106 protein-coding genes and 1 pseudogene (1 of these 107 running past the window's edge) are annotated in these 114,548 nt (G+C 57.4%); 58 read left to right on the top strand and 49 right to left on the bottom strand.

Annotated elements, in window-relative coordinates:
- The 6 genes from ACR0ES_RS00535 to ACR0ES_RS00510 form a co-directional block, all read left to right on the top strand.
- Positions 1-444, top strand: the end of a protein-coding gene (locus ACR0ES_RS00535; protein ID WP_480481235.1) for an HlyC/CorC family transporter. It extends 864 nt beyond the left edge of the window; the window shows 444 of its 1,308 coding nt (coding positions 865-1,308); its start codon lies off the left edge, out of view; the stop codon is at positions 442-444.
- 96 nt (positions 445-540) lie between these two features.
- On the top strand, positions 541-2,958 hold the full coding sequence (locus ACR0ES_RS00530) for a GcvT family protein (protein WP_480869202.1): 2,418 nt from the start codon (positions 541-543) through the stop codon (positions 2,956-2,958).
- 31 nt (positions 2,959-2,989) lie between these two features.
- The gene (locus ACR0ES_RS00525) at positions 2,990-3,589 is read left to right on the top strand and encodes a nucleotidyltransferase family protein (RefSeq protein ID WP_480558567.1); all 600 of its coding nucleotides are present in this window, start codon (positions 2,990-2,992) and stop codon (positions 3,587-3,589) included.
- A 749-nt stretch (positions 3,590-4,338) separates the two neighbouring features.
- Positions 4,339-5,775, top strand: coding sequence for a DegQ family serine endoprotease (locus tag ACR0ES_RS00520; RefSeq protein ID WP_480869200.1), 1,437 nt, complete (start codon positions 4,339-4,341; stop codon positions 5,773-5,775).
- Positions 5,776-5,956: 181 nt separating this feature from the next.
- The gene (locus tag ACR0ES_RS00515) at positions 5,957-6,637 is read left to right on the top strand and encodes a response regulator transcription factor (RefSeq protein WP_267366336.1); all 681 of its coding nucleotides are present in this window, start codon (positions 5,957-5,959) and stop codon (positions 6,635-6,637) included.
- On the top strand, positions 6,630-8,000 hold the full coding sequence (locus ACR0ES_RS00510) for a sensor histidine kinase (protein WP_480869198.1): 1,371 nt from the start codon (positions 6,630-6,632) through the stop codon (positions 7,998-8,000). The genes ACR0ES_RS00515 and ACR0ES_RS00510 overlap by 8 nt, the downstream gene beginning before the upstream one ends.
- Here the strand turns inward: ACR0ES_RS00510 and ACR0ES_RS00505 are convergent.
- From ACR0ES_RS00505 to ACR0ES_RS00495, 3 genes and pseudogenes are all read right to left on the bottom strand, one after another.
- Positions 7,997-8,464 (bottom strand): CYTH domain-containing protein, encoded by a 468-nt coding sequence (locus ACR0ES_RS00505; protein ID WP_480481247.1) that lies wholly within the window; start codon positions 8,462-8,464, stop codon positions 7,997-7,999. The two genes, ACR0ES_RS00510 and ACR0ES_RS00505, sit on opposite strands and share 4 nt — an antisense overlap.
- Before the next feature lie 241 nt (positions 8,465-8,705).
- Positions 8,706-8,840 (bottom strand): annotated as a pseudogene (locus ACR0ES_RS00500) (AAA family ATPase); the annotation flags it as partial.
- Positions 8,841-8,843: 3 nt separating this feature from the next.
- Positions 8,844-10,364 (bottom strand): CHAD domain-containing protein, encoded by a 1,521-nt coding sequence (locus tag ACR0ES_RS00495; protein WP_480869196.1) that lies wholly within the window; start codon positions 10,362-10,364, stop codon positions 8,844-8,846.
- A 213-nt stretch (positions 10,365-10,577) separates the two neighbouring features.
- On the opposite strand from ACR0ES_RS00495, the gene ACR0ES_RS00490 reads away from it, so the two are divergent.
- On the top strand, positions 10,578-10,925 hold the full coding sequence (locus tag ACR0ES_RS00490; RefSeq protein WP_267364152.1) for a TfoX/Sxy family protein: 348 nt from the start codon (positions 10,578-10,580) through the stop codon (positions 10,923-10,925).
- 59 nt (positions 10,926-10,984) lie between these two features.
- Here ACR0ES_RS00490 and ndk read toward each other — a convergent pair whose 3' ends face one another.
- Together ndk and ACR0ES_RS00480 are read right to left on the bottom strand one after the other, a co-directional pair.
- Positions 10,985-11,407: a nucleoside-diphosphate kinase gene (ndk, locus tag ACR0ES_RS00485; protein WP_008757405.1), complete on the bottom strand. Its 423-nt coding sequence runs from the start codon at positions 11,405-11,407 to the stop codon at positions 10,985-10,987.
- Between the two features lie 115 nt (positions 11,408-11,522).
- Positions 11,523-12,725, bottom strand: coding sequence for a multidrug effflux MFS transporter (locus ACR0ES_RS00480; RefSeq protein WP_480831092.1), 1,203 nt, complete (start codon positions 12,723-12,725; stop codon positions 11,523-11,525).
- A 107-nt stretch (positions 12,726-12,832) separates the two neighbouring features.
- Here ACR0ES_RS00480 and ACR0ES_RS00475 point away from each other — a divergent pair, with 107 nt between their 5' ends.
- The 11 genes from ACR0ES_RS00475 (at position 12,833) to ACR0ES_RS00425 (ending at position 26,625) form a co-directional block, all read left to right on the top strand.
- Entirely contained in the window at positions 12,833-14,683 is a 1,851-nt protein-coding gene (locus ACR0ES_RS00475; protein WP_480869194.1) for an ABC-F family ATP-binding cassette domain-containing protein, read from the top strand.
- Complete coding sequence (locus ACR0ES_RS00470; RefSeq protein ID WP_209596013.1) at positions 14,680-15,072, top strand: ACT domain-containing protein; 393 nt, start codon at positions 14,680-14,682, stop codon at positions 15,070-15,072. Before ACR0ES_RS00475 ends, ACR0ES_RS00470 begins: the two co-directional genes overlap by 4 nt.
- On the top strand, positions 15,069-15,689 hold the full coding sequence (locus ACR0ES_RS00465; RefSeq protein WP_209504138.1) for a MarC family protein: 621 nt from the start codon (positions 15,069-15,071) through the stop codon (positions 15,687-15,689). Before ACR0ES_RS00470 ends, ACR0ES_RS00465 begins: the two co-directional genes overlap by 4 nt.
- Positions 15,690-15,730: 41 nt before the next feature.
- A complete protein-coding gene (locus tag ACR0ES_RS00460) occupies positions 15,731-16,312 on the top strand; it encodes a retropepsin-like aspartic protease family protein (protein WP_209504139.1) in 582 nt (193 codons plus the stop codon).
- A gap of 48 nt (positions 16,313-16,360) precedes the next feature.
- Positions 16,361-16,981: an ImuA family protein gene (locus tag ACR0ES_RS00455; protein ID WP_480772610.1), complete on the top strand. Its 621-nt coding sequence runs from the start codon at positions 16,361-16,363 to the stop codon at positions 16,979-16,981.
- Between the two features lie 62 nt (positions 16,982-17,043).
- Positions 17,044-18,258 (top strand): MFS transporter, encoded by a 1,215-nt coding sequence (locus ACR0ES_RS00450; protein WP_480565088.1) that lies wholly within the window; start codon positions 17,044-17,046, stop codon positions 18,256-18,258.
- Entirely contained in the window at positions 18,255-18,851 is a 597-nt protein-coding gene (locus tag ACR0ES_RS00445; protein ID WP_480869192.1) for a YceI family protein, read from the top strand. The genes ACR0ES_RS00450 and ACR0ES_RS00445 overlap by 4 nt, the downstream gene beginning before the upstream one ends.
- An 80-nt stretch (positions 18,852-18,931) precedes the next feature.
- Positions 18,932-20,152 carry an MFS transporter gene (locus ACR0ES_RS00440; RefSeq protein WP_480485858.1) on the top strand — a complete coding sequence of 407 codons (1,221 nt, stop codon included), beginning with the start codon at positions 18,932-18,934 and terminating at the stop codon, positions 20,150-20,152.
- Positions 20,153-20,358: 206 nt separating this feature from the next.
- Entirely contained in the window at positions 20,359-22,077 is a 1,719-nt protein-coding gene (gene metG, locus ACR0ES_RS00435; protein WP_480869190.1) for a methionine--tRNA ligase, read from the top strand.
- 249 nt (positions 22,078-22,326) lie between these two features.
- The gene (locus tag ACR0ES_RS00430) at positions 22,327-23,484 is read left to right on the top strand and encodes an efflux RND transporter periplasmic adaptor subunit (RefSeq protein WP_480481277.1); all 1,158 of its coding nucleotides are present in this window, start codon (positions 22,327-22,329) and stop codon (positions 23,482-23,484) included.
- Positions 23,485-23,487: 3 nt separating this feature from the next.
- A complete protein-coding gene (locus tag ACR0ES_RS00425; RefSeq protein ID WP_480869188.1) occupies positions 23,488-26,625 on the top strand; it encodes an efflux RND transporter permease subunit in 3,138 nt (1,045 codons plus the stop codon).
- A 42-nt stretch (positions 26,626-26,667) separates the two neighbouring features.
- On the opposite strand, the gene ACR0ES_RS00420 is transcribed toward ACR0ES_RS00425, so the two are convergent.
- Both ACR0ES_RS00420 and glpD read right to left on the bottom strand, forming a co-directional pair.
- Positions 26,668-27,213: a DUF2087 domain-containing protein gene (locus tag ACR0ES_RS00420; RefSeq protein ID WP_480565097.1), complete on the bottom strand. Its 546-nt coding sequence runs from the start codon at positions 27,211-27,213 to the stop codon at positions 26,668-26,670.
- Positions 27,214-27,408: 195 nt separating this feature from the next.
- On the bottom strand, positions 27,409-28,995 hold the full coding sequence (glpD, locus tag ACR0ES_RS00415; protein ID WP_480869186.1) for a glycerol-3-phosphate dehydrogenase: 1,587 nt from the start codon (positions 28,993-28,995) through the stop codon (positions 27,409-27,411).
- Between the two features lie 179 nt (positions 28,996-29,174).
- Here glpD and ACR0ES_RS00410 point away from each other — a divergent pair, with 179 nt between their 5' ends.
- The 6 genes from ACR0ES_RS00410 to ACR0ES_RS00385 all read left to right on the top strand — a co-directional run bounded on the left by ACR0ES_RS00410 (position 29,175) and on the right by ACR0ES_RS00385 (position 33,906).
- A complete protein-coding gene (locus ACR0ES_RS00410) occupies positions 29,175-29,936 on the top strand; it encodes a DeoR/GlpR family DNA-binding transcription regulator (RefSeq protein WP_480869184.1) in 762 nt (253 codons plus the stop codon).
- Between the two features lie 107 nt (positions 29,937-30,043).
- Complete coding sequence (locus ACR0ES_RS00405; RefSeq protein ID WP_209595994.1) at positions 30,044-30,199, top strand: DUF5993 family protein; 156 nt, start codon at positions 30,044-30,046, stop codon at positions 30,197-30,199.
- 10 nt (positions 30,200-30,209) lie between these two features.
- Positions 30,210-30,779: a disulfide bond formation protein B gene (locus ACR0ES_RS00400; RefSeq protein WP_480472351.1), complete on the top strand. Its 570-nt coding sequence runs from the start codon at positions 30,210-30,212 to the stop codon at positions 30,777-30,779.
- Positions 30,780-30,814: 35 nt separating this feature from the next.
- On the top strand, positions 30,815-31,177 hold the full coding sequence (locus ACR0ES_RS00395; protein ID WP_267366156.1) for a DUF3302 domain-containing protein: 363 nt from the start codon (positions 30,815-30,817) through the stop codon (positions 31,175-31,177).
- 21 nt (positions 31,178-31,198) lie between these two features.
- Positions 31,199-32,344 (top strand): HlyD family secretion protein, encoded by a 1,146-nt coding sequence (locus tag ACR0ES_RS00390; RefSeq protein ID WP_267366155.1) that lies wholly within the window; start codon positions 31,199-31,201, stop codon positions 32,342-32,344.
- An 11-nt stretch (positions 32,345-32,355) separates the two neighbouring features.
- Positions 32,356-33,906 (top strand): efflux transporter outer membrane subunit, encoded by a 1,551-nt coding sequence (locus ACR0ES_RS00385; protein ID WP_480869182.1) that lies wholly within the window; start codon positions 32,356-32,358, stop codon positions 33,904-33,906.
- Positions 33,907-33,909: 3 nt separating this feature from the next.
- Here the strand turns inward: ACR0ES_RS00385 and mprF are convergent, their stop codons facing one another.
- Both mprF and ACR0ES_RS00375 read right to left on the bottom strand, forming a co-directional pair.
- Positions 33,910-36,519, bottom strand: a complete 2,610-nt coding sequence (gene mprF, locus ACR0ES_RS00380; RefSeq protein ID WP_480772602.1) for a bifunctional lysylphosphatidylglycerol flippase/synthetase MprF — start codon at positions 36,517-36,519, stop codon at positions 33,910-33,912.
- A 113-nt stretch (positions 36,520-36,632) separates the two neighbouring features.
- Entirely contained in the window at positions 36,633-37,061 is a 429-nt protein-coding gene (locus ACR0ES_RS00375) for an Lrp/AsnC family transcriptional regulator (protein WP_480472343.1), read from the bottom strand.
- Between the two features lie 87 nt (positions 37,062-37,148).
- On the opposite strand from ACR0ES_RS00375, the gene rocF reads away from it, so the two are divergent.
- Together rocF and ACR0ES_RS00365 are read left to right on the top strand one after the other, a co-directional pair.
- Entirely contained in the window at positions 37,149-38,069 is a 921-nt protein-coding gene (rocF, locus tag ACR0ES_RS00370) for an arginase (RefSeq protein WP_480537670.1), read from the top strand.
- A complete protein-coding gene (locus ACR0ES_RS00365) occupies positions 38,069-39,112 on the top strand; it encodes an ornithine cyclodeaminase (protein ID WP_480869180.1) in 1,044 nt (347 codons plus the stop codon). The genes rocF and ACR0ES_RS00365 overlap by 1 nt, the downstream gene beginning before the upstream one ends.
- 139 nt (positions 39,113-39,251) lie before the next feature.
- On the opposite strand, the gene ACR0ES_RS00360 is transcribed toward ACR0ES_RS00365, so the two are convergent.
- The 3 genes from ACR0ES_RS00360 to ACR0ES_RS00350 are packed head-to-tail and all read right to left on the bottom strand — an operon-like array spanning position 39,252 to position 42,361.
- Complete coding sequence (locus tag ACR0ES_RS00360; protein WP_480869178.1) at positions 39,252-40,655, bottom strand: TRAP transporter large permease; 1,404 nt, start codon at positions 40,653-40,655, stop codon at positions 39,252-39,254.
- A gap of 3 nt (positions 40,656-40,658) precedes the next feature.
- Positions 40,659-41,288 carry a TRAP transporter small permease gene (locus ACR0ES_RS00355; RefSeq protein WP_480505486.1) on the bottom strand — a complete coding sequence of 210 codons (630 nt, stop codon included), beginning with the start codon at positions 41,286-41,288 and terminating at the stop codon, positions 40,659-40,661.
- Positions 41,289-41,344: 56 nt separating this feature from the next.
- The gene (locus tag ACR0ES_RS00350; RefSeq protein ID WP_480869649.1) at positions 41,345-42,361 is read right to left on the bottom strand and encodes a C4-dicarboxylate TRAP transporter substrate-binding protein; all 1,017 of its coding nucleotides are present in this window, start codon (positions 42,359-42,361) and stop codon (positions 41,345-41,347) included.
- Positions 42,362-42,791: 430 nt separating this feature from the next.
- On the opposite strand from ACR0ES_RS00350, the gene acs reads away from it, so the two are divergent.
- The 8 genes from acs (at position 42,792) to ACR0ES_RS00310 (ending at position 52,196) form a co-directional block, all read left to right on the top strand.
- Positions 42,792-44,756, top strand: coding sequence for an acetate--CoA ligase (gene acs / locus ACR0ES_RS00345; protein ID WP_480869176.1), 1,965 nt, complete (start codon positions 42,792-42,794; stop codon positions 44,754-44,756).
- Between the two features lie 7 nt (positions 44,757-44,763).
- Positions 44,764-45,447 (top strand): adenylate kinase, encoded by a 684-nt coding sequence (locus tag ACR0ES_RS00340; protein WP_480869174.1) that lies wholly within the window; start codon positions 44,764-44,766, stop codon positions 45,445-45,447.
- A gap of 180 nt (positions 45,448-45,627) precedes the next feature.
- Positions 45,628-45,912: a DUF4212 domain-containing protein gene (locus ACR0ES_RS00335; protein WP_209504901.1), complete on the top strand. Its 285-nt coding sequence runs from the start codon at positions 45,628-45,630 to the stop codon at positions 45,910-45,912.
- Positions 45,913-45,927: 15 nt separating this feature from the next.
- On the top strand, positions 45,928-47,712 hold the full coding sequence (locus ACR0ES_RS00330) for a sodium:solute symporter family protein (RefSeq protein WP_480481301.1): 1,785 nt from the start codon (positions 45,928-45,930) through the stop codon (positions 47,710-47,712).
- 108 nt (positions 47,713-47,820) lie between these two features.
- Positions 47,821-49,644 carry a DUF294 nucleotidyltransferase-like domain-containing protein gene (locus ACR0ES_RS00325; protein WP_480869172.1) on the top strand — a complete coding sequence of 608 codons (1,824 nt, stop codon included), beginning with the start codon at positions 47,821-47,823 and terminating at the stop codon, positions 49,642-49,644.
- A 27-nt stretch (positions 49,645-49,671) separates the two neighbouring features.
- The gene (locus tag ACR0ES_RS00320; protein ID WP_267364034.1) at positions 49,672-50,190 is read left to right on the top strand and encodes a hypothetical protein; all 519 of its coding nucleotides are present in this window, start codon (positions 49,672-49,674) and stop codon (positions 50,188-50,190) included.
- 2 nt (positions 50,191-50,192) lie between these two features.
- Positions 50,193-51,605 carry a 3'-5' exonuclease gene (locus tag ACR0ES_RS00315; RefSeq protein ID WP_480772598.1) on the top strand — a complete coding sequence of 471 codons (1,413 nt, stop codon included), beginning with the start codon at positions 50,193-50,195 and terminating at the stop codon, positions 51,603-51,605.
- 90 nt (positions 51,606-51,695) lie between these two features.
- Entirely contained in the window at positions 51,696-52,196 is a 501-nt protein-coding gene (locus ACR0ES_RS00310; RefSeq protein WP_480869170.1) for a flavin reductase family protein, read from the top strand.
- Here ACR0ES_RS00310 and ACR0ES_RS00305 read toward each other — a convergent pair.
- The 3 genes from ACR0ES_RS00305 to ACR0ES_RS00295 are packed head-to-tail and all read right to left on the bottom strand — an operon-like array spanning position 52,193 to position 54,425.
- Positions 52,193-52,672: a DUF6505 family protein gene (locus tag ACR0ES_RS00305; protein WP_480869168.1), complete on the bottom strand. Its 480-nt coding sequence runs from the start codon at positions 52,670-52,672 to the stop codon at positions 52,193-52,195. The genes ACR0ES_RS00310 and ACR0ES_RS00305 overlap by 4 nt on opposite strands.
- Positions 52,669-53,367, bottom strand: a complete 699-nt coding sequence (locus ACR0ES_RS00300; protein WP_480485891.1) for a biotin/lipoate--protein ligase family protein — start codon at positions 53,365-53,367, stop codon at positions 52,669-52,671. Before ACR0ES_RS00300 ends, ACR0ES_RS00305 begins: the two co-directional genes overlap by 4 nt.
- On the bottom strand, positions 53,364-54,425 hold the full coding sequence (locus tag ACR0ES_RS00295; RefSeq protein ID WP_480485893.1) for an Mrp/NBP35 family ATP-binding protein: 1,062 nt from the start codon (positions 54,423-54,425) through the stop codon (positions 53,364-53,366). The genes ACR0ES_RS00300 and ACR0ES_RS00295 overlap by 4 nt, the downstream gene beginning before the upstream one ends.
- A gap of 132 nt (positions 54,426-54,557) precedes the next feature.
- On the opposite strand from ACR0ES_RS00295, the gene ACR0ES_RS00290 reads away from it, so the two are divergent.
- Positions 54,558-55,286, top strand: a complete 729-nt coding sequence (locus ACR0ES_RS00290) for a hypothetical protein (protein WP_480869167.1) — start codon at positions 54,558-54,560, stop codon at positions 55,284-55,286.
- Here ACR0ES_RS00290 and ACR0ES_RS00285 read toward each other — a convergent pair.
- Positions 55,280-57,232: a 4Fe-4S binding protein gene (locus tag ACR0ES_RS00285; protein ID WP_480537660.1), complete on the bottom strand. Its 1,953-nt coding sequence runs from the start codon at positions 57,230-57,232 to the stop codon at positions 55,280-55,282. The genes ACR0ES_RS00290 and ACR0ES_RS00285 overlap by 7 nt on opposite strands.
- Before the next feature lie 289 nt (positions 57,233-57,521).
- On the opposite strand from ACR0ES_RS00285, the gene ACR0ES_RS00280 reads away from it, so the two are divergent.
- The 10 genes from ACR0ES_RS00280 (at position 57,522) to ACR0ES_RS00235 (ending at position 66,669) form a co-directional block, all read left to right on the top strand.
- Positions 57,522-58,076 carry a DUF3305 domain-containing protein gene (locus ACR0ES_RS00280; protein ID WP_267365561.1) on the top strand — a complete coding sequence of 185 codons (555 nt, stop codon included), beginning with the start codon at positions 57,522-57,524 and terminating at the stop codon, positions 58,074-58,076.
- Entirely contained in the window at positions 58,073-58,648 is a 576-nt protein-coding gene (locus ACR0ES_RS00275; RefSeq protein WP_480545649.1) for a DUF3306 domain-containing protein, read from the top strand. Before ACR0ES_RS00280 ends, ACR0ES_RS00275 begins: the two co-directional genes overlap by 4 nt.
- Positions 58,649-58,652: 4 nt before the next feature.
- The gene (locus ACR0ES_RS00270; protein WP_209595960.1) at positions 58,653-59,264 is read left to right on the top strand and encodes a TorD/DmsD family molecular chaperone; all 612 of its coding nucleotides are present in this window, start codon (positions 58,653-58,655) and stop codon (positions 59,262-59,264) included.
- 57 nt (positions 59,265-59,321) lie between these two features.
- Positions 59,322-59,510 (top strand): ubiquinol-cytochrome c reductase iron-sulfur subunit N-terminal domain-containing protein, encoded by a 189-nt coding sequence (locus ACR0ES_RS00265; RefSeq protein WP_209504175.1) that lies wholly within the window; start codon positions 59,322-59,324, stop codon positions 59,508-59,510.
- Between the two features lie 105 nt (positions 59,511-59,615).
- Positions 59,616-62,510 carry a formate dehydrogenase subunit alpha gene (locus tag ACR0ES_RS00260; protein WP_480869165.1) on the top strand — a complete coding sequence of 965 codons (2,895 nt, stop codon included), beginning with the start codon at positions 59,616-59,618 and terminating at the stop codon, positions 62,508-62,510.
- A gap of 12 nt (positions 62,511-62,522) precedes the next feature.
- A complete protein-coding gene (fdh3B, locus tag ACR0ES_RS00255; protein WP_209504177.1) occupies positions 62,523-63,116 on the top strand; it encodes a formate dehydrogenase FDH3 subunit beta in 594 nt (197 codons plus the stop codon).
- A 75-nt stretch (positions 63,117-63,191) separates the two neighbouring features.
- Positions 63,192-64,394 carry a formate dehydrogenase subunit gamma gene (locus tag ACR0ES_RS00250; protein WP_480565140.1) on the top strand — a complete coding sequence of 401 codons (1,203 nt, stop codon included), beginning with the start codon at positions 63,192-63,194 and terminating at the stop codon, positions 64,392-64,394.
- On the top strand, positions 64,395-65,657 hold the full coding sequence (locus tag ACR0ES_RS00245) for a c-type cytochrome (protein WP_480869163.1): 1,263 nt from the start codon (positions 64,395-64,397) through the stop codon (positions 65,655-65,657).
- 13 nt (positions 65,658-65,670) lie between these two features.
- A complete protein-coding gene (locus tag ACR0ES_RS00240) occupies positions 65,671-65,796 on the top strand; it encodes a hypothetical protein (RefSeq protein ID WP_267365569.1) in 126 nt (41 codons plus the stop codon).
- A complete protein-coding gene (locus tag ACR0ES_RS00235; RefSeq protein ID WP_267365570.1) occupies positions 65,797-66,669 on the top strand; it encodes a helix-turn-helix transcriptional regulator in 873 nt (290 codons plus the stop codon). It begins immediately after the preceding gene.
- A 64-nt stretch (positions 66,670-66,733) separates the two neighbouring features.
- Here the strand turns inward: ACR0ES_RS00235 and ACR0ES_RS00230 are convergent, their stop codons facing one another.
- The 10 genes from ACR0ES_RS00230 to ACR0ES_RS00185 form a co-directional block, all read right to left on the bottom strand.
- Entirely contained in the window at positions 66,734-67,549 is an 816-nt protein-coding gene (locus ACR0ES_RS00230; protein ID WP_480565147.1) for an ABC transporter substrate-binding protein, read from the bottom strand.
- Between the two features lie 20 nt (positions 67,550-67,569).
- Positions 67,570-68,304 (bottom strand): ATP-binding cassette domain-containing protein, encoded by a 735-nt coding sequence (locus ACR0ES_RS00225; RefSeq protein ID WP_480505515.1) that lies wholly within the window; start codon positions 68,302-68,304, stop codon positions 67,570-67,572.
- Positions 68,297-69,010 (bottom strand): ABC transporter permease, encoded by a 714-nt coding sequence (locus tag ACR0ES_RS00220; RefSeq protein ID WP_480485912.1) that lies wholly within the window; start codon positions 69,008-69,010, stop codon positions 68,297-68,299. The genes ACR0ES_RS00225 and ACR0ES_RS00220 overlap by 8 nt, the downstream gene beginning before the upstream one ends.
- A gap of 159 nt (positions 69,011-69,169) precedes the next feature.
- Positions 69,170-70,159 carry an ABC transporter substrate-binding protein gene (locus ACR0ES_RS00215; protein WP_480772593.1) on the bottom strand — a complete coding sequence of 330 codons (990 nt, stop codon included), beginning with the start codon at positions 70,157-70,159 and terminating at the stop codon, positions 69,170-69,172.
- A gap of 61 nt (positions 70,160-70,220) precedes the next feature.
- Positions 70,221-71,066 carry an ABC transporter permease gene (locus ACR0ES_RS00210; RefSeq protein ID WP_267364134.1) on the bottom strand — a complete coding sequence of 282 codons (846 nt, stop codon included), beginning with the start codon at positions 71,064-71,066 and terminating at the stop codon, positions 70,221-70,223.
- Positions 71,063-71,980 (bottom strand): ABC transporter permease, encoded by a 918-nt coding sequence (locus ACR0ES_RS00205; protein WP_209595945.1) that lies wholly within the window; start codon positions 71,978-71,980, stop codon positions 71,063-71,065. Before ACR0ES_RS00205 ends, ACR0ES_RS00210 begins: the two co-directional genes overlap by 4 nt.
- The gene (locus ACR0ES_RS00200) at positions 71,977-72,420 is read right to left on the bottom strand and encodes a GNAT family N-acetyltransferase (RefSeq protein WP_480869161.1); all 444 of its coding nucleotides are present in this window, start codon (positions 72,418-72,420) and stop codon (positions 71,977-71,979) included. The genes ACR0ES_RS00205 and ACR0ES_RS00200 overlap by 4 nt, the downstream gene beginning before the upstream one ends.
- Positions 72,410-73,207, bottom strand: a complete 798-nt coding sequence (locus tag ACR0ES_RS00195; RefSeq protein WP_209595940.1) for an ABC transporter ATP-binding protein — start codon at positions 73,205-73,207, stop codon at positions 72,410-72,412. Before ACR0ES_RS00195 ends, ACR0ES_RS00200 begins: the two co-directional genes overlap by 11 nt.
- Before the next feature lie 54 nt (positions 73,208-73,261).
- Positions 73,262-74,716 carry a dihydropyrimidinase gene (hydA, locus tag ACR0ES_RS00190; RefSeq protein WP_480485918.1) on the bottom strand — a complete coding sequence of 485 codons (1,455 nt, stop codon included), beginning with the start codon at positions 74,714-74,716 and terminating at the stop codon, positions 73,262-73,264.
- 91 nt (positions 74,717-74,807) lie between these two features.
- Positions 74,808-76,058, bottom strand: coding sequence for a Zn-dependent hydrolase (locus ACR0ES_RS00185; RefSeq protein ID WP_480485920.1), 1,251 nt, complete (start codon positions 76,056-76,058; stop codon positions 74,808-74,810).
- A gap of 172 nt (positions 76,059-76,230) precedes the next feature.
- Here ACR0ES_RS00185 and ACR0ES_RS00180 point away from each other — a divergent pair, with 172 nt between their 5' ends.
- Complete coding sequence (locus ACR0ES_RS00180; RefSeq protein WP_480537648.1) at positions 76,231-76,839, top strand: TetR family transcriptional regulator C-terminal domain-containing protein; 609 nt, start codon at positions 76,231-76,233, stop codon at positions 76,837-76,839.
- Positions 76,840-76,886: 47 nt separating this feature from the next.
- On the opposite strand, the gene preA is transcribed toward ACR0ES_RS00180, so the two are convergent.
- The 4 genes from preA to ACR0ES_RS00160 form a co-directional block, all read right to left on the bottom strand.
- Positions 76,887-78,191: an NAD-dependent dihydropyrimidine dehydrogenase subunit PreA gene (gene preA / locus ACR0ES_RS00175; RefSeq protein WP_480485924.1), complete on the bottom strand. Its 1,305-nt coding sequence runs from the start codon at positions 78,189-78,191 to the stop codon at positions 76,887-76,889.
- 18 nt (positions 78,192-78,209) lie between these two features.
- Positions 78,210-79,046 carry a class I SAM-dependent methyltransferase gene (locus ACR0ES_RS00170; protein WP_480485926.1) on the bottom strand — a complete coding sequence of 279 codons (837 nt, stop codon included), beginning with the start codon at positions 79,044-79,046 and terminating at the stop codon, positions 78,210-78,212.
- Between the two features lie 46 nt (positions 79,047-79,092).
- Positions 79,093-80,427: an NAD(P)-dependent oxidoreductase gene (locus ACR0ES_RS00165; RefSeq protein ID WP_480772590.1), complete on the bottom strand. Its 1,335-nt coding sequence runs from the start codon at positions 80,425-80,427 to the stop codon at positions 79,093-79,095.
- Between the two features lie 159 nt (positions 80,428-80,586).
- Entirely contained in the window at positions 80,587-81,219 is a 633-nt protein-coding gene (locus tag ACR0ES_RS00160; protein ID WP_480772589.1) for a cupin domain-containing protein, read from the bottom strand.
- 144 nt (positions 81,220-81,363) lie between these two features.
- Between ACR0ES_RS00160 and ACR0ES_RS00155 the strand changes: the two genes are divergently transcribed.
- The 3 genes from ACR0ES_RS00155 (at position 81,364) to ACR0ES_RS00145 (ending at position 84,436) form a co-directional block, all read left to right on the top strand.
- On the top strand, positions 81,364-82,359 hold the full coding sequence (locus ACR0ES_RS00155) for a hypothetical protein (protein WP_480772588.1): 996 nt from the start codon (positions 81,364-81,366) through the stop codon (positions 82,357-82,359).
- A gap of 71 nt (positions 82,360-82,430) precedes the next feature.
- Positions 82,431-83,723, top strand: coding sequence for an O-acetylhomoserine aminocarboxypropyltransferase/cysteine synthase family protein (locus ACR0ES_RS00150; RefSeq protein WP_480583751.1), 1,293 nt, complete (start codon positions 82,431-82,433; stop codon positions 83,721-83,723).
- A 2-nt stretch (positions 83,724-83,725) separates the two neighbouring features.
- Positions 83,726-84,436: a GNAT family N-acetyltransferase gene (locus ACR0ES_RS00145; protein ID WP_480869159.1), complete on the top strand. Its 711-nt coding sequence runs from the start codon at positions 83,726-83,728 to the stop codon at positions 84,434-84,436.
- 2 nt (positions 84,437-84,438) lie between these two features.
- On the opposite strand, the gene ACR0ES_RS00140 is transcribed toward ACR0ES_RS00145, so the two are convergent.
- Positions 84,439-85,143, bottom strand: a complete 705-nt coding sequence (locus tag ACR0ES_RS00140) for an SIMPL domain-containing protein (RefSeq protein ID WP_480492689.1) — start codon at positions 85,141-85,143, stop codon at positions 84,439-84,441.
- A gap of 155 nt (positions 85,144-85,298) precedes the next feature.
- Here ACR0ES_RS00140 and ACR0ES_RS00135 point away from each other — a divergent pair, with 155 nt between their 5' ends.
- Positions 85,299-87,257, top strand: coding sequence for a hypothetical protein (locus tag ACR0ES_RS00135; protein WP_480869157.1), 1,959 nt, complete (start codon positions 85,299-85,301; stop codon positions 87,255-87,257).
- An 87-nt stretch (positions 87,258-87,344) separates the two neighbouring features.
- Here ACR0ES_RS00135 and hppD read toward each other — a convergent pair whose 3' ends face one another.
- A complete protein-coding gene (gene hppD / locus ACR0ES_RS00130; protein ID WP_480583742.1) occupies positions 87,345-88,442 on the bottom strand; it encodes a 4-hydroxyphenylpyruvate dioxygenase in 1,098 nt (365 codons plus the stop codon).
- 147 nt (positions 88,443-88,589) lie between these two features.
- Between hppD and ACR0ES_RS00125 the strand changes: the two genes are divergently transcribed.
- Together ACR0ES_RS00125 and ACR0ES_RS00120 are read left to right on the top strand one after the other, a co-directional pair.
- Positions 88,590-89,045, top strand: a complete 456-nt coding sequence (locus tag ACR0ES_RS00125) for an Lrp/AsnC family transcriptional regulator (protein ID WP_480565199.1) — start codon at positions 88,590-88,592, stop codon at positions 89,043-89,045.
- Between the two features lie 19 nt (positions 89,046-89,064).
- A complete protein-coding gene (locus tag ACR0ES_RS00120; RefSeq protein WP_480565201.1) occupies positions 89,065-90,945 on the top strand; it encodes a monovalent cation:proton antiporter-2 (CPA2) family protein in 1,881 nt (626 codons plus the stop codon).
- A 30-nt stretch (positions 90,946-90,975) separates the two neighbouring features.
- On the opposite strand, the gene cobT is transcribed toward ACR0ES_RS00120, so the two are convergent.
- Positions 90,976-91,986 carry a nicotinate-nucleotide--dimethylbenzimidazole phosphoribosyltransferase gene (gene cobT, locus ACR0ES_RS00115; RefSeq protein WP_480537630.1) on the bottom strand — a complete coding sequence of 337 codons (1,011 nt, stop codon included), beginning with the start codon at positions 91,984-91,986 and terminating at the stop codon, positions 90,976-90,978.
- 30 nt (positions 91,987-92,016) lie between these two features.
- Here cobT and cobS point away from each other — a divergent pair, with 30 nt between their 5' ends.
- Positions 92,017-92,829 (top strand): adenosylcobinamide-GDP ribazoletransferase, encoded by an 813-nt coding sequence (gene cobS, locus ACR0ES_RS00110; RefSeq protein WP_480485943.1) that lies wholly within the window; start codon positions 92,017-92,019, stop codon positions 92,827-92,829.
- Here cobS and ACR0ES_RS00105 read toward each other — a convergent pair.
- The 6 genes from ACR0ES_RS00105 to ACR0ES_RS00080 all read right to left on the bottom strand — a co-directional run bounded on the left by ACR0ES_RS00105 (position 92,826) and on the right by ACR0ES_RS00080 (position 98,674).
- On the bottom strand, positions 92,826-93,587 hold the full coding sequence (locus ACR0ES_RS00105) for a potassium channel family protein (RefSeq protein ID WP_480485945.1): 762 nt from the start codon (positions 93,585-93,587) through the stop codon (positions 92,826-92,828). The two genes, cobS and ACR0ES_RS00105, sit on opposite strands and share 4 nt — an antisense overlap.
- A 117-nt stretch (positions 93,588-93,704) precedes the next feature.
- The gene (locus tag ACR0ES_RS00100) at positions 93,705-94,214 is read right to left on the bottom strand and encodes a CarD family transcriptional regulator (protein ID WP_209504207.1); all 510 of its coding nucleotides are present in this window, start codon (positions 94,212-94,214) and stop codon (positions 93,705-93,707) included.
- Positions 94,215-94,493: 279 nt separating this feature from the next.
- Entirely contained in the window at positions 94,494-94,832 is a 339-nt protein-coding gene (gene fdxA / locus ACR0ES_RS00095) for a ferredoxin FdxA (RefSeq protein ID WP_170616129.1), read from the bottom strand.
- Between the two features lie 66 nt (positions 94,833-94,898).
- Entirely contained in the window at positions 94,899-95,264 is a 366-nt protein-coding gene (locus ACR0ES_RS00090; protein ID WP_209504209.1) for an RNA-binding S4 domain-containing protein, read from the bottom strand.
- A gap of 6 nt (positions 95,265-95,270) precedes the next feature.
- The gene (locus tag ACR0ES_RS00085) at positions 95,271-98,084 is read right to left on the bottom strand and encodes a helicase-related protein (protein WP_480481372.1); all 2,814 of its coding nucleotides are present in this window, start codon (positions 98,082-98,084) and stop codon (positions 95,271-95,273) included.
- Positions 98,085-98,104: 20 nt separating this feature from the next.
- The gene (locus ACR0ES_RS00080; protein WP_480565207.1) at positions 98,105-98,674 is read right to left on the bottom strand and encodes a tetratricopeptide repeat protein; all 570 of its coding nucleotides are present in this window, start codon (positions 98,672-98,674) and stop codon (positions 98,105-98,107) included.
- Positions 98,675-98,743: 69 nt separating this feature from the next.
- On the opposite strand from ACR0ES_RS00080, the gene ACR0ES_RS00075 reads away from it, so the two are divergent.
- From ACR0ES_RS00075 to ACR0ES_RS00065, 3 genes are all read left to right on the top strand, one after another.
- Positions 98,744-99,034, top strand: a complete 291-nt coding sequence (locus ACR0ES_RS00075; protein WP_209504212.1) for an SCP2 sterol-binding domain-containing protein — start codon at positions 98,744-98,746, stop codon at positions 99,032-99,034.
- A complete protein-coding gene (locus ACR0ES_RS00070) occupies positions 99,034-100,008 on the top strand; it encodes an alpha/beta hydrolase (RefSeq protein ID WP_267364481.1) in 975 nt (324 codons plus the stop codon). Before ACR0ES_RS00075 ends, ACR0ES_RS00070 begins: the two co-directional genes overlap by 1 nt.
- Positions 100,009-100,093: 85 nt before the next feature.
- Positions 100,094-101,914, top strand: coding sequence for a M3 family oligoendopeptidase (locus tag ACR0ES_RS00065; RefSeq protein WP_480772583.1), 1,821 nt, complete (start codon positions 100,094-100,096; stop codon positions 101,912-101,914).
- A gap of 190 nt (positions 101,915-102,104) precedes the next feature.
- Here the strand turns inward: ACR0ES_RS00065 and ACR0ES_RS00060 are convergent, their stop codons facing one another.
- The 6 genes from ACR0ES_RS00060 to ACR0ES_RS00035 all read right to left on the bottom strand — a co-directional run bounded on the left by ACR0ES_RS00060 (position 102,105) and on the right by ACR0ES_RS00035 (position 107,866).
- Positions 102,105-102,434, bottom strand: coding sequence for a hypothetical protein (locus ACR0ES_RS00060; RefSeq protein ID WP_480508082.1), 330 nt, complete (start codon positions 102,432-102,434; stop codon positions 102,105-102,107).
- Entirely contained in the window at positions 102,431-104,041 is a 1,611-nt protein-coding gene (locus ACR0ES_RS00055) for a phage minor head protein (protein ID WP_480869155.1), read from the bottom strand. The genes ACR0ES_RS00060 and ACR0ES_RS00055 overlap by 4 nt, the downstream gene beginning before the upstream one ends.
- Before the next feature lie 172 nt (positions 104,042-104,213).
- Positions 104,214-104,483 (bottom strand): DksA/TraR family C4-type zinc finger protein, encoded by a 270-nt coding sequence (locus ACR0ES_RS00050; RefSeq protein WP_480583687.1) that lies wholly within the window; start codon positions 104,481-104,483, stop codon positions 104,214-104,216.
- 59 nt (positions 104,484-104,542) lie between these two features.
- Positions 104,543-105,517, bottom strand: a complete 975-nt coding sequence (locus ACR0ES_RS00045; protein WP_480869153.1) for a Gfo/Idh/MocA family protein — start codon at positions 105,515-105,517, stop codon at positions 104,543-104,545.
- Positions 105,518-105,789: 272 nt separating this feature from the next.
- Positions 105,790-106,686: an RNA polymerase sigma factor RpoH gene (rpoH, locus tag ACR0ES_RS00040; RefSeq protein WP_267366971.1), complete on the bottom strand. Its 897-nt coding sequence runs from the start codon at positions 106,684-106,686 to the stop codon at positions 105,790-105,792.
- 145 nt (positions 106,687-106,831) lie between these two features.
- Positions 106,832-107,866 carry an RluA family pseudouridine synthase gene (locus ACR0ES_RS00035; protein WP_480772581.1) on the bottom strand — a complete coding sequence of 345 codons (1,035 nt, stop codon included), beginning with the start codon at positions 107,864-107,866 and terminating at the stop codon, positions 106,832-106,834.
- On the opposite strand from ACR0ES_RS00035, the gene ACR0ES_RS00030 reads away from it, so the two are divergent.
- Entirely contained in the window at positions 107,865-108,167 is a 303-nt protein-coding gene (locus ACR0ES_RS00030; RefSeq protein WP_480869151.1) for a DUF6476 family protein, read from the top strand. The genes ACR0ES_RS00035 and ACR0ES_RS00030 overlap by 2 nt on opposite strands.
- 5 nt (positions 108,168-108,172) lie before the next feature.
- Here the strand turns inward: ACR0ES_RS00030 and ACR0ES_RS00025 are convergent, their stop codons facing one another.
- The 4 genes from ACR0ES_RS00025 to ACR0ES_RS00010 all read right to left on the bottom strand — a co-directional run bounded on the left by ACR0ES_RS00025 (position 108,173) and on the right by ACR0ES_RS00010 (position 113,828).
- Positions 108,173-110,080 carry an ATP-grasp fold amidoligase family protein gene (locus ACR0ES_RS00025; protein WP_480772580.1) on the bottom strand — a complete coding sequence of 636 codons (1,908 nt, stop codon included), beginning with the start codon at positions 110,078-110,080 and terminating at the stop codon, positions 108,173-108,175.
- A 26-nt stretch (positions 110,081-110,106) separates the two neighbouring features.
- Entirely contained in the window at positions 110,107-111,162 is a 1,056-nt protein-coding gene (locus tag ACR0ES_RS00020) for a glycosyltransferase family 2 protein (RefSeq protein WP_480869149.1), read from the bottom strand.
- 19 nt (positions 111,163-111,181) lie between these two features.
- Positions 111,182-111,853, bottom strand: coding sequence for a class I SAM-dependent methyltransferase (locus ACR0ES_RS00015; protein WP_209595900.1), 672 nt, complete (start codon positions 111,851-111,853; stop codon positions 111,182-111,184).
- Positions 111,854-111,947: 94 nt separating this feature from the next.
- A complete protein-coding gene (locus tag ACR0ES_RS00010) occupies positions 111,948-113,828 on the bottom strand; it encodes a glycosyltransferase family 2 protein (RefSeq protein WP_480537606.1) in 1,881 nt (626 codons plus the stop codon).
- A 367-nt stretch (positions 113,829-114,195) separates the two neighbouring features.
- On the opposite strand from ACR0ES_RS00010, the gene ACR0ES_RS00005 reads away from it, so the two are divergent.
- Entirely contained in the window at positions 114,196-114,546 is a 351-nt protein-coding gene (locus ACR0ES_RS00005; protein ID WP_480772578.1) for an Arm DNA-binding domain-containing protein, read from the top strand.
- Positions 114,547-114,548: the final 2 nt, after the last annotated feature.

Raw genomic sequence — 114,548 nt, 5'->3', positions numbered from 1 at the left:
GGCAAGGTCGCAAATGCCCCCTATTTCGTTCCGGAGACCACAACTCTGGATGACCAGATGCGCGAGTTTCTGCGAATGCACGGTCACTTTGCGCTGGTGGTGGACGAATACGGCTCATTGCGTGGACTGATCACGCTTGAGGATATTCTGGAAGAAATCGTGGGCGAAATCGCCGATGAGTTCGATATCGCCGAAGAGGTGCCGGTCGTGCGGACGGATGATGGCCAATTCCTTGTCGAAGGTGCTATGACCATTCGCGATGTCAATCGTGCGCTGGACTGGTCGCTACCGGATGAAGAAGCCAACACTCTTGCTGGTCTGGTCATCCACGAAGCCCAGATGATCCCGGTTGTTGGGCAAGTGTTCTCGTTCCATGGCTTCCGGTTCGAGGTTACAGCACGCGAAGGCAATCGTATCACAGCCCTGAAAGTGCGGCCCTTATAGGGTTTGGACGCTAGACAAAAACGACGCGCTCTGTCGCTCGTTTGACAGAATGCTTTGCCATTGATCTGCACCGTCCTACCAGAAAAGGAGGAGCGGATGAAAAACACATGCCAGGTGGTCGTCATTGGTGGCGGTGTGGTCGGATGTTCGGTTCTTTATCACCTGACCAAGCTCGGGTGGTCGGACGTCATGTTGCTGGAACGGTCCGAACTGACCAGCGGATCGACCTGGCATGCGGCAGGCGGGTTTCACACCCTCAACGGCGACACCAACATGGCGGCGCTACAGGGATACACGATCAGGCTGTATAAAGAACTGGAACAGATCACCGGCATGTCCTGTGGCCTGCACCACGTGGGCGGTGTGACACTTGCCGACAATCAGGACCGGTTTGATATGCTGCTGGCGGAACGCGCCAAGCATCGGTTCATGGGGCTTGAAACAGAAATCGTCGGCCCGGAAGAAATCAAAAAGATCGCGCCCATTACAAATATCGACGGAATTATCGGCGCTCTTTACGATCCGCTGGATGGTCATTTGGACCCGTCAGGCACCACCCATGCCTATGCCAAGGCCGCGCGAATGGGCGGCGCCACGATCGAAACCCATTGCATGGTGCGTGAAACCAACCAGCGCCCCGATGGAAGCTGGGATGTCGTCACTGACAAAGGCACAATCCATGCCGAACACATTGTTAACGCAGGCGGGCTTTGGGCGCGTGAAGTTGGTGCCATGGCGGGTGTCTATTTCCCCCTGCACCCGATGGAACATCAATACCTTGTCACCGACTCGATCCCACAGATTGAAGCGATTATCGATGCGGGTGGCGAGCATCCGCATGTCATGGATCCGGCAGGTGAAAGCTATTTGAGGCAGGAAGGGCGCGGCCTGTGCATCGGGTTCTACGAACAGCCCTGCAAGCCCTGGGCAGTAGACGGCACACCGTGGGATTTCGGGCACGAGTTACTGCCCGATGATTATGACAAGATCACCGACAGTATCGAATTCGCGTATCGCCGCTTTCCTGTGCTGGCTGAGGCTGGAATAAAATCGGTGATCCATGGGCCGTTTACCTTTGCCCCTGATGGCAACCCGCTGGTCGGCCCTGTACCCGGACTGCGCAACTACTGGTCGGCCTGCGGTGTTATGGCCGGGTTCAGTCAGGGTGGCGGCGTTGGCCTGACGCTGGCGCAGTGGATGATCGAAGGCGAGCCCGAGCGCGATGTGTTTGCCATGGATGTTGCCCGCTTCGGCGACTGGATCAGCCCAGGTTATACCCGCCCCAAAGTCATCGAGAATTATCAGAAACGCTTCAGCGTAGCCTATCCGAACGAAGAACTGCCCGCTGCACGCCCCAACCGCACGACACCAATGTATGACATCTTCAGCGATCTTGGCGCGGTCTGGGGGCAGCAATACGGCCTTGAGGTGCCAAACTATTTTGCGCAGGAAGATGAGCCGGGATTTGAAACTCCATCCTTCCGCCGCTCGAACGCGTTCGCGGCGACTGGGCGCGAAGTGCGGGCAGTGCGTGAAGCTGTGGGTATCAACGAAGTCCACAATTTCGGCAAATACCGCATCACCGGACCCGATGCTCGGAACTGGCTGGACCGGATCATGGCTGGCCGCGTTCCGAAACCCGGTCGGCTGTCTTTGGCCCCGATGCTGTCGCACAAGGGCAAGCTAATCGGTGATTTCACCGTTTCCTGCCTGACTGACACTGAGTTCCAGCTTACAGCGTCTTATGGCAGTCAGGCCTTCCACATGCGGTGGTTCCAGCAAAACGCTCAGGACGGCGTGAGGATTGAAAACGTCAGCGACCGGTTGAACGGCTTCCAGATTGCCGGCCCGAAGGCAACGCAGGTTCTGGCGGCCTGCACCCGAGACGACTTGGCCGATTTCAACTTCCTGAACGTGCGCCGGATGACTGTCGGCATGACCGACTGTATCGTTCAGCGTGTCAGCTATACGGGTGACCTTGGTTATGAAATCTATTGCGACCCCTTAGCGCAGCGTCAGCTTTGGTGGACGCTGTGGGAGGCCGGACAACCCCACGGCATTGTTCCGTTCGGAATGCGCGCAATGATGAGCCTGCGGCTAGACAAGTTCTTTGGCTCATGGATGCGGGAATATTCGCCAGATTACACCGCCGCAGAAACGGGGTTGGACCGGTTCATTGCTTTCAACAAAAGCACCCGTTTCATCGGCCGCGATACAGCGGAATCAGAACGGGCCAACGGAACCACCCGCCAGCTGGCAGCCTTCGAGGTTGAAACAGACGATGCAGACGTCAACGCCTATGAACCGATCTGGCTGGATGGTTCGGTTGTCGGTTTTTGTACCTCCGGCGGCTATTCTCATTTTGCGCAAAAATCCGTCGCCATGGGCTTTCTGCCGTCCGGGCGCATAGAAGATGGTCTGGAGGTTGAAATCGAGATTCTGGGGCAGATGCGCAAAGCGAAGGTTATCTCGACACCTTTGTTTGACTCAGATGGCACACGCATGAGGGGATGACAGCACACATGACTGACGGCAGTGAGGCACAATGACCGAAATCCCAATCATCCTGCTTGCCGCCGGTCAATCCAGTCGTATGGGCGGGTTGGACAAGCTTTTGCAGCAAATCGACGGCATTCCACTGCTGACCCGTACGGCGACCCTTGCGCGTGGTGTGGCGCCTGTCCTTGTCGCCCTGCCACCGCGTCCACACCCAAGATATGATGCACTTGCGGGACTGGATGTTCAGACCGTTCCGGTCCCGGACGCGGCAGAGGGAATGAACGCCAGTTTGCGCACCGCCATAGAATACCTTCCTGTAGACGCACCCGCAGTCATGGTTTTGCTGGCCGACTTACCTGACCTGACCCAAGCTGATCTGAGAACGATCTTGAATGCACGTCAATTACATCCCGACAATGTAATCTGGCGCGGAACAACCGCAGATGGAAAGCCCGGGCACCCGGTGATCTTCGATCGGACGCTTTTCAGTCAGCTCTTGGCATTGCACGGCGATCACGGCGCGCAGACGGTGGTTCGGTCACAACAGGGTGGCGTATTCCTGCAACCCCTTCCCGGTCAAAACGCGGTTATGGATTTGGATACGCCGGAAGATTGGGATGCTTGGTGCAAGAAGCGTACTTCTTGAATAAACACGGCCCGGTCGATATCGACCGGGCCGGTGCCCAATACAGGACTACCACTTTCCACAATTCCAAAAGTTTGACCAATAGGTCTTAAAGACACTCTGGTTCCCTAGCAGCTAAACCTAAACAAGACCCCCTCGTTAACACGCCGCTAAAACTTCCGGTAACTGAGTTAGCCGCCAGCGCCCCCTAGCGCTTTTGGCTTCCCCTCACTTGGGCAATTTCATCCTCACTTATCCGATCCTTAGAAACAACGTAAAATTGGAAGAATAGGTTAATTTCGCGCACCTCGATTTGGCTTTTAGGCAACATAGCCCCAGGGCTTGCTCAACCTATAGGCGATCCAAGTCCGGTGCGCATATCAACGATTCGGGATTAAGCGCAAACTTATGCACCCATTCAGCTGCCTGTCAGCAAAGTTACAGCGTCAAGTCCGATGACTCCCGGACTCGCCCACAACCATTGGAAGAGCAGCATTTTTCCCCACTGTTCAGTGAAAGCATTGTCAACAAAACAATGAAAATTCAACTTTTTTGAAAGTTTGACGTCTGTTTTGGCAACAATCCTCCGATTCGCCTTCGACCTACCCGGTTAAATCAGCGAATCCTGATCAACGTCCTTCGCCACAAAACATCTGCTTTGTGGCAAAATTAAGATTTATTAATTGATCAGTCAGGAAACCCCAATCCTGCCAGTGCATCTCATGTCTCAACGCGCAACGGAAATTGCGTGATCAAACCAGGAGACAGAAATGAGCATCCGAAAATCTTCGCTTTTACTTCCCCGCACATCCAACTGGATGGGGGTCAGCGCATTGGGCACAGCCATGCTGGCCACAACCGCTTTACCTTCGATGGCGGATGAGGCGCTTGCCGATCTTGTCGAATCCGTTTCCCCTTCGGTTGTAACCATCATTGCCGAACAAAAGGCCGCCTCAAGCCCCGCACAGGGGCAGAATTTTGATTTCGACGGTCATCCGTTTGGGGAATTCTTCAAGCGCTTTGGTGGGCCTGAAGGGTTCAACATGCCTCAACGCGGGCCGGCACAAGGGCTCGGGTCAGGGTTTGTACTGGATGAAGCCGGTTATATCGTCACCAATCACCATGTGGTGGACAATGCAGCGACTGTAACCGTTCGCCTAAGTGATGACCGGACATTTGAGGCCGAGGTGGTTGGCACCGACCCGCTGACCGACATCGCGGTGTTGAAGATTGATGCAGGCCCGGGCCTGCAAGCTGTCGAACTGGGTGACAGCGACGCAATCCGCGTTGGCGAAGATGTCGTTGCGATCGGCAACCCGTTTGGTTTGAGCTCGACAGTCACTACCGGCATTGTATCGGCGAAAGGTCGCAATATCTCGGACGGGCCTTATGCCGAGTTCATTCAAACGGACGCCGCCATCAACAAGGGCAACTCTGGTGGCCCGCTTTTCAACATGGCCGGCGAAGTGATTGGTGTAAACTCGGCCATATATTCCCCCAGTGGCGGATCTGTCGGGCTGGGATTTGCCGTAACCTCGAACATCGTTGAACATATTGCAGCCGATCTGCAGGATGATGGGCAGGTCAGCCGTGGTTGGCTGGGTGTTTCGATCCAGAATATCAGCCCGCAGCTTGCTGCGGCGCTGGGAATTGATGCCTCCTCGGGTGCACTGGTGGCAGATGTTGTCGCCGACAGCCCCGCAGACGGAGTTCTGGAACAAGGCGATGTTATCCTGTCCTTCAACGGCGAAGCCGTAGACTCCAGTGGTGACCTGCCCATTCTGGTGGGCACAACCAAGGTCGGCACCGCCAGTAATTTGACCATTCTGCGCGATGGCAAACAGGAAACGGTCACTTTGACCGTTGGCCAGCATCAGGTAGCGGCGGCCCAGTCCGACACCCCTGTCGAATCCGAGGCGGCAGGCACGTCGCTTGGTGTCACCGTGGCCCCCCTGACCGAAACGGTGCGGGCCGAGGCAGGTATCGCTAAAGCCGTCGAAGGTGTGGTCGTCACAGACCTGCAACCGGACAGCCCTGCGGCTCGGGCGGGTCTGCAACGTGGTGACGTGATCGTCAAACTGGGCAACCAAGACACGTTCACACCCGAAGCGCTGAAGGCGGCACTGGACAGCGAAAAGACGGACCCGGCACTGGTATTGATCAATCGGGCCGGCAGCCAGATCTTCGTTGCCGTCGAATTGGTCTGACCAACACTATGCGCGCGTCGCTTGATGGGGAGATCCGGCGCGCGCCTCACCCGGCGGACCTGAGTTGTCCGCTGTCCGTCGGGCTTGCCGGGTGCGTGCCCAGCACCCGGCAAGATATTCTGCATTCCATGGGCTTTGTTTGGATAATGTGTTTAAATCCCAAGGGAAAAGGAGCCAGATCATGAGCCGCCGTCTGTTGATCGTCGAAGATGACGCTGACACTAGGGATTTCATTGCCAAAGGGTTTGGCGAAGAAGGCTATGTTGTCGAAACGGCTGCTGATGGCCGCGAGGGATTGTACCACGCAACGGATGGCGGGTTTGACGCCATTGTGCTGGACAGGATGCTTCCCGGTCTGGACGGGCTGTCCCTGATCAAATCCCTGCGTGCAGCAGGGCTGAAAACACCGGTCTTGATGTTGACGGCCATGAGTGCAGTGGACGAGCGCGTCAAAGGATTGCGATCAGGCGCCGACGATTATCTGGTCAAGCCCTTCTCGTTTCAGGAACTTCATGCACGGATCGAAGCCCTGTTGCGACGTCCGCAGGAATCCGAGGAAACGCCGACTCTGACCTGCAAGGATCTTGAAATGGATCTTCTGACCCGCAAGGTTACGCGGGACGGCCATGAGATCACGCTCACGCCCCGTGAATTCCAGATCCTTGAATTCTTTCTGCGCCGCAAGAACCGTGTCGTGTCGCGTACCATGCTGCTTGAGGGCGTCTGGGATTATCATTTCGACCCGAACACCAACGTTGTGGATGTTCACATCTCAAAGCTGCGCCGCCAGTTGGATGAAGGCGGAGACACACCTTTGATTGAAACTGTTCGCGGAGCAGGTTACATGATGTCCGATGGATAACCTTCGGCTTTCCCTTAATAATTCACGAACAAGACTTGTCGCCACCAGCATGGTGCTAAGCACGTTCCTGACCGCGTCCGTGCTGGCATTGGTCTATGTGACGGCCAACAGAAGCATCGAATCCGAGACCCGATCAGTCGTGTCCGCCGAACTGACCGGGCTTGCAGATGAATATGAACGGCGCGGGCTGATCGGGCTGATCACAGCGATCGAGCGTCGCCTTCCAAGCGCGCCCGACCGAGACGCGCTGTATCTTCTGGCGGATCGGCAAGGCGTTAAGCTTGTGGGTAACCTGAAAACCTGGCCGGTCAATGTGACCGCCGGAAGCGGTTGGGTCGACCTTGAGTTGCGCAGGGCTGACAATGACCAACTGGTGCCTATCTCGGCGGCATCGATCCGCCTGCCCGGTGGCGAACGCCTTCTTGTGGGACGGGATGCGGCGGCCCGTCAACAATTCGACCGTGTATTGTTCCGATCTCTGGCACTGGCGCTAGGGATAGCATTTGTTCTGAGCGTGATCACCGGCTGGCTGTTCACACGCCTGGTATTTTCACGCCTGTCAGACATCGCAAGCACAGCCGAAAACATCGTTTCTGGCGATCTTTCCAAAAGGATGCCCCTACGCGGAACCGGGGACGAGTTAGATCAGGTCTCTGGCACGTTGAACAACATGCTCGACAGGATCGAAGAGCTGGTCAGTAATCTGCGCACCACCTCGAACTCTATCGCACATGATTTGCGCTCTCCTCTGTCCCGCCTTCGCCAACGGGTCGAATCCCTTTCCGAGCCCGGCAAAAGCGATCTGGATCGCGAGATCGACATTGCGCGGGCAACGGGAGAAATCGACCATGTTTTGCGGGTCTTGGGGCAGCTTACCGAGATATCGCGGGCCGAGGCCGGTCTGGGGCGCGAGCAATTCGAAGACATTGACTTGCAGCAACTGGTTGGCGATGTCGTGGAGCTTTATGATCCGGTGGCCGCGGATCAGGACGTCCGTCTTGAGGTTATAGGCTCTGCCCCCGCAATTCAGGGGCACCGGCCCCTCCTCTCGCAGGCTCTTTCCAATCTGCTGGAAAACGCTATGCGCTACGCACCGGCAAATACCACAATCACGATCTCAATCGGTACCGAGGACGGATTTGCCCAATTGCAGGTTCGGGACCGTGGTCCGGGTGTTCCGCCCGGAGAGTTGGATCGCCTTCAGCTTCCGTTCGTCACGCTTGATCCGGCGCGCACGGAACGCAATGCGGGATTGGGGCTCGCGCTGGTTGCCGCGATTTCTCATATGCATGGCGGGACATTCGCAGCCCGAAACTGCAACCCAGGTTTGGAAACCACGATCAATCTGGCAATTCAGAGTTAACCCGGCAGTCCGTTTACCGCCAATATCATGTTTTTATAACGTTTATCCTCGGTGACATCCGCACCGAACCAATCCGGTGGGACATAGGCATTTGCGGCTTCACTGGTATGGAATTCAACTTCAACCAAACACAGGGGTTCCAGGCCGCCTGAGAAAACATCCAGCTCGAACTGGTGGCCGTCCGGCATTTGATCCGTGTAACGTACCTTCTCGACCCGGCGTCCTCGAGTTTCCGGCCAGAAGGTTTCAAACTGGTCCCGGGTTATCTCTGTCTCACGCTCAACACGTACAAGATCACCGCCTCCTTTTAAGGTCAGGAAAAACACATCGTTCTTTTGCCGCAGACGCAATTCGGTCGAGTCCTCCGGCGCGGTGAGGTACCCCTGACGCACCACTGCTTTTTCTGCACGGCTCAAGTCCGGTAAATTTGCCACCAGAAACTTGCGCTCTATTTCTGTGCTCATCGGAGCGCCCCCACTCAATCTTCCAGCTTATCAAACAGCACCCGATATGCCGTACCAGCCGCGCCGCGATCTGCGTAAGTACTGGCAAAGGCCCGATGCTGCGCCATTGAAAAGAACGCCCGCAGCTTATCTGATGCATATTGTGTTTGTCGAAAATGCTAACCGGTTGACCAAATAACCGCTCGGTCAAGGTTGTGCGACTGACGGGAACAACGATCTCATCGGCGGCTCGAAAACAGACCCCAGACGCACCCCCAGAATCGCGATTGCACAGCAAAACCTGCCGACCGGTTTGCACACAGACATAGGCAAGGTTCACGGAAGTCTCGGTTTGTCCAACACCGCCCTTATTGCAGTAAAAGGCAATGATTTTCATTCCTTACTCCTTTTTGTGGTGAAACAGACTGCGGAACATGTGCCGGATTTCTTGCCCGTCAAACTGATGGAAACTTGCGACAACGCGCTTTCTTTCCGTCTTTTGGTGTTGATCAAGCACAGCGATTAGGCCGCCCACGGACAAACCGATCTGCGCGTCCACGCGGCCTTGCGTATCGGCGCGAGACGCTACAAAGGTCATCAACGCATCTTGCTGAACAGAATAGTCGTTGAACAAACCAAGACTATCCTGAAGTTTTTTCAATGGCTTAAGGATCATTTTCAAACCATTCCAATCGAATAATGGGGCAAACAATTCCATCAGATATCTTAGTTTTTTGCATTCGATACGAAGGTCATGCACCGTCCTGTCTGGTTTATCGTCGCTTATGCCGCGCGCCAGTTTGCACACCTTGCGATAGCGCTTCCAGATCAGCGCGCAGGCATAGTCATACGCACCGAGATGCGCGTTTGGCCCAAGGTCCAAGTGATCTGAACCTGCGAACATTGCGGTCAGGTCGGTCATGGACGTCGTGTAGTCGGCGCTGCGCAACCAGCGTGACAGGCGCAGTTGCTCTTGTGTACGATCCGTTTGAAACTGATCAAACATCTCGGACAGTCCTGAGTGAAGGTTCGGCGGGATAAGATTGAAATACTTGTCTTTTTCCAGAAGGTAGACATCCAAATCACGCAGAGGTCCAGTACGGGTCATGAGGTCGGAAAAGACCCGCTTCAGCTCGGCCGTCTGGGCCTCGGACAACACACCCTTGAACAGGCTGATCACTGACCTGATCTTGCGCAACGATACTCGGTAATCGTGCAAAAACTCAGTGTCGATATCAGCGATCACGCCCTCTTCGTTTTGCCGCGCAACCCGCAGATATGTTTGAATGATTTTTGCAGCGACTTCGCAGGAAGGTTCTGCTTGACCAATCTTCAATTCAGGCTTGGCCTGATAGGGAACCATGTCTGGAACCAGGCTGGAATAGAGCGTTTCAATATCATGAACACCGCCCGTAATGCTGGCGATAGAGGAACAGACCGACTGATAAGCCTTCTTGTACCCGCGCAACTTCTGAATTCGTACAATAGTCGCCTGCCCTGATGGCGTCGACATGTACGTTAAAGTTCCCCTGACTTTTGTCTTTTGCAGATCATCTAGTACGGCAAAGGTCTGAACCTTGATCTCCCCAACACCGATCTGCGTCAGCGCCCGCAGTTCAGGAAAGTCGTTCAGCGCCTTCTGAACCGGCCCTTCTGGCAAGTCCCGCGCAAACCGCAGATACCCCGAGTATTGCTGAGACAAAGGGCCATGATCCTTCCGCAGCAGGTGCAACATCCCGCCAGTATGGATCAAAGCACGACCGGAGGCGCGCAATGACTGATCGTGACAATCGAGCAATGCGAAAGCTGCGACGGAACTATCGGGTGAAGCTTTTGGGGAAAACCCGGCAATGGCATGTGCCAGTGCCGTTTCGTCAATCTTCGCTGGGAAAATGAACTGATCGCCTGACGATCTGGTCATGATAGGCCTTTCCAGTTCAAACTCAGAAACCCCTTTACAGGTTTCTCAACGGTCATTTGCGCGCCCGCCCCTTTGTTTGGTGGGCTGCCCCAACGCCATTCTGGGTTTTCTTGTTCAGTCTCGGCGGAACCCGAAGGGACATCAAGGCATTATGACTGCGACCGAGTGTATTCACGGGGTGACAGGCCCCGGGCGCCGAAGTAAGACACCGCTATGAGCGAACCAGTATCTTCAATCCGAAACCTTGGCCCCGCCTTTGAACAGGCCTGCGCCCGTGCTGGTATTCATTCGGCCGAGGCGCTGCGTGAACTGGGGCCGGACGAAGCCTATGCTCGCCTGTTGCGCGCCGGCACCAGGGCGCATTTCATCGGATATTACGTTCTGGTGATGGGATTGCAGGGCCGGCCGTGGAACGACTGCAAGGGCGACGAGAAAAAAGCCCTGCGCGAAAGGTTCGACGCAATCAAAGCCGGTAACGCGGCTGCCCCCGAAAACCAGATGATTGCAGATCTGGACGCTATCGGAGTTCGTGTTGCACAAAAGGACCTAAAGCAGGTCTGAACGAACAAGGCCGCACCCAACCAAGGATGCGGCCCCAATCTGTCAGCAATGGCTGTGGCTTAGCCGACCAGCTCAATGCCCGAGAAGAAATATGCGATTTCAACCGCTGCGGTTTCCGGAGCGTCCGAACCGTGGACCGAGTTTTCACCGACCGATTCCGCGAACTCGGCGCGGATGGTGCCGGGTGCTGCGTCTGCAGGGTTGGTTGCGCCCATGACTTCACGGTTCTTTGCAATGGCGCCTTCGCCTTCCAGAACCTGAACAACAACCGGAGCCGACGACATGAATTCGCACAGTTCGTCATAGAACGGACGTTCGGCATGAACGTCATAGAACTTGCCAGCCTGAGCTTTGGTCATGTGAATGCGCTTTTGCGCCACAATGCGCAGGCCAGCTTCTTCGAACTTGGCGTTGATTTTGCCGGTCAGGTTGCGGCGGGTTGCATCGGGTTTGATGATCGAGAATGTGCGTTCCAGTGCCATGTCGGCCTCTCCTTATAATGTGACGCGGGACCCGCGCCGAAATCCATCGCGCGCCGGGTATCATGGTCTTTGGCCTATGAAAAGTGTAATGATGCCTTGCCCGTGGCTTTGCAGTTCAGATTGTGTCTGGCAAAGGGTCGACGCGGTCCAGTCGACGGACGTAAAGCACCGCCAGCAAGCCAGCAAAGCTACAGGCCCACATCATGCCCAGTACCAGATACGGCCCATTTTCGGGGCTAACGAACGCGCCGGTCATTGAGGTCAGAACAGCGCCCAAAGCCACGATCATTGCCCCCGACAGCCCTGCCGCGCTTCCTGCCAGTCCGGGGCGTACCGACATGACACCGGCCGCGGCATTGGCATTGGTCAAACCGTTGCCAAAGCCGACACAGATTGCCGAGCCGAAGAAGACCCAGACCGATCCCAGATCAGCGAGGAACAGCAACAATCCGCAAAACGGCCCGGTCGAGGCCACGATCCGCCCCGACAAGATCATCGTCGTCAGCCGCGTCCGGGCCGCAATCCGACCGGTGACAAAATTGCCAACCATGAACCCGCCGGTGATGATGCCAATCCCCAGCCCCAGCGTTGCTGGGCTCAGGTCGAACCACGCTACGGCAACCAGCGGCGCACCGGTGATAAAGCTGTAGAACCCCCCAATCGAAAACGCCGCGCATAAGGCATACCCCCAGAACCTGCGGGCACGGAACAGGTGCGGATACTCGCGCAGTTGGGCACCAAATGTGGACGAGCGGTTGGTGTTGGTCTCGCCCATGTCGAACCAAAGCAGCACCAGCAACCCTGCCCCGAGCAACGAGTACAGGACAAACCCCGAGCGCCAACCGAAAAGCATATCCAGCGCCCCACCCAACATCGGCCCAAGCATCGGGGCCAAAGCCATGGCCATTGCGACGTAACCGAGTTTGCTTGCCGCCTCATTCGGTGCGTAACGGTCTCTGATCGACGCGCTGGACAGGACCGAGCCGGCGACAACAGCAGCCTGAAGCAGGCGGAAGCCAAGAAAAACCCAGATCGATCCGGCCAGTGTGCATCCGATCGACGCAAGGACAAATATTGATATACAAATCAAAAGGATAGGTCTGCGCCCAAAGCGATCCGATAACGGGCCCATGATCAGTTGCAACACTGCCGAAACCGCCAGATACCCCGCGACCGACAGGTTCATCAGGCCGTAATCCACCGTGAAGTCTTCACTCATATGCGCCAGCGACGGCAGGAACATGTTGAGCGTCAGCACAGACAGCGCCGTAGCAAAGATCAATGTGATCAGGGATGGAGGCGTCCGGGCCGCGCGCATGTGAAAAACCGCTTCAAAAAGCAAACGAGACAGCGCTAACACATTGCTTGATGCTTGAAAATGCCAAGCCGCTGGCTGCGGCATCACACCTCTGCTAAGAGCGCCTCATGTTACGGATCGAAGACATCACCTATGCCGTTGAAGGCCGCCCATTGTTTGATGGCGCCAGCGCAACCATACCAGACGGTCACAAGGTTGGCCTTGTGGGCCGGAATGGCACGGGAAAGACCACGCTTTTTCGCCTGATCCGCGGGGAACTGGCGCTGGAATCGGGGAATATCGCGGTCCCCAAGCGCGCCCGCATTGGCGGGGTCGCGCAGGAGGTCCCATCATCCAACGTTTCGCTGATCGACACTGTTCTGGCCGCTGATACCGAACGCAGCGCCCTGATGGCCGAGGCTGGCGACGCAACGGATCCCACGCGAATTGCCGAAATTCAGACCCGGCTAGCCGATATCGACGCCTGGTCAGCCGAGGCGCGCGCAGCCTCGATCCTCAAGGGGTTGGGGTTTGACGACGCAGACCAATTGCGCCCCTGCTCGGATTTTTCCGGTGGCTGGCGGATGCGCGTGGCCTTGGCGGCGGTTTTGTTCTCGCAACCGGATTTGTTGCTGTTGGACGAACCGACCAACTATCTGGATCTTGAAGGCGCGCTATGGCTGGAAAGCTATCTGGCGAAATATCCGCACACGGTCATTATCATCAGCCATGACCGGGGCCTGTTGAACCGTGCCGTAGGGTCGATCCTGCATCTGGAGGATCGTAAACTCACCTATTACGCGGTGCCTTACGACAAGTTCGCGGAACGGCGGGCGGAACGTCTGGCGCAGGCGGAATCGGAAAACGCCAAGGCCAAGGCCCGCATCGCACACCTGCAAAGCTTTGTGGATCGCTTCCGCTACAAGGCGTCGAAAGCCGTACAGGCCCAATCGCGCCTGAAGATGATCGAACGCATCCAGTTGGTCTTAACCCCGCAAGAGGCCGCGCTGCGCGCGTTTTCCTTCCCCGAACCCGAGGAGCTGTCGCCGCCGATCATCCAGATTGAAGGCGGCGTGACCGGCTATGGCGAGATCGAAGTACTGCGCCGTCTGAACCTGCGCATCGATCAGGATGACCGTATCGCGCTGTTGGGTAAGAACGGTCAGGGCAAATCCACCCTGTCCAAACTGCTGTCAGACCGCCTGCCCCTGATGGCGGGCAAGATGACCCGCAGCAACAAGCTGCGCATCGGGTATTTCGCACAGCACCAGGTGGACGAGCTTTATGTAACCGAAACGCCACTGGACCACCTGCGCCGCCTGCGCCCGGACGAGGTACCAGGCAAGTGGCGCTCGCGTTTGGCGGGGTTCGGCCTGAACGCGGCTCAGGCGGAAACCGAGGTTGGCCGCCTGTCGGGTGGGCAAAAAGCGCGCCTGTCGCTGCTGCTGGCCACCATCGACGCGCCACATATGCTGATCCTCGACGAGCCTACGAACCATCTGGATATCGAAAGCCGCGAGGCGCTGGTCGAGGCGCTGACGGCCTATTCCGGCGCTGTCGTGCTGGTCAGCCACGACATGCACCTTCTGTCGCTTGTTGCCGATCGGTTGTGGCTGGTCTCGGAGGGTACGGTCAAATCTTATGACGGTGACCTTGAATCCTATCGTGCCCTTTTGCTGGCGCGTGACAAACCGGTGAAGGAAAAGCCGCAAACAGAGAAGCCCAAACGCGCCTCGCGCGATACCATGCTGGCATTGCGCGCGGACCTGCGCAAATGCGAGGACCGGGTCGAGAAACTGACAGAGATGCACGACAAGCTCGCGGCAAAACTGGCCGACCCGGAGCTATACGAGGACGACAAGATCAACGATCTGGAAACCTGGAACCGCAAATTCGCCGAAGTGGTCGAGGCCATGCAAAAAGCAGAAGCGCTTTGGATCGCCGCTGCTGAGCGACTGGAACAGGCGGAAACGGTATGAGCGATCCCGTTGTTGAAACCAAAGCGATGATCGCGGGAATGCGCCCCGAAATTCAACCCTGCGAATTCGCATTTGTTGTCTGGCCCGAAGATATGGACTGGCCCGACGGGACACGCGCCAGTTATGTCGAGGCCGAAGGGCTGTCTTTAATCGTTCCGATTAATTGTGCACCAAAAGAGGCGGTCGCTATGCGCTGTATCACGCTTCAGGTACACTCCTCGCTGGAAGGCGTGGGTCTGACCGCTGCGGTCTCGGGGGCGTTGGCACAGGCCGGAATTCCGGCGAACATGGTTGCGGGCTATCACCACGATCATGTCTATGTTCCGTCAGGATTGGCCGAAGACGCCCTGAAAATTTTGAAACATCTGCAACAGAGTAGCAAAGAGTGATTGACACCGCATTTCTGATCACCGCGTTCACAACGCTTTTCGTGGTTCTTGATCCACCAGCGCAAACGCCGATTTTTGTGGCCCTGACCCAGAACATGGATTGGCACACGCGCCGCTCTGTCGCGATACGCGCGTGCCTGACTGCTGGCGGCATTCTGGCGATGTTCGCGGCCTTCGGCGAAGCGCTGCTGGGATTTGTCGGCATCTCGATGGAGGCGTTTCGCGTTGCGGGGGGTGTTTTGCTGTTTCTGACCGCGCTCGACATGCTGTTTGAACGCCGGACCAAACGTCGTGAAAACAGCGCCGAAGAGGAAGAACATCCGGACCCGTCGGTGTTTCCACTGGGTATCCCACTGATTGCAGGGCCTGGTGCGATTGCCACCATGATTCTACTGGCCGGTCAACATCCCGGCATTCAGGGTCTGGCCGTGGTCATCGGCGTTATGCTGGTCGTACTGGCAATGGTTTTTGTGATGTATCTTTCATCTGGGGCCGTGGCACGGCTTTTGGGGAAAACCGGGTTGAACGTGTTGACCCGGCTTCTTGGGATGCTGCTGGCTGCATTGTCTGTTCAGTTTATTCTTGATGGCCTCAAGGCCTTTGGATTCGCATCTTAAACCCCCATATTCACAAGGTTAAGGGGATTTCCGGGAACCGCATGGACAGTTTCGATATTGGACGCCTGATCTATCTGGCCCTGCTTGGGGCGGCGCTGCTGATGTGGTTTGTCACCCACAATCGGCAGTCGCTCGGCAAGACGTTGCAGCAGGTGATGGCATGGGTGTTCATTTTCGTCGGGGTCATCGCACTGGTCGGTCTGTGGGAGGATATTCGCTCCTCGGTCGGTCCCGCACCGCAGATGAGTGTCACCGGAAACTCGGTTGAGGTTCCCCGTGCCTATGATGGCCATTATTACCTTCCGGTTCTGGTGAATGGTGAGCTGATCACCTTTCTTGTCGACACCGGCGCCAGCCAGATCGTGCTGAACGCTCAGGACGCCAAAAGGGCAGGCATTGATCCCGATCAGCTGAACTATTTCGGGCGCGCCTTGACTGCAAACGGTGAGGTGCGTACTGCGCCGGTGCGGCTTGAGACCCTGACGGTAGGACCCATTACGGATCAGAATGTTTCGGCCTGGGTCAACGAGGGCGAACTGGATAAGTCTCTTTTGGGGATGGAGTACCTGCACCGTTTTTCAAGCATCCAGTTTGCGGATGGCAAGCTGATCCTGTCCCGTTAATGCCTCTCACCTCTTGAGAACAAAAGTGGAACATGATAACTTGTGGGCATGTCTGCTCAGCTTCTTGGCCACAAACCTGCGCGTCAGGTACCGGGGGTAAATCTCCATTCCCAGATCACCCTGCAACCGGGTCGCGTGCACGAGGCTTGCGGCCCCGCCCGGCGCAGCTTTGCCATCTGGCTGGCCGGTCAGACACAGGGCCCCGTGCTGTGGATTTCCCCCGCGTGGGAGCCCGCCCAACTGAACCCCGACGGAATTATGGCCTTTGCTGATCCGGCACGTTTTCTGTTCGTTCACCCCACCCGTGCCGAAGATCTTCTATGGTGTATTGAAGAGGCGCTGCGCAGCGGGGCCATCCCGCTGATCATAGGCGACCTGCCCGGCGCGCCGGGGCTGACGCCGGTGCGGCGGATGCATCTGGCCGCAGAACAAGGCGGTACGATGGGCCAAGCCCCGCTTGGCTTGCTGCTGACGCCCGGTGATGGCGGCGCACAAGGGGTTGAGACACGCTGGCACATGGCCGCCGCCCATCAGGGAGATACCAGACACTGGACCCTGACCCGCCGCCGCGCCCGCGCCCTGCCCCCGGTCAGCTGGCAGGCCACTCAGACTGCTGCCCGCACCGGTCTGCACCTGAAACGCATTGAAACAGAGGACATTCTGACGTGAAGCCGCAAGGATCACGCAAGATGTGACTCGCCAAACTCCGGATCGCACCCTAGCGTCGCCGCATGAGCCATCCGATCCATGACAGCCGCTATTCCTGGATTCGCCTTCTGATCACGCTCGCCATCGCAACTGTGGCGAATGTAGGGATGTGGGCGGTCATCGTGGTCATGCCTACTGTCGAAGCAGAATTCGGCGCCAGTCGCGCCGAAGCCTCGATGCCATATACGCTTACGATGATCGGATTTGCGCTGGGCAATATGTGGCTAGGACAACTGGTGGACCGGCTGGGCGTGACACGCGCCCTGATCGGCGCCGCTGTATTAAGCGCCTTCAGCTATCTATTGGCAACGCTGGCCCCGAATATAACACTACTATCTGCGGCGCATCTGCTGGTCGGGCTGGGAACATCGATCGGGTTTGGCCCCTTGATCGCCGATATCTCGCACTGGTTCATGAAGCGGCGTGGGTTCGCCGTCGCATTGGTGGCCAGCGGAAACTATATCTCTGGCGCAATCTGGCCCACCCTGCTGTCCGGCATTCTGTTACGGGATGGCTGGCAACAGGTCTACCTGACATTGGCGCTATTGACGCTGCTGATTGTCATCCCCCTGTCCTTGCTGTTGCGTCGTCAGGTCCCGGTCGAAGCACACAGCACAGCCGCGGCCACAGCCCAGATCAACGCGCGCACTGTCGGCGTTTCACCACGCGTGTTACAGTACATCCTTGGCCTGGCTGGTATTGGATGCTGCGTAGCGATGTCCATGCCACAGGTCCATATCGTGTCGTATTGCGTCGGGCTGGGATACGGCCCCGCAGTGGGGGCCGAAATGCTATCGCTGATGCTGCTAGGTGGCGTCGCCAGCCGTATTCTCTCGGGCCTGTTGGCCGACCGTCTGGGCGGCGTCATGACGCTCTTGATCGGCTCAGTCTTGCAGTGCATCGCCCTGTTCCTGTTCCTGCCATATGACGGGATGGTCTCACTTTATGTGATCAGCTTGCTGTTCGGTCTGGCGCAGGGTGGCATCGTGCCCAGCTACGCTTTGGTTGTCCGTGAATACATGCCGCCGCAGGACGCCGGGGCGCGGGTCGGATTCGTCTTGATGATGACCATCCTTGGCATGGCGCTTGGCGGCTGGATGTCAGGCTGGATTTACGATGTCACCGGAAGTTACCACCTGGCCTTCGTCAACGGAATTCTTTGGAACGGTTTGAACATTGCCATCGTTCTGATGTTGATCAAAAGATCCCGCCCCAGACGGGACACGGTCATGGCGTGACACACCTGACCCGCCGCTTGGTGCTTGCAGGGATGGTGGCTCTGCCTTTGGCCCGTACGGTGCAAGCCGCGTTGCAGCCATACATTTTGTCAACGAAAGCCACCGTGGTTGGTTTTACCTTTGATCTGTCAGGTATCCCTCAGACCGGATCAATGCCGATCCGGCAGGCGAACGTACAGATTGACATGCACCGCCTGCAAAACAGCCGGGTCACGGTGGTGCTGGATGTCAACAAGGCCAGAACACGCTTGCCCTTTGCCCGCATGCCGATGCTCGGCCCCGGTGTTTTGGGCGCCGAAACCTACCCGACAATTCAATTCGTATCGACTGACATTCAATTGGGGGCCGATGGGCGCATATCGAATGGTGCTCGTGTCACGGGGGAACTGAGTATCCGAGATGTGACGCACCCCATAACTTTGGATGCCAACCTATACCGCCAGCCCGGAACAGCCGCGAACGACCTCAACCGCCTGTCCATAGGTTTGACCGGGACATTGAACCGGCACGATTTCGGTGCCTCGGGTTATCCCGATCTGGTAGGACAAAACGTCGGACTGGACATACGTGCCGAGATCATTCGTGCAACCTAATCGACAAAAAGCAAAAAACGACTGGATAAAGTCGAATAGTTGCGCGCATTGTCCGGTGACGCCGCCTATCTGAGAAAACCATGCGCACGATCATTTCATTTGCCGCCCTGTTTCTTTCGGTCATTCTGCTTCAGCTTTCAACGGGCGGCGTCGGGCCACTTGATGCCATTTCCGGGATCACCTTAAGCTTTTCGACCGAACAGATCGGTATGCTGGGTTCAGCGCATTTCCTTGGCTTTTTCATAGGTTGCTGGTGGGCGCCGCGACTGATGGGCAGTGTCGGGCATTCCCGCGCATTTGCCGTATGCACAGCGCTGGGCGCGATGGGGTTGATCGGGCACACCCTGACAGACAATCCTTATGTATGGGCGGCGTTGCGCATCGCCTCGGGCACATGTGTGGCAGGTAGTTACACTGTCATCGAAGCGTGGCTGAATGCAAAAGTGACCAATGAGACACGTGGACGAGCCATGGGCACCTATCGCATCGTCGATATGGGTGCCTCGCTGAGTGCTCAGTTGATCATCGCCGTCCTGCCACCCGCCTCGTATGTTTCCTATAACCTCTTGGCGATCCTTTGCTGCGCCTCATTGCTGCCGCTGACACTGACACGCGCAAGTCAGCCGAAGACGCCCGACGCCCCCCGCCTGCGCCCGAAACTGGCATGGCACAGTTCGCCGTTGGCCGTCGCGGGCGTCATTGTTTCGGCACTCAGTTCAGCATCTTTCCGAATGGTCGGGCCCGTCTACGGTCAGGAAGTCGGGTTGGGAGTGGATCAAATCGCCTTCTTCCTCGCCTCTTTCGTTCTGGGCGGGGCGCTGGCGCAGTATCCGATGGGATGGCTCGCGGACAAATACGACCGGCGCTGGGTCTTGATCTGGCTTTCGGTCGCGGCGGTACTAAGCTGCGGGGTCACAATGGCGGCAAGCGACACGGGAACCGTCGGTGTCATGCTTGCAGCGGCGCTTTTTGGGTTCACGACATTCCCAATCTTTTCGGTGTCATCCGCACATGCCAACGATTTTGCGACAACCGAACAAAGGGTCGAGTTGTCTGCCGCCTTGATGTTCTGGTACGCGCTGGGGGCTATTGCGTCACCCTATATCACGTCAACACTGATCCAGGATTTCGGCCCCAGCGCGCTGTTTGCATTTGTTGCGGTCGGCCACGTATTCCTGATCGGTTTCGGCCTGGCCCGGATGCGGTCGCGTCCAACACCCGCGGAGAGAACCAATTACGTCTACGCACCGCGTACATCCTTTACGGTCGGAAGGTTGCTGAAACGCGCCCGCGAGGAATGAAAAGCGGACCCGCAGCCCTGCATTGCGCAGAGTCTGCGTATTGGCTGACCACAATCTGACCGGTTTACAACGGCCATCGGCGGCTGGGTCGCCCTATCAGGCGCGCGTTACAAATCAGAGTTATTCCAGTCACCTACGAAACCGGGCTTTTGCTGAGCGGTGACTTAGGTTAGACGAACGCGCAGTTAGATATGCGGAAACGGAATATGGCTCGGATTCTCATCACCTCGGCGATCCCTTACATCAATGGGATCAAGCATCTCGGCAATCTGATCGGCTCGCAACTGCCTGCCGACTTGTATGCACGCTACCAGCGTGGCCGGGGGAACGAGGTCATGTTCCTGTGTGCCACCGACGAACACGGCACCCCGGCCGAACTGGCCGCTGCCAAAGCTGGAAAGCCGGTGGCCGAGTATTGCGCGGACATGTACGAAATTCAGGCCGACATCGCCAAGCGTTTTGGGATGAGCTTTGACCACTTTGGCCGCTCATCCAGCGATCAGAACAAAAAGCTGACCCAACATTTCGCCGGAAAACTGGATGCGGCCGGGTTGATCCGTGAGGTCACGGAAAAGCAAATCTATTCCAACGCGGATGGTCGCTTTCTTCCCGACCGCTATATCGAGGGCACCTGCCCCAATTGCGGGTATGAGAACGCACGTGGCGACCAGTGTGAAAACTGCACCAAGCAGTTGGATCCGACCGACCTGATTGAACCGCGCTCGGCCATTTCGGGCTCGACCGATCTGGAAGTGCGTGAGACCAAGCACCTCTATCTGCGCCAGTCGGGAATGAAGGATCAGCTGGATGCCTGGATCGACAGCAAAACTGACTGGCCGATCCTGACCACATCCATTGCCAAGAAATGGCTGCATGATGGCGACGGGCTGCAAGACCGGGGGATCACCCGCGATCTGGACTGGGGCGTTCCGGTCAAGAAAGGCGATCAGGACTGGCCCGGTATGGAAGGAAAGGTCTTCTATGTCTGGTTCGATGCGCCGATTGAATACATCGCCTGTGCCAAGGAATGGGCGGATTCGACCGGGAAACCCGATTCCGAGTGGGAACGCTGGTGGCGCACCGATAAGGGTGCGGACGATGTGCGATATGTCCAGTTCATGGGCAAGGACAACGTGCCATTTCACACGCTTTCTTTCCCCGCCACTATTCTGGGGTCGGGCGAGCCGTGGAAAATGGTCGACCACCTGAAATCCTTCAACTACCTGAATTACGACGGCGGCCAGTTCTCGACCTCGCAGGGGCGTGGCGTCTTTATGGATCAGGCGCTCGAGATTCTGCCAGCCGACTACTGGCGGTGGTGGCTGCTGAGCCATGCGCCAGAAAGCAGCGACAGCGAGTTCACGTGGGAGAACTTCCAACAATCCGTGAACAAGGATCTGGCCGATGTTCTGGGCAACTTCGTCAGCCGCATCACCAAGTTCTGCCGCTCGAAATTTGGTGAGGTGGTGCCCGAAGGCGGTGAGTTTGGCGAGCGTGAGAACGCTCTGATCGACGAACTCACCAAACGCGTCCGCGCTTACGAGGCGCATATGGAAGCAATGGACGTCCGCAAGTCGGCTCAGGAACTGCGTGCCATCTGGGTGGCTGGCAACGAATACCTGCAAGCAGCGGCACCGTGGTCAACCTTCAAGGAAGACCCCAAACAGGCCGCTGCACAAGTACGCCTGGGCCTGAACCTGATCCGGTTCTATGCCGTGCTCAGCGCGCCGTTCATCCCTGATACCTCGGCCAAGATGCTAAGCGCCATGAACACGCTCGACACCAGCTGGCCGGAAGACGTGGCCGCAGCGTTGAACGCGCTACCCGCGGGTCACGACTTTACCGTGCCAGACGTTCTGTTCGCCAAGATCACAGACGAACAGCGCGAAGAATGGCAGGCAAAATTCGCCGGTAAACGCGGCTGACCGCCCTGATATTCGAAAGCTCGAACGGGGGCCGTTGGCCCCTGTTTTCGTTCGGCACCTCGGAACGGGCCGACACCTAAACCAGCTTAGTTGCTGTAATTTTTGGCGTCATCGCAAACCACCTCGGGATTCATCGCGCTTGAGAAATCGTGGCAAACAAGCCATCCTGCAAACAAGTTTTGTCGACTCGCGCGTTTGTGACCGCCGGGATGGACACCAATTGTTTCTGAAATGCACGAGGCTTTCGCCATGTCCCAAGTTTTCCCTTTTCTAACTCAGGTCCGCAATCCAATCGCCACCGCATTATTGCTGATTTCCCTGGGACTGGCCCAACCTGCAACTGCACAGGACGAAGGGGCGGCACCGAAAGTTACGATTGCGGCCGCCTACACCGAGGAAATCACCGACGAGGCTTCCTTCATAGGGCGCGCTCAGGCGATCAATAAGGTCGATATCGTGGCCCGCGTGAACGGTTTTCTCAACAGCCGGAATGTCGAGGATGGGGCTACGGTCAAGGAAGGCGACCTGTTGTTCACCATCGAACCTGACCTTTACGAGGCGACATTGGAGGCCCGAAAAGCCGATCTGAACCGGGCCGAGGCAAATCTTGAGTTGGCCAAGGTGGACCTGGCGCGTAAGGAAGAGCTTTACAAGCGCGACGCGACACCTGAATCCGAACGCGACATCGCGCGGGCCAACGAACTGGTCGCCGAGGCTCAGGTCAAGGCCGCAAATGCAGCGATCCAGCAGGCCGAACTGGACCTCAGCTATACACAGATCCACGCGCCTTTTGATGGACGTATAGGCAGCATCACCACCAGTGTCGGTGATGTGGTCGGCCCGACCAACCCGCCGCTGGTGAACATTGTAAGCGAGACGCCGATCTATGTGAATTTCTCGCTCAACGAAAAACTCTTTACTTCGGTTCTTCAGACCGTTGGCGCAAATTCCGCTTCTCTTGCGGACAGCCCGCAAAGCCCCAATGTGCATATCACGCTGCCAAATGGAACAAAGCTGGATGAAACGGGCAGGATCGTATTTGTTGACAATCGTATCGACCCGTTGACCGGCGCGATCACAATGCGCGCCCAGTTCGAAAATGCCGACCGTTTGATCCTGGACGGTGCATTCGTGAATGTGCAGATCGAAGCGTTGCAACCGACCTTGCAAGTTCTGGTGCCGCAAGCTGCGCTGCAACGCGATCAGCGTGGTGATTTTGTTCTGGTTGTAAACGACAAGCAGATGGTGGAGCAGCGATACATCACCACAGGCAACACGGAAGGTACCGCCATCATCGTTACCGAAGGTTTGCGTGAAGGCGAAAGCGTGATTGTCGAGGGCCTGCAACGGGTCCGCCCCGGCGTGGCTGTTGACGCGGTCGTCGCCTCTGAACAGCCGGGAGAGTAATCGATGTTCTCAGCCCTGTTCATCAGCCGGCCAAAGCTGGCGTTTGTCATCTCGCTGGTGCTGACCATCATGGGTGGCATCGGCTATCTGGTGCTGCCGGTCGCGCAGTTCCCGGACATTACCCCGCCCGTGGTCAACGTCTCCACCAAATACACCGGCGCAAATGCGGAAACAGTGGAGAACACCGTTGCCGCACCGATCGAGGCGCAGGTCAACGGTGTGGACGACATGATCTACATGACATCCAGATCGTCTGACAACGGCTCGTATTCGTTGGACGTAACCTTCGAAGTTGGCACCGACCCCGATATCGCCTCGGTCAACGTGCAGAACCGGGTGGCGCAGGCAATGTCGTCGTTGCCCGCCGAAGTGACATCTTCGGGCGTTGTCACACAAAAATCGTCGACCAATATGCTGATGCTGGTCACGCTGACCTCGCCCAATGGCACCTATGACAGCGTGTTTCTTTCCAACTATGCCTCAATCAACCTGCGCGATGCGCTGGCGCGTGTGCAAGGCGTGGGTAAGGCTGATGTTCTGACCAACCTTGAATACGCCATGCGGGTCTGGATGGACCCTGACAAGATGGCAGCCCTGTCCATCACACCAGGCGATGTAATCAACGCGATCCGCGAACAGAATATCGAAGTGTCTGCCGGGTCGATCGGTGCACCGCCTGTGCCCGAAGGGCAGACCTTTCAATACACGATCAAATCCAAAGGTCGACTGACGTCAGCCGAAGAATTTGGCGACATCGTGATCCGTACCGGAGATGCCGGCGCAATTGTCCGCGTAAGGGACATCGCCCGGGTTGAGCTTGGCGCACAGTTCTACTCGGCGTCCGGTTATTTTCAGTCCGTGCCGGCCACCGTGATCGGCATCTATCAAGCCCCCGGCGCAAACGCCCTCGCCGTTTCAGAGCGCGTGCAGGCGGAACTGGAGCGGCTGTCCCGCGCATTCCCGTCGGATGTCGAATATGATGTCCCCTTCAACACGACCGACTTTGTCGAAGCCTCGTTGAATGACGTTGTTTCCACACTGATCCTGACCTTCACACTTGTGATCTCGGTCGTTTTTGTGTTCCTCGGCAGTTGGCGTGCCACGATCATTCCGGCGGTTGCCATCCCGGTCTCACTGATTGGCACGTTTGCTTTCTTGCTGGCCTTCGGCATGTCTTTGAACACGATCTCGCTGTTCGCACTGGTTTTGGCCATCGGCATCGTGGTTGATGACGCCATTGTCGTGGTTGAAAACGTCGAGCGCATCATCGCTGATGAGGGGCTGCCCCCGGCAGAAGCCACCCGTAAGGCAATGGGGCAGATCACAGGCCCGGTCATCGCGACCACGCTGGTTCTGTTGGCGGTTTTCGTGCCGGTGACATTCATGCCGGGCATCTCAGGGCGGTTGTACTCTCAGTTCGCTGTCACGATCTCGACCGCTGTTGTGATCTCGTCCATCAACGCGCTGACACTGTCACCTGCCCTGTGCGGGCTGGTCCTTAAGGCCCGCTCAGGGCCGCCCAAAGGGCTACTTGCGCTGTTCGAAAACTTCATTGGTGGCGTTCGCAACGGCTATGTCGCTATTGTGCGCAAACTGCTTGTCTTTCCAGCTATCGCGCTGGCCATCGTGGTTGGTCTCGGCATGGGAACAGGGGCAATCATGTCGAACACCTCAGCCGGGTTTATCCCGCTGGAAGACAATGGTTATCTCTTTGTTGACGTGCAACTGCCTGACGCCGCGACGCTGGAACGGACCGAGGCCGTGACAAAGCGCCTCGATGACCAGATACGCGAGATCCCGGGTGTGTCCAGCACCGTTCTGATCAATGGCTTTTCATTGCTGAACGGCACAATCACCAACGGCGCTGCGATCTTCGTGAACCTCGACAACTGGGCCGAACGGCAGGAGGAGGACCTGAGCGCCAAGGCCATTCTGGCCAAGGTGCTGGCCATCGCGAATAACGAAACCGCAGCCTCGACCGTTGCCTTCAACCCGCCACCAATTCAGGGTCTTGGCATGTCTGCCGGGGTTGAGATGGAGGTGCAGCAAACCGGAGGCGGCTCGCCGCAGGATCTGGCTTCGGCTGTGGGGTCGTTTGTCTATTCGGCCAACCAGCGCCCCGAGATCGGGCAGGCCTATACGACATTCCGCGCCAACGTTCCGCAGCTGTTCGTGGATCTGGACCGCGAGAAAGCCAAAACACTGGACGTCTCGGTGGCTGAGATTTTCCAGACCATGCAGGCCCAGCTGGGGTCGTATTATGTCAACGACTTCAACCTGTTTGGTCGCGTCTATCGCGTAATGATCCAGGCGGAAGGCAGCTATCGCGACAATGTCGATGACATTGCCAGCCTCTATGTGCGCTCTCAGAAGGGCGACATGGTGCCACTGGGCACCCTGATCGACGTAGAAAACGTGTTGGGGCCGGTTCTGCTGAAACGGCATAACCTGTTCCGGTCGGCAACGGTTACGGCGGTGCCTGCACCGGGCCTTTCCAGCGGCGATGCGATCACCGCGATGACAGAGGTCTCTGCTTCAGCCCTGCCGCCGGGATACTCGTTCGAATGGACGGGGACGGCACAACAACAGTTGGCGTCAGGCAGCCTGGTGATCATTATTCTGGGGCTGGCCATCCTATTCGGTTACCTGTTCCTTGTGGGACAGTATGAAAGCTGGACTATGCCGGTCTCGATCCTGCTGTCAGTGGTCGTGGCCCTGTTCGGGGCGGTGGCCGCGGTTGCCATCGTTGGCAGTGATATTAACCTTTATACACAGATCGGTATGATCATGCTGGTGGGTCTGGCTTCGAAGAACGGCATTCTGATCGTCGAGTTTGCAATGGAACAGCGCGCCAAGGGTCTTTCGATCAAGGAAGCTGCCGTCGAGGCCGCTCATCAGCGGTTCCGCGCTGTTATGATGACTGCCCTGTCTTTCCTGCTGGGCGTCGTACCGCTGCTGGCCGCCAATGGTGCAGGTGCGGCCAGCCAGAAAGCCATCGGTGTCGCCGTGTTCGGTGGCATGTTGGCCGCGACGCTGGTTGGCGTGATCGTGGTGCCTGTCCTCTACGCCCTGATGCAAAGCATGCGTGAGTGGCTGAAAGGCAGCAAAAACGATCCCGGCCCTTCAGAAGAAGCGGCCTGATCCGATCAAAGCCCCGCCCATCAGCGGGGCTTTTTTCTGGCGTCAGTCTGGTCTTCCCCGCCGACGTTCAGAGAGTTCGCGGATCACCACCTTTGCCTCTGGTGTCGGTGCCTGCTCGACCCGGCGATAATCCGATCCATCCCGGTTCCGTGTCAGCAGCCCACATGAAATCATGGTCCGGCGCAGGGTTGCAGGGTCATCAAAACAATGTTCGGCATTGAGGCACGTGTTGACCTCACCCTCTTGCAGCACCGCGGCTGCCGGTACCGCAGACCAGAGCCCCCACAAGGACAAAGTCTGCACCGATCGTTTTGACGGCCATTGCCGAAGTCTGCCCTGCCCGTCGAACAGGTGCAGTGTGCGCTCAACCGTGCGCATGTCAGCAGCCGGCTGTTTCAGGCGGGTCTCGATCCGCCGGGCAGCGGCACTGGTGGCGCGCATATGTTGCACGTTCTGAAACCCGGCGGCACGAGCGACCATGTTCATCAGGTTCAGGTGCGACGGGCTGGAGTCGCCAAGTTGTTGGGACAGGATACGCACGAATCCGGTCAGATCATCGGCGTGCAAGGGTACAGGAGTTTTGCTCATCACAAATCCATATCGGGCGTTTTGCGCGATCGTTGGTCGTTGACTTGACGAAACAACGCCCTGATGGTTGCGATAGTTTCACATACACTGGCAGGTTTAGCACTCTGGGTAAGAGCAGCGACGCCTCGGTGTCTGCCGACCGTATCCAACGGCTAGCACAACACTCATCACCCGCCAAGAGGATAGAAAGATGGATCAGGTCGAGCCGGGGGCCAGCCGTTCAGCCATCCAGCCGTCGATCCGCGCGATCTGCTCGGCATTCAGTCGCAGGCCCAGCTTGTTGCGCCGCCAGACGACATCTTCGGCGGTCCGTGCATATTCCTTGTCGATCAGCCACGCGACTTCCCGCGCGGTCAGGGTTGCGCCAAAATCCTCGCCCAGATCAGACAGCTGTTGCGCATCCCCAAGGACATCTGTTGCTTCGGTTCCATAGGCCCTGATCAGGCGTGCAGCCCAGGCGGCACCCAGAAACGGATACGCGGCTTGAAGCTGATCAGTCAGGGCTTCAACTGCGTCAACCGGAAAGTCACCGCCCGGCAGCGCCACACCAGCGGTCCAGGGGCCCGGCATATTTGGAAAGAATTCACCAACCTTCTCCAGAGCACTTTCCGCGAGCCTGCGATAGGTGGTGATCTTGCCGCCAAACACGTTCAAAACAGGCGCCCCACCCTGCGCATCGACTTTCAGCGTGTAATCTCGCGTTGCTGCGGTGGCACTGCTGGCACCGTCGTCATAAAGCGGCCGCACACCAGAATAGGTCCACACAACATCTTCGCGGGTCACAGCGCGCCTGAAATACTTCGATGCGAAGGCGCACAGATACTCCTGTTCGACCTCGGTACAGACGGGTTTCGTGTCAGGGTCCGGGTGATCCTGATCCGTTGTGCCGATCAAGGTAAAGTCCTGTTCATACGGAATGGCGAAAATGATGCGGCCGTCTTCGCCCTGAAAGAAATAACACTTGTCGTGGTCATAGAGCCGGGGTGTCACAATATGGCTGCCCCGAACAAGCCGAACACCCTCGCGTGAGTTCACACGGATCTTGGTCTGGATGATGTCCCCGACCCAAGGGCCACCCGCATTGATCAGCATTCTGGCCCGAACAAGACGGGTTTCGCCGCTGCTGCGATCACGAATCGATACCTGCCAAAGGTCGTCCACCCGCTCGGCCGAAATCACCTCGGTTCGCACCATGATCTGCGCACCGCGCGCCTCGGCGTCGCGGGCATTCAGAACCACCAACCGTGAATCTTCGATCCAGCAATCAGAATATTCGTATGCCGTTTCGAACTTGTCCTGTAGCGGGACGCCTTCCGGTGCCGATCGCAAGTTCAGCGACGTGGTGCCCGGCAGAATTTTGCGACCACCCAGATTGTCATACATGAACAAACCCAACCGGATCAGCCAGGCCGGACGCCGCCCGCGCATCCACGGCATGACCGTGCTGAGCAGCCGGGAGGTCGGCGTTTCCGAGTCAAATCGCATGTCCTTGTGGTATGGCAGTACAAAGCGCATCGGCCAGCTGATATGCGGCATCGCGCGCAACAGGGTTTCACGCTCGATCAGGGCCTCGCGTACCAGACGGATTTCGAAATACTCCAGATAGCGCAAACCGCCATGAAACAATTTCGTCGAGGCTGATGACGTGGCCGAGGCCAGATCATTCATCTCTGCCAAAGCAACTGACAGCCCGCGACCAGCAGCATCCCGAGCGATGCCGCAACCATTGATCCCACCACCGATGATAAAAAGGTCCGTTGTCTGAACGTCCGCTGACTGCATGCCAATGATTCCTTGTCAGGATGGATGATAGGCATTTGCCAGAACATCCTTCGTATGGTCAATGTTTATGTTCGAATTTTTTCGCTTTGCAACACTAACCTGAAATTTTCTAACACCTTCCTTGCTAAATCGGCCAAAAAGAACAAAAACGAAAGAAACACTTCAAGTTTGGAAACACCATGTCCCTGTCTTTTCGCCAATCTGACATTCTGGACATTGCCGGGGCCGAAGGCCGCGTCACCGTTGACGGGTTGGCCGAAAGATTTGGTGTCACGGTCCAGACGATCCGGCGCGACCTGACCGAGTTGGCCGAGGCAGGTAAACTGGATCGGGTGCATGGCGGCGCGGTGCTGCGCTCGGGCGTGTCAAACATCGGATATGAAGACCGCCGTGCCCTGAACGCCGACGCCAAGACCCGTATTGCACAGGCTTGCGCCATCGATATCCCCGACGGCGCATCGATCTTCATGAACATCGGAACCTCGACCGAGGCCGTGGCGCGGCAATTGCTGAACCACAAGAATCTGATGGTTGTGACCAACAACATGAATGTCGCAAACATTCTGATTGAGAACCCGGATTGTGAGGTCGTCATGGCCGGTGGCGTTCTGCGGCGCACCGACGGCGGGTTGATCGGAAATCTGACCGTATCGACCATTCGGCAATTCAAATTTGACCTTGCCGTAATCGGCTGTTCAGCTTTGGACACTGACGGAGATCTTCTGGACTTCGACTTTCAGGAGGTACAAGTCAGCCAGACCATCATTGCGCAGGCACGCCGCACATTTCTGGTTGCCGACCATTCAAAGTTTTACCGCTCGGCCCCGGCGCGCATCGCTTCTTTGGCTGAAATCGATGCGATTTACACGGATGCGCCGTTACCTGGCGATCTGCACCTGCGCGGTCAGGAATGGCAAACGGACATCGTCCTGTGTAACTAGCGGACATTAAGAATAGTCCCCAAATTACCGCGCCGCTTGCCAGATGCCACCCGGCCTGACACTATCGTTTGCATAAAGATATGTGCACGGGAGGGGAGCACCGGGCCATGATTGCGCTTTTATTTGCGTTACTTACTGCCACGATGGGGCTCAACTATTTCAACATGACGAAGGCAGGCAATGCGCTGTTCTTCCTTACGATAGCCCTGAGTATCTACTGGTTGAAATTCCACGCCACCAGTCAGCTGACAATTCAGCTTTGAGGGCCTCATCATGACACCCGAACTGTCACGTACACTAAACGCGATCGGAATGCTGGCCGTCAGTCTCGTTCTGGCGCTGGCGTTCTTCTATCAACTTGTCCTTTACGAACTGCCCTGCCCGCTTTGCCTGTTGCAGCGTGTCGGCTTTGTAGCCGTCGGCGTCGGGCTGGGCCTGAACCTGCTTTATGGCGCGCGACCGCAGCACTATGCCATCATGCTGATTGCAGCTTTGTATGGCGGCAGTGTTTCGATCCGGCAAATCCTGTTGCACATTGTGCCTGGAACCGGCCACTACGGATCGCCCGTTCTGGGGCTGCACTATTACACTTGGGCGGGCATCGCCTTTTTCCTTGTCCTGCTGGGTACTTCGTTCATGCTGCTGTTTGATCGCCAATATGACTCGGGCGCGGCCAGCGAGGTACGTTTTGGGGGAAACAAGCTGGCCAAAACCGCCTTCTTTGTCATGCTGGCACTTGCCGTACTGAACGCCGGTTCAACTCTGCTGGAATGCGGACCGGGCGTTTGTGATGACCCGCCCACGGATTACAAGTTGATTGACGAACTGAAAACGAATGATTGAGGATACCCTAACCTTCCCCTGATGGAGGCACACAAATGGGACTATTGGGCCAGCCGCTGGGCTATTATGACTATCTGACATTGGTCGCGCTGATCCTGCTGCTTGCAGCAGTTATGGCGCTGTTCCTGTTCATTATGGGCCTTCCGGGGCGGATCGCGATCAAACGTAATCATCCCCATGCCGAAGCCGTAAAGATCATGGGATGGATGGGGTTTTTGGCTGTCGTGCCTTGGGTTCACGCCTTCATGTGGGCTTTCCACGATGGCGTCACGGTCGATATTCGCCGCGGCCCGGACGAGGAAAAAGATGCCATCCGCGATGAAATCAAACGCCTGGGCGGTAGGGTCAAACCCGAATACCAGGATCGTCTGGACACAGATGACACACAACCCAGTTAAGACCGAAGGACCCTAATTCCTATGTTCGTCGCCCTCGGCATCACGCTGTTCTACATCATTTTCGTCTGGCTCATTTTTTTCAAGCTGGAATGGCTGAAGTTCAACATTGCCTGGGGCATTGTTTCGTTCTGGGTGGGTGCACACCTGCTGTTGATCTTCCTTGTGGCATTGCGCTTCTTTCAGCCGTTTTCAGCAGACAGCCACGTGGTACGTTCGACCATACAGATCATCCCCAAGCTGACACAGCCGACGATTCTGTCCGAGGTTCTTGTTGAACCGAATACACCGGTCGCAAAGGGCGATCCGCTGTATCGGTTCGATGATACGGTGTTTTCGCTGGCGGTCGATAATGCGCAGGCCCAGTTGGTGGCGGCACAGCAGAATGCCAAAATCCTTGAACAGGATGTCATTGCGTCGACCGAAGCTGTCGAACGGGCCAATGCGCAATTGGCCTATGCGCAAACCCAACAGGCGCGGTATGAGAATCTTGTTCCGGCCGGAGGCGCCCGTCAGGACGATCTGGATCGATGGAACGAACAGGTGACGGAAGATCAGGCCGCCGTCAAACAGGCTGGGGCCAACCTGACCAAGGCTCAACTGGCGCTGGAATCGCAGATTGACGGCGTGAACACGGGCATCCTTCAGGCGCAGGCGCAATTGGCCGAAGCCGAGTATTTTCTGGAAAACACAACAATCTATGCGCCTGAAAATGGCATGATCGTCTCACAGCAGGCCCGCCCCGGATTGGTAGTCGGTGACGTCCGGTTGGGTGCGATTGCCAGCTTCGTGACTGATGAAAGCCCTTATATCCTTGCCACATTCCGCCAGCAGAACCTGAAATTTGTCGAACCGGGACAAGAGGTCGAAGTCGCGCTTGATCTTTATCCCGGTGAAATCCTGACGGGCAAGGTCGAAGCGATCTGGTGGGCCACCCGTCAAGGGCAACTCATCCCGTCGGGCCGCCTGCCCGGTTTCGAGCTGCCCAAACTGCCCGGTCGGATTGCGGTTCAGATCACCGTCGATGTGCCGGAAGACCACATCTTCCCAGCGGGCGGCCATGCCGCTGTGGCAATCTATACAGGCCAGGGCAAAAGTTTTGAGTTTCTGAGGCGCATCAACATCCGCCTTTATTCCTTCGCCAACTTCATCCGACCCCTGGATATCTGAGGATGCGCGCCATGACACTCCGCAGGTTGTTGGGAACCGCCATTTGCGCCGCCACTCTCGCGGCTTGCACACCCGTTGGACCGGATTTTGTGCGCCCCAATTCACCTGTCGTAAAACAATGGATTGAGGTCAACAACCCCAGCGCCGGTCAAAGCGGGCTGACCTCGCGCAGTGCGCCTGTCGTGAAATGGTGGCAGACATTCAATGATCCGACCCTTAACAAACTGATTGCCGAGGCCTACGCCCAGAACCTGACACTTCAGGTCGCTGGTGCGCGGGTTTTGCAGGCGCGCGCGCAACTGGGTATCGCCTTTGGCGAGCTTTACCCGCAGTCGCAGGCCATAGGCGGCTCGCTTGAACGGCGCCAGATCAGCGACAATCTGGGGCCAATTTCGGATGTCAATCGCGTCATCCCGCTGGATACCGAATTCTCGACCTCGCAAGTCGGCTTCGATGCCCAGTGGGAGCTGGACGTCTGGGGTGCCCAGCGGCGCGGTGTTCAGGCGGCGCGATCCAACCTGGCCCTGCAAGTGGCGAATTACGACGACGCGTTGGTTACGCTGACCGGGGACGTCGCCGCGCTTTACGTCAATATCCGGGCGTTGCAGGAGACGCTGGCAATTGCGCGCGAGAACATCAAATTGCAGCAGGACTCGGCAGACCTGACTCAGCTGCGGTTCAACAATGGCGTCACCACGGAACTGGATGTGCAAGAATCCACCGCCCTACTGAACAACACTAAAGCGCTGGTACCGGAACTGGAAAGCGACCTGCAACAGACCAAGAACGCGCTTGCGGTGTTGTTGGGCACGACACCTTCACGCATGACCGGTCTGTTGGGCAATACCGGACGCATTCCATCGGCCCGAGCAAATGTGGCTGTGGGCGTTCCCGCTGAATTGCTGCGCCGCCGCCCGGATGTGCGCGCGGCTGAACTGGCGGCAGCCACGCAGTCGGCGCAGGTGGGCATCGCGATGGCGGACCTGTATCCCCAATTCATCCTGTCAGGCGCAATCGGTCTGCAGGCATCTGGCGGGCGCGATCTGTTCGGCGGTGGCAGCACAACCGGACTGGCCAGTGCCGGTGTGGTCTGGAATGTGCTGAACTATGGCCGCATCAAGAACAATGTTCGCGCGCAGGACGCCGCTTACCAGGCGCTGATTGCGAATTATCAGAACACTGTGCTGACCGCTTATTCCGAAGTTGAAAGTGCCATGGTCGCTTATGCGCAGGCACGTAAGCAGGTCGGGTTCTATCAGCAAAGTGTCGAAGCCTCACGCAAAGCTGCCGAAATCGCCGTCAGCCAATATACAGATGGCATTGCCGATTATTCGCGCGTGCTGAACACCCAGACCGCACTATTGCGGTCGCAGGCCAATCTGATCGAGGCGCGGCAGCAGGTATCCAGCAACCTGGTGGCGGTTTACAAGGGTCTGGGCGGCGGATGGCAAATCCGTCAAAATCAGGAGTTCCTACCTGAAACTGTCCTGGCCGAGATGGCCTATCGCACGGATTGGGGCGATCTGCTGCAGAAAACCCCAACCCGCGCAAGCCTGAATTAGGTGCTACTTGGTTAACCCGCGCAACCCGCCCGAGATCAGGATATTAACCTCATAGAGGATGCGGGACGCGGCCAGCCCGCCGGGGCTGGCCAGATAGTTCGGGCTCCATTCCGGATCGAACTTCTGCTTGAACGCACGGAGACCCTCAAAATGGTAGAACTGTTCGCCATGTTCGTAAACGAACCCACCGATGCGGTTCCAAAGCGAAGCAAGCTGACGGTTTTCGATCCCTGAAAACGGTGCGGCACCCAGTGAAAACCAGTGAAACCCCTGCTGCGCACCCCAATCCATCATGTCGGCGAAAAGAGCGTCCATGACGAAACTTGGGCTATCGGGTTCATAACGCATGAGGTCCAGTGACAGCTCGGACTTGTTCCCTCCTTGGAACAGATTGGCAAAGGCCATGATCTTGCCGGTGTTGCCATCACGCAGGATCGCATGATCGAAATAGGACAGGTATTGATCATCAAATCCCCCCAGTGCAAAGCCTTTTTCTGCACCGGCCTTTTGCGCAAGCCAGCGGTCTGAAATCCCACGCAAATCTGACAACAGAGGCCTCAGTTCTTCCTTCGGAATGATCTCGAACACATATCCTTCGCGTTCAGCACGGTTCTTGGCCTGCCGGAATCGCTTGCGCGACTTTCCGTCCAGCGAGAAGTCGTGCAATGACACCCGCGCAACCTCGCCAATCTTCAGGATCGACAGTCCAAGATCCAGAAAAGTCGGCAGATATTTGGTCGAGACACTGTAGAACGCACAGAGTTTACCTTCGCGATCCGCCATTTCCCGAAGCTGCCAAATCAGTTGCTGCCCGGCCCTCTCGTCACCAACCGGTTCTCCTTTTGAAATCAGCGCATTGCCCGTGTCTGCATACGCTAAGAATGCGGTCTCATCCGGTGAGATCAGGAATTGCTTGTCACCGGTGAGCGAGATTTGCGACTCCGTATCCTCACTCTCCATCACCAGCCGCTCGACAACCTCTGGGATTTCAACCCGCTGTGGTGTCGGAATCTCACGCCCGAACAGAGAGTTCACGGCAACAATGCCCACGATCACGGCTACAACAAGGCTGGACCGCAGAAAGCGCGAGGCGTCACCGTTCCAGGCAAACTGCCACCACAGATCGTTTTGGTATTCGACATGCGAATATGCAAACAGCCCGATCCAGAATATCACCGCCAACAGAACCACGACACTGATCAGCCATGGGATGTTCAGCCGAAATATCGACGCACCACTGACCCGGTAGAACGCGCCACGAAACATAGCCAGCAGCCCAATCGTTCCCAGCATCGAAAACGCCTCGTGGATGTCGAGCCCCTTTGCAAGCGACGCAAAGAACCCCACCCCCATCAACACCATCGCAACGACCCATGCCCGGTAGAGCTTGCGGAACAACCCGCGCGACACCAGCAATAGCAACACCCCAACGACACTGCCTGCAAGATGCGAAGCCTCGACAAACGAAAGCGGCAGCATATCTTTCAGTGTGCTGAGCTTTTGCGCCCCCGCTGGCAGCGCGCCCGACACCAGCAAGATTACCCCGGCCACCGCGGCAACCCCGGCCGCGACCATCGGAACCATGGGACGGATCACGCGATAGACCCAGATGGCGGCACCGCCGATCATGTGTCTTTGGGTCAAGGCAGATGCAACGGCAATGGAAAGGCTGGTGACTGCAAATGGCAGAAAAGTGTAAACCACCCGATAAAGCAGCAACGCAGCAATCACATCCGAACGGCCTGACGCCCCCAGACCGGCAATCAATGTCGCCTCAAACACGCCAATCCCACCCGGCGCATGGCTCAGGATTCCAACGGCAATGGCGGCGATATAGATCGTGAAGAAATACGGGTACCCGACACCCAGATCATCCGGCATCAGTACGTAAAGCACCATGGATGCGCCAAACAGGTCCCCAATGGCAGCCAACGTCAGCAGGCCCGCCAGTTTACCTCCGGGCAAATCGAAACCGACGCCCGCAACAGCCAACCGCCGGCCACCGCTGGACAGCCAAATGAACATCGCAACAAATGCAGCCAGCAAGCACAACCCTATGGTGGTTTCGACCGTTTCGCTGACGGGCATCACCTTGGATATTCCATCCGGGTGCAGGGTCAGCAATAAGCCCAAAATCAGGATCAGACCCATCCAGAACGCCACCCACGAGGTCGCGATTACGCCAGCCACCCGGCCAAGGTCCAAGCCAAGCGACGCGTATATCCGATACCGGATCGCGGTTCCCGTGATGTAGGAAAACCCAAGGCAGTTCGACACCGCGTATCCGCTGGCTCCGGCCATCCCCGCCACAGGTAACGGCACCTTGCCATCTGCCACGCTCTGTACCGCGAACACATCATAGAGCGACAGCGACAAAAAGCTGAACGCTGTCCAGCACATCGCAAAAACCATCAATTTCCATGATGTCGCCGAAATATCGGTCTGGACATCCGACCATTTCACATGGGCCGACAGATCGTGCAAAACCGAAAGGGCAATCCCGGTAATAACGACCGGTATCGCGATGCGCAGCCAGGGTTTTTCCAGCAGACCAGCAAGTCGTTCGGCCCACTGTCCGGCCAAAGGTTCGTCACCATTTTCAGATGTGGTCATGCCGCAAGCCTTCCGGAAATACTGAACCCTTAGTCAGCAAGCGGCCTACCTAAGGGTAAGTCGCACCCTGTCTACTCACAAACTCTGGCACAAGTCGCATTCATCTCAAAGCACTAGAGCCGCCCCTTGCGTGTTGACAGCAGCAGGTTCGTTTCCGAACGTGTAACGCCGTCGATCCTGCGAATATGAAACAGAACCTCGTCCAGTTCGGCCAGAGTTTCAGTACTGATTTCGGCAATCAAATCCCAACTGCCGTTGGTCGAATGGACCGCCGTGACCTGCCGCATGGCTCCGATCCGGGACATCACGCGCTCGGTGCCACGCCCCTCGATTTCCAGCATCATCAGCCCACGTACCGGGCTTTGCGCCAGATCCCGACGCGTCAACACGGTAAAACCAACGATCTCTCCGGATTGCTTGAGCCGTTGCAAACGGCTGCGCACCGTAGTGCGGGTCACACCAAGTGTTTCTGACAGCTCTGACAGGCTGGCGCGCGCGTCACGTTGCAAGGCGCCCAGCAGACGACTATCCAATTCGTCCATATTACCTTCTCATTAAGGAGCTTCCTGATCCATTTTGAGCATTTTGTGCTCTTCACGCAAGACACAGTGACGGCCTAAATGGACCACATGGAACGCAAAAACATCATTTTAGTCGGCGCGCCGATGGACGCCGGGAAACGGCGTCAGGGTTGCCGAATGGGTCCTGACGCATATCGCGTGGCCGGGCTGGATCAGGCCTTGGCCGATCTTGGTCACTCCGTTTGCGATTGGGGCGACGTGCAACCTGAAAAAACGGACCTGCCCGAGCATCCGCACCTGTTCGCGCTGCCCGAATGCGTCGGATGGACGCAAGCGCTGAGCAAGACCGCACTGACAGCAGCTAAACAGGGCATTCCAATCTTCATGGGCGGCGATCACGCATTGTCCATGGGAACCGTGACCGGGATGGCCGCCTATGCTGCTAAGGTCGACCGCCCACTGTTCGTTCTGTGGCTGGATGCCCATAGTGACTTTCACACCCCCGACAGCTCAGACAGCGGCAACCTGCATGGCACACCCGTCGCCTATTTCACAGGAAGGTCGGGATTCGAGGCGCTTCCGCCCTTACCCGCTGTCGTGCCAACGGACCGAGTCGGCATGATTGGCCTGCGCTCTGTCGACCCGGCGGAACGTTTGGCGCTGGAACAGGACCGCGCCATGCTGGCCGACATGCGCAGCATTGACGAACATGGGATCAAGGCGCCGTTGCTGGCGTTCCTGGATCGCGTGAAAGCCGAAAACGCTCTTCTCCACGTCTCGTTGGATGTTGATTTCCTGGATCCGGCCATTGCCCCTGCCGTCGGCACCACTGTTCCCGGCGGTGCGACCGAACGCGAGGCTCATCTGGTCATGGAACTGCTGCATGAAAGCGGACTGGTCAGTTCTCTGGATCTTGTCGAACTGAACCCGTTCCTGGATGAACGTGGCCGCACCGCAAAACTGATGGTCGATCTGGCCGCCTCACTTATGGGCCGTCGCATCTTTGACCGCCCCACCCGGAGTTTCTGATGACCCAACCTTCTGAAAAGGCGCTCGTGCCTTTCGTGTCCGTCGACAACATGATGCGGCTGATTCACCACATAGGTGTCGAACAGATGATCGTACAGATCGCCGATCAGATCGAATCCGATTTCAAACGGTGGGAAAGCTTTGACAAGACCCCGCGCATTCCGGCGCATTCACCCCACGGAGTGATTGAACTGATGCCCACCTCGGATGGGGAGGCATATGGGTTCAAATACGTGAACGGACATCCCAAAAACACCTCCGAGGGTCTGCAAACTGTGACCGCATTCGGATTGCTGGCGGATGTTTACACCGGGTATCCCACTCTGCTGACCGAAATGACGATGCTGACTGCATTGCGCACGGCGGCGACGTCCGCTCTGGTCGGGCGCTATCTTGCCCCAAAGAATGCCACGACCATGGCCATGATCGGCAATGGGGCGCAGTCCGAATTCCAATGCCTCGCTTTCAAGGCAATGTGCGGGATCGACACTGTCCGGCTTTACGATACCGATCCCGGTGCAACAGCGAAATGCACCGCAAACCTGCAAGGCAAAGGCCTGACGGTCATCCCATGCAAGACGCCGGAAGACGCTATTGAAGGTGCTCAGATCATCACCACTTGCACGGCCGACAAGAAATACGCCACCATCCTCACCGACAACATGGTCGGCCCCGGCGTCCACATCAACGCCATCGGTGGCGATTGTCCCGGCAAGACTGAATTGCATCGCGATATCCTGCTGCGCTCAGACATCTTTGTCGAATACCCCGAGCAAACCCGGATCGAGGGCGAGATTCAGGCGCTGGATGCCGATCATCCTGTGACCGAGATGTGGCAGGTTATGTCCGGTGCCGCCAAAGGGCGCACCGACGACCGCCAAATCACCCTGTTCGACAGCGTTGGGTTCGCGATCGAAGATTTCTCAGCCCTGCGCTATGTCAAGCAGGTGATCGAAGGCACCGCGTTCTTTGAGCCTCTGGACATGTTGGCCGACCCGGACGATCCGCGCGACCTGTTCGGAATGCTGATGCGGGCCGGTTAGGCGCGCCTAAGGGGGCTCTGCCCCCGCCGCCCGTGCCGGGCGCCTCCCCCGGGATATTTGTTGGCCAGATGAAGCAGGGGATCCCTTCTTCATCTGGCTTTAAATATCCCGGAGCGCGAGGCAGAGCCTCGCATCCTACCTACCCCGCAAGCGATGGCAGGTAGAGTACAATACCAGGGAAAGCCACGAGCATTGCTATGGTCAGCGCGTCGGCCACGAAAAAGGGTGTCACACCCCTGAAAACATCCTGAACACTCAAATCCGGTCGCACCCCGGCGACGACAAAACAGTTGAGTCCGATGGGCGGTGTGATCAGGCAGAATTCGGCCATTTTGACTACCAGAATTCCGAACCAGATCGCGCACATAGGGCCGGACATGCCAAACGCACTGTCTGCGGCACTGACAGATTCACCACCGTTCAGCGCCATGACCGCCGGATAAACAACAGGTAAGGTCAAGAGCAGCATTCCAATCGCATCCATGAACATGCCCAACACGGCGTAGGCAAGAAGAATACAGATCAGGATCAACATGGGCGACATCTCGAGCCCGGTTATCCAGTCAGAAAAGGCGCCCGGAAGATCTGCGAACCCTAGAAACCGCACATAGATCAGAACGCCCCAGATGATCGAAAAGATCATCGCAGTAAGCTTGGCCGTCTCTAGCAACGCGGATTTGAACTCGCTCCAACGCATGCCGTGAAACAGCGCGAAGCAGAAGACAATGAAGGCGCCGATTGCGCCGCCTTCCGTCGGCGTGCCCCACGCTTTTTCACCAAATGGGTTATAGACAAAGCAGATGATGATCAGGATGACGGCGACAATAGGAATGGCTCCGGGAAGGGCCGAAAAGCGCTGTTTCCATGTAAAGCCTGTGACCGGAGGACCGACGGATTTAAATATCACAGCGATCCCGACAATCAGCACGGCATAGATGATCGCTGAAAACGCGCCCGGAATGAACCCCGCCAACAGCAGCTTCCCGACATCCTGCTCGACGATGATCGCGTAGATCACCAGAATAGCCGATGGTGGAATCAGTGATGCCAGCGTTCCTCCGGCGGCCACCACACCAGCAGCAAAGCGTTTGTTGTAGCCTACCTTCAGCATTTCCGGGATCGCGATGCGGGCGAAGACGGCAGAGGTGGCAACCGAGGCACCCGACACCGCGGCGAAACCAGCAGTGGCGAATACGGTTGAAACCGCCAACCCTCCGGGAACCCATGCGACCCAGCGTTTTGCAGCTTCAAACAACGCCCGCGTGAGACCTGCGTAATAAGCCAGATACCCGATCAGGATAAAGGTCGGGATCAGGCTAAGAGTATGAGAGGCAACTTTGGAATGCGGCACTTGCCCGGCGGTTTTGACCGCAACAGTCAGCGCTTTACCGAACCGCGCCGGATCATACCCAAACTTGGCCCAAAAAATCCAAACAAGTCCAATTAGCCCGGCCAAGCCCGCAGCAAAGGCCACGCGCATGCCGACCACGACAAAGATCAGAAGCCCGCCCGTGACCCAGAGGCCAATTTCAATCGTGTCCATAAATCAGTCCTGCCCTTCGAACTGTTCGGCCTCAGCCGCTGCTTGTGCTGCCGCGTCCTGTATCAACGGAACGGCGACCGGAGCTTCCAATCCCAGCCATAGTGCGCGGCCATATCCCCAGACCTGCAAGGCAAGCCGCAGGCACAGAACGGAAAACGCGATGGGGGCCAGTAGTTTCGCGGGCCACAACGGAATTCCGATATCAATGGAACTGTCCCGGCTCCAAAATGGTGCGCCCAAATCAAAGGATCGGTCGAAGTGAGACCAGCTGCCCCAAACTAGCGCAAGCATCAGAAGCAGGATCAAAACCACCGAGACCAGTTCGAACAACCACAACCCTCTGCCGTGAAGGCGCGACAGAACGATGTCCATGCGGATGTGGCCACCGTCGCGTTGAACATAAGAAATGCCAAGAAATGCGATCAATGGCATCGCCTGTTCGATCCAGTCAACATATCCTGGCAATGGGGCATTCAGGGCATTGCGCCCACTGACCGAGATAACGGCCAGGACCATCAGGCCAAATACTGCCAAACCACTGATGAGCGCGAGAAAACGCTCCAGTTTCAACAACTGCTGATCCAGCTGGCTCAGACGACTTCCGTCCACCAGCACTGTGGCCTGTCCTGCCATTCCAGTTTTCCCCAATATTGGTGTACCGGGTGCCTGGCAGGCACCCGGGTTCAGGATCAGTTGCCGCCGCGCTGTTGCGTCAGCGTCATCTGCACGAGATCAAAAAGATCCTGCGCTGGCAGCCCCTGTTCCGTCATTTCCGCGATCCACTTTTCACGGATCGGGTCGGCTGCTTTGGTGCGGAATTCTGCAATCACGGCATCATCAATCATGACTTTCTGGACACCCTTTTCTTGCAGAACACTGTCCCATTGCTCGAGCAATCCGTCGTAATTTGTCAGGTAGTGGTCAATCGCCTCATCAATCGAGCTATCCAGCGCCTCGCGATGCGCAGCCGGCAGAGCCTCGTAAGCGTCAATGTTGACCACGACCGGGCAGTTTACCGTTCCCGGGTTCAGGTTAGCCGTCCACCAGTCGGCTTCGTTGATCGTCCCGAAAGACAGATGTGCGTGCTGGGCAAAGGCCACGGTATCGACCACACCGGATTCCATTGCATTGAACGCTTCGGTTGCGGGAACTGATGTCGGAACGCCTCCGACTGCCTCGAAGGCTTGCCCCAAACCACCAGTGGCCCGGACCCGCATTCCTTCAAAATCAGCCAGTTTATCGCGCGGCTCGCCGGTGCCGACCAGATTATACTGTGGCATAGGTGAGGTCATGATGATGCGGGCGTTCCATTGGGCCATCTCATCCTTGACTGCGGGGTGGTCATATACCGCATGGCTTACCGCCACCTCCTCCTGCAAGTTGTTCACGCCGAGAAAAGGCAACTCCAGAACGGTAATCGCGCGGTTTTTGTCGCGGTGGTAACCCGCACAGAACTGAGCCATCTCGAATGCGCCGATTTCAATACCGTCCAGATTTTCACGCGGCTTGGACAAACCGCCATAGCTGACATTGATGGTGAATTCGCCACCGGTTTTTTCACTGACAAGCTCGGCCAGTTTTTCAACATGTTCGGTGAAGGCTCGACGCTTGCCCCAGACCGATGCGTTCCATTCAGTAGCAAAAGCTTCGCCGACAAAGGCAAAGCTCAGGGCGGCGACGGCGGCGCCGCTCAACATGTTTTTCATCATTTGATCTCCCATTGATGCGCCTCCTCCCGAGGCGCTTGAGGATCAAGCTAGCGCCAACATTCTAATGTGCCAACCCTGCGCTGGTAATCCGCCGGCCTCGGAAGGAGTTCCCGCTTGGATTGCGCACGAAGAAAAACCAGATGTTCACGGACCGACACCCGCTTATGCCAAGCATCGCAGGCAGGAAATGTGTTACACATATCCATTTATTTTAAATGCGTTTTTACGGAATTTTCGAACTTTCTTTACTACGTGCGACCATAGTTAGAAATTTCTTTACAAATAAATTCAGGGATTCCGGCAATTTATTTATTTATTTTCAGAACTCGGTAATATTCGACCTCGGGGAGGAACGGGATCGACATTGCCGGACCAAGTGGCAAAAAATATCCCAACGAAATCCAGTCCAGAGGGAGGAGCCTCAAAAATGACCACCGCTGCCCAGGCAGATGCCAAGACCTATCCGCCATCCGCAGAAACCGTCGCACGTGCGCATGTTGATGCCGAAAAATATGCCGACATGTACGCCGCTTCGATCAGTGACCCCGACGCATTCTGGGGCGAGCAAGGCAAGCGCGTTGACTGGATCAAACCCTTCACCCAGGTCAAAGACGTTAACTACGATTTCGGTTCGGTTAAGATAAACTGGTATGCCGATGGCACCTTGAATGTTTCGGCCAACTGTCTGGATCGCCACCTGAAAACCCGCGGTGATCAAACGGCAATCATCTGGGAGCCGGACGATCCAAATGATCCGGCTCAGCATATCTCTTACGCGGAGTTGCACCGCCGCACTTGCCGCATGGCAAATGTCCTTGAATCTTTGGGTGTGCGCAAAGGCGACCGCGTTGTCATTTATCTACCGATGATCCCCGAGGCGGCATATGCCATGCTGGCCTGTGCGCGGATCGGCGCAATTCACTCTATCGTTTTTGCAGGCTTCTCGCCGGACGCGTTGGCGGCCCGGATCAATGGCTGTGACGCCAAGGTCGTCATAACTGCGGACGAGGCTCCGCGCGGTGGTCGTAAAACGCCCCTGAAATCCAATGCCGACGCGGCGCTGCTGCACTGCAAGGATACCGTCAAGTGCCTTGTCGTAAAACGCACCGGTGGTCAGACCACCTGGATCGACGGTCGTGACTTTGATTACAACGAAATGGCCCTTGAGGCGGACGACTACTGCGCACCAGCCGAAATGAGCGCCGAAGATCCGCTGTTCATCCTATACACCTCTGGCTCGACCGGTCAGCCAAAAGGCGTTGTTCACACAACCGGCGGCTATCTGGTTTACGCCGCAATGACGCACGAGATCACCTTCGATTATCACGAAGGCGACGTGTATTGGTGTACGGCGGATGTGGGCTGGGTCACCGGCCACAGCTATATCGTCTATGGCCCGCTGGCCAACGGTGCGACCACGCTGATGTTTGAAGGTGTACCAACCTTCCCAGACGCCTCGCGTTTCTGGCAGGTCTGCGAAAAGCACAAGGTGAACCAATTCTACACCGCGCCTACAGCGATCCGCGCCCTGATGGGTCAGGGCAAAGAGTTTGTCGAGAAATGCGACCTCAGCGATCTGCGCACTTTGGGAACCGTGGGCGAGCCGATCAACCCGGAGGCCTGGAACTGGTACAACGATGTCGTCGGCAAGGGCAAATGTCCCATCGTGGATACATGGTGGCAAACTGAAACCGGCGGTCACCTAATGACCCCCCTGCCCGGCGCCCATGCAATGAAGCCCGGATCGGCAATGAAACCGTTCTTTGGCATCGAACCTGTGGTGTTGGACCCTCAGTCCGGCGTTGAGATCGAAGGTAATGGTGTCGAGGGTGTGCTCTGCATCAAAGACAGCTGGCCCGGCCAGATGCGCACCGTCTGGGGCGATCATGAGCGGTTCGAAAAGACCTATTTCTCGGATTACAAAGGCTACTACTTCACTGGTGATGGCTGCCGCCGCGATGAAGATGGCGACTACTGGATCACCGGCCGCGTGGACGATGTGATCAACGTGTCGGGCCACCGCATGGGAACGGCCGAGGTGGAAAGCGCACTGGTTGCGCACGCCGCCGTGGCAGAAGCTGCTGTTGTCGGATATCCTCATGAAATCAAGGGGCAAGGCATCTATTGCTATGTCACTTTGATGAATGACCGTGAACCAAGCGAAGAGCTCCGCAAGGAGTTGCGCACCTGGGTCCGGACCGAGATCGGACCGATCGCCAGCCCCGATGTGATCCAGTGGGCCCCGGGCCTGCCCAAAACACGCTCGGGCAAGATCATGCGTCGCATCCTGCGCAAGATTGCCGAAAACGATTTCGGTTCGCTGGGTGACACTTCGACACTGGCCGACCCGTCGGTGGTCGAAGACCTGATCGAAAACCGCGCGGGCAAGTGAGGATGTGATGGACGCTGCTACGATCACCACACCCGCAGTACTTATCCTTCTCGGCCCTCCGGGCGCCGGGAAGGGCACGCAGGCCCGGATGCTGGAAGAGAAATTCGGACTTGTTCAACTCAGCACGGGTGACCTGCTGCGCGAAGCCGTTGCCGCAGGCACCGACGCAGGCAAAGCCGCCAAAGCCGTGATGGAAGCCGGTGATCTGGTCAGTGACGAGATCGTCATTGCGATCCTGCGCGACCGTATGGCGCAACCAGATTGCGCCAAGGGTGTCATTCTGGATGGGTTCCCACGCACAACGGTTCAGGCCGAGGCGCTTGATGGTTTGCTTGCGTCCAATGACCAAAAGATCAACGCAGCAATCAGCCTGGAAGTGGAAGATGCCGAAATGGTGATCCGCATCTCGGGCCGCTATACCTGCGCGGGCTGCGGTGAAGGGTACCACGACCAGTTTAAGAAGCCTGCCGAAGACGGTAAGTGCGACAAGTGCGGCAGCACCGAATTCAAGCGCCGCGCGGATGACAACGCTGAAACCGTGGCTTCGCGCCTGGCGGCTTATCACGCACAGACCGCGCCGTTGATCACCTACTACGACAGTCACGGTGTTCTGAAACGCATCAATGCTATGGGCAGGATCGAAGATATCGCAGGCGATCTCGAAGGGATCGTCGGCGACGTAATGAGTTAAGGGGAGGAGAAAAGCCACAAGGCTTTGATCCTAAAAAGAATACTTCAAAAGACCGCCTTGGCGGACTGGTGGAGTTTTGCCTGTCACCACACGGTGTTGGGCATTGTCGAGAAGCGGACCGACGCACTGGAGGAGTTGGGCACCGGGCCGCCAAACGAGGAAGCGAAGGAGGAACCCGCAATGGCGGATCAATCTACAAACTCCGCGCAGGCAGCCGAAGCCGACAAGGGCTATTGGCAGGCCAACCTGCGCCTCATCTACATCAGCCTCGTGATCTGGGCGCTGGTGTCATTTGGATTCGGCATCCTGCTGCGTCCGCTGCTGTCGGGCATCGCCGTCGGTGGTACTGATCTGGGCTTTTGGTTCGCTCAGCAAGGATCGATCCTGGTCTTTCTGGTGCTGATCTTCAACTACGCCTGGCGCATGAACAAGCTGGACGCCGAACACGGCGTGGATGAAGAGTAAGGGAGAGCGGGGATAATGGATCAGTTTACCATCAACCTGCTGTTTGTCGGCGCATCCTTTGCGCTGTACATCGGCATCGCGATCTGGGCCCGCGCGGGTTCCACATCAGAGTTCTACGCCGCCGGTCGCGGCGTACACCCGGTCACCAACGGTATGGCGACAGCGGCAGACTGGATGTCTGCGGCCTCGTTCATCTCGATGGCGGGCCTGATTGCCTTTACCGGCTATGACAACTCGACCTTCCTGATGGGGTGGACGGGTGGCTACGTGCTGTTGGCCCTGCTGCTTGCGCCTTACCTGCGGAAGTTCGGCAAGTTCACCGTATCGGAGTTCATCGGCGACCGCTTTTACAGCCAGACAGCACGCATCGTTGCGGTGATCTGTCTGATTGTTGCATCGGTGACCTACGTTATCGGTCAGATGACCGGTGTTGGGGTTGCCTTTGGCCGCTTCTTGGAAGTGTCGAACACCACCGGGCTGTTGATCGGTGCAGGCGTTGTGTTTGCCTACGCGGTGTTCGGAGGGATGAAGGGCGTGACCTATACACAGGTCGCTCAGTACTGCGTGCTGATCACCGCCTACACCATCCCTGCCATCTTTATCTCGCTTCAGCTGACCGGCACTCCGATTCCGGCGCTGGGTCTGTTTGGCGACACTGCAAGCGGTGTACCGCTGCTGACCAAGCTGGACGGCATCGTGACAGAGCTGGGCTTCAACGAATACACGGCCCATCACTCGAACACGCTGAACATGGTGCTGTTCACCCTGTCGCTGATGATCGGTACCGCCGGTCTGCCGCACGTTATCATGCGCTTCTTCACCGTTCCCAAAGTTGCTGATGCACGCTGGTCGGCTGGTTGGGCATTGGTCTTCATCGCGCTGCTGTATCTGACCGCTCCGGCTGTTGGCGCAATGGCCCGTCTGAACATCACCGACATGATGTGGCCCAATGGTGGCATCGAAGGTGGTGCCGTTACAGTCGAACAGATCGACAATGATGCTCGGTACGACTGGATGGCCACATGGCAGAAAACCGGTCTGCTGGATTGGGAAGACAAGAACGGCGACGGCAAGATTCAGTACTACAATGACAAGTCTGAATCGATGCAGGCGATTGCGGAACAAAAAGGCTGGGTCGGAAATGAGCTGACCAAGTTCAACCGCGACATCCTGGTTCTGGCCAACCCCGAGATTGCCAACCTGCCCGGTTGGGTGATCGGTCTGGTCGCTGCTGGTGGTCTTGCGGCTGCTCTGTCGACTGCTGCCGGCCTGCTGCTGGCGATTTCGTCAGCCGTGTCTCACGACCTGATCAAGGGCGCAATCAACCCGCAGATCTCGGAAAAAGGCGAGCTTCTGTCGGCACGGATTGCGATGGCTGTGGCGATTGCTGTAGCGACCTGGCTGGGTCTGAATCCTCCGGGCTTTGCGGCACAGACTGTTGCTCTGGCCTTTGGTCTGGCGGCAGCCTCGATCTTCCCGGCACTGATGATGGGGATCTTCTCGACCCGCATCAACAACACCGGTGCTGTTGCAGGTATGCTGGCAGGTCTGGTCGTTACACTGGTCTACATCTTCCTGCACAAGGGATGGCTGTTCATTCCCGACACCAACTCGTTCACCGATGCCGATCCGTTGCTGGGTCCGATCCAGTCGACCTCGTTCGGCGCTGTCGGTGCCATGGTCAACTTCGCTGTCGCCTATGTTGTGGCTGGCATGACCAAGGAAACTCCGCAGGAGATCAAGGAACTGGTCGAAAGCGTTCGCATTCCCCGTGGTGCGGGTGCAGCTCAGAACAAGTGAGCATGATGCGGTCGTTGGCACTTGCCTTCGACCGCATCTTTCGATCCACTACTCCCGCCCGGCATACCACTGGGCGGGATTTTTTCACCAAAACATCGGAGACATCAGATGCCCCTGTCCCACGATGAAATCGCCCGGTTTCTGAAATCCGTTCATCCCTATGACGCGTTACCGGCTGATGCCCTGGATCAGATCGTAAAACAGATCGAGGTCTGGGAAGTCGAGGAAGACACCTCGGTCTATGAACTGGGTCATGCGCTTCCCGGTGTGTTCGTGATCTATGAAGGACAGGTTGAAATCACCGATGAGAATGGTGCCGTTGTCTCTCAACTGGGTTTGCGCAATTCTTTTGGAGAGCGCGGACTGCTGAAAGACGGTAAGGCAGCCACCAAGGCGCGTGCGCACACTCCGTCGGTCCTGATTGTTTTGCCACCGGATCTGGTGCGCGAGTTGATCGACGGTCACGATGTGGTCGCCAGGTTCTTCAACCGCACACGCGGCGACAGAAGTGGCCCGCAAAGCCTTGCGACCAGTTCCATTGATATTCTGATGGCACATAACCCGGCCACCTGCCCCGCGGATACGCCAGTTCAGAAAGCGGCGCAGATCATGCGCGATAAACACATCTCGTCGCTGTGCATCACAGACGGCGACACGTTGCAGGGCATCGCGACGCTGCGGGATATCTCGGGCAAATACGTTGCGGACGGCCTGCCTCCTTCCACGCCAATTTCCGAGATCATGACCGCGAACCCCGTCACCCTGTCACCCGGCGACATTGGTTCAGACGTGTTGCACATCATGATGGAACGCGGCATCGGCCACGTCCCGATTTCCGAGGGCGGTCGACTGGTCGGTATCGTCACACAAACCGACCTGACACATTACCAGGCCGTGAACTCGGCCGAACTGGTGCGACGCATCGCACAGGCAAATACCGCCGAAGATATGGCGCGAGTAACGGCGGAAATCCCACAGCTGCTGGTGCAACTGGTTGCAGGCGGGAACCGGCACGAAATAGTCACGCGCCTGATCACCGACATTGCCGACACGGTTACCCGGCGCCTTCTGGCCCTTGCTGAACAGAAACTGGGCCCGCCCCCTGTGCCGTATCTGTGGCTGGCCTGCGGCTCGCAAGGGCGGCAAGAGCAGACAGGCGTGTCGGATCAGGACAACTGCCTGATGCTGGATGACAGAGTGACCGATGCGGATATGGAATACTTTACAAAGCTGGCCAGGTTCGTGTCGGACGGGCTGGATACCTGTGGTTATTTCTATTGTCCCGGCGACATGATGGCGACCAATCCGCGCTGGTGTCAGCCGGTGCGTGTCTGGCGCGACTATTTCAAGGGATGGATCGCCAAACCAAACCCCGAAGCGCAGATGCTGGCATCAGTCATGTTTGACTTGCGCCCGATTGGCGGCGCGTTCGACCTGTTCGCCGACCTGCAGGCCGACACATTGGCCGCAGCTCGGGCCAATTCGATCTTCGTTGCGCATATGATCTCGAACTCGTTGAAACACACGCCGCCGCTGGGTTTGCTGCGTGGTTTTGCGACCATCCGGTCGGGCGAACATCGCAATACGCTGGACCTGAAACACAATGGTGTTGTTCCGGTCGTGGATCTGGCGCGGATCTACGCCTTGCAAGGCGAACTGCCCGAGGCCAATACCCGAGCCCGCCTTAAAGCGGCTGAGGCCAATGGCGTTCTCAGCGCGTCGGGCGCACGCGATTTACTGGACGCCTATGATCTGATCGCTGAAACCCGGCTTGAACACCAGGTCCAGCTGGTTAAATCGGGCAAGAAACCAGACAATTATTTGCCACCTTCCGATCTTTCGGACTTTGAGCGAAGTCATCTTCGTGATGCCTTTGTTGTGGTAAAAACGATGCAATCGGCGGTCGGCCACGGCAAGGGACTACTGGGCTGACATGCATCTGAAGAACGGAGTGACACGATGTTTCTGGAATTGATCGGCACTGTTTTTGCGGGCTTCGCTTTTGCGGGTATCGTTCTTGTGCTGAACAAGCTGACCGGAGGGCGGTTGCCGAAATGGGTTACTCCGGTCGCGGCGGGTTTGGGGATGATCGCTGTGACAATTTCCAGCGAGTATTCCTGGTATGACCGCACGCGCGAACAGCTTCCCGAGGAAATGGCAATCGTACAAGAGGTTGAAAGCCGCGCCCTCTACCGCCCGTGGACCTACGCCATGCCCTTCGTCGACCGCTTTGCCGCCATCGACACCGTGTCGGTGCGCACAAACGAAAACGTGCCCGACCAGCGGCTTGTCGATCTTTACTTCTTCGGCCGCTGGGCCCCGGTTTCAAAACTGCCCGTAGCCGTAAACTGTGCCGAGAATCGTCGCGCCAATCTTGCGGACGGTGCTGAGTTTTCCGATGACGGACGTCTGCTGAATGCAGACTGGATATCTGCCGGGCCTGCCGACCCCATCATCGACGCCACCTGCGGGGTTTGACCATGCTCACAGGGTTAAGCCTGAGGTTCAGGATATTTCTGTTTTTCTGTCTGCTCGCGCTCGGCGGGATATCAATCAGTTCCGCCGCCCTGTGGATCACCTATGCCCGGGCAGCGCAACCTGACCTGTTTGATGACTTCATCTTTGCCGAGGTTCTGATCGGGTTTGGATTACTGGCTTTGATCGCCGGTATCTGGCTGTTGTTTGACGACAATGTCGCCAAACCGATCGAACGGCTTTCAGCACAACTGCGGGCCCGCGCTCATGCCGGTGTCAGCACCGATCTGGACATGCAAGCCGCGCGATACCTGGGCGATCTGGCCCCAGCAGCGGCTGGCCTGGCCGAGCAACTTGCCGCAAATGCCATGCACACAGCCGAGGCGGTGGCCGCCGAAACCGCTCATCTGGCGGCGGAAAAACAGCGCCTTACTGCCCTTCTGACCGAAATCCCGGTCGCCATGTTGCTGGCCAGTCCGAAACACCAGATCGTTTTGTATGATGGTCAGGCAGCCGAGGTGCTGGCCCAGATCGCGCATCCCCGCCTGAACGCCTCGCTCTTCGAATACATCGAATCGACGGGGCTGACGGACGCGTATGGAAAGTTGTGCAAATCAGGTAAGGATGTTTTCTGCACCCTGACCAGCGTGGACGGCCGACAAACCTATTCGGCCCGAATGAAGCCACTGGGGGACGCACCCGGTTACATGCTGGTGTTCGAAGACAGCGTTGCCCGTATGTCGCCAGATGAGGCACGCCCACTGGTCTATGATTTCGAGTTGCTGGACACGCCGGGTGACGGTGCGTTCGAAAACCGCTCTTTGGTGGATTTGTGTTTTGTGGTCTTTGACACGGAAACAACCGGTTTGCTGCCGCACAAGGATGAGATCGTTCAAATCGGCGCGGTCCGCGTTGTGAAAGGCAAGATCGTTGCGGGCGAGCATCTGGACATGCTTGTTGATCCGGGCATTCCGATCCCTGCTGCCTCGACCCGCGTGCACAAGATCAGTGATCGCATGGTTCAGGGCGCGCCGGATATCGTCAAAGCCGGGCGTGTGTTTCACCAATTCTCACGCGATGCGGTGATCGTAGCCCATAACGCCCCGTTCGACATGGCGTTCCTGCGCCGCCATGCCAAGCGTATGGAAGTCGAATGGGATCATCCGATACTCGACACTGTGCTGCTGTCGGCTGTTTTGTTCGGCGCAAGCGATACACATACACTGGACGCAGTGTGCGAACGGCTGGACATCACTATCCCCGAGGCGCTGCGCCATACGGCATTGGGCGACGCGGTGGCAACGGCCGAGGCGCTGGTCAAGATGCTGCCCATTCTGCAGGCGCGCGGGCTGAACACCTTTGGCGAAGTCATCGTCCAGACCCGCAAACACGGACGTCTTCTGGAAGACCTGAATTAACACCGAAATTTGCAAATACCGTTCAGCTTTTCGTGGACAATCCGGGCCACGCATGGCACCTGATGCGCGGCCAAGGAACACGCGCGCGATATGACGGAAAAGATTTTCACACCGACCCCGGATCAAAGCCACGCCTTTCGTGAGGCGCTGGGATGTTTCGGAACAGGCGTCACCGTGATCACTGCGCAAACCGAAGACGGCCCACGTGCAATCACCGTAAACTCGTTCGCGTCAGTGTCCCTGAATCCGCCGCTGGTGTTGTGGTGCCTGGCCAGAGAGTCAAACCGCTTCGACACTTTCAGCACCTGCACGCATTACTCGATCCACGTGATGGCTCAGGATCAACAGGACCAGGCGCTTAGATTTGCCCGCGACGGTGTGGATTTCACCCATGCCGAATGGACGGCGGACGAGGCTGATCGCCCACAGCTGGCCAATTGTCTGGCACGGTTTGACTGCCGGTTGCATGCCCGGCACGAAGCCGGAGATCATCTGATCATTGTCGGTCATGTGGATCAGGTCATGTACCGCACCGGCAAGGGTCTGATCTTCAAGCGTGGTCAGTTCGGCGGGTTTGTCGACCCTTTCTAGTCGTCCAGCGACCCATGCACCGCCAGAACCTCTAGCTGTGCGTCTTGCGGAGTGATCACACGAAAGGCTTCGTGCACTCCTGTCTCAGACAATTCTCTGGCGACGGTCAGCAGCGTGTTGGCGGCATGGTCTTCACACAGCTCTGACATGTGATCGATTTCGTTCTGTGCCACGATCAATGCCGCTTCGACCGAGGGCGCTCCGTAATACTGCACGAAATGTTCTGCCAGATTGCGGGTGATCTGATCCCTTTCAGCCGCTTCGATCTGGGTTACCGCCACAAACGTCACTCGGCCAAAGGTTTCCAGCCCCAGCCAGCCATTCGCAAAAGCCTGACGCGCCTTACCTTCCAGATCCGCGCCGTTCCAGTTCGAAAACTCGAACCCGCCCGAAACGCACCATTCGCCCGTACGTGCCGGAGAATGGAACACGTTCATGTCGCTATCATCGAAATGGATCGCGCGGGCCAGTTTCATCGTCCGTTCTCCAATAGTTCCGTCAGCGGGCGCAGGCGGGTGTTGACCCCGTCGCGGATCAGCATTCCAAACCTCTCATCCGTGCCAAGGAATACACCGCCATCAACCAGTGGCTCACCTACGCCACGCAGCAGGCCCATCCATTCGGCATGCAGGGGCGCGTTGCCATCCTCCTGCCAGCGGTTGAGCCAGGTCAGCATATGGCGTGACCAGCTTTCGACCAGTTGCGTGGCCGAAACCTCGGCACAACCTTCATCATAAAGGGCTGTGACATCCGGCGTTTCGCCGGGCGCGGTGCTGGTTTGCATCAATGCGAGCTCCCAGCCGACAATCAGCCAATCCGGTTCTTCTTCCGCGTTTTCCCCGGAGGCCGAAACGCGGAACACACCGCATTTCGCACCATTCACACAAATCAGACCATCCCACCCCAGATGCACCGCCACTTCGGGTGGGGCCAGAGCGCCCAGCGCATTCTGAAACCCAACGGCACAAAGCGGCAGCATCGCCATCGCGTCCCGAAGCGGCACCTCGGGCGCGAAAACGATCGCGACACGCAGGTAATCGGCCTGAATGTTATAAACAACCGCCCCCGCATCGCAGCCCAAAGCCGCCATAGCCTGGGCGCGTTCAAACGGGTCTTCCCCACCCTGAACCGGGTGACCCGTCAACAAAGGGGGAAAGACCGGTTGGCTCATGCGGTACCTTTGGCGATCATGTCGCGGGCGATCTTGCGGAAAGCCTCGGCCTGAGGGCTGTCTGGTTTGCTGACCACAATAGGCGCACCCCCGTCTGCGGCGATACGAATGTCCAGATGCAACGGGATTTCACCCAGCAGCGGCACGCCCATCGCCTCGGCCTCGGACTTGACACCACCATGACCAAAGACGTGTTCTTCATGCCCACAGTTCGAACAGATATGCGTGGACATGTTTTCGATCATCCCAACGATAGGCGTCTTGAGCTGATTGAACATGTCGATTCCCTTGCGGGCATCAATCAGCGCCACGTCCTGCGGCGTCGAGACGACAATAGCGCCGTCCACCTTGAATTTCTGGCTCAGCGTCAGTTGCACGTCGCCGGTACCGGGCGGCAGGTCGACGATCAGCACGTCCAGGGCACCCCATTGCACCTGGCTCATCATCTGTTGCAGCGCCCCCATCAGCATCGGCCCGCGCCAGACAACGGCCTGCCCTTCATTGGTCATCAACCCCATCGACATCATGGTGACGCCGTGGTTGCGCAGAGGCAGGATGGTCTTGCCATCGGGGCTGGCCGGACGGCCCGAGACACCCAACATCCGAGGCTGCGACGGCCCGTAAACATCCGCGTCCAGCAAACCCACGCGCCGCCCTTCTGCGGCCAGCGCACAGGCCAGATTGGCCGACACGGTGGATTTGCCCACACCCCCTTTGCCAGAAGCAACCGCAATGATCCGGTCGACACCGGGAACGGCCTGCGGTCCAGTTTGCGAGGGCTTGGGTTTCGGCTTCAGGTCCGGCGGCGCCTTATCGGAATGCGCAGTCATCAGGGCCGAAACATTTACGACGCCCTCAACCATCTGTGCGGCCTTTTCAGCTGTTGCGCGCACAGGTTCCATCTTTTCGGCATGCTTCGGGTCGATCTCAAGGACAAAGCGAACCGTATCGCCCTCGACATTCAGCGCACGCACGATGCCCGCACTGACAATGTCCTGACCTGAAACCGGATCGGTGATCTTTTTCAGGTTCGCCAGAACCGCGTCACGAACACTCACGCTGTTCTCTCCTTGGTATGCCCCGCCGACAGGGGCGTGCGTGTCGACATGTATTGGTCGCCGCTCATTGCATGTGTCTCCGTCTCTTTCTGTTCATTTGACGCGTAACAGCCTTCATAGTTAGGCTAAACCATGCGCCTTGTCTTGTTGTGCCTGAGCCTGACGCTCACCGCCACCCCCTCCTTGTCGCAGGAGGCGATTGGCCTTGCGGCTCCGGCAGAGGTTAACGACTCCGGTCTGTTGCAACATATCCTTCCTCGCTTCTCTCTCAAGACCGGGATACGCGTTGTCGCAGATGATGCCGGTGCCATGGCGCTGGTAACCGAACCACCCGGCGATCCTGTCTTTGCCCGTGGTGGCGTGGTTTATCACCTGCGGATCGAAGGCGATGACCGTCAAATCCGGTTTCGCGACTGGCTGCAATCAGAGATCGGCAAGCGCACTGTCGAAGGTTTTCTTCCTGTAGTGGGTGAACCGTTCAGCGCCAGCTTTGATCCCAAGGTCACCCAGTTGGACGATACCCTGGACGGCAACACCGTGTTGGGCGAAGAACTGTCGATGACCCATTGTGGTCGATGTCATGTGATTGGCCCCCGCAATCGGATGAACGGGCTTGGCTCGACCCCCTCTTTCGCCGTCCTGCGCGCGATGCCGGATTGGTCGGAACGGTTCGAAGCTTTCTTTGCCCTCAATCCCCACCCCGCATTCACGCAGATCGACGGGTTGACACCGCCCTTTGATCCCGAGCGCCCATCCCCAATTCACCCGGTCAAGATGACGTTGGACGATCTTGAAGCCATCCTGGCTTTTGTTTCGCGCATAGACGCCGCTGATCTGGGCGCGCCGCTAGAGCTTCAGTGATCCTTTCTATCCGAATAGTAATCCTCGGTGGTAACGACCCGAGGCTTGGGTTTTGACTGGAACGGATTGTCCTGCTGCTGGAAATGAGCATTCACCCGGCAATTGTCGCACATCTGGATCATCCGTGCCTGATCCGATGTGGCAAACATCGGGTGCGTGCCCGAAAGCTTTTCCATGATCCGTTCAACGGTTGATTTCACCCCGAACAGAGCCCCGCATTCGATGCAGGCAAACGGTTCCTCCTCGTTCAGGACCTGCTGAGACAGGGCAGCGTCGCTCAGATCCAGTTGCGGCACCAAGGTGATCGCGTCTTCGGGGCAGATCGTCTTGCACATTCCGCATTGCAGGCACGCATCCTGCTGAAAGTTCAACTGGGGCTTGTCAGGGTTATCCATCAAAGCCCCGGACGGGCACAGCGACACGCAACTAAGACAGAGCGTGCAACTGTCTGTATTCACAGCAACGGCACCGTAAGGCGCACCTTCAGGCAATGGCAGCGGGGCTTTGGCCTGCGGGTTCAGGGCCTGTGCTGCCAGCCGCGCGATTTGTCGGCGGTTGCCAAGTGGCAAGACCGGATTTGCCAACGGTTCGGGGACATTTTGCGCATACAGCAAGTCTGCCATCGCATCAGGGTCCACCTCCTCGATCAGCCCGATCGCATCCGAACTGGTTATGGCACGTGCCAGTTCAATTTCGCGATCCAGCGCATCCCGTTCGGTCTTCGGGGCCAGCAACACATCCACACGCGCAAATCCATGTGCCAGCGCGGCCAGCATTTCCGAATGGCCGAACCCGGATATCACTTTCAATTCCAGCGGGATAACATCCGCAGGCAATCCCCGGCCGAACCTTGCTGTAAGCCTTATCATTTCGGCACCGTAGGCGTCGTGCACAAGCAACCGGGGTGCGATTCCGCCTGCCCTTCGGTACGTGCGTTCCAGAATATGCATCCGTGACAGCAAGGCCGAAACAGGTGGATCTTCATAGGTTATCGCCGATGACGGGCAGACCGCCGCGCATTCGCCACACCCGGCGCAGACCATCGGATCAATCGCCACATGCTCGCCCGAGGGTGTGATTGCACCGGTTGGGCAGATATCCAGACAGTTTGAGCATCCGACCTGTTCCGCCCGCGAATGGGCGCAAAGTGTTTCCTCCAGTCGCACGTACAGAGGTTTTTCGAATGTTCCGACCAGTTGGGCGGCGTCAAAAGCCAGACGTTCTACAGAAACCGCATCCTTGGGATCAGCCCGCAAATACCCTTCGCGCTTGGCCGGAGCCTGCACAAAGGGCGTGCCCCCCGTCAGGTCAACAATGATATCGCAGGCCGATTGCGCCCCATCTCTTGGTTCCGTCCAATTGAAAGCACCTCTGCCTGCGGGAACCACTTGCTGCACATTGTCCAGACGCAAGGAAAACCCACCCAGAGCACCCGAAACAGACCGCAATTGTCCCCGAATGACATCGAAGGCCCGAGAGTCTGGCTCAGCCTGATCCGTGACCAGAACGGTTACCGCCAGTGTTCGGGCCAACCTTTCCGCCAGTCCAAAGGCAACGGTACCAGGACCAATGATAAAACACGTGCCTTCGCTGATAACATCAACGCTGGGCGTCACCGGTTGCGGCAGGAACGCTTCGGCAGCTAAGGCAGCCATTTTGGCCGTCGCATCCGCGCCCTGATCGGACCAACCGGCGCGATCCCGCAGGTCGACAAAGCCGGGAATTTCGACATTCATATCTTCGGCAAGCGACCGGAACACCTCTTGTTCCTGCAGACAGGCGATGACGGTATCGCCCTCTTGCATCAAGGATGCAGCAGATTGCAGTTCTTTTGTGCAAAGCGCGGTATGCACCTTTGAACAGGTAATCCCGCAGGCGCTTTCGATCCTGTCCGGATCCAGCGCCTGAGTTCCCGCGCAATCGCAGAGCAAAAGTTTCGTGCCCATGTCCCCTCCCTCGGGAAGCAGTCCCGATCCTTTGCACTTTAGGCTGCATTCCCGCCTTTGCACTTTAGGCTGCATTCCCGATGAAGCAACTTCAACCCTGCGAAGTGCACAGCGCGCCCGGCAGAGTTTCGCGGCAAAATCCCATAAAACAAAAGCCTTCTCAGGCTTTGATCACGAAGACGCTACCGGGAATACGACCAAAGTATTAAAGCGCAGGCTTGGCACGTGGCTATTTTGTGTACCATAGTGGACATGGAAAGGCAGGGGAGAGCCTTTCGGGGAGGATCCAGTGGCCAAGGCCGCAAGCCAGATCGACATGCCGGTTGGCGTCATTGTGCGCAAAACACCCGGGGTCACACGTTGGGCCCGCTGGAACTGGCGCGCGGTCGCCGTGTTGCCCGGTGCAGGGCCAGCCGATTGGCAGGAACTGCGCCGCGAAGGCGAGGCGGTCGAATACCACGCTGCCACCCTTCCCCTGACCCTCTGGGCGGACGAGACTGAAGCCTACCTGGTCAACCTGTCGGACGGGCAACCCTCGATCTATCTTGTACTGCGGAATGAGCTGAAGGGCGACACGCCCCTGAATGCAGTTCTGATCACCGCTTCTCCGTTCCAGGGGCAGGATTACGCGGACACCGGCGAAGAGATTGTCGAGAAAATCCCAATGACCGAAGGGTTGATCGCCTGGGTACGGGATTTCACCCTGAAACATCACCAGCACGAAGTGTTCGTCAAGCGCCGTCGCGACAGAAAGCGAACCGATTTGGTGGAGGATGGTAAGGGCGACGCGCGTATCCGGCAGGCATCGGATGTTTTCCGCGCCCCGAGACGGGTGCTGCAATGACAGAGCGGCGTGATTTCTGGTCGCGCCGAAAGGCTGCCGTTCAGGCCGAAGCTGAAGCCGAGGCGCTGGCCCTTGAAGAACAAGTGATCGCAGCCCATCACGCTGAACTTGAAGAAAAGAGTGACGTTGAGATTTTGGCCGAATTCAACCTTCCCGATCCCGATACCCTCGGACCCTGCGATGATGTTTCGGGCTTTATGTCCAAGGCAGTGCCTGATCGCCTTCGGCGCCGCGCCCTGCGGCGGTTGTGGCGGCTGAACCCTGTTCTGGCAAATGTCGACGGGCTGGTTGATTACGGCGAGGACTACACCGATGCCGCCTGCGTGATCGAAAACATCCAAACCGCCTATCAGGTTGGAAAAGGCATGCTGGCGCATGTCGAGGCACTGGCCGCCGACGCGCAAGAAACGGAAGAAAACGAAATCGAGGCTGATACGCTCTCTGAACCTGAGGTCGTGCCGGTTGACCCTGATCCCGTGCCACAGCCGGTTTCAGTTGCTCAGGTAGAAGAGCCGGAAGAACTCGAGCGTCCCCCGTCGCCACGTCGAATGACATTTGAATTTGAAGGATGACCGAATGACCGCAAGTGACGCGCACACTCTGGATGTTTCAGCCGAGGATCGACTGCGCGCGGATTTCTATAACTTTCTGGGTCTGTTACTGGCAGGTCCTCCGGATCAGATGTTGCTGGACCAAATGGCTGGTCTGGTCGGAGATGACACGGATCTCGGCAAGGCCGTTCAATCCATGGCACGGGTTGCTAAGGTCACCAAGCCAGCCGCTGCCGAACGGGAATTCAATGCGTTGTTCATCGGATTGGGCCGGGGTGAGTTGCTGCCATATGCCAGCTTCTACCTGACGGGCTTTTTGAACGAGAAACCCTTGGCTCAGCTGCGCAATGACATGGCGGTTCGCGGGATCACACGTGCCCAAAACGTGTTCGAGCCCGAAGATAACATCGCCTCATTGATGGAGATGATGGCCGGAATGATCGTCGGGCGTTTTGGCGGCCCGGCTTCCCTGGATGACCAAAAGGCATTCTGGAGCAAGCACATCGGCCCCTGGGCCACGCATTTCTATTCGGATTTGGAAGCAGCCGAGAACTCGGTTCTTTATGCATCCGTCGGCACTGCCGGTCGGGTGTTCATGGAGATCGAGCGCGAAGCGTTCCGGATGACGGCGGGGTAACCCGCACATCGCCGGTGTCCTATGGGCGCCAAACCGCAATTGGGAAAGGAGGTTCCCATGAGCAAGACCAAGGAAGAAGGCGCCACCCGCCGTGACTTCCTCAAACTGGCCGGAACCGCAGCACCCGCTGCCGTTGCCGCCGCCAGCCTGACCGGGAAGGCCGAAGCCGCCGCGCTGCCGACCGACGAAACCCGCATTCAGGATACTGCGCATACACGCGCATACATCGAGAGCACCCGGTTCTAGGACTGGACGCTTTCACACCCGACAGACGGTTGCGATTGGCCCTGACGTCGGCTTCAGCAGTACCAAGCCAGCCGTGGCTTACACGGCGCGCAAGGGAGGAAAGACATGCTTAGGAAAAAGACCAACGGGGTTGCGAGACGCCCCCAGCGGACAAGTATCCTGTCCCAGGTCGGCGAGAAAACCGTCGATCGCCGCGCATTCCTGCGTGGCTCGGGCCTGACGATCGGCGGCCTTGCCGCGATCAGCGCCACAGGTGGAACCGTGACGCCAGCCAGTGCCCAGACGGCGGCCAAACAGGCCGTTGAAAACATCAAATCCGTATGCACCCACTGTTCGGTCGGCTGTACCGTCGTTGCCGAAGTACAGAACGGTGTCTGGGTCGGGCAGGAACCCGGCTGGGATAGCCCGTTCAACCTGGGTGCACACTGTGCCAAGGGGGCTTCGGTTCGCGAGCACGCCCATGGCGAGCGCCGCCTGAAATATCCGATGAAAAAGGAAGGCGGCGAGTGGAAGCGCATCAGCTGGGAAGAGGCGATCAACGAGATCGGCGACGGCATGATGTCGATCCGCGAAGAATCCGGGCCCGACAGCGTGTATTGGCTGGGCTCAGCAAAACACAATAACGAACAGGCCTATCTGTTCCGCAAATTCGCTGCCTACTGGGGCACGAACAACGTGGATCATCAGGCCCGTATCTGTCACTCGACCACTGTTGCGGGTGTTGCGAATACATGGGGCTACGGCGCCATGACCAATTCGTATAACGACATCCACAACTCGCGCGCCATCTTCATCATCGGCGGCAACCCGGCCGAGGCGCACCCTGTCTCTCTGCTGCACGTTCTGCGCGCGAAAGAGCAGAACAACGCACCGCTGATCGTCTGCGACCCGCGATTTACGCGCACCGCGGCCCATGCGGATGAATATGTCCGTTTCCGCCCGGGTACAGACGTTGCGCTGATCTGGGGTATCCTGTGGCACATCTTCGACAACGGTTGGGAGGATAAAGAGTTCATCCGCACCCGTGTCTGGGGTATGGACCAGATTCAGGATGAGGTGGCCAAATGGACGCCTGAAGAAACAGAACGCGTCACTGGCGTGCCTGGCTCGCAACTGAAACGTGTTGCCCGAACAATGGCCAACAACCGCCCCGGCACGGTCATCTGGTGCATGGGCGGCACGCAGCACACCAACGGCAACAACAACACCCGCGCCTATTGCGTGCTTCAGCTTGCGCTGGGCAACATGGGTACCTCGGGTGGTGGCACCAATATCTTCCGCGGCCACGACAACGTGCAGGGCGCGACAGACCTTGGTGTGTTGTCCCACACCCTGCCCGGCTATTACGGCCTGTCTGCGGGCGCATGGGGTCACTGGAGCCGCGTCTGGGGTGAAGACCTGGATTGGCTGAAGGGCCAGTTCGCCACGATCAAGGGCAAAGACGGCAAGGACAAACCGCTGATGAATGAAAGCGGTATCCCGGTCTCTCGCTGGATCGACGGTGTTCTGGAAGATCCTGCGAACATGGATCAGGACAACAATGTCCGTGCCATGGTTCTGTGGGGTCACGCGCCGAACTCGCAAACACGGGGTCCGGAAATGAAAACGGCAATGGAAAAGCTGGACATGCTGGTCGTGATTGACCCGTATCCCACTGTCTCGGCCGTTCTGCATGACCGCACCGATGGCGTCTACCTTTTGCCCGCCTGTACGCAGTTCGAAACCCGTGGCTCGGTCACCGCGTCAAACCGCTCGTTGCAGTGGCGTGACAAGGTCGTTGATCCGCTGTTCGAAAGCCTGCCGGACGAGGTCATCATGGCCAAGTTCGCCAACAAGTTCGGCTGGGCGGATCGCCTGTTCCGCAATATCGAGATGGAAGACCCCGAGACCCCGAATGTTGAAAGCATCACGCGTGAATTCAACTCGGGCCTCTGGACCATCGGATATACCGGGCAGTCGCCAGAGCGTTTGAAAAGCCATATGGCCAATCAGCACACGTTCGACCGAACCACGCTGCAAGCCATTGGTGGACCAAACGACGGCGAATATTATGGTCTGCCCTGGCCGTGCTGGGGAACCGCTGAGATGGGTCATACGGGGACCCCGAACCTCTATGACATGTCCAAACCGGTGGCCGAAGGCGGCCTGACCTTCCGCGCCAGGTTCGGAGTGGAACGCGATGGCGACAACCTGCTGGCCGAAGGGGTCTATAGCGTTGGATCAGAAATTCAGGACGGATACCCTGAATTCACGATGCAGATGCTGATGGACCTTGGCTGGGACGGCGACCTGACGGCTGAAGAACGCGCTGCAATCGATGCCGTTGCAGGCCCCGAGACCAACTGGAAAACCGACCTTTCGGGCGGTATCCAGCGGGTGGCGATCAAGCATGGCTGTGCGCCCTTCGGGAACGCCAAGGCCCGCGCGGTCGTCTGGACCTTCCCGGATCCGATCCCACTGCATCGCGAGCCGCTTTATACGAACCGGCGTGATCTGGTGGTGGACTATCCAACCTACGAGGACCGGCACGCCTATCGCCTGCCCACCCTTTATGCTTCGATCCAAAAGAACGACTTTTCAAAGGATTACCCGATAATCCTGACGTCAGGTCGTCTGGTCGAATATGAAGGCGGCGGCGATGAAAGCCGATCTAACCCATGGCTTGCTGAACTTCAGCAGGACATGTTCGTCGAGATCAACCCGCGCGATGCCAACAACCTTGGCATTCGGGACGGGCAACAGGTCTGGGTAGAAGGTCCGGAAGGCGGTAAGGTCAAGGTGATGGCAATGCTGACCAATCGGGTTGGTGCCGGTGTCGCCTTCATGCCTTTCCACTTTGGCGGCCATTTCCAGGGCGAGGACTTGCGGCACAAATACCCCGCCGGTGCTGACCCCTATGTTCTGGGCGAAAGTTCCAACACCGCCCAGACTTATGGCTATGATTCAGTGACCCAGATGCAGGAGACCAAGTGTACTCTCTGCAAGATCTCGGCAGCGTAAGGAGGACGATTAATGGCTAGAGCAAAGTTTCTCTGCGACGCTGAACGCTGCATCGAATGCAACGCCTGCGTAACCGCGTGCAAGAACGAGCATGAGGTACCCTGGGGTATCAACCGCCGCAGGGTGGTGACGATCAATGACGGCAACCCGGGCGAACGCTCGATCTCGGTGGCCTGTATGCATTGTTCGGATGCGCCCTGCATGGCGGTGTGCCCGGTCGACTGCTTCTATCAGAACGAAGAAGGTGTTGTCCTGCACTCCAAGGACCTGTGCATCGGTTGCGGTTATTGCTTTTACGCGTGCCCGTTTGGCGCGCCGCAATACCCGCAGGCAGGCAATTTCGGTTCACGCGGCAAGATGGACAAATGCACCTTCTGCGCCGGTGGTCCCGAAGAAAACCACTCGACCGCAGAGTTCGCCAAATACGGTCGCAACCGGATCGCCGAGGGCAAACTGCCCATCTGCGCCGAGATGTGCTCCACCAAGGCCCTGCTTGCCGGTGACGGCGACGTGGTGTCGGCTGTTTACCGTGAACGCGTCGTGGCGCGCGGTTTCGGCTCGGGCGCCTGGGGTTGGGGTACTGCCTACGACCAGAAAGACGGCTAAGCCGCTGTCTGCACAAAGCAATGGACAACCCGCTCGGCGCGGGTTGTCCGATCTTGGAATTTGACCGAGGTTCAGATGCTCCGCTTTCTCATCGCTTTTCTGTTCACCCTTGGGCTGACCTTTTCGGCAGCCGCCCAAACGACCGATGACAGCAACGCCACGCCTGAAAGGGCGGGAACCGGCGGAGCGACGACCCTTGAAGATATTCTCGCCCGGCAACGTGGTGAGCAGGTGGATAACGGATATCGCTCCGGCAATACCGGCCAGAGCAATGTCGAGGGTCTGATGGGTCAGCTTGGCACCCGTGGTGTCGCGTCGGACAGTGATGTATATCGTGCGTTGCGCTATGGCTCGGCCAATGTGACCGTATCGTCAAACGGCCCCGCTGCAAGCGTGTTGATACAGGATGGCGGCATGTGGTGGCTGAACTTCCGCAGCGGACCGCTGCGCGAATATGGCACTTACATCATCGCCGGGATGCTGGGCATCATTCTGCTGTTCTTCCTGATCCGTGGGAAAATCCGCATCGATGGAGAGAAAACAGGCCGAACGGTCACCCGTTTCAACGGGATTGAACGTTTTGGCCATTGGCTGTTTGCTGGATCGTTCCTGATCCTCGGCATTACTGGTTTGCTTACGCTCTATGGTCGCGACTTCCTGATCCCGATCTTCGGCAAGGAAGGTTTCGCCACCATCGCACAGGGCTGCAAGTGGCTGCATAATAATCTGGCCTGGGCTTTCATGCTGGGTCTGATCATCGTCACGGTGAACTGGATTGCTCATAACATCCCCAACCGCACTGACCTGAAATGGCTGGCCGCTGGCGGGGGCCTGTTCACCAAGGGCAACCACCCGCCCGCCCGGAAATTTAATGCGGGGCAAAAGATCATCTTCTGGGCCTGCATCCTGCTGGGCGTGTCGATCAGCCTGTCCGGCTTGTCACTGCTGTTCCCGTTCGAGATGCCCCTGTTCGCCAAGACCTTCTCGGTCGCAAACGCCACGGGTATTCCGCAGGCGCTGGGTCTGACCTTGCCGGTGCAGATGTCACCGCAGGAAGAGATGCAATTCGCCCAAGTCTGGCATGTCATGATTGCCTATGTGTTCATCGCGATCATCGTCGCGCATATCTATCTCGGCTCGGTCGGGATGGAGGGCGCGTTTGACGCCATGGGAACCGGAGAGGTCGAAGAACAATGGGCGCGCGAGCATCACTCGCTCTGGCTGGAAGAGGTGCAGGAAAAAGAGGCTGGCAAAGCAGCCGCCTCACCCGCTGAATAGATGCGTGGGCTGGTTCTGGCGCTGGCGCTGGTGCCCCTGCCCGCCGTGGCAGAATTCTTCACGCTGAAAGGGCATGGCGGCCCCATCATGGGCATCGCCACCGCGCCAGACGGTCGCATCGCAACAGCCAGTTTCGATAACTCTGTGGGTCTTTGGACCGGGCAAACGCCAAATTGGTTCGAAGGGCACGAGGCCGCCGTGAACGCAGTCGCGTTCAACGGCTCCGCTTTCTTTTCTGCCGGAGACGATTTCACCCTGCGCAAATGGCCAAGCGGTGAAATCATTGGCCGACACAAGGGGAAGATTGTTGGCCTTGCCGCGTCAGAAACCCTTATTGCCACGGCCAGCTGGGATGGAACAATCGGCCTGTGGCCTGTCGATGGCACAGAACCCGCGCGGCTTGGACCGACCGGCAGTGGCGTAAACGCGGTCGCATTCTCACCTGACGGCACGCAGCTTTTTTCGGCGGGCGTCGACGGCGCTTTGCGCTTATGGGATGTGTCCAGCGGGCAAGAAACAAGGCGTCTGGTCGAGCACGGGTTCGGCATCAATGAACTGGCGCTGAATGCACAGGACAACTGGCTCGCTTATGGTGCGGTAGACGGTGTCACACGTATCCTTGACCTTTCCAACGGTGAAGAGCGCGATTTCACTCTGGACCGCCGCCCGATCCTTGCCCTTGCGCTCAGCCCGGATCGGAAACTTTTGGCCGTAGGCGATGGCGAAGGGTATATTATGGTCATCGACACCGTCGATTGGCGCATTGCACAGGATTTTCGCGCCACGTTGCGCGGTCCGGTCTGGGCTTTGGCATTTTCCAAAGACGGTAAAAACATCCATGCGGGCGGACTTGACGAGGCGATGTACAGCTGGCCTGTGGACGCTCTGTCCGACCAACACCAGATGGCCTCGACAGAACCGAGTTTCCTGAAAAATCCTGATGAGATGGACAACGGGGAACGCCAGTTTGCGCGCAAATGTTCGATCTGTCACAGCCTGTCATCCGATAACGCGCGACGTGCAGGCCCAACCCTGCACGGTGTATTTGGACGTCAGGCCGGCACGGTTCGTGGATATTTGTACTCGGATACATTACAAGGCTCTGATATCATTTGGAATGACGAGACAATAAATGCCCTTTTCGACGAGGGGCCAGACCACTACATTCCGGGGTCGAAAATGCCGATGCAGCGAATTGCCAAAGCACAGGATCGCCAGGATCTTATCGCTTTTCTGCGTCGCGCAACAACTGACCGGAACTGAACCGGAGGAGCCCATGAAAGCCTTTCTTGCCGCCGTCGCCACGATGGTCGTTATTGCAGGCGCAGCCCCGTTTGTGCTGGAACAGATCGGGTTCAGCACCGCTGACACTACGTCCGGCATCGCCGTGCGCCTCGACTGAATGGCGCAATATCTGACCACCCGTGAACTGGCCGATCTGCTGCGCATTGGCGAGCGGAAGGCTTATGACCTTGCCTCGTCAGGCGAGGTGCCGTGTGTGCGCGCCATGGGCAAGCTGTTATTTCCGCGGGCCGAGATCATTGCCTGGCTCAACGCGTCGCGATCCGGCCCTCAGGTCGCAGAACCGCCCCTGCCCCCGATCATAGCAGGCAGCCACGATCCCTTGCTGGACTGGGCGCTGCGTGAAAGTGGGTCGGGGCTGGCCACCTATTACGACGGTTCTTTTGATGGCCTGATCAGGCTCAGTGAACGCAGCGCGCAGGGCGCTGTGTTACACATCCACGAAAATGGCGGATTCAACAAGGAATCCCTGCAAGACACTTTGGGCGAAGCCCCGGTGATCCTATACGAAGTCGCCCGACGTGAGCGTGGATTGCTTCTTGCCCCGGGCATATCCGACATCAATTCTTTTGACGACCTCAAGTCACGCACCGTCATACTGCGTCAGGACAGTGCGGCAAGCCAGCGCCTGTTTGACGCCCAACTGGACGCCCACGGCCTGCGCCGGGATGATCTGGACATTCGACCCGGCTGCGCACGTACAGAAGAAGAGCTTGCGATCGCCCTACATGACCGGAAGGCCGAGGCCGGTTTTGGGCTTGGCGCCCTAGCCGGTCTCTACAACTTGGGTTTTGTCCCCACTCATTCCGAGCGGCTGGATCTTGCCATCTGGCGTCGGGCCTTTTTCGATCCGCCGATACAGAAACTGCTAACCCTGTTGCGCTCGGGTCAGTTCGCCCAGCGGGCGCGCGAGTTCGGCGGCTATGACCTGTCTGGTCTTGGCACGATCCACCACAATGGGGCCAGCGGGTGAAAATCCACCCGCGCCTTCATCTTTTCAAAAATACTCGCCCCGCAGGGGCTGGCCGCAGGCCAGCTTAATGCGCATTGGGGAAAAACACCTGCTGACCGTCCAGCCGGAAAGAGGCGATCGCCTGCTGCCCGTCGGGCCCGGTCAACCAGTCGATGAAACGCTGACCAGCGGCCGCCCGTACATGCGGATGCTTTTCAGGATTCACGAGGATCACACCATATTGGTTGAACAGACGCGGGTCGCCTTCGACCAGGATCTCAAGATTGCCTCTGTTACCAAAGGACAGCCAGGTCGCCCGATCTGTCAGAGTATACGCATCCATGCCGCTGGCCACGTTCAGAGTCGCACCCATACCTGAACCGGTTTCCCGATACCAACTGCCGGACGCGCCGGTTGGGTCCAGCCCCGCAGCCGACCAATGCCGCAGCTCGGCCTTGTGCGTTCCGCTGTCATCACCGCGCGACGCAAACGGGGCTTCAGCCTTTGCAATCGCTGTAAGAGCGCTCAGAATGTCGGCACCACCGCGAATTCCGGCGGGATCTGCCTTGGGGCCCACCAATACAAAATCGTTATACATCAGGTCCTTCCGCTCCACGCCATATCCATCAGCGACGAATTTCTCTTCGGCGGATTTGGCGTGAACCAGCAGGACGTCCCCGTCACCATTGACCGCATTGCGGATTGCCTGACCGGTTCCTACGGCCACAACCCGCACGTCAATGCCCGACTCGGCCTCGAACCACGGCAGTATATAGTCCAACAACCCCGAGTTCTGGGTGGATGTCGTAGACTGCACGACAATGAACGGTGTCTCTGCCAAGGCCGCATTTGCCGACAGACCAAGGGCCATCACTGCCGCCCGAAGTATTGCGCGGAACATCATTTTCTCCGTTTTATCTTTTAGGTAACCAATCCACCCGCGAGATAGCGACGCGATGCTTCACTTTCGGGGGTATCCAAAACCTGTTTTGCGGGGCCGTGTTCAACCACATGACCGCCCTGCATCATGACCACATCCGAGGCCAAACGACGGGCCTGCCCAATATCATGTGTCACCATCACGATCCGTACACCCCGCGCCGAGGCGCGCAGAACCATACGTTCGATCATCTGTGTTGCGCCGGGATCAAGGGCGCTGGTCGGTTCGTCCAGAAACAGTGTTTCGGGCTCCAGCGCCAAGGCACGCAAAATGGCCAGCCTCTGGGCCTCGCCCCCCGAAAGCGACCGGGCAGATTGCCAGGCCTTCCCCTCCAGCCCGCCTTCGGCCAGCAACTCGATGATACGTGCCTTTCTCGCCGCTCGCCCCATGCCCTGACGCTTGAGGACAAAGCCCAGGTTTGCAGCAACAGAGCGTCGCAACAGAACCGGTCTCTGAAATACCATGGCTTGGCGCGCTTTCTGCGCAGCGCCCAGAGGGTTTCCATCCTGCACCACCCGCCCGCGATCCGGCGAAATCAGGCCATGCAAGCACCGCAGCAACAGGCTTTTGCCCGCACCGTTAGGGCCAAGAAGCAACGTCGGCCCCGGACCATCCAGAACCAATGAAGGAACATCCAGCAAAACCTTGCCGTTGCTGCGAATTTGCACGTTTTCAACCGTCAGACAGTTCGACATGTCACAGATCACGTCACGCATGGCGCAACCCCTCCTGTTCGGCCCGCAAACTGACCGCGCTGACCATCGCGTTTACGGCAATTGCAATCCCGATCAGGATCGCCCCCAACGCCAGTGCCAGCGACAGATTTCCCTTCGACGTTTCAAGCGCAATGGTTGTGGTCATCACGCGGGTCACATGATTGATGTTTCCGCCAACGATGATAACCGCGCCCACCTCGGCGATGGCGCGTCCGAAACCGGCAAGCAGGGCCGTGACAAGTGCCAGTCGCGCATCCCACAACAAAACCGGAACCGAGGCCAGCCGTGACACGCCCAAGGACCGCAGCTGTTCTGAATATTCCTCAGCCAACATTTCAACAACCTGTCGCGTCAGAGCCGCGACAATGGGGGTGACCAAAACGACCTGCGCAATGATCATGGCGGTCGGAGTGTACAAAAGCTCAAGCACTCCCAAAGGACCCGAACGGGACAGCATCAGATAGACCAGCAGGCCTACGACAACCGGCGGAAACCCCATCAGTGCATTCATCAGGACGATCAGCATCCGGCGGCCGGGGAACCGTGCGACGGCCAATGCAGCCCCCACGGGCATTCCAATCAGAGCAGAAACCAGAACCGCAAACACGGACACTTTCAGAGACAACAGCACAATTGCCCACAGCTCAGAATCTCCCCCAAGGATCAAGGCAATCGCAGCGCTGAATTCTGATGAAAATTCCTGCATTTCCTTCCCAAATACCTACAATTCGTACAAAACACGTTAGATTACATGGAAATACTACTTCATATCGGTGCCAAGTACAGACACAATTCCGACACCACGAATGCGAAACGCGGCCCCGATTGGGACCGCGTTCTTTATCACTCAGAAAAACGGTTGGCGTCAGTTAAGAGCAGCGTCCGTAATCTGGTGCGTCCAGGCCCCTTCGGGTGTCTTGGTGATCACCGGGTCAGAACCTCCGGCCAGCAGGGTACCAACGGTGCGATCGAAATCCGCCGGGTCCAGCGCGCCGTTCGAACCTGCGGTCAACTTGGCGATCTCACCCATCATGCGTTTCTGATGTTCTTCCGTCTGCGCACCCGTTGCATCGTTCTCCAGCACGATATCTGCCGCTTCGTCGGGGTTCTCCTCGGCGTATTTCCAACCTTTCATCGAGGCGCGAACAAACCGCTGCATCTTGTCGGTGAAGGCCGTATCGCTGAGATTTTCTTCCAGAACGTAAAGACCATCTTCCAGCGTCGCGACACCCTGGTCTTCGTATTTGAAGGTCACCAGTTCATCCGGGCTGACACCGGCATCGATGACCTGCCAGTATTCATTGTAGGTCATGGTGCTGATACAATCCGCCTGACGTTGCAGCAGCGGATCGACGTTGAAGCCCTGTTTCAGAACTTCCACACCGTTGTCGCCTTTCCCATCAGTGCTGATGCCCAACTGGCTCATCCAGCTCATGAACGGAAATTCATTGCCAAAGAACCAGACACCCAGCGTGCGATTCTTCAGGTCCTCAGGCGACGAAATACCGGCATCTTTCCAACAGGTCAGCATCATGCCCGAGCTTTTGAACGGCTGGGCGATGTTCACCAACGGCAACCCTTTTTCACGTGCGGCCAGAGCGGCAGGCATCCATTCAACGGTCACATCAGCACCGCCGCCCGCAATCACCTGTGTCGGAGCGATGTCAGGCCCGCCGGGCAGAATGGTAACGTCCAGCCCTTCTTCCTCGTAAAAGCCCTTATCCTTGGCAACGTAGTAGCCCGCGAATTGTGCTTGCGTGACCCATTTCAGTTGCAGTGTCACTTCATCCGCCGCCAGCGCCGTACTGGCTGCCAGACCAAAGGCGGCAACCGCCCCGCTGAATAGCTTATTCATCTTCATTTCTCCTAGTTGCTTGTTGCGCCCCGATTTTCAGGGTCTGTTGATTTTCTTCGTCTTATCCGCGTTGTGAGGGGTGCCAGAACGTCACCACTTTTTCGATTCCCGCCACCAGGCCATAAAAAGCCGTACCCGCGATAGCGGCAACAACGATTTCGGCCCAGACCATATCCAACGACAATTGACCGACGCTGGTGGATATCCGAAATCCCATGCCCAGTGTCGGCGATCCGAAGAATTCAGCCACGATGGCGCCAATCAAAGCCAAAGTTGTTGAAATCTTCAACCCGTTGAAAATGAAAGGCATCGCCGCAGGCAGCCGCAGCTTCAGAAAGCTCTGCCAATAGCTTGCTGCATAGGTTTCCATCAAGTCACGCTGCATCGCGGTGGCCTCGCGCAGTCCGGCCACGGTGTTGACCAGCATCGGAAAGAACACCATCACAACGACCACCGCCGCTTTGGAATGCCAATCAAACCCGAACCACATGACCAGAATGGGTGCCGTCCCCACGATGGGCAAAGCCGCGACGAAATTCCCGACTGGCAATAACCCCAAACGCAGGAAATCCCACCGATCGACGGCAATCGCCATAAGGAAGGCCGATCCACAGCCGATGACATATCCGCTGAGCGCTCCTTTCAGGATCGTCTGAACAAAGTCGGCCCAAAGAATGTCAAGGCTGCCTGCAAATCGCACCGCTATGGCAGACGGTGCCGGCAGAATGACCAGCGGCACTTCAAGCCCACGGACCACCAGCTCCCAAGCTCCAACAATGGTCAGACCAAAAATCACCGGTGCCAGAAAGCGTACCATCTGGCTGTCGGCTTGCGGGCCACTGGCCAATCGGCTGTTCAACCACCAGCCGAAAGCCCACAGCAGCAAAGCAAAGACAACCAACATCATTGCGCCATCCCCATCCGCTTCAGAACCGACCGTTCAATCAATCCCAACAAACCGACCAGGCAGGCAGCCAGAATGGCCGCAGCAAACAGCGCTGACCATATCTGCACGGTTTGACCATAGTAACTGCCTGCCAGCAACCGAGCACCCAATCCTGCGACAGCGCCTGTCGGCAGCTCACCCACGATTGCGCCGACTAACGACGCCGCAATACCGATCTTCAACGAGGTGAACAGGTATGGCATCGACGCGGGCAGGCGCAGTTTCCAGAACCCCTGCGATTGGCTGGCATTATAAGTCCGCAACAGGTCAAGTTGCATCGCGTCAGGGCTGCGCAATCCTTTGACCATGCCGACGACAACCGGGAAAAAGCTCAGGTACGCTGATATGATCGCCTTGGGAATGATCCCCTGAACCCCGACCGAGTAAAGGACCACGATAATCATCGGTGCCAAGGCGATAATCGGGATCGTCTGGCTCACGATAGCCCATGGCATGACCGACAAATCCATCACGCGGCTATGCACGATCCCAACGGCCAACAAGACACCCAGCCCGGTCCCGATGACAAAGCCCAGCATCGTGGCGCTGAGTGTCACCCATCCATGAAAGACCAGCGATCTTTTCGAGTTGATTTTCTTCAGGACGGTTGTATCCCACAGTTCAATCGCCACCTGATGAGGGGATGGCAAACGGGGCTTGCCCTGCTCCCAAGCAGCTGGAATTGCGAACGAATTATCCAGAACCAGACCGAATTCTCCCAGATCCCGACGCGCGCTTGCGGTGGGTGGCTGAACCTCGGCACCGCCACGTTCAAGTTCGGTCAAAACCCCTTTGATGTTCATCGGAACGCAAGCGACATACCAGAACAGAACGATCACGGCGACGACTGTGAAAACGGCGATGATCTGCTTCATGCGTGCCACTCCATACGATAGACGGGCACTGTATCCGGCGGTGCAGGTAGTTCTTCGGCAGTTACCTCGAACCCTTCACGGCGGTAAAACCTCTGCGCCGCCTGATTGGGTTTGTGTGTTGTCAGCCAAAGATGGGTCCGACCCTGCTTCGCCTTGTCAACGAAACGCTTGCCAATTCCCTGCCCCGTCCGGCTGCAATACAACGCACCGATCTTACTCTGCGCCGGATCTATGGACATGTAGCAATCAACCGGATCACCCGCGACCCAGATCTCGCGACTGTCGAACGCTTCGTGGATCAGGGTCGCCAATTCCTCCACCGGCAATTCATCAGGCATCCAGTCCGTCTGCCAGGCCCAGTTGTAAGTCACGCGGGCACAAGCCGGCACGTCACCTACCACGGCCCGTCTGATGGTTTCTGTCCCCGGATCAGTCGTCATAAGAATGCCCCGCCCGCAACCCGTCGCGAACACGATGGGCCACTTCGATGAATTCCGGAGTGTCACGAATGTCCAACGGCCGTTCCTTTGGCAGCGGGCTGTCGATCACATCCGTAATCCGCCCCGGCCGCGGGCTCATCACGACAATTTTGGTGCTCAGATATACGGCTTCGGGAATCGAATGCGTCACGAAGCCGATGGTCTTTTCTGTTCTGGCCCAAAGCGCCAGAAGCTGCTCGTTCAAGTGGTCTCGCACAATCTCATCCAAAGCGCCGAACGGCTCATCCATCAACAAGATATCAGCATCAAAGGCCAAAGCCCGGGCGATGCTGGCGCGCTGCTGCATCCCACCGGATAACTGCCAGGGAAACTTTCCTCCAAATCCTTCAAGATCAACCAGTTCCAGGACTTTTCTCACCCTTTCCTCCTGCTCGGATGCGGAATAGCCCATGATCTCAAGCGGCAACTTGATGTTCTTTGCTATGGTGCGCCAGGGATAAAGGCCCGCTGCCTGAAAGACATACCCATAGGCCCTGTTCCGCCGTGCTTCGTCCGCTGTCATTCCGTTGACAGTCAGCGACCCGCCGGTCGGTGTCTCCAAGGCCGCAATACAGCGCAGGAAAGTGGTTTTCCCACAGCCCGAGGGGCCAATGAAACTAACAAATTCACCCTTGTCGATCGTCAGGTTCACGTCTTTCAACGCGTGAACAGGCCCGTCATTGGTTTGAAAGGTGAGGTCAAGCTGCCTTGCTTCGATGACGTGCTGGGTCGTGCTTTCAGTGGTCATTCTACTGCCTTGAAAAGAGTGGTGCCGGGGCCGCCCAGACAGCGGCCCAACGGATCAAACCCCCGTCGCCGGGATACCTGTCCGCTCAACTGGCCGAGGGGCGGTTAGTTCTTTCCACGCGCTCAAAGCCTTGTTGACGGTCGTATTTGCCTCGCGCGCAACGAACTCGCCATGGCCTTCCTGCGTGCGGATTTCACCATCATGTACCGCAACCTGTCCGCGGGTCAGCGTAAAGCGCGGCAGGCCTTTGACCTCTTTGCCCTCAAACACGTTATAGTCAATCGAAGATTGCTGCGTACTGGCTCTGATCGTTTTCGTTTTTTCAGGATCCCACACGACGATATCTGCATCCGCTCCAACAAGGATCGCGCCTTTTTTCGGATAGCAATTCAGTATCTTGGCGATGTTTGTTGAAGTCACCGCAACAAATTCATTGGGCGTCAGGCGTCCGGTATTCACACCATGTGTCCACAGCATCGGCATCCGATCCTCCAGACCGCCGGTCCCGTTCGGGATCTTGGTGAAATCCCCAACTCCAAAGCGTTTCTGTTCGGTCGTAAAGGCGCAATGGTCGGTTGCCACAACACTCAGCGATCCTGATTGCAGGCCATTCCACAGGCTGTCCTGGTGCTGCTTATTGCGGAACGGAGGGCTCATTACCCGCCGCGCGGCGTGATCCCAATCCTGATTGAAATATTCACTTTCATCCAGGGTAAGATGCTGAATCAGCGGTTCGCCCCACACTCTCTTGCCCTGCATTCGGGCCCGGCGAATGGCCTCATGAGACTCTTCGCAGGATGTATGAACAACATAAAGCGGCACGCCCGCCATATCTGCGATCATAATGGCCCGGTTTGTGGCCTCACCCTCTACTTGCGGCGGTCGGGAATAAGCGTGCGCTTCCGGGCCAGAGTTCCCCTCGGCCAGAAGCTTGGCACTCAGTTCGGCAACGACGTCTCCGTTCTCGGCATGCACCATTGCGATGCCGCCCAGTTCGGCCAAACGCCTGAACGAAGCATAAAGCTCATCGTCATTCACCATCAACGCGCCTTTATAGGCCATGAAATGCTTGAACGTGTTGATGCCGCGCGTCTCGATCACGGTCTTGAGGTCGTCAAATACCTGTTCCCCCCACCATGTCACCGCCATGTGGAACGAGTAGTCGCAATTCGCCCGTGTCGATTTGTTGTCCCAACGCTTCAGGGCATCCAGCAGGCTTTCGCCCGGATTGGGCAGCGCGAAGTCAACAACCATCGTCGTGCCCCCGGCCAGGGCGGCCCGCGTACCGCTTTCGAAATCATCGCTGGAATAGGTGCCCATGAACGGCATTTCCAGATGGGTATGCGGATCAATCCCACCGGGCATCACATAACAGCCGGTCGCGTCCAGCTCGTTATCACCTTTCAGACCCATCCCGATCCCGGTGATGACGCTGCCTTCGACCAATACATCCGCCTTGTATGACAAATCCGCGGTGACAACGGTTCCGTTTTTTATAACAGTACTCATTTTGAACTCCCTGATGCGGTCTGCGCCGCTTGCTTCATCTGGCCAAAAATATCCCGGGGGAGTCGCCCTTGGGCGACGGGGGCAGCGCCCCCTATTCCACGATTTCGGCAGTCTCGACCACGGCATGCAGCAGGACATCTGCCCCGGCTGCCGCCCAATCCTTGCTGATCTCTTCAGCCTCATTATGGCTCAGCCCGTCCACACAGGGGCACATGACCATGGCGGTCGGGGCAACACGGTTGATCCAGCAGGCATCATGCCCCGCGCCCGAGATGATGTTGGTATGCGAATAGCCCAGCCTTTCAGCCGCATCGCGCACGGCAGACACGCAATCGTCGTCGAACTTCACCGGATCGAAACCGCCGACTTTCTCGAATTCGACCTGCAGGCCCATTTCTTCGACAATATCTTCCGCCGCCACCCGCAGGCGATTTTCCATGTCGGTGATCACCTCCAGCTCGGGCGAGCGGAAATCGACCGTGAACACCACCTTGCCCGGGATTACGTTGCGAGAATTCGGGAAAACGTCGATATGCCCCGCGGCACCGACCGCATGCGGTGCGTGAGACCAGGCGATTTCGTCCACTTTCTCAAGAATGCGCGCCATCGCAAGCCCGGCATTCTTGCGCATCGGCATCGGGGTTGAACCGGTATGAGCATCCTTGCCGGTCACCGTGACCTGTGTCCAGCTCAGACCCTGACCGTGGGTGACGACGCCGATATCCTTTCCTTCGGCTTCAAGGATCGGGCCTTGTTCGATATGCAACTCAAAGAAAGCGCGCATCTTGCGCGCGCCAACTTTTTCTTCACCGCGCCAACCGATCCGGTTCAGTTCATCCCCGAATTTCTTACCATCGGCATCTTCACGGTCATACGCCCAGTCCTGCGTGTGCATTCCCGCAAAGACACCAGACGACAGCATGGCAGGCGCATATCGCGTCCCTTCCTCGTTGGTCCAGTTGGTCGCCACGATGGGATGTCTTGTCTTGATCCCGAGATCATTGAGTGTGCGGATGATCTCCAGCCCGCCCAGAACGCCCAGAACGCCGTCATATTTTCCGCCAGTCGGCTGCGTATCCAGATGCGATCCCACATAGACCGGCAAAGCGTCCGGGTCGGTGCCCTCACGATGCGCAAACATGTTGCCCATCTGGTCCAGCCCCATGGTGCATCCAGCCTCTTCACACCATTTCTGGAACAAGGCGCGGCCTTCGGCGTCCTCGTCAGTCAGAGTTTGCCTGTTATTCCCCCCCGCGACACCGGGACCGATCTTGGCCATCTCCATCAGGCTGTCCCACAACCTGTCGCCATTGATCCTGAGATTCTGCGCCGGAGCTGCCATTGTCTTATTCCCTGTTTGCTTGCGATTTTGCTCGCTATTGGTGTCTTGATTTGACCAACTGGTCAAACTCACGCTATCACGGGTTCGGTATCAGTCAAGAAATTGCGCGGCAAAGCCTGATATTTCAGTGTAATCCGCGCCTATCCGACGAAAAAAGAGACACACTGAAATCATGCCGAATGACCGCGCACCGACTCGAATCCAGAAGAAGAACCGAGCCGCGATTCTCGAGGCTGCCCTGAATGTGTTTTCTGCACACGGGTTTCGTGGGGCAACCGTCGATCAGATTGCTGCCGAGGCGGGGTTGAGCAAACCCAATCTCCTCTACTATTTCGCGTCGAAAGAGGCGATCCACACCGAATTGCTTTCGGGCTTGCTGGAAACCTGGCTGGCGCCCCTGCACGATCTGGATGAGACCGGTGATCCGATGGAGGAAATGCTGGCCTATATTCGCCGGAAACTGCAAATGAGTCAGGTGCTACCACGGGAAAGCCGCCTTTTTGCCAATGAGCTTGTGCAAGGCGCGCCCCGCATTCACGACGCTTTGTCCCATGATCTCAAACAACTGGTTGACGAAAAGGTCACCATTCTCACCAATTGGATGGATCAAGGCAAAATCGCGCGGTTGCACCCTTATCATTTGATGTTTTCGATCTGGGCGCTGACACAGCATTATGCCGATTTCGACGTTCAGGTGCGGGCTATTCTGGGTGACGAAAACCCGTTTGAAGGTGCGGAACCCTTTGTAGAGACGTTGTACCGAAAGCTCCTGACGCCATGAATGCAGGGGCCGCGTCAGCGGCCCCTCGGGGATATTCCCTGTCTCGATCATTCCGCTGCTTTGGCCATCGGATTGTTCGGGTGCGTGGTCCAGTTCGCGTAGGTCGGCTGAACCTCTTTCCCGGTGCGCGGATCGATTTCACCTGCCGCCATCGGCACCATCGAAATACAGCCTTCCACCGGGCAGACATCAACGCAGAGGTTACAGGCGACGCATTCGTCATCCATCACCTCGAACACACGCTCATCCGACATTGAAATCGCCTGATGGCTGGTATCTTCACAGGCGGCATAGCATCGGCCGCATTTGATGCACTGGTCCTGATCAATCTTGGCTTTGGCGATGTAGTTCAGGTTCAGGTATTGCCAATCGGTGACATTGGGCACCGCGCGTCCGATCACCTCATCAATGCTGGTATACCCCTTTTCATCCATCCATTCCGACAGACCTGCAGTCAATTCATCAATGATCTTGAACCCATAGGTCATCGCAGCGGTACAGACCTGCACCGTGCCACATCCCAGAGAGATAAACTCGGCCGCATCACGCCATGTGGTGACACCCCCGATGCCCGAGATTGGCATGCCATGCGTCGCCTCGGCCCGAGCGATTTCGGACACCATCGACAGGGCGATCGGCTTCACGGCAGGGCCGCAATATCCTCCGTGGCTGCCCTTGCCATCAATCGAGGGTTCCGGGCTGAACGTGTCCAGATTTACGCTGGTGATCGAATTGATCGTGTTGATAAGCGACACCGCATCCGCGCCACCATTTCTGGCCGCCGCCGCAGGTTTCCGGATATCGGTGATATTCGGTGTCAGTTTCACGATGACCGGACGGTCATAGTATTGCTTGCACCAACGGGTGACCATTTCGATATATTCCGGAACCTGCCCTACGGCGGACCCCATACCGCGCTCGCTCATCCCGTGCGGGCAACCGAAGTTCAGTTCGATTCCGTCCGCGCCGGTTTCAGCCACGCGCGGCAGAATGGCTTTCCAGGCCTCTTCTTCGCAGGGCACCATGATCGAAGCGATCAGGGCGCGATCCGGATAGTCGGACTTGACCCGCGCCATTTCCTCGAGGTTCACCTCAAGCGGGCGGTCGGTGATCAGTTCGATATTGTTCAGTCCCAGCAAACGGCGGTCGGCACCGTAGATCGCGCCATACCGCGGGCCGTTCACATTTACGACCGGCGGTCCCTCGGACCCCAGTGTCTTCCACACAACACCGCCCCAACCGGCCTCAAACGCACGACGAACATTGTATTCCTTGTCCGTCGGCGGCGCAGAGGCCAGCCAGTAAGGGTTGGGGCTGGAAATGCCCAGAAAGTTAGTCGTCAGATCGGCCATGGCTTCTCCCTTCCCGGCTCAGCCGGATTTTTTGAATATCATTTCGGTCGGACGTATGCGCCCGGCCTTGAGGTTTTTGACATAGTTCTGGAACTTTTCGGGTGCCGTCTCGCCCATCATCAGATGAATGCCCATCGGTGCCGGGCCGGATTCGGCAATCTTTGCAAAGACGTCCTCGAAGAACTGTATCGCGAATTCGGTGCGATCCGTTTCTTTCACCAGTTCAAAACCCGCGGCGCTTGCCGCAGACTTGTAAACATCCGGCGCATCCACGAACGAGGTTTCGGCAACAGTGGACCACGGCAGAGGGAAAGCCAGCGGCTCGTCCACGTCTCCGGCCATCACATCGAACAGGGCAAAAGTACCGCCCTTGGCCAGCGCCCGCGACACTTCGGCGAACAGCCCGGCCTTGTCCTTTATGTTCATGCCCACATGCATCATGACGGCCAGGTCGAACCCAGCATCCGGCACCGGCATGTCCAATGCGCTGCCCACATGAAAGCTGGTTTTCGAGGAATGCCCGACCATATCGCTGAGCACCTTGGCGGTTTCAACGAATTCCGGTGTCAGATCGACGCCTGTTACTGTCGAGTCATAGCGATCCACGACATAGCGAGAGGTCCCGCCGATACCGCATCCGACATCCAGAACACGGGTCGCATGGGTCGGCGACAACTGCGCAAACAGGTTGTTGGTCGCCAGAACGCCACCCGTGTGGAACTCGTCCCCTGCTTTCAGGTCTGCGACCGTGGCCGCATCCGGATCGATACCGCTGGCCTCAAGCGCCGCGCGGACGCGGTCGGTCAGTGCTCCGGTGGTGTAATGTTGCGCTACGGCTTGTTCGATCTGGGACATAGGAATACCTCAGCAGCGAAAGGAATGGGGTGAATACCCCATCCTATCACGAAACCAGCGTCGCGTGGATGTCCATCGCTGCATCCCGGCCTTCGGCAACAGCCGTTACGGTCAGGTCCTCGCCCCCCGCCGCGCAATCTCCGCCTGCCCAGACTCCGGCCACAGAAGTGCGTCCCGCACCGCTGACAGCGATCTTGTTGCCGTCCAGCTTCAGCCCTTCCGGCGCACCTTCCAGCGTCTGACCGATGGCTTTGAGAACCTGGTCCGCCCGCAGCCGGACCGTCTCACCGGTTCCGGTGAGTTGGCCGTTCTGGCTTGAGGTATACTCCAGCTCAATCTCGGTGGCGGCTCCATTGCCGTGTACTGCCACCGGCTGCACGTTGGTCAGAATCTGAACCCCGTGCGAGGCTGCCAGATCCTGTTCGTACCGGCTGGCACCCATGGCGTCGCGGCCCCGGCGATAGGCAATGGTGACATTCTCGGCACCTAACAATTTGGACTTTACCGCCGCATCCACGGCAGTCATGCCTCCGCCAATAACGACGACGTTCCGCCCGACAGGAAGCTGTGCAAGATCACCAGCTTGCCGGACGTCCGAGATGAAATCGACGGCATCCCACACCCCGTCCTTGTCAACACCATCCGCGCGCAGGGCATTGACCCCGGCAAGTCCGATGGACAGGAACACCGCGTCGTAGTTTTCGACCAGACCATCCAGTGAGATGCTTTCACCCAGAACCGACCCGGTTTCAATCGAGATACCACCGATTTTCAGCAGCCAGTCGATCTCGGCCTGCGCAAAGTTGTTGGTCGATTTATAGGCGGCAATCCCGTATTCATTCAGACCGCCCGGTTTGGGTTTGCCTTCGTGGATCACCACGTCATGGCCCAGCATGGCAAGGCGATGCGCGCAGGCCAGACCAGCAGGCCCTGCCCCCACGACAGCAACCGTCTTCCCAGTTAATGCCGCACGTTCAAACGGATGCGCGCCCGCAGACATAAGATCATCCGTCGCAAAGCGCTGTAGCCGTCCGATCTCGACCGGCTTACCTTCGGCCGCCTCACGAACACAGGCCTCTTCGCACAGTGTTTCCGTCGGACAGACACGGGCGCACATTCCACCCAAAATGTTCTGCTGAAAAATCGTTCGCCCGGCTGCCTGCGGCTGTCCGGCCTGAATCTGACGGATGAATAGCGGAATATCGATGTCTGTCGGACACGCTGTCACGCAAGGTGCGTCATAGCAGAAATAACAACGGTCTGCTGCAACTGCGGCCTCATGCGGGGCCAATGGCGGATGCAGATCGGTGAAATTCGAGGTCAGCTGATCGCTTGAAAGCCGCCCGGCGACGATGCCGGGTGCCATCTGGCCCTGTGCCATCACTCTACTCCCTGTAGATATGTTTGTTATGACCTCAGCTTGCCACAAATAAATTTTTTATCAATTGGTAAAATTTGCCAAATGGTCAAAAAATTGAAAATCCGGGCCGTAGAACCCGGATTCATTGGCATTTTGGTTAATTTCAGGGCCGAAAAGCTTTCAGACCATTTCGCCAAGATGGTGGGACTTGGTCCAAACCCGGGCGCCGTCAGGCCCTGCAACGGCCCGCGAGTGCGTTCCGGGCGGCAAGCGCAACCAGTCCCATGTCGAAAATTCCTCCCCCGATTCAGAGAAACTGCCGCTTATGACAAACACTTCCAGTCCGTCGCGCGCGTCCAGTTCGACCACGTCCCCCGCCGCCCATGTCCGCACAAAAACGTCCTCATGATCATCTTTGAACAGTTGTACGTCAGAATCGCCATTTATCGAGCGGCGCACCTCGGTACGGTCTTGCGGGTCAAACTGGTGCAGCTTGACCAGAATGGTCGCGCCTTCCGCTGCAGACGGAGTGTGCGAGGACGTCGGTGGATTGCGCACATAGCTGCCGACGGGAAAATCTCCGGTCTCGTCCTGAAATACACCGTCCAGCACCAGATATTCCTCGCCGCCGTCATGGGTATGGGCGGAAAAGGTGCTGCCGGGCGCAAAGCGGACAATGGTTGTTGCGCGGGCCACCTCATCACCAATCCGGTCCAGCATTTTGCGCTCGACCCCTGCTGCGGGAGAAGCGACCCATTCACTTTCGTCAAAGTGTACTGCGACCCGTTTGGTGAAATCCGCATTGATCCGCATGTGTATCCCTTTCTGAAGCGACCCCTGAAAGAAATGGGATCGCGTGATGAAATTTCAAATTATCCGCTTTTGACGCCTTGGGCCGCTTGCTGTAATCCGAACTTCAAGGTGCACGGTCAAACACCTGTCGGGAAACGGGCATAGATGCAGGCAACGTCACAGAAATTCAACATCGCGGTCGTCGGTCAAAACAACCGCCTGCAATACGAAGCCCTGTTGTTTGCGGCTTCACTGCGCCATTCTTCACCGCAATTCGAGGGCAAACTGTTTGTCGCCACGCCCAATCCGGGGCCACGCTGGAAACAGGACCCACGCATTCAGGACGAAGAAGTTCTGAAAGCCCTGAAACAACTGGATGCCGAAATTCTGCCCTTCGACTCGCATGTATTCGGTGAAAGCTATCCCTACGGCAACAAGATCGAAGCGCTGATGGCTCTGCCGGAAGATGAGCCCTTTGTGTTCTTTGACACCGACACGCTGATCACTGGCGAGATCACATCTGTACCTTTTGACTTCGACCGCCCCAGCGCATCACTGAAGGTTGAAGGGACATGGCCCAAACCAACGCTGTATGGCCCCGGCTTTGACGGTATCTGGCGCGCGCTTTACGCCCGGTTCGGGTTGGATTTCGAAAGCTCGCTGGACACCGATCAACCCCATGACCACTGGCGGCGGTACCTGTATTTCAATGCAGGCTATTACTTCTACAAATGCCCGCGGAAGTTTGGTGAGCGTTTTCTGGACTACGCCAGAACAATCCGCGACGAAAACATTCCGGAGTTGACGGGCCAAAGCCTTGACCCCTGGCTGGACCAGGCCGCCCTGCCCCTTGTCATTCACTCGTTCGGCGGTGGTCGTGATGTTTTGCCCCCCGGTTTGCTGGACGGGTCCGTCAGTTGCCACTATCGCCTGTTTCCCTTGCTGTACGCCCGTGAAAGCAACCATGTGATTGAGGTCTTGGAAACCGTCGTCGCTCCAAACAAGGTCAAGAAGGTTCTCAAGCAATATGAGCCACTGAAAAAGATGGTTCTGCAGGGGAAAGGCGCAAAAGTCCGCGCCCTGTTTGACCGGGATCATCTGCCACGACGCGAACAGGCCATCCGCAACACGATCAAAAGCAAGGGCCTCTGGCTGCGCTGACAGGATCGTTGTGCGCAGGCGGGCAATGGCCTACAGATTTCGCAAGACAAATTCCAACAGGAGATTTCAAGATGTCTGACGGCCCCACCTACGGTTTCGACACGTTGCAAATTCACGCGGGCGCCCGCCCCGACCCGGCGACCGGAGCGCGCCAGACACCCATTTATCAAACCACAGCCTATGTGTTTCGCGATGCAGATCACGCAGCGGCCCTGTTCAACCTGCAAGAGGTAGGCTTTATCTATTCCCGCCTGACCAATCCAACTGTGGCCGTTCTTCAGGAACGCGTGGCGACACTTGAAGGTGGCGTTGGTGCTGTTTGCTGCTCGTCCGGGCACGCGGCCCAGATCATGGCGCTGTTCCCGCTGATGGGTCCGGGTTGCAACGTGGTCGCCTCGACCCGTCTGTATGGCGGCACGGTCACGCAGTTCAGCCAGACGATCAAACGTTTTGGCTGGTCCGCCAAGTTTGTCGACACCGATGATCTGGACGCGGTGAAGGGCGCAATCGATGAGAATACCCGTGCGATTTTCTGCGAGTCCATCGCCAATCCCGGCGGCTATGTGACGGATATCCGCGCGCTGGCGGACGCGGCTGATGCAGCGGGCATTCCGCTGATCGTCGACAACACCTCGGCCACGCCCTACCTGTGCCGCCCGATCGATCACGGCGCGACCCTGGTCGTGCATTCAACCACCAAGTACCTGACCGGCAACGGTACGGTCACCGGCGGTTGCATCGTGGATTCGGGCAAGTTCGACTGGTCGGCAAATGACAAGTTCCCCTCGCTCAGCCAACCCGAACCGGCCTATCATGGACTGAAGTTCCACGAGACCTTTGGCCCGCTGGCCTTCACCTTCCATGGCATCGCCATCGGTCTGCGTGATCTGGGCATGACCATGAACCCGCAAGCAGCCCACTACACGCTGATGGGGATCGAAACCCTATCGCTGCGGATGGAGCGTCATGTTGAAAACGCGCAAAAAATCGCGGCCTGGCTGGAAGCGGATGATCGCGTGGACTACGTCACCTATGCCGGGTTGCCCTCTTCACCCTATCAGGATCGGGTGAAGGCTCAGTATCCACGTGGTGCAGGCGCATTGTTCACCTTTGCAGTGAAGGGCGGCTATGACGCCTGTATCAAGCTGGTCAATGCGCTGGAAATCTTCAGCCACGTAGCCAATCTGGGCGACGCGCGCTCGCTGATCATTCACTCGGCATCCACCACGCACCGTCAGTTGACCCCGGAACAGCAGGAAGCCGCAGGCGCAGGTCCGGGCGTTGTGCGCGTGTCTATCGGGATCGAGGACGTGAACGACCTGATTGCCGACCTTGATCAGGCCCTGGCCAAAGCAACCGCCTGACCATGACCCAGCACGACACAAACAACCTTGGCCAGCCTATCGGTTTACCGGTTTCGGGTGACTTTCCACGCCCGACGCCACCCTATACGCCGATGGTGGGCCGGTATTGTTCTGTTGTGCCCCTTGATGTGAACAGACATGCGCCCGGATTGTTCCGGGCGTTTGTAAAGGACACGGATGGCCACAACTGGACCTACCTGCCCTACGGCCCGTTTGCTGGCGAGTCTGAGTTCGAAGACTGGGCGCGCGCCAACTGCATGGATGCGGACCCGATGTTCCATACTGTTCTGGACGGTGATGACATACCATTGGGCATGGCTTCATACCTCAGGATAGCACCCGCCGCCGGAGCGATTGAGGTCGGGCATATCCACTTTTCACCCCTGCTTCAGCGCAAACCACAATCAACCGAAGTCATGTATCTGATGATGCGGCGCGTGTTCGATGAACTGGGTTACCGGCGTTACGAATGGAAATGCGACGCGCTGAATGGTCCGTCGCGCAGTGCGGCAGAGCGGCTTGGGTTTACCTTCGAAGGCGTGTTTCGCCAAGCAACCCACTACAAAGGGCGCAACCGCGACACTGCCTGGTATTCAATCATAGATACCGAATGGCCACGCATCCGTGATGCTTTCGAGGCCTGGTTGTCACCCGACAATTTCGACGCTTCGGGCCAGCAACGAAAACCGCTGACGGCCCGCGCGACAGGTTGAACTCATTCCGAGATCTCGAACACCATCGAGACGCTGACAGACACCGAAACCTCACCACCTGCGACAGGAACACCCCCTGCGTCAGCCATGCTCATCATGCGCATCTCGGGCATCGGGCGCACGCCCCCCGTTTGTTCCGAAATCGTTTGCACCGCGCCAAGGGTTACACCCGCGGCCTGCGCCAACTGCTCGGCCTTGGCCATAGCTTCGCCGACAGCTTGCGCGCGCGCTTGGGCTTCGATTGGTTTGGTATCCTGCACCCCAAAGCTCAATCCACCAAAATCGTTGGCGCCATCCTGAATGACCGCATCCATGATGCTTCCAAGCTTGGACAGATCACGCACACGCACAAACACGCGGTTCGAGGCTGCGAACCCCGAAATTTCCGGTGTTTCCCCATTCTGCCCGTGCCGCCCGGACCAAACAGGGGAAAGCGACAGATCGCGGGTCTGAATATCGCGGTCTTCAATCCCCATCCCGGTCAGGCGCGCAAGAACCTTCGCAACTGCGTCCGAGGTGGCCTGCATCGCTGCCGAAGCCTCGGCATTTTCATTTGTCACACCCAATGTGATCGTCGCCATATCGGGGGCAACATCGATGGTTCCGGTTGCGTCAACGGTGATGCGACGTTCTTCCGCATGGGCAAGTCCAGCGGTCGTTGCGGCCATCATTGCGGCCAGAAAAGCGAATGTCTTCAATGTTATCACTCCGATTTGCTTGGGTTAAAGATGGGTCGGCGATGCATTGCCATACAAGAGGAGAGTTTGCCTTTTTCTTTCCCTCGGCAAGTTCCTGCTTTAATGTCGGTCTGCGAACGCCAAGGTGTTTGCATTGACGTTGATAATTATGGTTCCTGCGGATTATGAAACCTGCCTTTGCGCTGTCTTTTTCTGCGACCAGAATATCACTGTATCATCACTCGGATGACGAATGGTTCGTTATCGGCTCGATTCCCTTGGATTCGCCGGACCTGTCCGGTCAGATGCAGGTTTTGCGGGAAAACGCTTTTGCGTTGGAAAACGACCTGAGCTGCAAGCTTGTTTTGCCTTCCGAACAGGTTCGATACCTTCAGGTTGCAACCGATGACTTACCCCCCGAAGACACGGTCGAACGTATCGAGAGCGCACTTGCTGACGCAACGCCTTACGCTTTGTCCGAACTCAGTTACGACTATCAGACCGAAGGCGGCACCACCTATGTTGCAGCTGTTGCGCAGGAAACGCTGAGCGAGGCTCGGGCCTTTGCCTCGGACCATGGTTTCGTGCCGGTTTTATTTTGCGCCGAAGAAGACGCAGACGCATTCCCCCGAGAAGCATTGTTCGCAGAGCGTTCGGGCGCATCGGAAACCCGACCAGCAGAGCCACCGCTGTCGGCAAAAAACACAGACCAGCCCGAACCGGCAAAATCCGCCGGGAAACCAGCGCATCCCATTGCAGGCACAGCCGCACCAAACGTGTTTCTGACCCCCGAAACACCTGACAATAAGTTTGCGAATACGAAAGCGCAGGCACCGCGCATTGCGATCCCGGCATTTGCCGCGGCGGTTCTTCTTGGCGGCGTTTTCGGCGTTTGGCTGGCCTTGGACAGCGGTGGAGAAACAGATCAGGTCGCACTGAGCCCAACTCCAACCGAGATAGGTGTTTCCGAGCCGGATATCGACGCCCTGCCACCGATAGTGCCCGAAGTTGCGGCAATCACCCCCCCTGAAAATTTGCCGCCTGAGGCTCCACTGGACAGGGATGTGCCCCCCACGCCAGAACCTGCCGAGGCCGAGGCCGAAGCCGTAGAACAACCAGAGCTCACCCCTACCGACGCGGCAATCCTTGAGGCGCTCAAGGTGGCCCCTACTCTGGTTGACCCCATCGCTCAGGACCCCGAGGCAGACGAGGATATCAGCGCCGCCTCCGGTGTGAATGTAACGCCCCCGGCCGCTTTGGACGTGCCGGAAGCCCCGGAGCCGGACGAGTTGTATCTGACATCGATCGACAAATCCGACCTGTCCAGCGATGCGGTTGCCCTGCCCCCGGCTTCCAGTTTCGATACCGACGAACCCTTCGTTCGGGACGTGCAACATGGCATAGCAGGAGCGCGGTTCAATCTGGATGATCGCGGGCTTGTGGCACCTACACCGGAAGGAACGCTGAACCCGGATGGGATCGTCGTTTATCAAGGCCGACCGTCAAAGGTTCCGCCAGCAACGCCAGTGCGTTTCGAAGATGAACCCGTACTTGACGAGGTCGACGAAAGGCTGGCCGGTCTACGACCCAAACCTCGCCCTTCAGATCTGGTCGAGAGTTTCGAACGCGGGCAGTTGGGGGGGCGGTCGCTGGCAGAGCTTTCGGCCAAGCGACCAAAAGCACGCCCGGACAGTCTGCAAGCGCGCACAGAAATCGACGAGACGCCAACCGCGTTGGCCGTTGTCCGTGTCCCGCGCCCTAGGGTGCGCCCGGCGGGTCTGGACACTGCAAAGGCACCCGCTTCTGGTAACTCCAATCTTGGATCAACGGCCGCGCTGGACCAGAGCCCTGACGAATCCGGATCGTTTCAGGCGAAATCGGTCGCCCCCAAGATTCCCACAACTGCGTCTGTTGCCCGGCAGGCCACGCTCGATAACGCGATCAATTTGCGTCGCCTGAATCTGATCGGTGTTTACGGCACACCCGCCAACCGGCGCGCCTTGGTCCGGCTTCCCAGTGGACGTTACAAGAAACTGAAAGTTGGGGACAGTATTGACGGCGGCAAGGTCATTGCTATCAGTGACGGTGAGCTGCGTTATCAAAAGAAAGGTCGCAACGTGACGCTGGCGATGCCGCGTGGCTGATTTCGGCACTCAAGGCCTTGACCCATTAACTGTAAATAGGCGCGTCGGAGGCGGCAGAACCGCCTCCGACATGTTCGTTTACTTTGATCAAGCTGCCGAAATCTCGCCGCTTTCGATCTGTTCGCGCTCGATGGATTCAAACAGCGCCTGGAAGTTCCCTTCGCCGAAGCCATCATCACCCTTGCGCTGAATGAACTCGAAGAAGATCGGGCCGATCACCGTTTTCGAGAAGATCTGCAACAGAATGCGCGTCTCGCCCCCGTCAACGACACCTTCACCGTCGATCAGGATGCCGTGTTTCATCATCCGGTCCAGCGGCTCTTCATGACCGACCACGCGGGTCCTGGACATCTCGTAATACGCTTCATTCGGACCCGGCATGAACTTCAGGCCGTTTTCAGCAATGGCATCGGTCGAGGCATAGATGTCATCGCTACCGACCGCGATATGCTGAATGCCTTCACCTTTGTATTTCTTCAGGTAAGACACGATCTGCCCGGTCTCACCGCGGTCCTCGTTGATCGGAATACGGATGCGCCCGCAGGGTGATGTCAGCGCACGGCTGTAAAGGCCGGTGAATTTTCCCTGAATGTCAAAGAAACGAATTTCACGGAAGTTGAACAGGTCGCCATAGAACTTGAACCACTTGTCCATGTTGCCCTTGTAGACATTGTGCGTCAGGTGATCGAGATAGAAGAACCCCTCGCCCCGAGGTTTGGATTCCTTGATCCAGTTGAATTCCTGATTATAGGGCGATGTGTCGTAGTACTGATCAATGAAATAGATCAGCGACCCGCCAATACCCTTGATCGCAGGCACATTCATGGTTTTGTCAGCGTGGTCGTAAGGTTCCGCACCTTTTGACACGGCATGCTCAAACGCTTTTTGCGCGTCCACGACCCGCCAGCCCATCGACGGCGCACAGGGCCCATGTTCGGCCACGAACTTAGCCGCAAAACTGTCCGGGTCAGCATTCAGGATATACGTCACATCCCCTTGCTGCCATAGCTCGACAGAGGGTTTTTCCTTGTGGCGGGCCACCAGATCAAACCCCATCTTTGCGAACAGGTCACGCAGCTCCTGCGGTTCTGGATGGGCGAATTCGACGAATTCAAACCCATCTGTACCGGCAGGGTTTTCTTCGCTGATCACGGATTTCGGGGCATTGTGCGGGAAAGGACCCATGGCGCGTCTCCTACGAAAACAGGAATTTCTTTGCTGATTCAAAAATACGACTTTTCTGACGCTGTTTCTGCGCATTGTTTTCGTATAAACTGCGAGATGACGCGCAAAACGCGCATATAAGTTAATAAAACCAGGATTTTTCCGCACATGCTGGATGCAACCGACAAGCGACTGCTTTCCGCGCTGCAAAAAGACGCGCATCTGACGGCCCATCAACTGGGTGAAATGCTGAACCTGTCGCCCAGTCAAGCGGGACGTCGCCGACAGCGGCTTGAAGTCGAAGGGTACATCACCGGGTACGCTGCCCGGCTGGACCCGCTGAAACTGGGCCTGCAGGTGCAGGGGTTCGTTCAGGTGCATCTGGGCACCCATGGCCCCGAGCAATCCGCAAGCTTTGCCCGCATGGTCGACACCCGCTCCGAGATTACCAGCGCATGGACGATGACGGGTGAGGCAGACTATCTGCTGCACATCTACTGTGACGACCTGTCCGCCCTCAACAGCTTGCTACATCAGGTGATCCTGCCGCATCCTGCCGTTGCACGAGTACAGAGCCAGATTGTAATGGATCAACTTAAACGCGACGCCCCCCTTCCCACCTGAAAAGGTTCCGAGGACACACATGGACGACTTTCTATACCAGGCTTCGATCTATCTGGCAGCGGCAGTCATTGCCGTTCCCCTGTCTGCCAGACTGGGGTTGGGATCTGTGCTGGGCTATCTTGCAGCCGGGATCATAATCGGACCCGTACTGGGGTTAGTCGGAGCGGAAACCGAAAATCTTCAGCATGTGGCCGAATTTGGCGTGGTGATGATGCTGTTTCTCATTGGTCTGGAATTGGAGCCACGCGCCTTATGGGATATGCGCGACAAGCTATTGGGTCTGGGCGGTTTGCAGGTGTTGCTGTCAACAGTCGCGATTGCTGCCGTGGCCATGTACGCCAACCATCCATGGTCGGTTGCTCTGGCGGTGGGGTTGACCCTTTCGCTTTCATCGACCGCGATCGTTCTTCAAACCCTGTCAGAAAAAGGCCTGATGCAGACAAACGGCGGCCGCGCGACATTTTCGGTTCTGTTGACGCAGGACATCGCGGTGATCCCAATTCTGGCTTTGTTGCCACTGCTGGCGCTACCCGCCATGCCGCGTTTCCAAGCAGATGGATCGATTGACCGGGGGGCTGGAGGATCACATGGCGCAGGCGATCACAGTTTGTCGCTGGTTGAAGGGCTGCCGGGCTGGGCCGTTACCCTTGTCACAATCGGCGCGGTGGTGTTTGTCATTCTGGCCGGTGTCTACCTGACAAGACCGTTGTTTCGTTTCATCCACGCAACCCGTCTGCGCGAGATGTACACTGCACTGGCGCTGATGATCGTCGTGGGCATTTCGTTTCTGATGACACTGGTCGGCCTGTCACCTGCCTTGGGCGCGTTTCTGGCAGGCGTTGTTCTGGCCAGTTCTGAATTCAGACATGAAATGGAAAGCGACCTTGAGCCGTTCAAAGGATTGTTTCTGGGGCTGTTTTTCATCACGGTCGGTGCCGGAATAGACTTCGGTTATTTTTTCAACGACCCGCTGGACCTGATTGGACTGGCGCTGCTTGTGATACTTGCCAAGGGGATCATCCTATTTCTGGTGGGCAAGGCCTTCAAACTGCGGGGACGTGATCACTGGTTGTTCACCCTTGGGTTGGCGCAGGCTGGTGAGTTCGGTTTTGTCCTGCTGGCATTTTCGACGAAACAGAATGTCATTCCGCCCGACCTGTCGCAGAAACTGCTGATGATCGTTGCTCTGACGATGTTGATCACGCCGCTTCTTTTCATCGTCTACGATGCGTTGTCGCGGAAGATTGGCGATTCCGCGGCCAGCCCCGAACCTGACGTGATTGACGAAAAGGGCCCGGTCATCATCGCCGGCATTGGTCGCTTTGGTCAGATCGTCAACCGGCTGGTGCGGGCCAGCGGTTTCAAGACAGTCGTTCTGGACCACAATATTGAAACGATTCAGCTGATGCGCCGATTTGGCGTCAAAGGCTTTCTGGGCGATCCCACTCGGCCGGAACTGTTGCGCGCGGCGGGATTGGACAAAGCATCCGTTCTTGTCGCCGTTATGGATGATCACAAGCAAGTCACACGGCTTGTCAGCTATGCCCGACGGCAGCGTCCTGACCTTCACATCATCGCCCGCGCCCGCGACCGGACCCATGTATACGAGTTGTATCAGGCGGGTGCCAATGACATCGTGCGGGAAATGTTCGACAGTTCGCTGCGCGCAGGTCGCTATGTTCTGGAGAATATCGGACTGAGTGAATACGAAGCAGCCCAGGCTGAACAGACGTTTTACCACCATGACAGGAAGGCAGTGCGCGATCTGGCCGAGCTTTGGGTCCCCGGAATGCCAATCGCCGAAAACAAGAAATACATCGAGCGTTCGCAGGCGCTGGAAAAGGATCTGGAAACCGCGCTGCTGGAACTGGCTGAAGAGCACGCCAAGAAATCGGCCTGACCCAGGCCTTTGCCCGGGTCAGGTGCGGGTTTAGCCGTCAGAAACCCCAGCTTCGGCAAAGGTTGCCATGCCGGAATGACAGGCGACCGCGCTTTTCAGAATGTTGATCGCCAACGCCCCGCCAGACCCTTCGCCTAACCGCAGGCCAAGGCTCAGCAAAGGCTCTTTACCCAATTTTGCCAGCACGGCACCATGGGCTGCTTCGGCGCTTTGGTGGCCTGCCACAGCATGATCCAGCGCGCCATCGGACAACTTCCACAAGCAGGCTGCGGCGGCCGAACAGATGAACCCGTCCAGGATCACCGGGATGCGCAACACCCGCGCAGCAGCAATTGCACCCGCCATTGCGACTATCTCGCGTCCACCCAGACAGCGCAGGATGTCCAGACCATCATCTGACGCGTGTTTGGCGACACCCTCGGCCACGACACGGGTTTTGTTGACCAGACCTGCGTCATCCACACCAGTTCCGCGACCTGTCCAATCGGACGCGTCGCCACCAAACAGAGCACAGGCAATAGCCGCAGCCGGGGTGGTGTTGCCAATACCCATTTCGCCGACCACCAAAAGATCAGATTGCGGATCAACGGCCTGCCAGCCAGTGCGCAACGCGGCTAGCAATTCATCCTCTGTCATGGCTGGGGCTTGGGTGAAATCCGCGGTCGGCTTGTCCAGATCCAGCGCGTGTACATCCATCTTCGCGCCTGCGGCCCTGGCCAACTGATTTATCGCCGCCCCGCCATGTTCGAAATTCATCACCATCTGCACGGTCACTTCCGGTGGAAAGGCCGAAACACCCTGCGCGGTAACACCGTGATTTCCGGCAAACACAATGACCTGAGGCGCGCTGATCTGTGGACGGGCGTCCCCTCGCCATCCTGCATACCAGACCGCAAGATCCTCAAGCCGACCAAGCGCGCCGGGGGGTTTGGTCAATTGTCCGTTTCGCTCGGCCGCGCCCTGCACCGCAGCAGCATCCGGGCCCGGCGCCCCCGCCAGGACAGCACGGAACGTGTTCAAATCATTCAGTTCAGGCAGCATGAAAGCCTCATTGCATCAGAGTGGTCCTGCGTGTTTAACCGAAGGATCGAAACCAACAAGACCCCGAAAGGCACGGGCGTGCATAAAAACGACACCAAACCGTTTTCCCTGTGGGATGTTCCGCTGGCCCTGGTGCTGTTGACCCGCCTGCCCCTGCCCCGTTTGCCCAAAGCCGTGTTTGCCCGGCAGGCACAATCGGTATGGGCATTTCCACTGGTTGGGCTGGTCGTTGGCGGACTGGCATGCCTGACCGGTTGGCTGTCGATGAGGCTTCAACTGCCCCCGTTTGTGGCAGCCTCGTTGCTGGTCGCGGTACTGATCCTGTTGACGGGCGCTATGCACGAGGATGGTTTGGCCGACACGTTCGACGGGCTTTGGGGCGGTTTCACCCCTGAACGTCGGCTGGAGATCATGAAGGACAGCCAGATTGGAACGTACGGCGTGCTTGCCTTGATGATCTCGCAGATTTTACGAATATCCGCGATTTCCACCATGCTGGCTGTTGGTCCGATCTGGATGGTTGTTGCAGCTTGCGTATTTTCCCGCGCCCTGATGCCAGCACTAATGGTTCTTCTTCCAAACGCCAGAAAGTCGGGCCTGAGCCATTCAGTTGGCACCCCCGGCGCAGGTTCAGCCTGTATCGCCGTGGGCATCGCGATTCTGGTCGCTTTCAGCTTGTGCGGAAGTCTGGCGCTTAACGCGATAGTCTGCGCGGCTTTGGTCGTCGCGGTATTGGGGCTCGTCGCGAAAGCCAAGATCGGCGGTCAAACCGGAGATATTCTGGGCGCGTCACAGCAATTGGCGGAGATCACGTTTCTGCTTGCCCTCAGCGCCCAGATCTAAGACGCGCCCCCAGTTTCAATTCGCAACGTATCGCCGCAATGTTTGCAATGCACGGCGTCCGGGTCGTGCCGGTACAACCCACAGCTGGGGCATTTGTGACGGACCTTCTGTGGCGCGAAAATTGCCTGCGCCAGCCGGACGAACAAGGCCACGCCAACGACCATAATGAAGACGGAAAACATTTTGCCGCCCGGTGTGACCAAAGTGATGTCGCCAAACCCGGTCGTAGTGAGCGTCGCCATGGTAAAATACAGCGCGTCTATGTAGGGCGTTTGCGCGTCTTCGGGGATAAAAAACACCAAAACGGCCGTCGAGGTGGCAAAGACAAAGACCAGCAGGTTGATCGCCGCGATAACAGCGTCCTCATGCGTGCGGAAAAAACGGCTGTCGCGCCGCAGATCCCAGAGCAGATGATATGAATGGATCAGACGCAGGGCGCGTAATATCCGCAGGAAAGCCAGGTTTCCTGTCAAAAACGGATCAAGCACCAGCGAGAGGACGACCACGATATCCGCCACTGTGTAGATCTGGCGCAAAAATCTCCAGCGGTCTTTTGAAATCCAGAGACGCGCAGCGAAATCCAGAAAAATCAGCACACCGACCAGTTGGCTTGCAACGGTTAAGCCCGGCCCATGCGGGATGTGCGCCGTCCCGACAAAGAAAATGATTGTCGCAACATCGAACAGGATCAGTGCATACCTAAACCAGACCGAAACAGGGTCGTGTCCGATGTACAGGTATTTCACAGTCTGCTTCATGTGCGTCCGGTAATCTGCTGCATACACAGTGAAATTAGCGCCACTTGAACAATTCACCAAGCCACGAAAAAGGCCGCCCCAAATTTGGAGCGGCCCGTATTGTCAATGTACCTTCGATCAGGCAGCGCGTGAGGTCAGAACCTCGTCAACCTGTTTGGCGGCTGACACCTCGCCAGCGCCTGAAACAGCCGCGACCTCACGGGTCAGACGCTCCAAGGCAGCTTCATACAGCTGGCGCTCGGAATAGCTCTGCTCGCGCTGATCATCGGTGCGGTGCAGGTCACGGACCACTTCGGCGATCGAGATCAGATCACCCGAGTTGATCTTCTGTTCATATTCTTGTGCGCGACGGGACCACATGGCGCGTTTCACCTTGGCCTTGCCTTTCAGCGTTTTCATCGCCTGGCTGATCACATCGGGCGAGCTGAGCGACCGCAGACCGGACTCGGTTACCTTGTTGGTCGGAACGCGCAACGTCATCTTGTCTTTCTCAAATGAGATGACGAACAGCTCAAGCGAGAATCCCGCGACATCCTGTTCCTCGATCGAGATAATCTGGCCCACGCCATGGGCGGGGTAGACAACATAGTCGTTCGGGCGGAACTCGAGCTTTTTCGACTTTGTCATTCAGTTTTTTCCTTGCTAGCGGACGGGACACGGACAACAAAAGCACCACATGCGGGGACTGTCTCAGCCCCGTCAGGCGGCGATATTGTCACAAATTCAGAACTCCAAAGTGAGCATACTTACGGAGCGCATCCCAATCTCGGTCATCATGTAGATATAGTATATCACAAATTTACGACGCCCGAAAGTTTACCTTACGGGAATTTATCATATTCAACCTGCATTCAACAGGTTGTGCCGCGGTCTTTATGCCAAAACAGGCCGCTTGGAACGAATCACTCAGCCGCCTTCGCCGGGCGCTTCCGAGAAATACTTCTCCATCTTGCCCTCTTCACCGTCACGCTCCTCCGCATCTGGCAGTGGGTCTTTCTTGGTGACGATCACCGGCCATTGTTCGGAATACTTGCGATTGAACTCGACCCACTCCTCCATGCCCGGCTCGGTATCGGGGCGGATCGCGTCGGCGGGGCACTCGGGCTCGCACACGCCGCAGTCAATGCATTCGTCAGGATGGATGACCAGCGTATTTTCACCTTCGTAGAAACAGTCCACCGGGCACACTTCGACACAGTCGGTGTATTTGCAGGCGATACAGTTTTCGGTGACTACATAGGTCATGGTCGGATTCCTGTTTGCGGTTTGAGCGACTAGCTAATTCAGTCTGGCCCGCTCTTCAAGACAGGATCAGTGATCTTCCGGGCGAGAAAGATCAATAGCACGTCGATCTTTCTTGGTTGGCCGACCTTTTCCCTCGAAACCCGGATTTACAAGAGGCGCTTCCTGCTTTTCGGTCATATCAAAGTACAGCGTTTGCGCCTCGGGCGCCGGACCGCGGCGTTCCCCCAGTTTTTCCACACGTATGACGCGGACAATGCGGCCCTGCGAGAAGGTCAAAACATCACCGGGGGCCACGGCTTGGGCCGGTTTCAGCACCCGGTTTCCATTCAGCCGGACATGGCCGCCACTGACCTGTTTGGCGGCAAGGCTGCGGGTCTTGAAGAACCGCGCCTGCCACAACCATTTGTCAATTCGCAGTTTGGCCTCGGCCATCTTGCGTCAATTGCCGTCCTTCAGACCCATAAGCGCTGCGGCGAACGGGTTGTCGGGATCAATGGCCTTTTCCTTTTTCGGTGGCCGTGACGAGAAGGTCTTGGCCCCCTGCGGCTTGCCGCCCTTCTTGCCGTGCGGTTTGCCACGGCCGTCCTGCGGTTTGCCCCGTGGTTTCCCCTTGCCCTGCCCCGGCTCGCGGCGCGGGCCACGGTTCGGCTGGCGCTGACGACCCCAGGTGAAGGTGTAGAACACTTCAACCTCGGGTTCATCCGACGCAGGTTCCGCAACCTGACCTTCTGCGACGACCTCTGCTGCCGCCTCAGTGCTTTCGGTGGCCTCGGCTGGCGCGGCGACCTCTTCTGAGGCCGTGTCAGGTGCTGGCGTCTCATCGATAACGGCTTGTTCAGCCGCCTCTGTCTCAGGCTGCTCTACCGGGGCCGGTTTGACCTTGTCACGCTCGCCGCGCTCGGCTTTGTAGCCGAGCCCCTGCATCAGGTCTGCAAACTGTTCAAGCGTCATGCCAGTGATCGACAGCATATCCGGCTTGGCTTCGAACCCGCCACGGCTATCTTCCGAACGAAGCATGTCCGCCAGACGTTCCAGCATATCGATACGGATCGATCGGTCGCCCGCATCGCGGTAGCCGCACATGGTATCGTAACCCTGCGGTGCATCCTTGGCGACCGGCACTGTTACCAACCCCGGAGGCGGTGCTTCGGGGAATTCCTGCAAACCGCCATACAGCGCCCACAACACCAGGCGCAGACGCGTCGGTGCGGGCTTCAGCAAGAGCGGCATGAAGATGGTGAACTGGCCAAACCGGATACCGTGCTTGCGCAAGGCGCCGCGGGCGTCCTGATCCAGATCCTTGACCTCTTGCGCGACACCGGCGCGCGGAAGAACACCCAGCGCCTCGACCATGCGGAAGGCAAATCCTTTGGCCAGCCCGTTGAGTTCCTCATCGCGCGACAGATTTAGCAATGGCTCGAACAGCGCAGCGATCTTGCGGTCGATGAAGTGCTGCAACCGGCGCCGCACCTTCTGTTCAACATCCGGACCGGCGGCCTCATCCACAAAAACCTCGACCACGGGCTTGAGAGGTTCGGCCCCGGCAACCAATTTGCCAACGGCATATTCGCCCCACATCAGGCCACCCTGATCGGTGAAATCAATTTCGGTATCGGGCGCATTGTAGAAGCGATCGGCACGCAGATGGAATTGCGGCGCGAGTGCTTGCAGGGATGCCGATTTGAGCGCTTTCGCCTCGGTTCCTTGCGCGCTTTTGTCCGGGCTGAACCGGAACCCTTCCAGACGACCGACGAATTCGCCTTCGACGGTCACTTCACCCTTGTCATTTACTTCGGCCAAAAGGGCCTCCTTCTGCTTGAGCCGCCGCAACAAAACCGATGTACGCCGGTCCACAAATCTTTGAGTCAGTCGCTCATGTAGTGCGTCAGACAGCCTGTCTTCTACAGTGCGCGTTTCGTCACGCCAATGTGATTCGTCACGCACCCAACCGTTTCGTTGCGCAACATATGTCCAGGTGCGAATATATGCCAACCTTTTGGATAACGCATCGATATCCCCATGGGTTTGGTCAATCCGCCGTATCTGCCGGGCCATGAAATCATCGGGAATACTGCCGCGTTCGTGCAGGTGGCCATAGATCACTTCCAGCAGGCTGGCGTGCTCTGCATGGCTGATGCCGCGAAAATCAGGGATTCTGCACACATCCCACAGCAATCGGATGGATGGACCGTCACTTGCGCGGGCGGCAATCTCGGCCTGTTGTGACAGCGATTTCAACACATTCAGGTCATCAGCAGGGCGGGCTTTGATCAGGTGTTCGTCACTCGGGCTGACCTCAAGCGAGCTGATCAGCGCATCAATCGAACCGAACCGGAGAGCGGCATTCCGCCAGTTCAGCTTTTTCATCGGCGTAAACCGGCTGTCCATGATTGCTTGCGCGACACCTTCGTCCAGCGGCGGTGCCTCTCCGGTCACGCCAAAGGTGCCGTCCGACATCCCGCGCCCGGCCCGGCCTGCGATCTGGGCCAGCTCATTCGGGGCCAGCGGGCGCATCCGCCGCCCGTCGAATTTGGTCAGGGATGAAAATGCAACGTGGTTTACATCCAGGTTCAAGCCCATACCGATGGCATCTGTGGCGACCAGGTAATCGACCTCGCCATTCTGATAAAGCTCCACCTGAGCATTCCGCGTCCGCGGGCTGAGGGCACCCATGACCACCGCCGCGCCACCTTTCAGACGGCGCAGAAGCTCCGCGATGGCATACACATTCTCAACCGAAAACCCGACAATAGCGCTGCGGGCCGGCATCCGGCTGAGTTTCTTCGAACCGGAATAGACCAGCTGCGACATCCGCTCGCGTCGGACAAACTGCGCCTCGGGCACCAGCGCCGCAATCGGGCCGCGCATCGTGTCAGAACCAAGAAAAAGCGTCTCGTTTGTTCCGCGCGACCGAAGCAGGCGATCTGTAAAGACATGGCCGCGCTCGGGATCGGCACACAGCTGGATTTCATCAATCGCCACGAAATCCGCACCCATACCTTCGGGCATCGCCTCGACCGTGCAGACCCAATACTGAGTCCGGGGCGGCACGATCCTCTCTTCGCCGGTAACCAAAGCAACAACCGATGGCCCGCGGATGGCGACGATCTTGTCATAGACCTCACGCGCAAGCAGACGCAGCGGCAGACCGATGACACCTGTGCGGTATCCCAGCATCCGTTCGATTGCGTAATGGGTTTTACCTGTGTTCGTAGGGCCCAATACGGCCACTATTCGGGATGACCCGCTCACCTTTGCCCCCTGCCCGGACCTTACAGCGCTGCGCCGTCGATCTGCGGCTTCAGTCGATTCACCGCATTGGTTACTTCTTCGTGGTGGGGATGTATAGCCAATGCCCGTGAATAGGCGTCGTAGGCTTTGTCGGGTTGTCCGATAATCTCAAAGATCAGGCCCAGACCATAGATTGCCTCGTAATTGTTGGGGTTCAGGGTCAGGGCATGTTCCAGATCGGCAGCGGCCATGCCAAACCGTTCGATCCCGAAAAAGGCCGAAGCGCGCAGGTGCCAGCCTTCAGCAAAATCGGGCGCATGGTCCGTCAGGGCGGTCAGATGTTCCAGTGCCGCACCTACGTCACCGTCATCCAACGCTTCGCGGCCACGTTCCAGTAGCAGATCGGCCGATGCTGAACCGGACTGGGCCCACAGAACTTGCAACTGCCGATCCAGGGCAATGGCCTGCTCGGGCGTCGATTGGGCAAGTTGTTGCAGCAATTCGCCCTCGTCCCGTGAATCCGCCTGTTGCGCAAGGCAAGTGGAGGAAATCGTGACTAGGACAAAAAGTGCCGCGACGGTACCTTTGAGATTGTGGATTGCAATGCTCATAACAATAGTCAGTGTAGCGTTGCGACCGGGGATGTCCATTCACGGCGCACTAACAATATGAGGAAAAACATGAGCGAGACACTTGAAAAGGCAGCCGCCGCTTTGAATGAAAAACTGGAAGGCGGCGCGTTTGATGCCTCGGCCAAGTTTGATATCGCCGATCTGGGTGCCATTGTCCTGGATTCCAACGGCGCGCGGGTCAGCGACGATGATGCTGATGTCACCCTAAGCGCGGATGCCGACACGTTCGAACAAATCCTCAGCGGTGAATTGAACCCGACAGGTGCGTTCATGTCCGGCAAGCTGAGCATTGATGGCGACATGGGTGTTGCCATGAAGCTGGCATCGGTACTGGCCTGATGGAGTTCTCGCCGGCCCCTTTGTTTGAAGACGTGGCCGGCGGCCCCGCCGGTGGTAAGGCCCACTGGTTGACGACGTCGGATCAAAAACGCATCCGCGTTGCTCACTGGCTTCCGGACGGAAAGGCACATGGCACTGTCATGATGTTTCCGGGACGCACGGAATACATTGAAAAATACGGCAATACTGCCAGCGAATTCGTAGAGCGTGGGTTCGCCATGCTGGCCGTCGACTGGCGCGGTCAGGGTCTTGCAGATCGGTTGCTGGACGATGCTCGGGTCGGACATGTCGATCAGTTCACCGATTACCAGCAGGACGTTCAGGTCACCCTGAAACTTGCAGGCGCGCTGGACCTGCCGAAACCGTGGTACGTGGTTGGGCATTCGATGGGCGGTGCAATCGGGTTGCGTGCCGTCATCGAGAATGGCTGCTTTGCCGCATGTGCCTTCACGGGCCCTATGTGGGGAATTTTCTTCACTCCGGTCATGAAACCCCTAAGCCGCGTGACAGCCTATTGGGGCACAGCACTTGGCCTGGGCGAGCGCACACCCCCCACCACAACGCTCAAAAGCTATGTTCTGTCGCAACCTTTCGAGGGAAATATGCTGACCCGTGACCCGGACATGTACCGGATGATGCAGGATCAGTTGAACGCACATCCTGAACTCGCGCTGGGTGCCCCTTCAAACCTGTGGCTGCGCGAGTCGCTGGACGAATGTGCATGGTTGATGGAACAGCCCGCCCCGAAAACTCCGTGCCTGACATTTTTGGGCAGCCATGAGCAAATTGTGGACCGCAAGGCAATTCGTGCGCGCATGGCCAATTGGCCCAACGGAACGCTGATCGAAATTCCGGATGGTGAACACGAGGTGCTGATGGAAGCACCCGAGGTTCGAGGGCCTGTTCTGGACCAGATCGCGGCGCATTTTCTGGCCAACCAGGCCAATGGCGCTTCCAAGCTGGTTTCCTCGTAAACCTTTTCACCTTTGGGATTGGCCGCTTGTGATCCGGGCGCGCCAGCCCTAGATGTTTGCAAAAGCAGTCTACTAAAGGTGACCCATGCGCAACCTTCCCTTCCCTGTCCGTGACGCGAACGCAACCGGTGGTTCCGGCAATCTGGGCAATCTTCCGGAATGGGATCTGAGCGATCTCTATACCTCGGAAGACGCACCCGAATTAGCGCGCGATCTGGATTGGCTGGAAGGTGAATGTGCCGCGTTTGCTGCTGATTACGAAGGCAAGCTGGCCGGTCTGGAGGCCGCAGACCTGCTGACCTGTGTGCATCGCAACGAAAAGATTAACGCCATCGCCGGGCGTATCATGTCCTTTGCCGGTCTGCGCTATTATCAACTGACCACAGATGCAGAGCGCGCCAAATTCCTGTCGGACATGCAGGAAAAGATCACGATCTTCACCACTCCGCTTGTGTTCTTCACGCTCGAGATCAACCGGATCGAAGACGTTGTTCTGAAAGCGCATTTTGCGGCGAACACGGATCTCGCCCGCTACGAACCTGTGTTCCGTCGCATCCGCGCAATGAAGCCCTATCAGCTGTCTGATGAACTGGAAAAGTTCCTTCATGATCTGGGGGTTGTCGGCGACGCGTGGGAACGTCTGTTCGACGAAACGATTGCCGGACTGGCCTTCCATGTCGACGGTGAAGAACTGAACATCGAAGGCACCCTGAATCTGCTGACGGAACAGGACCGCGCGAAACGTGAGGCCGCGGCGCGTGAACTGGCTTCGGTCTTTCAGGACAATATCAAAACCTTTGCCCGCGTTCACAACACGCAGGCCAAAGAGAAAGAAATCGTCGACCGCTGGCGCAAGATGCCGACCGCTCAGACCGGGCGTCACCTGTCGAATGATGTCGAGCCCGAGGTGGTCGAGGCCCTGCGCGAGGCGGTCGTGGCCGCCTACCCCAAGCTGAGCCATCGCTATTATGAGCTGAAGCGCAAGTGGCTTGGACTGGACGTCATGCAGGTCTGGGACCGCAACGCGCCCCTGCCCATGGAAGACACGCGTATCGTGAATTGGGAAGAGGCCCAAAAGACGGTGATGAACGCGTATAATGCCTTTGACCCCCGGATGGGTGAAATCGCGGCGCCTTTCTTCTCAAAAGGATGGATCGACGCGGCGGTGAAACCGGGCAAAGCGCCGGGGGCCTTCGCCCATCCGACGGTCACCGATGTCCACCCCTATGTGATGCTCAACTATCTGGGCAAACCGCGCGATGTGATGACGCTTGCCCATGAACTGGGTCACGGCGTCCATCAGGTGCTGGCCGCCGGTCAGGGCGAGATGCTGTCATCCACCCCGCTGACACTGGCGGAAACCGCCTCAGTCTTTGGTGAGATGCTGACATTCCGCAAGATGCTGGACCAGGCCGAAACCCCGGAACAGCGCAAGGTACTGCTGGCCGGCAAGGTCGAAGATATGATCAACACGGTGGTCCGCCAGATTGCCTTCTACGACTTTGAATGCAAGCTGCACACCGCCCGGCGCGAGGGCGAGCTGACCCCGGATGACATCAACGCCCTGTGGATGAGCGTTCAGGCCGAAAGCCTTGGCCCCGCATTTGAATTCATGGACGGGTACGAGACTTTCTGGGCTTACATCCCGCACTTCGTCCACTCGCCCTTCTACGTCTATGCCTACGCCTTCGGCGACGGGTTGGTGAACGCGCTCTATTCCGTTTACGAAAGCGGCGCGGATGGGTTTGAGGACAAGTATTTCGACATGCTGCGCGCTGGTGGTTCAATGCACCACAAGGAATTGCTGGCCCCGTTCGGCCTGGACGCCAGCGATCCCAAGTTCTGGGATAAAGGCCTGTCGATGATCTCTGGCTTCATTGACGAGCTGGAGGCGATGGAGGGCTGAGACGCCCTCGACAGAGGGTGGCGGCATCTGCCTTGCTGAAATAACCTGCCATGCCTGGCAATGTCACGCCCAAGGGGCTCCTGAATGCCCGCTAAGCGGACAAAGCCTCGTTTCTCTGCGATCGCACCAATGGCGGCTCAGGGTTGGCAGGGCAGAAACGTATGTTTTTTTGACCAAGCTTCTCGGTGATTTAAGGCTGCTCGGCCCAAACCTTGTAGTCGAACAGGGCGCCGTCTTCTTTGGCAAACTGAACAGTTTCGCGAACATATGCGGCGGAACGTTGGGGATCGAAATGATTGAGCCAGTGTTCGGGGTCGTCGCCGATTGGGGCAGGCAAGATGCCGTAGCCGAAATTTCGCTTGACGGTCCCACCGGCTGCCTGTGCGACCTCCATTCTTGAAATGCCAAAGCCGCGTGTGGCAAGATATTCGTTGAAGTCCAGAAGCTCGGCTTCGGAAATCCATTCAGTGCCTGCCCCTGTTTGTGCCTGCTCTATCAGGTCTTCAAACCGTGTATTCATTGCTCCTCCAGAGGACGGATGATGTCGTCCGGTTGGTTCTCTTTGTGCCCAAGCGGCAGATTACGATTGCTTACAGCGAAGACGTTACCATCGGGGTCAAGAAGCACCCAATGGCCATCCTGGCCTGTCAACAGGGTCATATCCTGCCCTTTGTATCTGCCGCGCCCTTCAACGATACCGCTCAGATCTGGACGAGGATTGGCGATGATCTCGTCAATTTGCTCAACATCGTGGCCTTTGAGGCCAATATATTCTCGCCCGCCCCCTTTGCCACCGTGGGGCAGAATTCTGTTGCCGCTAGGTGTCGTTGTGGCCCCAGGTCGGGCTTCGACAATATTCGGCCCCGCCTCTTCCGGGATCGGCGTTGAGACAATGTTGTCGGTCGGATCATCAGGAATTGGCGATCCGGTGTGGTTCGGCAGGCCAAGCTCTTCAATCGGATAGGTTTCAAGCCATTGCTCGACCCGTTCCGGAGTGAAACCCGGCAGTTGCCCCAAGCGGCGTTCATCCTCCGCAAGCTCAGGAAAGACTTCGACCCAGCCTTGCGCCAGTTCCCCATCCTGAAGCCGCAGTTCACCGCGCGCGAACGCTGCCCCGGCGGCTGCGATGAAATCCTGCAAAGCGCGCTGTTTCGCGGGATCACCGCCAACGCCTGTATCAAGAATGGTGCCGGGATTTAGCAACTCATAAAGCGCTGCCGCTTCGGCCCCTATTCGTGCGAATTCGGGGGTCTTGGGCAGGACCGGATACTCGCCGGTGCTAATCCCTTCCTGCACGAGGGCATAGGCTGTCGCCGCCAGGCGACCTTCGACAGTTGTTACATCGACCCCCAGTCGCGCGCCAGCATCGTCCACGCGCCTATCACGCATGGCTTGCGTCCAGTTTTGCAGCGCATCAGACGCAAGAAGCGCCGCGCCGACGCCCGTCAGAGCGCGCAAGCCACGCATCGCCTCCGTCAGATCGAGAGCGGGGACACCATTTGCCGTGGGTGCAAAGTCAGCGAGTACCACATTGCTCTGAACGCCCGGCAGCACTGGCTCGGCATAGCACCTGCAATTGTGTGCCTCGCCGGGATGCCCGCCCTCCGGTGGATTGTTCCAGCGGAAAACGCGGTCGTCATAGGCCGCATGGCTGTCGCGCACCTTGGCATCATCTCGCGAGCGCCAGATGTATTGCTGAATCCCCAAGCTTTCCTGCCGAAGCCGATTTATTACTCCCGCAAAAGCCCGAACGAGACGTTCTTCCATGTCTGTGCGCAGTGGCCGCAACCGTTGCGGATGGTTTTGGTATTCGCCGAATATTCTCTCAAGACGCGCGTCCCAGGCGTCGAGCGCTTCTGACTTTGCATCTGACACATCCCGCAATTCAGCTTCGGAGACAATTGGCACTGTGTCAGGCGGGGTCAGCGCGTTCAGAAGCATCCGAGTGTTTTCGGAGATCACCTGGTCGAGGCGTTCGCTGAAATCGGCCCGTAGAGCTGTGTAGTTAGGAAATGTCGACTTGAGCGATAATCCTACGCGGCGGCCAATCAGATGACCGTGTCGCTGCGCGATCTCGTACTTGCCGTCACCGCTGTGCCTTAAGAAGTGGCTGAAACTGTGTTGCATGGAATCTCCGAAAACGTGCCGGAAATGTTCTATTCACAATTGGTAAACAAAGCCCAAGACTACCGTTCGCAACTTTTTTGCGGAGAGCAACGCATCCTGCTTGCATTGGAGCCAGACATTCATGCACGACGCAGCATCCGACAAAATAGGCTCAAAGCAGCCGCACCTGAGATCACTTCAACTGGCTGTCCTTCGACCCCCGCCGATTGACGCCGCCACGTGCCTTGAACGCACCATCGCGTTCCTGCTGGCACTCAAGGCACAGCTTCACGCCCGGCAAAGCAACGCGGCGTTTTTCAGGGATCGGCTCTTCGCATTCGGCGCAATGGGTCAGGCTTTCACCAACAGGCCTCTTTTGCGCCTGCATCCGCGCCAGTTCATCCGAAATCGACGCTTCGATCTGTTCGCTCACTGCGCCGTCGCGCGCCCAGCCTCCGGCCATGGGTCATCTCCTGCTAAACGTAAGCAAAAGGATAGCCGAGCCCGCGCGCAAAGGGCAAGTTACAGCGAAACTGCGCCGTCGAACACGCGGTCAATCACCTCTTGCGTCCCCCGAGAAAACTCCAGCGGACAGGGATACTCTACCCCTTCCCTGACCGAGCGGCAGAAGGCCTCGACCTGAAGCTTGTAATGGTCTGCTCCAGGGAACCGGGTGACCAGCACCTCAAGCCCCGGGCGGTGCAACTCGACCCGGGCTTCACCAAACACACGCGCATTAAACGGTGTAGTCAGGCGGATCAGGCCATTTTCCCCGTGAAACACCATTTCCTGATGGGGATGCATCCGAATGGACACGTAGCTTGAGTAGGTAAAACCGGGGAACTGCGCGCGAATTTCGGTGAAGATGTCGATATCATCCTGCCAACGGATGGCTGACTGTATCGCCACCGGTTCCCGCCCCGTTGCAAACCGGGCTCCGCCAATTACGTAAACACCGATGTCTCGCAATCCGCCGCCGCCCGTTTCAGCGCGGTTACGAATATTCTGGGTATCTGCCCGATTGTCGAAACTGAACGCTCCGGTTACGTGCACCAGATTGCCGATTGCACCATCCGCAATCAGTTTGCGCGCCAATTGCCATTGGGGGTGATGCACGATCATATACGCCTCGGCGGCAAGCAAGCCGCTTTCGTCGCGCTTTTGGATCAATGCGTCAAACTCGTCCACCTTCATTGTCATCGGCTTTTCGCACAGCACATGCTTGCCGGCATCCAGCGCTTTCAGGCTCCATTCCACATGAAGATGGTTGGGCAGTGGTATGTAGACCGCATCAATACCAGGGTCCGCCAACAGCGCATCATAGCTTTCGAACACTTTCAGATCGGGACAGAAAGACGAAAAAGGTTCAGCCTTTGCCGCATCTGATGTCGCCAGTGCAGCCAGTCGCGCCCCGTTGGCGGCATGTATCGCCGGTGCCATGTATTCACGCGCGAATTTCGCGGCACCTAACACGCCAAACTGAACCGGTTTTTGCATAACGCTCTCCATAGATGTTTGAACCCCAAAGGGTTCGTGACCCTGCGAGATCCGCAGGATCGACCTGTCACACCTTCATCGAAATGAAACGCGTCCTTGCAGTACCATAGCTTTGGCCCTGCGGCCATTCTTTTGGCTTCACAGTCCGGATAGCGGTCATACGCGTTCAGCAGGAAATGATCTGTCAGGACGCGCCGGGCATGTGCGCGAAGAGGCGGTTTCTTCGCACAGATGAAATACCAGCCCGCAGCTATTGCAGGCTGGCATTGTGGTCAGCTGACACCCAGCATCCCTTTTTCACGTGCCAGATCCCGCATTTTCTTTTGCAGCTTCTCGAACGCGCGAACTTCGATCTGACGGATCCGCTCGCGGCTGACATTGTATTGGGCGCTGAGGTCCTCCAGCGTAACCGGTTGATCCAGCAACCGGCGCTGGGTCAGGATGTCCTTTTCACGGTCGTTCAACACGTCCAGCGCCGCAGCAAGCAACTCGCGACGCGCTTCCAGCTCATCGCGCGCCTCATAATCTCCGGCCTGGTCGGCGTCTTCATCCTCAAGCCAGTCCTGCCATTGCATCGTGCCTTCACCTTCAGACCCGACCGTGGCGTTCAGAGACGCGTCCCCGCCGGACATGCGGCGGTTCATGCTGATGACTTCCTCTTCGGTCACGCCTAGATCATTGGCAATTTGCGCGACGTTTTCGGGGCGCAAGTCGCCCTCTTCCAGTGCACCGATGCGCGCCTTGGCTTTGCGCAGGTTGAAGAACAGTTTTTTCTGCGCCGAAGTTGTGCCCAGTTTCACCAGCGACCATGACCGCAGAATATATTCCTGAATCGAGGCGCGAATCCACCACATGGCATAGGTGGCCAGACGGAAACCCTTTTCAGGGTCAAAACGTTTGACCGCCTGCATCAGGCCCACATTGGCTTCGGAAATCACTTCGGCTTGCGGCAGACCGTAGCCGCGATATCCCATGGCAATCTTGGCCGCCAGCCGCAGGTGCGATGTCACCATCTTATGCGCGGCTTCTGTGTCCTGCTCTTCAACCCAGCGCTTGGCCAGCATGTATTCTTCTTCTGGCTCAAGCAGGGGAAACTTGCGAATCTCCTGCATATAGCGGTTCAGGCCGCCCTCGGGCGTCGGCGCGGGGAGATTTGCGTAATTTGCCATTATGATGTCCCTCCGACAAATGTTTAAGTCTTTAACATAGGATATGGGTAAAGAACCCATCCTGTTCAAGAGGTGCTGCTAACAGTCTGAAATTAATCTTTCATGAAGGAAAGATAAGAAACTCTTACTCACAGGACTTTGCTTATTATGTCAGCGGTGCACGAAGCGCGGCAATCAGGTTCTCCATGTCTTGCGGCAGTTCGGCTTCAAACCGCAGGTTTTCGCCGGTCACCGGGTGCTCGAACCCCAATACGGCGGCGTGAAGCGCCTGCCGGGGAAAGCCGGACACGCATTCGGCGGCGGCAGGCGCAAACGCCTTGGTCGCCAGTTTCCGCTTTCCACCATAGACCGGATCCCCGACAAGCCCATGCCCGGCATGGGCCATATGAACGCGGATCTGGTGCGTTCGCCCGGTCTCGAGCCAGCATTCGATCAAAGCCAGACCAGCAGGCGCACCAAATGTTTCAACAACCCGCGCGCGTGTCACAGCGTGGCGCCCGCCATGAAACAACACCGCCTGCCTTTGACGGTCGGTCTTGTGCCGCGCAAGCTGGGTCGTCACACGCATGATGTTTCCCGGCTCAAAGCTGACACCTTTGACGCCGCGCAGACGAGGATCACTTGCATCCGGAACCCCGTAACACACAGCACGGTAATAGCGCTCGACGCTATGTGCTGCGAATTGCTCGGCCAGCCCGTGATGCGCGGCGTCCGTTTTGGCGACCACCAGAAGACCGCTGGTTTCCTTATCGATCCGGTGAACGATACCGGGGCGTTTCACCCCCCCAACACCTGACAAAGCGTCACCGCAATGGTGCAGCAAGGCGTTGACCAGCGTACCCCCGGGCGAGCCCGGCGCGGGGTGCACCACCATGCCTGCTGGCTTGTTGACGACGATCACGTCTGCGTCTTCGAAAACAACCTCAAGCGGGATGTCTTCAGCACCGATATGGCTGTCTTCCGCCTCGGCTACAGTTATGGCGACCTGCGCCCCTTCGGACACTTTGGCCTTTGGGTCCTGAGTCCGGGTCCCGTCGATCCGAACCGCGCCATCCTCGATCAGGCGCGCCAACCGCGTGCGCGACAGGTTTTCACCGTCTGGCACATCCCGCGAAAGCGCCTTATCAAGGCGAGGCGGCGGATCGGCCGCGATCTGAAACTCAATCTGGCGGGTGCCCATGACTGTCCCTTCCGAACCCCAAGAACCGCAGGAAACCCCGCAGCTACGATTACTGCGGCGGATGGTCATGATGCTGACCGCGGTGATGATTGGCGGGGTTCTAGTGACATTCGCCCTGATTGTCATCCGCCTATCAGACCGCACCCCCACCCTGCCGGATCAGATCGACTTACCCGATGGTGCCCGAGCGCAGGCCCTGACCATTGGATCCAACTGGTATGCGGTCGTGACCGACGACAACCGCGTCCTGATCTATGACAAGACAACAGGAAAGCTGCGTCGGGAAATCGCCGTCGAGTAACCGGATCAGTTCGGGAACAGACGGGTGCCGACCCAGGCCTCACCCATCTGCACATCCAGTTCGGGCGTACGCATCTTGCGTTTTCCGCCAAACGGGCAGAGCGTGATTTCGCCCAGATAAATCTTGTCGCCAATTACATAAAGGTCCACCCGCGCAAACTCGACACGTTGTCCGACGGCTTCGGCAATTGCGACCATATCGTCAAACACCTCTGGCTTGGGCTCGGTGTCATCGCTTGTCTGGAAATACAGCTCTTTCGGGATGAAGTTGAAATCCCGGTCGTGGATCATCTGCACATGCCCCCGAGAGCGGTCCCGGTCGACCTGAACAATCTGGACCTTTCCGGCGACAACCCAGAATTTCCAGTCGATGATGTCCTGACCTTCTGCCGCCAGATCCTCTTCAAGGAAATAGCGCGTTTCGATCGTGGAATACCACCATTCTGCCGCCCAGAAGCCGTGGGGAATGGGTTTATTGCTCCAATTGGTAAGCTTCTCCTGGGCCAGGTTGCGGTCTTCTGTGTTCATGGGCCAGGTGATCCTGTGGTTTTGCCCCTGCCCGTTATTGCATTTGAGCCAATAGCTGCCGGGCTCTAGGTCGAGGTCTTCCGGCAACTCAGGCGACGATGAAACCCAATAGCGCTTCACCGGTGTAACAAGGTTCCTGGCTGGTTCTGGGATATAACTTTCCGCCGTCAACTTATCCGCCGCCGACACTTCGGGCATCTCGGCAAACAGCTTCATGACCAGCATCTTCTCAGTCACGGTCTTGGGGTTGCTCAAGTCAGGCAAATAGCGCTGATTGTTGGCAAACCTCGACAATGACATAGACATGGCATTCAACCGCAATGCGTCATTGGCATAGTGATCCCAACCTCGCTGATGACCCGATTGGGGTTTGTCATTCACCCCATAAAGCCCTTTGTCTTTTATCTTATCCAATTCAACCTGGGCCAATTTGAAGAACTGCTCAGAATTTGCGACCTGAGCTACGGACATCACGCCGTTGGTGGCCTCACTGATTTCCTCTTTGCTGATCCGCAAATCCGGAAGCGAGTCGGGAAACTCAATTTTCTGCGGCGCGCCCCGCCCTCTGCGTGGCAAAGGTGCATTGGCAGGACTGATCCCCAAACCGCGCAGCCTTCGATCCAGAAATGAATGACGTTTTACACCCTTGGCAATCCACCAACGCATCCGACGGCCCCAAAGATGGACGGCCTGCGTCTGATCCGTAAGGTACTTTTTTCGAAACTCCCGCGCTGGAATGTCGTTCGCCTGCCCCGTTTGCCGAAACGGCAACGGGTAAAACACCGGGGGTGGGCTGGCGTGTTCTATCTCGCCATGATGTCGCAGAAACCACGTCATGACACCGGGTCCGTAAACACTGTGTGCCTGATCCGAGGCATGAGGCAACTCACCGGCCTTTTTCTGGCGCTCCAGATTCTCGCGTTCCTCACCTTCTACCCAAGGACGGATCGGGAATGGATCAAGACTGTATTCCGTATACGCTTTCAGCGCGGGGCTGTCGGACGGCAACCGCATGATCGCATTGCAGATCGTATTGCGATTGAAGAAGCCGAAAATATGATCCGCTTTCGGGATCGGTTTCAAAGAAATCACATCCGTATCGCACCAGAGAAAATCGGTTTTTTGCATCAGCTGCAGCCTGAAAATATCAGATTGCGGAACCGGTGTTTTGAACTGGTTGTTCATAATGAACCGCTGCGGTTCGTGAACTTCGTTCGCCGAAACCAGTTCGATACCTTCGGGTACATTCTCGACTTCGTCATAGTGGAACAGCACGACCCTGTGTCCGTTCGCGACAAAAGACAAAAGGCACATCTGCTCCAGAAAACTGAGAGGACCTTCCAACCAGAGCATTCCGATTGTGGGAAGAGTATTTTCCGCGGCCATATGCAGTTTCTCCGAAGGCGGGTTTTTCAGGATTCAGGCTGTTTTACGCTGGAAGACGGTTGCTTGTCTGCCGAAAGACGCGCGTGCAATCCGCGGTCTTTAGCAACAAATTCAACAGCCGGCTTATTAACAAGCGTCTGGTAAAGCGCGTTGTATTCTGGCTGTTTGAGAAGGTCTTCGATCAACGCCTTGTGCCACAGGAATGCTTTTCGGTGAAGCCGAGCTAGCCGCCCATCGGACTGAAACTCCGCCATCAGTGCGTCAACTTCGCCCTTGTACCTGAGGATCGTCTCATCCGTCGCGCCACCCCGGTTCCAGCGGTCCCAGTATTCCGTTCCCAGCGTCTGGGAGGAGTGGTTGGCCCGCCCACGGCTGCGCTTGGCCAGATAGGCTTGTGTGGAGCGGACCGCATAGTGATTGATCTGTGCAATCTCAAATCCAAAAGGCGGTGCAACATGGTTCCCAAAAGGTGCGGGCTCTTTCGCGTGCCCCCCGGGAACGGACCGGAATACACCTGCCTCAAACTCGGACTTGGGATGCGGGTTGTGCATACCATAGCGGAGATAGACTTCACCCTGCCGGAAAAGCGATTTGACGAACCGGCGCCCCGCCCCGCCCTGCTCATACTCCAACTCACCATCGAAAAACTGCTGCGTCACTGGCGCGTCGCGCAACACATGGCGACCGCTGTTCGAGAATATCTTCCATGGAATGGAAATGACATCCACACCCGGTGTGGCCTCGATCAGGTCGTCCACCTTATGGTTTCCGACATGAATATTCAGAAACTCATCCGCATCGCAGACATAGACCCACTTGGCTTCTTTCACTACGGGCAAACGGCGGGCCTGCCTCAGAGCTGATCTGTGAATCCCGCCTGTTCCCACGCGGTTTCTGTGAAACTCAACATGACCCAGGGCCTCAAGACGGCGCAGAATTCTGTTCGTACCGTCCGTGCAATCGTTGGTGTAAACAATGATCTGGTCGAAACCCAAAACTTTATGATGAGCCACCCATTCCAGAATATATGGGCCCTCATTTTTCATTGCAGAGATGAGGATTTTTTCAGGCTTGTTCGTCACTGCCATTCACCCCAGACGCTTAGTCGCCCTGTTTCTTGCTGTCGTCTTGCGGAGTGATTTTTTCTATAGCGATCTGCGCACCAGCAATTGCCCGGATACGCAATTCACGGGGGTGTTTGCCCAGAAACTCGTTGACGGCCCGGATCACCCCGTCGCCCCACCAACCGCGACGGTGGTAATCATCAAACGCCATGATCCCACCCGCTTTGATCTTGGGAAACAACGCCTCCAGGTCCGCAGTTACTCCTTCGTAAGAATGATCCCCATCGACATAGGCAAATGAAATGCTCTCATCGTCAAAGAGCTTTAATGCCGGCACCGAGAAATCGCGAATGATGCCAACCTTGCCTTCCTCGATCTCTTTTTCGAAGGACGCGACGACCTTCTGGAAGATGGCTTCCATCTTTTCGTCTTCGGTCCGACCGACAAACGCCGTTGTATGCGATTCCTCGCCAATATGTTTCCAGGGATCGATCAGAAACAACTGACTGGGTTCAAGCAATTTGAGGATTGTCGGAGAAAACTCGCCCTGCCAGACACCGATCTCAACAGCCACGCCACCCTTGGGAAGGCGCGTCAGGAACGTACGACGGATCGCGTCTTTTGTATTCTTGCGCTTGGTTGCCTTGTCTGCGTTCGGTTTATTCTGGCTGCCGGGAACAGCACCGATCACTCTGGGTTCGTTTGACATCTCGACCTCACTTGCAGACGGGTATTGAATTCACACGAAACCCGTTTTGTTTATTGGGCAATGGCTAACATGTCGTTGCTTCAAGAACCAGAAGCTATGTGTCGTTTTTGGAAAGTGGTGGCAACTTGTCGATACCAAGCCACGGAGGCTCGAGGCTTGTAATCCGATAGTCACTCGCTTTACTCGCAAGAAAACGGTTAATAGCCGAAGACATTCCGGAATAAGACCCTTTGCCCCGCCTGTAGGATGTAAAAGCGATACTTCCGCCCGGAGCCAGAACCCTGTCGATCCGGTTCAGCAATTGCAACATGACACGCTCGGCGCGAACGCCGCGTATGATCACGACGCCCACACTTTGATCCTGAAACAGCTTCAGCATCAAAGGCGGCAGCGCCCGGTAGACCCTCAGACGCCCCGCAATGATCGGTTCGCGGAAGTACTCCAGCAATGCATAGAACGTGCGATCCAGGGCCTGTAGATTACTGTCTTGCGTCGTATCCTTGCAGGCGAATGTATCCCACGACAGCCCCCATGGCCCGATGATCGTCAATTGAGCAACTGCATCCAATGCGAGTATTTCTTCTACAATTTCGGTTTCGACATGCCCGATCAAAACCCAGTTCTTCTTGCCGCTGATTGACCGCAAGAACCGCTGTCGCTGCTCTTTCGTTCTTTCAACCTCCGGAGACACTGGCGGCAGGAAAGATGGGTCCTTCGGATCGAACGGCAAGTCCACCTGTTTTGCATTAGTGATTAATGCATGCTGCGCCGCCGCTTCTTCGTACTCCATGGCCGTTCCCAGAGAATCCAGCCGGGTAAACCAAGGGTAGTTATTGGGTTTTGAGTTTTCAGGTTTGGACATCTTGCCCAAGCGCGTCCATTTCGCAACTTGCGCGAAAGAAACTTCGGGGTCTTTGTAGGTCTCGGCATCAAAGGAAAGATCGCCTTCTTCCATCACGCCCAGATCCAGCGCCTTGATATATCGCCCCCCGGCAAAATTCTTGTACCGAGTTATGAATCCCTGCGCGGCCTCTGTTTCACGTATCTCCGAGATACGGCGCTTGTGATAAGCAACAGCTTTTTCGTGCAAGTCTCCCAGAACACGATCCGCACGTAGTTCATCATACGATTTTCCAAGGCGGTCCAATTTGGAAAGGACCGATAATTCTTCAACCTTGTTGAAGCAATGCATGTGCCAATAGGCTTGTCCCGTTGCCTCCATCTTGGGATGAAACGCGGTTGTGTTTACATCCCCCCGCAGCCGCTTCATCAGATAACTCTCAATGGACCGGACGGCATAGTGGTTCATCCTGAAAAACTGCTGCCCAAAGGCCGCGCCAGTCGTGGAATGAGACCAACCGTTTCGCCGCATTGCAGGTGGCAAGGGATCTCCGTCACCATCGATCCATGCAAAGCTTTCAGCCTTGCCGGCGATTGGGCCACGTGGACGGTGTGTGTTGATTGCCCGATAAGACCCGTTGTTTCTGACAAGCGATTTGAAGGCACGCACATTCTGCGGCGTAACCACCCCCAACTCTGCTGCAGATGTGAATTGTTCGATCACAAACTTGTCTTCAAACTCGACAATCCCATTGTGCCCGAACATCTGCCATATCGCGGCAAAGCCATCTGCATGTGGAAAGGTGCGAAAAAGATCGTCCAGCGTGCCGTCCCCAACACGGATATCGAGAAATTCATCGACATCACAAACCAGAATCCACTCGGCCTCAGCGTACCACGGATGTTCCATAGCGTTCGCATAGGCCGACGCCTGCGGCCCATGCTTCCAGGGACCGGGGTTATCGATATGCACCAGAAAACCCAGTTCCTCGCATCTTTTCAGGATCGCGTCGGTGCCATCAGAACAGTCATTCGAATTGACTATGAAATGCGTGAACCCGATCGAAAGGTAATAGGCGATCCATTCAAGGATGAACGGCCCCTCGTCTTTCATCGTTGATATGACAAGTCTCATCGCACCTACCCGCAACCTTGGCTCGCAAACTCAGGACGAAGGGAAAAATCGCATCATTGCAGAGGTATGGCGCGCTTCCCGACACCTGGCTTAGTTACGGGCCTCGGATTTGCAATGCAAGAGAACAGACCAGAACGGCAAAGCCTGCTTCGCATAAGCTGATCCGTGCTTCACAGGATGCGAAAAGATTTGGTGCGGTCGAGATGCCTTGAAGTACCGTTGCCCTGTATTTCTGCTTGTCCCCCTATATCCACCGGCGTGGAAAAAATTGCGCAAGGACAGTGCTTTGCGGGTACTTTACTGTTTCCCTTTAGCTCCAAGTGTTTCACTGTGTCCCTGAATACAGGGTGGACATGAAGGTGGATCGATGCCTGCACTAAACAAACTCACGGCAGTCAAGGTAAAGACAGCGCCTCCCGGAAAATACAACGACGGTGGCGGGCTTTGGCTGCACAAACGCGCTGATGGCGGCGGGCAATGGTTTCTGCGGGTCCAAATCCACGGCAGACGACGCGAAATGGGTCTCGGTTCATTTACGGAAGTGGGCCTGAAAGAAGTCCGTAACAGTGCCGAACGATGGCGTAAGGTCGCCCGGAGTGGCAAAGACCCAATTAAGGAGCGACAGCGTTTGGACCTGTCCCGTTTTTGTGCCGCCCCAAGTGCTCGTTTAAGCCACTTTCCTTTCGAATGCGACAGGGCTTTTCCAGCCCAATGCTGAGT

Source organism: Ruegeria sp. N7, assembly GCF_056531345.1.
This window is presented reverse-complemented; position numbering and strand designations above follow the sequence as displayed.

Excerpts from the sequence above, each read along its gene's own strand:
- ACR0ES_RS00530 (WP_480869202.1), top strand. The coding sequence starts at position 541 with ATGAAAAACACATGCCAGGTGGTCGTCATTGGTGGCGGTGTGGTCGGA.
- ACR0ES_RS00525 (WP_480558567.1), top strand. The coding sequence starts at position 2,990 with ATGACCGAAATCCCAATCATCCTGCTTGCCGCCGGTCAATCCAGTCGT.
- ACR0ES_RS00520 (WP_480869200.1), top strand. The coding sequence starts at position 4,339 with ATGAGCATCCGAAAATCTTCGCTTTTACTTCCCCGCACATCCAACTGG.
- ACR0ES_RS00515 (WP_267366336.1), top strand. The coding sequence starts at position 5,957 with ATGAGCCGCCGTCTGTTGATCGTCGAAGATGACGCTGACACTAGGGAT.
- ACR0ES_RS00510 (WP_480869198.1), top strand. The coding sequence starts at position 6,630 with ATGGATAACCTTCGGCTTTCCCTTAATAATTCACGAACAAGACTTGTC.
- ACR0ES_RS00505 (WP_480481247.1), bottom strand. The coding sequence starts at position 8,464 with ATGAGCACAGAAATAGAGCGCAAGTTTCTGGTGGCAAATTTACCGGAC.
- ACR0ES_RS00495 (WP_480869196.1), bottom strand. The coding sequence starts at position 10,364 with ATGACCAGATCGTCAGGCGATCAGTTCATTTTCCCAGCGAAGATTGAC.
- ACR0ES_RS00490 (WP_267364152.1), top strand. The coding sequence starts at position 10,578 with ATGAGCGAACCAGTATCTTCAATCCGAAACCTTGGCCCCGCCTTTGAA.
- ndk (WP_008757405.1), bottom strand. The coding sequence starts at position 11,407 with ATGGCACTGGAACGCACATTCTCGATCATCAAACCCGATGCAACCCGC.
- ACR0ES_RS00480 (WP_480831092.1), bottom strand. The coding sequence starts at position 12,725 with ATGCGCGCGGCCCGGACGCCTCCATCCCTGATCACATTGATCTTTGCT.
- ACR0ES_RS00475 (WP_480869194.1), top strand. The coding sequence starts at position 12,833 with ATGTTACGGATCGAAGACATCACCTATGCCGTTGAAGGCCGCCCATTG.
- ACR0ES_RS00470 (WP_209596013.1), top strand. The coding sequence starts at position 14,680 with ATGAGCGATCCCGTTGTTGAAACCAAAGCGATGATCGCGGGAATGCGC.
- ACR0ES_RS00460 (WP_209504139.1), top strand. The coding sequence starts at position 15,731 with ATGGACAGTTTCGATATTGGACGCCTGATCTATCTGGCCCTGCTTGGG.
- ACR0ES_RS00455 (WP_480772610.1), top strand. The coding sequence starts at position 16,361 with ATGTCTGCTCAGCTTCTTGGCCACAAACCTGCGCGTCAGGTACCGGGG.
- ACR0ES_RS00450 (WP_480565088.1), top strand. The coding sequence starts at position 17,044 with ATGAGCCATCCGATCCATGACAGCCGCTATTCCTGGATTCGCCTTCTG.
- ACR0ES_RS00440 (WP_480485858.1), top strand. The coding sequence starts at position 18,932 with ATGCGCACGATCATTTCATTTGCCGCCCTGTTTCTTTCGGTCATTCTG.
- metG (WP_480869190.1), top strand. The coding sequence starts at position 20,359 with ATGGCTCGGATTCTCATCACCTCGGCGATCCCTTACATCAATGGGATC.
- ACR0ES_RS00430 (WP_480481277.1), top strand. The coding sequence starts at position 22,327 with ATGTCCCAAGTTTTCCCTTTTCTAACTCAGGTCCGCAATCCAATCGCC.
- ACR0ES_RS00425 (WP_480869188.1), top strand. The coding sequence starts at position 23,488 with ATGTTCTCAGCCCTGTTCATCAGCCGGCCAAAGCTGGCGTTTGTCATC.
- ACR0ES_RS00420 (WP_480565097.1), bottom strand. The coding sequence starts at position 27,213 with ATGAGCAAAACTCCTGTACCCTTGCACGCCGATGATCTGACCGGATTC.
- glpD (WP_480869186.1), bottom strand. The coding sequence starts at position 28,995 with ATGCAGTCAGCGGACGTTCAGACAACGGACCTTTTTATCATCGGTGGT.
- ACR0ES_RS00410 (WP_480869184.1), top strand. The coding sequence starts at position 29,175 with ATGTCCCTGTCTTTTCGCCAATCTGACATTCTGGACATTGCCGGGGCC.
- ACR0ES_RS00405 (WP_209595994.1), top strand. The coding sequence starts at position 30,044 with ATGATTGCGCTTTTATTTGCGTTACTTACTGCCACGATGGGGCTCAAC.
- ACR0ES_RS00400 (WP_480472351.1), top strand. The coding sequence starts at position 30,210 with ATGACACCCGAACTGTCACGTACACTAAACGCGATCGGAATGCTGGCC.
- ACR0ES_RS00395 (WP_267366156.1), top strand. The coding sequence starts at position 30,815 with ATGGGACTATTGGGCCAGCCGCTGGGCTATTATGACTATCTGACATTG.
- ACR0ES_RS00390 (WP_267366155.1), top strand. The coding sequence starts at position 31,199 with ATGTTCGTCGCCCTCGGCATCACGCTGTTCTACATCATTTTCGTCTGG.
- ACR0ES_RS00385 (WP_480869182.1), top strand. The coding sequence starts at position 32,356 with ATGACACTCCGCAGGTTGTTGGGAACCGCCATTTGCGCCGCCACTCTC.
- mprF (WP_480772602.1), bottom strand. The coding sequence starts at position 36,519 with ATGACCACATCTGAAAATGGTGACGAACCTTTGGCCGGACAGTGGGCC.
- ACR0ES_RS00375 (WP_480472343.1), bottom strand. The coding sequence starts at position 37,061 with ATGGACGAATTGGATAGTCGTCTGCTGGGCGCCTTGCAACGTGACGCG.
- rocF (WP_480537670.1), top strand. The coding sequence starts at position 37,149 with ATGGAACGCAAAAACATCATTTTAGTCGGCGCGCCGATGGACGCCGGG.
- ACR0ES_RS00365 (WP_480869180.1), top strand. The coding sequence starts at position 38,069 with ATGACCCAACCTTCTGAAAAGGCGCTCGTGCCTTTCGTGTCCGTCGAC.
- ACR0ES_RS00360 (WP_480869178.1), bottom strand. The coding sequence starts at position 40,655 with ATGGACACGATTGAAATTGGCCTCTGGGTCACGGGCGGGCTTCTGATC.
- ACR0ES_RS00355 (WP_480505486.1), bottom strand. The coding sequence starts at position 41,288 with ATGGCAGGACAGGCCACAGTGCTGGTGGACGGAAGTCGTCTGAGCCAG.
- ACR0ES_RS00350 (WP_480869649.1), bottom strand. The coding sequence starts at position 42,361 with ATGAAAAACATGTTGAGCGGCGCCGCCGTCGCCGCCCTGAGCTTTGCC.
- acs (WP_480869176.1), top strand. The coding sequence starts at position 42,792 with ATGACCACCGCTGCCCAGGCAGATGCCAAGACCTATCCGCCATCCGCA.
- ACR0ES_RS00340 (WP_480869174.1), top strand. The coding sequence starts at position 44,764 with ATGGACGCTGCTACGATCACCACACCCGCAGTACTTATCCTTCTCGGC.
- ACR0ES_RS00335 (WP_209504901.1), top strand. The coding sequence starts at position 45,628 with ATGGCGGATCAATCTACAAACTCCGCGCAGGCAGCCGAAGCCGACAAG.
- ACR0ES_RS00330 (WP_480481301.1), top strand. The coding sequence starts at position 45,928 with ATGGATCAGTTTACCATCAACCTGCTGTTTGTCGGCGCATCCTTTGCG.
- ACR0ES_RS00325 (WP_480869172.1), top strand. The coding sequence starts at position 47,821 with ATGCCCCTGTCCCACGATGAAATCGCCCGGTTTCTGAAATCCGTTCAT.
- ACR0ES_RS00320 (WP_267364034.1), top strand. The coding sequence starts at position 49,672 with ATGTTTCTGGAATTGATCGGCACTGTTTTTGCGGGCTTCGCTTTTGCG.
- ACR0ES_RS00315 (WP_480772598.1), top strand. The coding sequence starts at position 50,193 with ATGCTCACAGGGTTAAGCCTGAGGTTCAGGATATTTCTGTTTTTCTGT.
- ACR0ES_RS00310 (WP_480869170.1), top strand. The coding sequence starts at position 51,696 with ATGACGGAAAAGATTTTCACACCGACCCCGGATCAAAGCCACGCCTTT.
- ACR0ES_RS00305 (WP_480869168.1), bottom strand. The coding sequence starts at position 52,672 with ATGAAACTGGCCCGCGCGATCCATTTCGATGATAGCGACATGAACGTG.
- ACR0ES_RS00300 (WP_480485891.1), bottom strand. The coding sequence starts at position 53,367 with ATGAGCCAACCGGTCTTTCCCCCTTTGTTGACGGGTCACCCGGTTCAG.
- ACR0ES_RS00290 (WP_480869167.1), top strand. The coding sequence starts at position 54,558 with ATGCGCCTTGTCTTGTTGTGCCTGAGCCTGACGCTCACCGCCACCCCC.
- ACR0ES_RS00285 (WP_480537660.1), bottom strand. The coding sequence starts at position 57,232 with ATGGGCACGAAACTTTTGCTCTGCGATTGCGCGGGAACTCAGGCGCTG.
- ACR0ES_RS00275 (WP_480545649.1), top strand. The coding sequence starts at position 58,073 with ATGACAGAGCGGCGTGATTTCTGGTCGCGCCGAAAGGCTGCCGTTCAG.
- ACR0ES_RS00270 (WP_209595960.1), top strand. The coding sequence starts at position 58,653 with ATGACCGCAAGTGACGCGCACACTCTGGATGTTTCAGCCGAGGATCGA.
- ACR0ES_RS00265 (WP_209504175.1), top strand. The coding sequence starts at position 59,322 with ATGAGCAAGACCAAGGAAGAAGGCGCCACCCGCCGTGACTTCCTCAAA.
- ACR0ES_RS00260 (WP_480869165.1), top strand. The coding sequence starts at position 59,616 with ATGCTTAGGAAAAAGACCAACGGGGTTGCGAGACGCCCCCAGCGGACA.
- fdh3B (WP_209504177.1), top strand. The coding sequence starts at position 62,523 with ATGGCTAGAGCAAAGTTTCTCTGCGACGCTGAACGCTGCATCGAATGC.
- ACR0ES_RS00250 (WP_480565140.1), top strand. The coding sequence starts at position 63,192 with ATGCTCCGCTTTCTCATCGCTTTTCTGTTCACCCTTGGGCTGACCTTT.
- ACR0ES_RS00245 (WP_480869163.1), top strand. The coding sequence starts at position 64,395 with ATGCGTGGGCTGGTTCTGGCGCTGGCGCTGGTGCCCCTGCCCGCCGTG.
- ACR0ES_RS00240 (WP_267365569.1), top strand. The coding sequence starts at position 65,671 with ATGAAAGCCTTTCTTGCCGCCGTCGCCACGATGGTCGTTATTGCAGGC.
- ACR0ES_RS00235 (WP_267365570.1), top strand. The coding sequence starts at position 65,797 with ATGGCGCAATATCTGACCACCCGTGAACTGGCCGATCTGCTGCGCATT.
- ACR0ES_RS00230 (WP_480565147.1), bottom strand. The coding sequence starts at position 67,549 with ATGTTCCGCGCAATACTTCGGGCGGCAGTGATGGCCCTTGGTCTGTCG.
- ACR0ES_RS00225 (WP_480505515.1), bottom strand. The coding sequence starts at position 68,304 with ATGCGTGACGTGATCTGTGACATGTCGAACTGTCTGACGGTTGAAAAC.
- ACR0ES_RS00220 (WP_480485912.1), bottom strand. The coding sequence starts at position 69,010 with ATGCAGGAATTTTCATCAGAATTCAGCGCTGCGATTGCCTTGATCCTT.
- ACR0ES_RS00215 (WP_480772593.1), bottom strand. The coding sequence starts at position 70,159 with ATGAATAAGCTATTCAGCGGGGCGGTTGCCGCCTTTGGTCTGGCAGCC.
- ACR0ES_RS00210 (WP_267364134.1), bottom strand. The coding sequence starts at position 71,066 with ATGATGTTGGTTGTCTTTGCTTTGCTGCTGTGGGCTTTCGGCTGGTGG.
- ACR0ES_RS00205 (WP_209595945.1), bottom strand. The coding sequence starts at position 71,980 with ATGAAGCAGATCATCGCCGTTTTCACAGTCGTCGCCGTGATCGTTCTG.
- ACR0ES_RS00200 (WP_480869161.1), bottom strand. The coding sequence starts at position 72,420 with ATGACGACTGATCCGGGGACAGAAACCATCAGACGGGCCGTGGTAGGT.
- ACR0ES_RS00195 (WP_209595940.1), bottom strand. The coding sequence starts at position 73,207 with ATGACCACTGAAAGCACGACCCAGCACGTCATCGAAGCAAGGCAGCTT.
- hydA (WP_480485918.1), bottom strand. The coding sequence starts at position 74,716 with ATGAGTACTGTTATAAAAAACGGAACCGTTGTCACCGCGGATTTGTCA.
- ACR0ES_RS00185 (WP_480485920.1), bottom strand. The coding sequence starts at position 76,058 with ATGGCAGCTCCGGCGCAGAATCTCAGGATCAATGGCGACAGGTTGTGG.
- ACR0ES_RS00180 (WP_480537648.1), top strand. The coding sequence starts at position 76,231 with ATGCCGAATGACCGCGCACCGACTCGAATCCAGAAGAAGAACCGAGCC.
- preA (WP_480485924.1), bottom strand. The coding sequence starts at position 78,191 with ATGGCCGATCTGACGACTAACTTTCTGGGCATTTCCAGCCCCAACCCT.
- ACR0ES_RS00170 (WP_480485926.1), bottom strand. The coding sequence starts at position 79,046 with ATGTCCCAGATCGAACAAGCCGTAGCGCAACATTACACCACCGGAGCA.
- ACR0ES_RS00165 (WP_480772590.1), bottom strand. The coding sequence starts at position 80,427 with ATGGCACAGGGCCAGATGGCACCCGGCATCGTCGCCGGGCGGCTTTCA.
- ACR0ES_RS00160 (WP_480772589.1), bottom strand. The coding sequence starts at position 81,219 with ATGCGGATCAATGCGGATTTCACCAAACGGGTCGCAGTACACTTTGAC.
- ACR0ES_RS00155 (WP_480772588.1), top strand. The coding sequence starts at position 81,364 with ATGCAGGCAACGTCACAGAAATTCAACATCGCGGTCGTCGGTCAAAAC.
- ACR0ES_RS00150 (WP_480583751.1), top strand. The coding sequence starts at position 82,431 with ATGTCTGACGGCCCCACCTACGGTTTCGACACGTTGCAAATTCACGCG.
- ACR0ES_RS00145 (WP_480869159.1), top strand. The coding sequence starts at position 83,726 with ATGACCCAGCACGACACAAACAACCTTGGCCAGCCTATCGGTTTACCG.
- ACR0ES_RS00135 (WP_480869157.1), top strand. The coding sequence starts at position 85,299 with ATGAAACCTGCCTTTGCGCTGTCTTTTTCTGCGACCAGAATATCACTG.
- hppD (WP_480583742.1), bottom strand. The coding sequence starts at position 88,442 with ATGGGTCCTTTCCCGCACAATGCCCCGAAATCCGTGATCAGCGAAGAA.
- ACR0ES_RS00125 (WP_480565199.1), top strand. The coding sequence starts at position 88,590 with ATGCTGGATGCAACCGACAAGCGACTGCTTTCCGCGCTGCAAAAAGAC.
- ACR0ES_RS00120 (WP_480565201.1), top strand. The coding sequence starts at position 89,065 with ATGGACGACTTTCTATACCAGGCTTCGATCTATCTGGCAGCGGCAGTC.
- cobT (WP_480537630.1), bottom strand. The coding sequence starts at position 91,986 with ATGCTGCCTGAACTGAATGATTTGAACACGTTCCGTGCTGTCCTGGCG.
- ACR0ES_RS00105 (WP_480485945.1), bottom strand. The coding sequence starts at position 93,587 with ATGAAGCAGACTGTGAAATACCTGTACATCGGACACGACCCTGTTTCG.
- ACR0ES_RS00100 (WP_209504207.1), bottom strand. The coding sequence starts at position 94,214 with ATGACAAAGTCGAAAAAGCTCGAGTTCCGCCCGAACGACTATGTTGTC.
- fdxA (WP_170616129.1), bottom strand. The coding sequence starts at position 94,832 with ATGACCTATGTAGTCACCGAAAACTGTATCGCCTGCAAATACACCGAC.
- ACR0ES_RS00090 (WP_209504209.1), bottom strand. The coding sequence starts at position 95,264 with ATGGCCGAGGCCAAACTGCGAATTGACAAATGGTTGTGGCAGGCGCGG.
- ACR0ES_RS00080 (WP_480565207.1), bottom strand. The coding sequence starts at position 98,674 with ATGAGCATTGCAATCCACAATCTCAAAGGTACCGTCGCGGCACTTTTT.
- ACR0ES_RS00075 (WP_209504212.1), top strand. The coding sequence starts at position 98,744 with ATGAGCGAGACACTTGAAAAGGCAGCCGCCGCTTTGAATGAAAAACTG.
- ACR0ES_RS00070 (WP_267364481.1), top strand. The coding sequence starts at position 99,034 with ATGGAGTTCTCGCCGGCCCCTTTGTTTGAAGACGTGGCCGGCGGCCCC.
- ACR0ES_RS00065 (WP_480772583.1), top strand. The coding sequence starts at position 100,094 with ATGCGCAACCTTCCCTTCCCTGTCCGTGACGCGAACGCAACCGGTGGT.
- ACR0ES_RS00060 (WP_480508082.1), bottom strand. The coding sequence starts at position 102,434 with ATGAATACACGGTTTGAAGACCTGATAGAGCAGGCACAAACAGGGGCA.
- ACR0ES_RS00055 (WP_480869155.1), bottom strand. The coding sequence starts at position 104,041 with ATGCAACACAGTTTCAGCCACTTCTTAAGGCACAGCGGTGACGGCAAG.
- ACR0ES_RS00050 (WP_480583687.1), bottom strand. The coding sequence starts at position 104,483 with ATGGCCGGAGGCTGGGCGCGCGACGGCGCAGTGAGCGAACAGATCGAA.
- ACR0ES_RS00045 (WP_480869153.1), bottom strand. The coding sequence starts at position 105,517 with ATGCAAAAACCGGTTCAGTTTGGCGTGTTAGGTGCCGCGAAATTCGCG.
- rpoH (WP_267366971.1), bottom strand. The coding sequence starts at position 106,686 with ATGGCAAATTACGCAAATCTCCCCGCGCCGACGCCCGAGGGCGGCCTG.
- ACR0ES_RS00030 (WP_480869151.1), top strand. The coding sequence starts at position 107,865 with ATGACTGTCCCTTCCGAACCCCAAGAACCGCAGGAAACCCCGCAGCTA.
- ACR0ES_RS00035 (WP_480772581.1), bottom strand. The coding sequence starts at position 107,866 with ATGGGCACCCGCCAGATTGAGTTTCAGATCGCGGCCGATCCGCCGCCT.
- ACR0ES_RS00025 (WP_480772580.1), bottom strand. The coding sequence starts at position 110,080 with ATGGCCGCGGAAAATACTCTTCCCACAATCGGAATGCTCTGGTTGGAA.
- ACR0ES_RS00015 (WP_209595900.1), bottom strand. The coding sequence starts at position 111,853 with ATGTCAAACGAACCCAGAGTGATCGGTGCTGTTCCCGGCAGCCAGAAT.
- ACR0ES_RS00010 (WP_480537606.1), bottom strand. The coding sequence starts at position 113,828 with ATGAGACTTGTCATATCAACGATGAAAGACGAGGGGCCGTTCATCCTT.
- ACR0ES_RS00005 (WP_480772578.1), top strand. The coding sequence starts at position 114,196 with ATGCCTGCACTAAACAAACTCACGGCAGTCAAGGTAAAGACAGCGCCT.